The 108,961-nt window shown below is 71.3% G+C and carries 111 protein-coding genes and 1 riboswitch (2 of these 112 only partly in view); of the genes, 43 read left to right on the plus strand and 68 right to left on the minus strand.

Annotated features, from left to right (window positions below; genetic code table 11):
* On the plus strand, positions 1-36 hold the end of the coding sequence (locus ENE75_RS12170) for an Lrp/AsnC family transcriptional regulator (RefSeq protein ID WP_128198569.1). It extends 387 nt beyond the left edge of the window; only the last 36 of its 423 coding nucleotides appear in the window; its start codon lies beyond the left edge, outside the window; its stop codon occupies positions 34-36.
* Between the two features lie 42 nt (positions 37-78).
* Entirely contained in the window at positions 79-1,017 is a 939-nt protein-coding gene (gene lhpI, locus ENE75_RS12175) for a bifunctional Delta(1)-pyrroline-2-carboxylate/Delta(1)-piperideine-2-carboxylate reductase (protein WP_128198570.1), read from the plus strand.
* A gap of 16 nt (positions 1,018-1,033) precedes the next feature.
* Here lhpI and katG read toward each other — a convergent pair whose 3' ends face one another.
* From katG to ENE75_RS12190, 3 genes are all read right to left on the minus strand, one after another.
* A complete protein-coding gene (katG, locus tag ENE75_RS12180) occupies positions 1,034-3,250 on the minus strand; it encodes a catalase/peroxidase HPI (protein ID WP_128198571.1) in 2,217 nt (738 codons plus the stop codon).
* 144 nt (positions 3,251-3,394) lie between these two features.
* Positions 3,395-4,594: a formate-dependent phosphoribosylglycinamide formyltransferase gene (gene purT / locus ENE75_RS12185; protein WP_128198572.1), complete on the minus strand. Its 1,200-nt coding sequence runs from the start codon at positions 4,592-4,594 to the stop codon at positions 3,395-3,397.
* Complete coding sequence (locus ENE75_RS12190; RefSeq protein WP_158288927.1) at positions 4,591-5,517, minus strand: LytTR family DNA-binding domain-containing protein; 927 nt, start codon at positions 5,515-5,517, stop codon at positions 4,591-4,593. The genes purT and ENE75_RS12190 overlap by 4 nt, the downstream gene beginning before the upstream one ends.
* A gap of 117 nt (positions 5,518-5,634) precedes the next feature.
* Here ENE75_RS12190 and ENE75_RS24855 point away from each other — a divergent pair, with 117 nt between their 5' ends.
* Complete coding sequence (locus ENE75_RS24855) at positions 5,635-6,318, plus strand: outer membrane protein (protein WP_158288928.1); 684 nt, start codon at positions 5,635-5,637, stop codon at positions 6,316-6,318.
* Between the two features lie 26 nt (positions 6,319-6,344).
* Here ENE75_RS24855 and ENE75_RS12200 read toward each other — a convergent pair whose 3' ends face one another.
* Positions 6,345-7,010: an NUDIX hydrolase gene (locus tag ENE75_RS12200; protein WP_310733632.1), complete on the minus strand. Its 666-nt coding sequence runs from the start codon at positions 7,008-7,010 to the stop codon at positions 6,345-6,347.
* A 20-nt stretch (positions 7,011-7,030) separates the two neighbouring features.
* On the opposite strand from ENE75_RS12200, the gene ENE75_RS12205 reads away from it, so the two are divergent.
* Together ENE75_RS12205 and ENE75_RS12210 are read left to right on the plus strand one after the other, a co-directional pair.
* Positions 7,031-8,131 carry a DNA glycosylase AlkZ-like family protein gene (locus ENE75_RS12205; RefSeq protein WP_128198574.1) on the plus strand — a complete coding sequence of 367 codons (1,101 nt, stop codon included), beginning with the start codon at positions 7,031-7,033 and terminating at the stop codon, positions 8,129-8,131.
* Positions 8,128-9,108: an alpha/beta fold hydrolase gene (locus ENE75_RS12210; RefSeq protein WP_128198575.1), complete on the plus strand. Its 981-nt coding sequence runs from the start codon at positions 8,128-8,130 to the stop codon at positions 9,106-9,108. The genes ENE75_RS12205 and ENE75_RS12210 overlap by 4 nt, the downstream gene beginning before the upstream one ends.
* A gap of 15 nt (positions 9,109-9,123) precedes the next feature.
* On the opposite strand, the gene ENE75_RS12215 is transcribed toward ENE75_RS12210, so the two are convergent.
* Positions 9,124-10,725: a gamma-glutamyltransferase family protein gene (locus tag ENE75_RS12215; protein WP_128198576.1), complete on the minus strand. Its 1,602-nt coding sequence runs from the start codon at positions 10,723-10,725 to the stop codon at positions 9,124-9,126.
* Between the two features lie 21 nt (positions 10,726-10,746).
* Positions 10,747-11,577, minus strand: coding sequence for an HAD-IIB family hydrolase (locus ENE75_RS12220; protein ID WP_128198577.1), 831 nt, complete (start codon positions 11,575-11,577; stop codon positions 10,747-10,749).
* Positions 11,578-11,611: 34 nt separating this feature from the next.
* Here ENE75_RS12220 and ppk2 (ENE75_RS12225) point away from each other — a divergent pair, with 34 nt between their 5' ends.
* The 4 genes from ppk2 (ENE75_RS12225) to ENE75_RS12240 all read left to right on the plus strand — a co-directional run bounded on the left by ppk2 (ENE75_RS12225) (position 11,612) and on the right by ENE75_RS12240 (position 16,854).
* A complete protein-coding gene (ppk2, locus tag ENE75_RS12225) occupies positions 11,612-12,790 on the plus strand; it encodes a polyphosphate kinase 2 (RefSeq protein ID WP_128198578.1) in 1,179 nt (392 codons plus the stop codon).
* A 46-nt stretch (positions 12,791-12,836) separates the two neighbouring features.
* Positions 12,837-12,923: riboswitch (S-adenosyl-L-homocysteine riboswitch) on the plus strand.
* Positions 12,924-13,011: 88 nt separating this feature from the next.
* Positions 13,012-14,439 carry an adenosylhomocysteinase gene (ahcY, locus tag ENE75_RS12230; RefSeq protein ID WP_128198579.1) on the plus strand — a complete coding sequence of 476 codons (1,428 nt, stop codon included), beginning with the start codon at positions 13,012-13,014 and terminating at the stop codon, positions 14,437-14,439.
* 13 nt (positions 14,440-14,452) lie between these two features.
* A complete protein-coding gene (gene metF / locus ENE75_RS12235; RefSeq protein ID WP_128198580.1) occupies positions 14,453-15,295 on the plus strand; it encodes a methylenetetrahydrofolate reductase [NAD(P)H] in 843 nt (280 codons plus the stop codon).
* A gap of 53 nt (positions 15,296-15,348) precedes the next feature.
* Positions 15,349-16,854: a sensor histidine kinase gene (locus ENE75_RS12240; protein ID WP_128198581.1), complete on the plus strand. Its 1,506-nt coding sequence runs from the start codon at positions 15,349-15,351 to the stop codon at positions 16,852-16,854.
* Positions 16,855-16,872: 18 nt separating this feature from the next.
* Here the strand turns inward: ENE75_RS12240 and ENE75_RS12245 are convergent, their stop codons facing one another.
* Positions 16,873-17,472, minus strand: a complete 600-nt coding sequence (locus ENE75_RS12245; RefSeq protein WP_128198582.1) for a 5-formyltetrahydrofolate cyclo-ligase — start codon at positions 17,470-17,472, stop codon at positions 16,873-16,875.
* Positions 17,473-17,623: 151 nt separating this feature from the next.
* On the opposite strand from ENE75_RS12245, the gene ENE75_RS12250 reads away from it, so the two are divergent.
* The 5 genes from ENE75_RS12250 (at position 17,624) to ENE75_RS12270 (ending at position 23,291) form a co-directional block, all read left to right on the plus strand.
* Positions 17,624-18,244: an OmpW/AlkL family protein gene (locus tag ENE75_RS12250; protein ID WP_128198583.1), complete on the plus strand. Its 621-nt coding sequence runs from the start codon at positions 17,624-17,626 to the stop codon at positions 18,242-18,244.
* 80 nt (positions 18,245-18,324) lie between these two features.
* Positions 18,325-20,391 (plus strand): lytic transglycosylase domain-containing protein, encoded by a 2,067-nt coding sequence (locus ENE75_RS12255; protein WP_128198584.1) that lies wholly within the window; start codon positions 18,325-18,327, stop codon positions 20,389-20,391.
* Positions 20,388-21,353 carry a complex I NDUFA9 subunit family protein gene (locus ENE75_RS12260; RefSeq protein WP_128198585.1) on the plus strand — a complete coding sequence of 322 codons (966 nt, stop codon included), beginning with the start codon at positions 20,388-20,390 and terminating at the stop codon, positions 21,351-21,353. The genes ENE75_RS12255 and ENE75_RS12260 overlap by 4 nt, the downstream gene beginning before the upstream one ends.
* Positions 21,354-21,374: 21 nt before the next feature.
* Positions 21,375-22,055: a glutathione S-transferase family protein gene (locus tag ENE75_RS12265; protein WP_128198586.1), complete on the plus strand. Its 681-nt coding sequence runs from the start codon at positions 21,375-21,377 to the stop codon at positions 22,053-22,055.
* A 9-nt stretch (positions 22,056-22,064) separates the two neighbouring features.
* A complete protein-coding gene (locus ENE75_RS12270) occupies positions 22,065-23,291 on the plus strand; it encodes a multifunctional CCA addition/repair protein (RefSeq protein ID WP_128198587.1) in 1,227 nt (408 codons plus the stop codon).
* A 10-nt stretch (positions 23,292-23,301) separates the two neighbouring features.
* Here the strand turns inward: ENE75_RS12270 and ENE75_RS12275 are convergent, their stop codons facing one another.
* Both ENE75_RS12275 and ENE75_RS12280 read right to left on the minus strand, forming a co-directional pair.
* The gene (locus tag ENE75_RS12275; protein ID WP_128198588.1) at positions 23,302-23,493 is read right to left on the minus strand and encodes a DUF2905 family protein; all 192 of its coding nucleotides are present in this window, start codon (positions 23,491-23,493) and stop codon (positions 23,302-23,304) included.
* A 17-nt stretch (positions 23,494-23,510) separates the two neighbouring features.
* Positions 23,511-24,626: a class I SAM-dependent methyltransferase gene (locus ENE75_RS12280; protein ID WP_128198589.1), complete on the minus strand. Its 1,116-nt coding sequence runs from the start codon at positions 24,624-24,626 to the stop codon at positions 23,511-23,513.
* Positions 24,627-24,647: 21 nt separating this feature from the next.
* Between ENE75_RS12280 and ENE75_RS12285 the strand changes: the two genes are divergently transcribed.
* From ENE75_RS12285 to ENE75_RS12300, 4 genes are read left to right on the plus strand one after another with little or no spacing between them, the layout of a single operon-like run.
* Positions 24,648-25,448, plus strand: a complete 801-nt coding sequence (locus ENE75_RS12285; RefSeq protein WP_128198590.1) for an SDR family oxidoreductase — start codon at positions 24,648-24,650, stop codon at positions 25,446-25,448.
* Between the two features lie 2 nt (positions 25,449-25,450).
* On the plus strand, positions 25,451-25,849 hold the full coding sequence (locus tag ENE75_RS12290) for a dihydroneopterin aldolase (protein ID WP_128198591.1): 399 nt from the start codon (positions 25,451-25,453) through the stop codon (positions 25,847-25,849).
* Positions 25,849-26,784, plus strand: coding sequence for a tRNA 2-thiocytidine(32) synthetase TtcA (gene ttcA, locus ENE75_RS12295; RefSeq protein WP_128198592.1), 936 nt, complete (start codon positions 25,849-25,851; stop codon positions 26,782-26,784). Before ENE75_RS12290 ends, ttcA begins: the two co-directional genes overlap by 1 nt.
* Positions 26,781-27,389, plus strand: coding sequence for a DUF4136 domain-containing protein (locus ENE75_RS12300; protein ID WP_128198593.1), 609 nt, complete (start codon positions 26,781-26,783; stop codon positions 27,387-27,389). Before ttcA ends, ENE75_RS12300 begins: the two co-directional genes overlap by 4 nt.
* Positions 27,390-27,418: 29 nt before the next feature.
* Here ENE75_RS12300 and ENE75_RS12305 read toward each other — a convergent pair whose 3' ends face one another.
* A complete protein-coding gene (locus tag ENE75_RS12305; RefSeq protein WP_158288929.1) occupies positions 27,419-28,246 on the minus strand; it encodes a DUF6279 family lipoprotein in 828 nt (275 codons plus the stop codon).
* A 43-nt stretch (positions 28,247-28,289) separates the two neighbouring features.
* Between ENE75_RS12305 and glmU the strand changes: the two genes are divergently transcribed.
* Entirely contained in the window at positions 28,290-29,666 is a 1,377-nt protein-coding gene (glmU, locus tag ENE75_RS12310) for a bifunctional UDP-N-acetylglucosamine diphosphorylase/glucosamine-1-phosphate N-acetyltransferase GlmU (protein WP_128198595.1), read from the plus strand.
* On the opposite strand, the gene ENE75_RS12315 is transcribed toward glmU, so the two are convergent.
* Genes ENE75_RS12315 through tsaB form a run of 3 tightly spaced genes read right to left on the minus strand, consistent with a single transcriptional unit; the run spans position 29,667 to position 31,724 of the window.
* Entirely contained in the window at positions 29,667-30,509 is an 843-nt protein-coding gene (locus ENE75_RS12315) for a uracil-DNA glycosylase (RefSeq protein ID WP_128198596.1), read from the minus strand.
* A complete protein-coding gene (gene rimI, locus ENE75_RS12320; RefSeq protein ID WP_233259043.1) occupies positions 30,496-30,987 on the minus strand; it encodes a ribosomal protein S18-alanine N-acetyltransferase in 492 nt (163 codons plus the stop codon). Before rimI ends, ENE75_RS12315 begins: the two co-directional genes overlap by 14 nt.
* The gene (gene tsaB, locus ENE75_RS12325; protein WP_128198597.1) at positions 30,984-31,724 is read right to left on the minus strand and encodes a tRNA (adenosine(37)-N6)-threonylcarbamoyltransferase complex dimerization subunit type 1 TsaB; all 741 of its coding nucleotides are present in this window, start codon (positions 31,722-31,724) and stop codon (positions 30,984-30,986) included. The genes rimI and tsaB overlap by 4 nt, the downstream gene beginning before the upstream one ends.
* Before the next feature lie 47 nt (positions 31,725-31,771).
* On the opposite strand from tsaB, the gene dacB reads away from it, so the two are divergent.
* Both dacB and ENE75_RS12335 read left to right on the plus strand, forming a co-directional pair.
* Positions 31,772-33,199 carry a D-alanyl-D-alanine carboxypeptidase/D-alanyl-D-alanine endopeptidase gene (dacB, locus tag ENE75_RS12330; protein WP_199232285.1) on the plus strand — a complete coding sequence of 476 codons (1,428 nt, stop codon included), beginning with the start codon at positions 31,772-31,774 and terminating at the stop codon, positions 33,197-33,199.
* A 35-nt stretch (positions 33,200-33,234) separates the two neighbouring features.
* Positions 33,235-33,558, plus strand: a complete 324-nt coding sequence (locus tag ENE75_RS12335) for an SWEET family sugar transporter (protein ID WP_128198599.1) — start codon at positions 33,235-33,237, stop codon at positions 33,556-33,558.
* On the opposite strand, the gene ENE75_RS12340 is transcribed toward ENE75_RS12335, so the two are convergent.
* The 6 genes from ENE75_RS12340 to fba all read right to left on the minus strand — a co-directional run bounded on the left by ENE75_RS12340 (position 33,530) and on the right by fba (position 39,582).
* On the minus strand, positions 33,530-34,486 hold the full coding sequence (locus ENE75_RS12340; RefSeq protein ID WP_128198600.1) for an SGNH/GDSL hydrolase family protein: 957 nt from the start codon (positions 34,484-34,486) through the stop codon (positions 33,530-33,532). The two genes, ENE75_RS12335 and ENE75_RS12340, sit on opposite strands and share 29 nt — an antisense overlap.
* Positions 34,487-34,550: 64 nt before the next feature.
* The gene (locus tag ENE75_RS12345) at positions 34,551-35,537 is read right to left on the minus strand and encodes an L-threonylcarbamoyladenylate synthase (RefSeq protein WP_128198601.1); all 987 of its coding nucleotides are present in this window, start codon (positions 35,535-35,537) and stop codon (positions 34,551-34,553) included.
* An 11-nt stretch (positions 35,538-35,548) separates the two neighbouring features.
* Entirely contained in the window at positions 35,549-36,745 is a 1,197-nt protein-coding gene (locus tag ENE75_RS12350; RefSeq protein ID WP_128198602.1) for a 5-(carboxyamino)imidazole ribonucleotide synthase, read from the minus strand.
* Positions 36,746-36,906: 161 nt separating this feature from the next.
* On the minus strand, positions 36,907-37,389 hold the full coding sequence (gene purE, locus ENE75_RS12355; RefSeq protein WP_128198603.1) for a 5-(carboxyamino)imidazole ribonucleotide mutase: 483 nt from the start codon (positions 37,387-37,389) through the stop codon (positions 36,907-36,909).
* Between the two features lie 34 nt (positions 37,390-37,423).
* Complete coding sequence (locus ENE75_RS12360) at positions 37,424-38,482, minus strand: hypothetical protein (protein WP_128198604.1); 1,059 nt, start codon at positions 38,480-38,482, stop codon at positions 37,424-37,426.
* Positions 38,483-38,538: 56 nt separating this feature from the next.
* A complete protein-coding gene (gene fba / locus ENE75_RS12365) occupies positions 38,539-39,582 on the minus strand; it encodes a class II fructose-bisphosphate aldolase (protein WP_128198605.1) in 1,044 nt (347 codons plus the stop codon).
* A 214-nt stretch (positions 39,583-39,796) separates the two neighbouring features.
* Here fba and ENE75_RS12370 point away from each other — a divergent pair, with 214 nt between their 5' ends.
* On the plus strand, positions 39,797-40,801 hold the full coding sequence (locus ENE75_RS12370) for an STAS-like domain-containing protein (RefSeq protein ID WP_128198606.1): 1,005 nt from the start codon (positions 39,797-39,799) through the stop codon (positions 40,799-40,801).
* Between the two features lie 25 nt (positions 40,802-40,826).
* Here the strand turns inward: ENE75_RS12370 and pyk are convergent, their stop codons facing one another.
* From pyk to def, 9 genes are all read right to left on the minus strand, one after another.
* Entirely contained in the window at positions 40,827-42,254 is a 1,428-nt protein-coding gene (gene pyk, locus ENE75_RS12375; RefSeq protein ID WP_128198607.1) for a pyruvate kinase, read from the minus strand.
* Between the two features lie 58 nt (positions 42,255-42,312).
* The gene (locus ENE75_RS12380) at positions 42,313-44,649 is read right to left on the minus strand and encodes an NADP-dependent malic enzyme (protein ID WP_128198608.1); all 2,337 of its coding nucleotides are present in this window, start codon (positions 44,647-44,649) and stop codon (positions 42,313-42,315) included.
* A gap of 95 nt (positions 44,650-44,744) precedes the next feature.
* Positions 44,745-45,941, minus strand: coding sequence for a phosphoglycerate kinase (locus ENE75_RS12385; protein ID WP_128198609.1), 1,197 nt, complete (start codon positions 45,939-45,941; stop codon positions 44,745-44,747).
* A 36-nt stretch (positions 45,942-45,977) separates the two neighbouring features.
* On the minus strand, positions 45,978-46,307 hold the full coding sequence (locus ENE75_RS12390; protein WP_128198610.1) for a branched-chain amino acid transport AzlD family protein: 330 nt from the start codon (positions 46,305-46,307) through the stop codon (positions 45,978-45,980).
* Positions 46,308-46,335: 28 nt separating this feature from the next.
* Positions 46,336-47,097 carry an AzlC family ABC transporter permease gene (locus tag ENE75_RS12395; RefSeq protein WP_128198611.1) on the minus strand — a complete coding sequence of 254 codons (762 nt, stop codon included), beginning with the start codon at positions 47,095-47,097 and terminating at the stop codon, positions 46,336-46,338.
* Positions 47,098-47,157: 60 nt separating this feature from the next.
* Positions 47,158-47,904: a head GIN domain-containing protein gene (locus ENE75_RS12400; protein WP_128198612.1), complete on the minus strand. Its 747-nt coding sequence runs from the start codon at positions 47,902-47,904 to the stop codon at positions 47,158-47,160.
* Between the two features lie 103 nt (positions 47,905-48,007).
* Positions 48,008-48,397, minus strand: a complete 390-nt coding sequence (locus ENE75_RS12405; RefSeq protein ID WP_128198613.1) for a hypothetical protein — start codon at positions 48,395-48,397, stop codon at positions 48,008-48,010.
* 112 nt (positions 48,398-48,509) lie between these two features.
* Entirely contained in the window at positions 48,510-49,448 is a 939-nt protein-coding gene (fmt, locus tag ENE75_RS12410; protein ID WP_128198770.1) for a methionyl-tRNA formyltransferase, read from the minus strand.
* 26 nt (positions 49,449-49,474) lie between these two features.
* Positions 49,475-49,990, minus strand: a complete 516-nt coding sequence (def, locus tag ENE75_RS12415; protein ID WP_128198614.1) for a peptide deformylase — start codon at positions 49,988-49,990, stop codon at positions 49,475-49,477.
* A 260-nt stretch (positions 49,991-50,250) separates the two neighbouring features.
* Between def and ENE75_RS12425 the strand changes: the two genes are divergently transcribed.
* The 3 genes from ENE75_RS12425 to ENE75_RS12435 are packed head-to-tail and all read left to right on the plus strand — an operon-like array spanning position 50,251 to position 53,056.
* On the plus strand, positions 50,251-51,438 hold the full coding sequence (locus ENE75_RS12425) for a LysM peptidoglycan-binding domain-containing protein (RefSeq protein WP_128198616.1): 1,188 nt from the start codon (positions 50,251-50,253) through the stop codon (positions 51,436-51,438).
* A 39-nt stretch (positions 51,439-51,477) separates the two neighbouring features.
* On the plus strand, positions 51,478-52,596 hold the full coding sequence (gene dprA / locus ENE75_RS12430) for a DNA-processing protein DprA (RefSeq protein ID WP_128198617.1): 1,119 nt from the start codon (positions 51,478-51,480) through the stop codon (positions 52,594-52,596).
* Positions 52,597-52,603: 7 nt separating this feature from the next.
* Positions 52,604-53,056: a Smg family protein gene (locus tag ENE75_RS12435; RefSeq protein ID WP_128198618.1), complete on the plus strand. Its 453-nt coding sequence runs from the start codon at positions 52,604-52,606 to the stop codon at positions 53,054-53,056.
* 28 nt (positions 53,057-53,084) lie between these two features.
* Here the strand turns inward: ENE75_RS12435 and ENE75_RS12440 are convergent, their stop codons facing one another.
* The 5 genes from ENE75_RS12440 to ENE75_RS12460 are packed head-to-tail and all read right to left on the minus strand — an operon-like array spanning position 53,085 to position 61,172.
* On the minus strand, positions 53,085-55,457 hold the full coding sequence (locus tag ENE75_RS12440) for a DUF1631 family protein (protein WP_128198619.1): 2,373 nt from the start codon (positions 55,455-55,457) through the stop codon (positions 53,085-53,087).
* A gap of 43 nt (positions 55,458-55,500) precedes the next feature.
* The gene (gene secF / locus ENE75_RS12445; RefSeq protein ID WP_128198620.1) at positions 55,501-56,547 is read right to left on the minus strand and encodes a protein translocase subunit SecF; all 1,047 of its coding nucleotides are present in this window, start codon (positions 56,545-56,547) and stop codon (positions 55,501-55,503) included.
* Between the two features lie 15 nt (positions 56,548-56,562).
* Positions 56,563-58,455: a protein translocase subunit SecD gene (secD, locus tag ENE75_RS12450; RefSeq protein WP_128198621.1), complete on the minus strand. Its 1,893-nt coding sequence runs from the start codon at positions 58,453-58,455 to the stop codon at positions 56,563-56,565.
* A 57-nt stretch (positions 58,456-58,512) separates the two neighbouring features.
* On the minus strand, positions 58,513-58,836 hold the full coding sequence (gene yajC / locus ENE75_RS12455; RefSeq protein ID WP_128198622.1) for a preprotein translocase subunit YajC: 324 nt from the start codon (positions 58,834-58,836) through the stop codon (positions 58,513-58,515).
* Between the two features lie 50 nt (positions 58,837-58,886).
* Positions 58,887-61,172, minus strand: coding sequence for a tetratricopeptide repeat protein (locus ENE75_RS12460; RefSeq protein WP_158288930.1), 2,286 nt, complete (start codon positions 61,170-61,172; stop codon positions 58,887-58,889).
* 75 nt (positions 61,173-61,247) lie between these two features.
* Here ENE75_RS12460 and ENE75_RS12465 point away from each other — a divergent pair, with 75 nt between their 5' ends.
* The 5 genes from ENE75_RS12465 (at position 61,248) to ENE75_RS12485 (ending at position 66,085) form a co-directional block, all read left to right on the plus strand.
* The gene (locus ENE75_RS12465) at positions 61,248-62,837 is read left to right on the plus strand and encodes a clostripain-related cysteine peptidase (RefSeq protein ID WP_128198624.1); all 1,590 of its coding nucleotides are present in this window, start codon (positions 61,248-61,250) and stop codon (positions 62,835-62,837) included.
* Between the two features lie 168 nt (positions 62,838-63,005).
* A complete protein-coding gene (locus ENE75_RS12470) occupies positions 63,006-63,236 on the plus strand; it encodes a hypothetical protein (RefSeq protein WP_128198625.1) in 231 nt (76 codons plus the stop codon).
* 156 nt (positions 63,237-63,392) lie between these two features.
* On the plus strand, positions 63,393-64,853 hold the full coding sequence (locus ENE75_RS12475) for a sensor histidine kinase (protein ID WP_128198626.1): 1,461 nt from the start codon (positions 63,393-63,395) through the stop codon (positions 64,851-64,853).
* Positions 64,850-65,254, plus strand: coding sequence for a hypothetical protein (locus tag ENE75_RS12480; protein WP_128198627.1), 405 nt, complete (start codon positions 64,850-64,852; stop codon positions 65,252-65,254). Before ENE75_RS12475 ends, ENE75_RS12480 begins: the two co-directional genes overlap by 4 nt.
* A gap of 9 nt (positions 65,255-65,263) precedes the next feature.
* On the plus strand, positions 65,264-66,085 hold the full coding sequence (locus tag ENE75_RS12485) for a LytR/AlgR family response regulator transcription factor (protein ID WP_128198628.1): 822 nt from the start codon (positions 65,264-65,266) through the stop codon (positions 66,083-66,085).
* Positions 66,086-66,113: 28 nt separating this feature from the next.
* Here the strand turns inward: ENE75_RS12485 and ENE75_RS12490 are convergent, their stop codons facing one another.
* The 4 genes from ENE75_RS12490 to ENE75_RS12505 all read right to left on the minus strand — a co-directional run bounded on the left by ENE75_RS12490 (position 66,114) and on the right by ENE75_RS12505 (position 69,790).
* Positions 66,114-66,500 carry a hypothetical protein gene (locus tag ENE75_RS12490; RefSeq protein WP_128198629.1) on the minus strand — a complete coding sequence of 129 codons (387 nt, stop codon included), beginning with the start codon at positions 66,498-66,500 and terminating at the stop codon, positions 66,114-66,116.
* Between the two features lie 87 nt (positions 66,501-66,587).
* On the minus strand, positions 66,588-67,076 hold the full coding sequence (locus ENE75_RS12495; RefSeq protein WP_128198630.1) for a PilZ domain-containing protein: 489 nt from the start codon (positions 67,074-67,076) through the stop codon (positions 66,588-66,590).
* A 33-nt stretch (positions 67,077-67,109) separates the two neighbouring features.
* The gene (locus tag ENE75_RS12500) at positions 67,110-67,781 is read right to left on the minus strand and encodes a lysoplasmalogenase (protein WP_128198631.1); all 672 of its coding nucleotides are present in this window, start codon (positions 67,779-67,781) and stop codon (positions 67,110-67,112) included.
* Entirely contained in the window at positions 67,778-69,790 is a 2,013-nt protein-coding gene (locus tag ENE75_RS12505) for an ATP-dependent helicase (RefSeq protein ID WP_128198632.1), read from the minus strand. The genes ENE75_RS12500 and ENE75_RS12505 overlap by 4 nt, the downstream gene beginning before the upstream one ends.
* A gap of 41 nt (positions 69,791-69,831) precedes the next feature.
* Between ENE75_RS12505 and ENE75_RS12510 the strand changes: the two genes are divergently transcribed.
* Positions 69,832-71,301 carry a L,D-transpeptidase family protein gene (locus ENE75_RS12510; protein ID WP_128198633.1) on the plus strand — a complete coding sequence of 490 codons (1,470 nt, stop codon included), beginning with the start codon at positions 69,832-69,834 and terminating at the stop codon, positions 71,299-71,301.
* A complete protein-coding gene (mepK, locus tag ENE75_RS12515; protein WP_128198634.1) occupies positions 71,298-71,861 on the plus strand; it encodes a peptidoglycan L,D-endopeptidase MepK in 564 nt (187 codons plus the stop codon). The genes ENE75_RS12510 and mepK overlap by 4 nt, the downstream gene beginning before the upstream one ends.
* Before the next feature lie 147 nt (positions 71,862-72,008).
* Here the strand turns inward: mepK and ENE75_RS12520 are convergent, their stop codons facing one another.
* Positions 72,009-72,815, minus strand: coding sequence for a mechanosensitive ion channel family protein (locus ENE75_RS12520; RefSeq protein ID WP_128198635.1), 807 nt, complete (start codon positions 72,813-72,815; stop codon positions 72,009-72,011).
* A 167-nt stretch (positions 72,816-72,982) separates the two neighbouring features.
* Between ENE75_RS12520 and ENE75_RS24860 the strand changes: the two genes are divergently transcribed.
* The 3 genes from ENE75_RS24860 to ENE75_RS25705 all read left to right on the plus strand — a co-directional run bounded on the left by ENE75_RS24860 (position 72,983) and on the right by ENE75_RS25705 (position 75,033).
* Complete coding sequence (locus ENE75_RS24860; protein ID WP_158288931.1) at positions 72,983-73,156, plus strand: hypothetical protein; 174 nt, start codon at positions 72,983-72,985, stop codon at positions 73,154-73,156.
* Between the two features lie 133 nt (positions 73,157-73,289).
* Positions 73,290-74,252, plus strand: coding sequence for an AEC family transporter (locus tag ENE75_RS12525; RefSeq protein ID WP_128198636.1), 963 nt, complete (start codon positions 73,290-73,292; stop codon positions 74,250-74,252).
* A 109-nt stretch (positions 74,253-74,361) separates the two neighbouring features.
* Positions 74,362-75,033 (plus strand): hypothetical protein, encoded by a 672-nt coding sequence (locus ENE75_RS25705; RefSeq protein ID WP_128198637.1) that lies wholly within the window; start codon positions 74,362-74,364, stop codon positions 75,031-75,033.
* Between the two features lie 22 nt (positions 75,034-75,055).
* Here ENE75_RS25705 and ENE75_RS12535 read toward each other — a convergent pair whose 3' ends face one another.
* The 3 genes from ENE75_RS12535 to ENE75_RS12545 form a co-directional block, all read right to left on the minus strand.
* Positions 75,056-77,050 (minus strand): primosomal protein N', encoded by a 1,995-nt coding sequence (locus tag ENE75_RS12535; RefSeq protein ID WP_233259044.1) that lies wholly within the window; start codon positions 77,048-77,050, stop codon positions 75,056-75,058.
* Between the two features lie 334 nt (positions 77,051-77,384).
* A complete protein-coding gene (gene hemE / locus ENE75_RS12540) occupies positions 77,385-78,488 on the minus strand; it encodes a uroporphyrinogen decarboxylase (RefSeq protein WP_128198638.1) in 1,104 nt (367 codons plus the stop codon).
* A gap of 38 nt (positions 78,489-78,526) precedes the next feature.
* Positions 78,527-79,312, minus strand: a complete 786-nt coding sequence (locus ENE75_RS12545; RefSeq protein ID WP_128198639.1) for a hypothetical protein — start codon at positions 79,310-79,312, stop codon at positions 78,527-78,529.
* 74 nt (positions 79,313-79,386) lie between these two features.
* Here ENE75_RS12545 and ENE75_RS12550 point away from each other — a divergent pair, with 74 nt between their 5' ends.
* From ENE75_RS12550 to ENE75_RS12560, 3 genes are read left to right on the plus strand one after another with little or no spacing between them, the layout of a single operon-like run.
* Entirely contained in the window at positions 79,387-79,980 is a 594-nt protein-coding gene (locus ENE75_RS12550; RefSeq protein ID WP_128198640.1) for a LemA family protein, read from the plus strand.
* Positions 79,981-80,038: 58 nt separating this feature from the next.
* The gene (locus tag ENE75_RS12555) at positions 80,039-80,908 is read left to right on the plus strand and encodes a TPM domain-containing protein (RefSeq protein WP_128198772.1); all 870 of its coding nucleotides are present in this window, start codon (positions 80,039-80,041) and stop codon (positions 80,906-80,908) included.
* Positions 80,908-81,426, plus strand: coding sequence for a TPM domain-containing protein (locus ENE75_RS12560; RefSeq protein WP_128198641.1), 519 nt, complete (start codon positions 80,908-80,910; stop codon positions 81,424-81,426). The genes ENE75_RS12555 and ENE75_RS12560 overlap by 1 nt, the downstream gene beginning before the upstream one ends.
* Before the next feature lie 6 nt (positions 81,427-81,432).
* On the opposite strand, the gene ENE75_RS12565 is transcribed toward ENE75_RS12560, so the two are convergent.
* The 13 genes from ENE75_RS12565 to ENE75_RS12625 all read right to left on the minus strand — a co-directional run bounded on the left by ENE75_RS12565 (position 81,433) and on the right by ENE75_RS12625 (position 92,527).
* Positions 81,433-82,083, minus strand: a complete 651-nt coding sequence (locus tag ENE75_RS12565; protein ID WP_128198642.1) for a nucleotidyltransferase family protein — start codon at positions 82,081-82,083, stop codon at positions 81,433-81,435.
* Between the two features lie 9 nt (positions 82,084-82,092).
* Positions 82,093-82,698, minus strand: a complete 606-nt coding sequence (locus tag ENE75_RS12570) for an SRPBCC family protein (RefSeq protein ID WP_128198643.1) — start codon at positions 82,696-82,698, stop codon at positions 82,093-82,095.
* Between the two features lie 142 nt (positions 82,699-82,840).
* Positions 82,841-83,632 carry a polyphosphate kinase 2 gene (gene ppk2 / locus ENE75_RS12575; RefSeq protein ID WP_128198644.1) on the minus strand — a complete coding sequence of 264 codons (792 nt, stop codon included), beginning with the start codon at positions 83,630-83,632 and terminating at the stop codon, positions 82,841-82,843.
* Positions 83,629-85,191: an acyl-CoA synthetase gene (locus ENE75_RS12580; protein ID WP_128198645.1), complete on the minus strand. Its 1,563-nt coding sequence runs from the start codon at positions 85,189-85,191 to the stop codon at positions 83,629-83,631. The genes ppk2 (ENE75_RS12575) and ENE75_RS12580 overlap by 4 nt, the downstream gene beginning before the upstream one ends.
* A 93-nt stretch (positions 85,192-85,284) precedes the next feature.
* A complete protein-coding gene (locus ENE75_RS12585) occupies positions 85,285-85,701 on the minus strand; it encodes a F0F1 ATP synthase subunit epsilon (RefSeq protein ID WP_128198646.1) in 417 nt (138 codons plus the stop codon).
* 126 nt (positions 85,702-85,827) lie between these two features.
* The gene (atpD, locus tag ENE75_RS12590) at positions 85,828-87,228 is read right to left on the minus strand and encodes a F0F1 ATP synthase subunit beta (RefSeq protein ID WP_128198647.1); all 1,401 of its coding nucleotides are present in this window, start codon (positions 87,226-87,228) and stop codon (positions 85,828-85,830) included.
* Positions 87,229-87,266: 38 nt separating this feature from the next.
* Positions 87,267-88,151, minus strand: a complete 885-nt coding sequence (atpG, locus tag ENE75_RS12595) for a F0F1 ATP synthase subunit gamma (protein ID WP_128198648.1) — start codon at positions 88,149-88,151, stop codon at positions 87,267-87,269.
* Between the two features lie 29 nt (positions 88,152-88,180).
* The gene (gene atpA / locus ENE75_RS12600) at positions 88,181-89,734 is read right to left on the minus strand and encodes a F0F1 ATP synthase subunit alpha (protein ID WP_128198649.1); all 1,554 of its coding nucleotides are present in this window, start codon (positions 89,732-89,734) and stop codon (positions 88,181-88,183) included.
* Positions 89,735-89,749: 15 nt separating this feature from the next.
* Positions 89,750-90,292: a F0F1 ATP synthase subunit delta gene (locus ENE75_RS12605; RefSeq protein ID WP_128198650.1), complete on the minus strand. Its 543-nt coding sequence runs from the start codon at positions 90,290-90,292 to the stop codon at positions 89,750-89,752.
* Positions 90,293-90,294: 2 nt separating this feature from the next.
* The gene (locus tag ENE75_RS12610; protein WP_128198651.1) at positions 90,295-90,765 is read right to left on the minus strand and encodes a F0F1 ATP synthase subunit B; all 471 of its coding nucleotides are present in this window, start codon (positions 90,763-90,765) and stop codon (positions 90,295-90,297) included.
* A gap of 90 nt (positions 90,766-90,855) precedes the next feature.
* Complete coding sequence (gene atpE / locus ENE75_RS12615; RefSeq protein ID WP_128198652.1) at positions 90,856-91,119, minus strand: F0F1 ATP synthase subunit C; 264 nt, start codon at positions 91,117-91,119, stop codon at positions 90,856-90,858.
* Positions 91,120-91,173: 54 nt separating this feature from the next.
* Positions 91,174-92,007: a F0F1 ATP synthase subunit A gene (gene atpB / locus ENE75_RS12620; protein ID WP_128198653.1), complete on the minus strand. Its 834-nt coding sequence runs from the start codon at positions 92,005-92,007 to the stop codon at positions 91,174-91,176.
* 31 nt (positions 92,008-92,038) lie between these two features.
* Positions 92,039-92,527 carry an ATP synthase subunit I gene (locus tag ENE75_RS12625; RefSeq protein ID WP_128198654.1) on the minus strand — a complete coding sequence of 163 codons (489 nt, stop codon included), beginning with the start codon at positions 92,525-92,527 and terminating at the stop codon, positions 92,039-92,041.
* 218 nt (positions 92,528-92,745) lie between these two features.
* Here ENE75_RS12625 and ENE75_RS25710 point away from each other — a divergent pair, with 218 nt between their 5' ends.
* Positions 92,746-94,893: a protein-disulfide reductase DsbD family protein gene (locus ENE75_RS25710; protein WP_128198655.1), complete on the plus strand. Its 2,148-nt coding sequence runs from the start codon at positions 92,746-92,748 to the stop codon at positions 94,891-94,893.
* 38 nt (positions 94,894-94,931) lie between these two features.
* Positions 94,932-95,552 carry a thioredoxin family protein gene (locus tag ENE75_RS12635; RefSeq protein ID WP_128198656.1) on the plus strand — a complete coding sequence of 207 codons (621 nt, stop codon included), beginning with the start codon at positions 94,932-94,934 and terminating at the stop codon, positions 95,550-95,552.
* Between the two features lie 12 nt (positions 95,553-95,564).
* Here the strand turns inward: ENE75_RS12635 and ENE75_RS12640 are convergent, their stop codons facing one another.
* The 6 genes from ENE75_RS12640 to ENE75_RS12665 form a co-directional block, all read right to left on the minus strand.
* Positions 95,565-97,184, minus strand: coding sequence for a glycerol-3-phosphate dehydrogenase/oxidase (locus ENE75_RS12640; RefSeq protein WP_128198657.1), 1,620 nt, complete (start codon positions 97,182-97,184; stop codon positions 95,565-95,567).
* Positions 97,181-98,083, minus strand: coding sequence for an SMP-30/gluconolactonase/LRE family protein (locus ENE75_RS12645; protein WP_128198658.1), 903 nt, complete (start codon positions 98,081-98,083; stop codon positions 97,181-97,183). The genes ENE75_RS12640 and ENE75_RS12645 overlap by 4 nt, the downstream gene beginning before the upstream one ends.
* Positions 98,083-98,937: an aldose 1-epimerase gene (locus ENE75_RS12650; RefSeq protein ID WP_128198659.1), complete on the minus strand. Its 855-nt coding sequence runs from the start codon at positions 98,935-98,937 to the stop codon at positions 98,083-98,085. Before ENE75_RS12650 ends, ENE75_RS12645 begins: the two co-directional genes overlap by 1 nt.
* Positions 98,938-99,006: 69 nt before the next feature.
* The gene (locus ENE75_RS12655; protein ID WP_128198660.1) at positions 99,007-99,828 is read right to left on the minus strand and encodes an HpcH/HpaI aldolase family protein; all 822 of its coding nucleotides are present in this window, start codon (positions 99,826-99,828) and stop codon (positions 99,007-99,009) included.
* A complete protein-coding gene (locus tag ENE75_RS12660; protein ID WP_128198661.1) occupies positions 99,825-100,337 on the minus strand; it encodes a GNAT family N-acetyltransferase in 513 nt (170 codons plus the stop codon). Before ENE75_RS12660 ends, ENE75_RS12655 begins: the two co-directional genes overlap by 4 nt.
* A gap of 28 nt (positions 100,338-100,365) precedes the next feature.
* Positions 100,366-101,040: a cytochrome b/b6 domain-containing protein gene (locus ENE75_RS12665; RefSeq protein ID WP_128198662.1), complete on the minus strand. Its 675-nt coding sequence runs from the start codon at positions 101,038-101,040 to the stop codon at positions 100,366-100,368.
* Between the two features lie 206 nt (positions 101,041-101,246).
* Between ENE75_RS12665 and ENE75_RS12670 the strand changes: the two genes are divergently transcribed.
* Complete coding sequence (locus ENE75_RS12670) at positions 101,247-101,705, plus strand: c-type cytochrome (RefSeq protein ID WP_233259045.1); 459 nt, start codon at positions 101,247-101,249, stop codon at positions 101,703-101,705.
* 36 nt (positions 101,706-101,741) lie between these two features.
* On the opposite strand, the gene ENE75_RS12675 is transcribed toward ENE75_RS12670, so the two are convergent.
* Positions 101,742-102,641 (minus strand): LysR family transcriptional regulator, encoded by a 900-nt coding sequence (locus ENE75_RS12675; RefSeq protein ID WP_128198663.1) that lies wholly within the window; start codon positions 102,639-102,641, stop codon positions 101,742-101,744.
* A 109-nt stretch (positions 102,642-102,750) separates the two neighbouring features.
* On the opposite strand from ENE75_RS12675, the gene ENE75_RS12680 reads away from it, so the two are divergent.
* Entirely contained in the window at positions 102,751-102,993 is a 243-nt protein-coding gene (locus ENE75_RS12680) for a hypothetical protein (protein WP_128198664.1), read from the plus strand.
* Positions 102,994-103,104: 111 nt separating this feature from the next.
* Here the strand turns inward: ENE75_RS12680 and ENE75_RS12685 are convergent, their stop codons facing one another.
* The 7 genes from ENE75_RS12685 to ENE75_RS12715 are packed head-to-tail and all read right to left on the minus strand — an operon-like array spanning position 103,105 to position 108,585.
* A complete protein-coding gene (locus ENE75_RS12685; RefSeq protein ID WP_128198665.1) occupies positions 103,105-103,833 on the minus strand; it encodes an alanyl-tRNA editing protein in 729 nt (242 codons plus the stop codon).
* Positions 103,830-104,456, minus strand: a complete 627-nt coding sequence (locus ENE75_RS12690; protein WP_128198666.1) for a VOC family protein — start codon at positions 104,454-104,456, stop codon at positions 103,830-103,832. The genes ENE75_RS12685 and ENE75_RS12690 overlap by 4 nt, the downstream gene beginning before the upstream one ends.
* Positions 104,453-105,292, minus strand: coding sequence for a PhzF family protein (locus ENE75_RS12695; RefSeq protein WP_128198667.1), 840 nt, complete (start codon positions 105,290-105,292; stop codon positions 104,453-104,455). The genes ENE75_RS12690 and ENE75_RS12695 overlap by 4 nt, the downstream gene beginning before the upstream one ends.
* Entirely contained in the window at positions 105,289-106,473 is a 1,185-nt protein-coding gene (locus ENE75_RS12700) for an aminotransferase-like domain-containing protein (RefSeq protein ID WP_128198668.1), read from the minus strand. The genes ENE75_RS12695 and ENE75_RS12700 overlap by 4 nt, the downstream gene beginning before the upstream one ends.
* A complete protein-coding gene (locus ENE75_RS12705; RefSeq protein ID WP_128198669.1) occupies positions 106,470-107,183 on the minus strand; it encodes an aspartate/glutamate racemase family protein in 714 nt (237 codons plus the stop codon). The genes ENE75_RS12700 and ENE75_RS12705 overlap by 4 nt, the downstream gene beginning before the upstream one ends.
* Positions 107,180-108,082, minus strand: coding sequence for a DMT family transporter (locus tag ENE75_RS12710; RefSeq protein WP_128198670.1), 903 nt, complete (start codon positions 108,080-108,082; stop codon positions 107,180-107,182). The genes ENE75_RS12705 and ENE75_RS12710 overlap by 4 nt, the downstream gene beginning before the upstream one ends.
* On the minus strand, positions 108,079-108,585 hold the full coding sequence (locus ENE75_RS12715; RefSeq protein ID WP_158288932.1) for a cupin domain-containing protein: 507 nt from the start codon (positions 108,583-108,585) through the stop codon (positions 108,079-108,081). The genes ENE75_RS12710 and ENE75_RS12715 overlap by 4 nt, the downstream gene beginning before the upstream one ends.
* Positions 108,586-108,707: 122 nt before the next feature.
* Here ENE75_RS12715 and ENE75_RS12720 point away from each other — a divergent pair, with 122 nt between their 5' ends.
* Positions 108,708-108,961, plus strand: partial view of an aminotransferase-like domain-containing protein gene (locus ENE75_RS12720; protein WP_128198671.1) — the beginning only. The gene runs 1,207 nt beyond the window's last position; the window shows 254 of its 1,461 coding nt (coding positions 1-254); its start codon is at positions 108,708-108,710; its stop codon lies off the right edge, out of view.

Genomic DNA, 108,961 nt, shown 5'->3' on the forward strand with positions numbered 1-108,961 from the left:
ACCGAGACCAGCATCCTGCTGGCCACGTACCGATGAGCTGCGCCGGCGCGGTGGTGCAGCGAAGGCGCCACTGACGGCATGCAGGTCATCGACGCCGACACCGTCGCGCGTGCCACGCCCTTCGAGCGTCTGGTGCCGGCGCTGCGCGAGCTCTTCGCTAGCGGTGCCGAGGTGCCGCCGCGCCAGGTGCTGACGCTGGCCGACCCGGCGGGAGGTGCGGCCGTCACTTCACTGGTGATGAGCGCCTGGGACCCGGGCCGCTACTACGCGGTCAAGGTCATCAACATCGCACCCGGCAACGCAGAGCGCGGCCTGCCTGGCCTGCACGCCAGCGTGCTGCTGCACGACGCGATCACCGGCGTGCCGCTGGCGCTGATGGACGGTGACGCCATCACCACCCGGCGCACCGCGGCAGCATCGGCGCTGGCCGCGTCGTGGCTGGCGCCGGCCGATGCCCGCGAGATGCTGGTGGTCGGTGCCGGCCGCGTGGCCGCGCTGCTGCCGGCAGCCTATCGCGCGGTGCGGCCGATCGAACGCGTGACGGTGTGGGCACGCCGCCCCGAGGCTGCCGAGGTGCTGGCGTCGCGGTGGCGCAGCGACGGCTTCGCCGTCACCGTGGCCACCGACCTGGCCAACGCCGCGCGCCATGCACTCATCGTCAGCTGCGCCACGCTGGCGACTGCACCGGTGGTGCGCGGCGCATGGCTGGCGCCAGGCAGTCACCTGGACCTGATCGGCAGCTTCACGCCGGCCATGCGCGAGGCCGACGACGCCTGCTTCCGTGGCGCATCGGTCTGGGTGGATACCGAGGAGGCGCTGGTCAAGGCCGGCGAACTGCTGGCGCCGATGGCCAGCGGCGCCTGGCGGAGCGCCGACCTGCGCGGCACGCTGGCGCAGCTGGCACGTGGGGAGGTGCACGGGCGCAGCGCCGCCGACGAACGCACGGTGTTCAAGTCGGTGGGCACGGCGCTGGAGGACCTGGCCGCGGCCATGCTGGTGCAGGCCGCGGCCGGGTGAACACGCCAGTCCCGGCTCAGGCCTTCAGGTCGAAGCGGTCGAGGTTCATCACCTTGGTCCACGCGGCGACGAAGTCGCGCACGAACTTGCCGCCGTTGTCGCTCTGCGCGTAGACCTCGCTGATCGCGCGCAGCTGCGAGTTGGCGCCAAAGGCCAGGTCCACGCGGGTGGCCGTCCACTTCACGGCACCGGTCTTGCGGTCGCGGCCTTCGTAGGCGTTGTCGCCGGCGGGCGTCCACGCCGTGCCCATGTCGACCAGGTGGACGAAGAAGTCGTTCGTCAGCTGGCCCGGGCGCTGCGTGAACACGCCGGCCTTCGAGCCCCCGGCGTTGGCGCCCAGCACGCGCAGCCCGCCCACCAGCACGGTCATCTCCGGCGCGCTCAGCGTCAGCAGATGCGCCTTGTCGACCAGCATCGCCTCGGGCGAGACGCTGTACGCGGCCTTGCGGTAGTTGCGGAAGCCGTCGGCCTGGGGCTCGAGCACGGCGAAGGACTCGACGTCGGTCTGTTCCGGCGTGGCGTCGGTGCGGCCCGGGGTGAAGGGCACGGTCACGTCGTGCCCCGCCGCCTTGGCTGCGGCCTCGACTCCGGCGTTGCCGGCGAGCACGATCAGGTCGGCCAGCGACACCTGCTTGCCACCGGTGGCGCCGGCGTTGAAGCTGCTGCGGATGCCTTCCAGCACCGCCAGCACCCTGGCCAGCTGTGCCGGCTGGTTGACGGCCCAGTCCTTCTGCGGCGCCAATCGGATGCGCGCGCCGTTGGCACCGCCGCGCATGTCGCTGCCGCGGAAGGTGGAAGCGGCCGCCCAGGCCGTGGACACCAGTGCGCTCACGCCCAGGCCGCTGGCCAGCACGCGCGCCTTCAGGTCGGCGGCGTCGTTGGCGTCGATCAGCGGGTGGTCGACGGCGGGCACCGGGTCCTGCCAGATCAGGTCCTCGGCCGGCACTTCCGGGCCCAGGTAGCGGCTCTTGGGGCCCATGTCGCGGTGGGTCAGCTTGAACCAGGCGCGGGCATACGCGTCGGCGAACTCCTCGGGGTGGGCCAGGAAGTGGCGCGAGATCTTCTCGTAGGCCGGGTCGAACTTCAGCGACAGGTCGGCCGTGGTCATCATCGGCCGGTGCTTCACGCCGGGCCGGTGCGCGTCGGGGATCATGTCCTCCTCGGCCACGTCCTTGGCCAGCCACTGGTGCGCACCCGAGGGGCTCTTGACGAGTTCCCAGTCGTACTTGAACAGCACCTTGAAATAGCCCATGTCCCAGGTCGTCGGGTTGGGCTTCCAGGCGCCTTCGATGCCGCTGGTGGTGGTGTCCGCGCCCTTGCCGCTGCCATGCGCGTTGATCCAGCCGAAGCCCATGGCCTCCATCGGCGCGGCCTCGGGCTCGGGGCCCACCAGCTTGGGGTCGCCCGCGCCGTGCGCCTTGCCGAAGGTGTGACCGCCGGCCACCAGGGCCACGGTCTCGACGTCGTTCATCGCCATGCGGGCGAAGGTCTCGCGCACGTCGCGGCCCGAGGCCACCGGGTCGGGGTTGCCGTCCGGGCCTTCCGGGTTCACGTAGATCAGGCCCATCTGCACCGCGGCCAGCGGGTTCTCGAGGTCGCGCTGGCCCTTCGGATCGCTGTAACGGCTGTTCGGCTTATCGCTAGTGGCCAGCCATTCGGTCTCCGCGCCCCAGTAGATGTCCTCTTCCGGCGCCCAGATGTCCTCGCGGCCGCCGGCGAAGCCGAAGGTCTTGAAGCCCATGGTCTCCATGGCCACGTTGCCGGCCAGGATGAACAGGTCGGCCCAGGAGATGGCGTTGCCGTACTTCTGCTTGATGGGCCACAGCAGGCGACGCGCCTTGTCCAGGTTGCCGTTGTCGGGCCAGCTGTTGATGGGCGCAAAACGCTGGTTGCCGGTGTTGGCGCCGCCTCGGCCATCGGCCGTGCGGTAGGTGCCGGCCGCGTGCCAGGCCATGCGGATGAACAGGCCGCCGTAGTGGCCCCAGTCGGCCGGCCACCAGTCCTGGCTGTCGGTCATCAGCGCGGCCAGGTCCCGCTTCAGCGCCGCGTAGTCCAGCGTGCCGAAGGCGTGGGCATAGTCGAAGTCCCGGTCCATCGGGTTGGACACCGGCTGGTGCTGGTGCAGGATGGCCAGGTTCAGCTGGTTGGGCCACCAGTCGGCGTTGGACTGCATGCCGTGGGTGGCACGCGCGCCACCGGCAGCGTGGAAGGGGCACTTGGCTTCTTGGCTCATCGACGTCTCCTTGGGGCAATCGCACACGGGGAGTCGATAGTTTGTTCCCTCAACCGACGTCCGGCCAGTTGAGTCCGCCAATCGGGGGCATTGCCGATATGCATGCTGCACCCGCTGCAGCCGCGGCGCTGCCGGAGCGCTGGCTCAGCGCCGCGGCTGCACCTTTGCCGCGGCGCGCTTGGCCTTGTCGCGTGCGGCGTCCACGGTCTCGTCGCGCGCCAGCGCCACGCCCATGCGCCGCTTGACGAAGCTCTCCGGCTTGCCGAACAACCGCAGTTCGGTGCCCGGCTCGGCCAGCGCGGCGTCCACGCCGTCGAAGACGATGCCGGCGGCGTCCACGCCGCCGTAGACCACGGCGCTGGCGCCGGGGTTGCGCAGGCTGGTGTCCACCGGCAGGCCGAGGATGGCGCGCGCGTGCAGCTCGAACTCGTTCTGCCACTGCGTGATCATCGTCACCATGCCGGTGTCGTGCGGGCGCGGGCTGACCTCGCTGAACCAGACCTGGTCGCCCTGGACGAAGAGTTCCACGCCGAACAGTCCGTGGCCACCGAGGTCGTTGGTGATGGCCCGGGCGATCTGCTGCGCACGTTCCAGCGCCAGCGGGCTCATCGGCTGCGGCTGCCAGCTCTCCACGTAGTCGCCGCTGACCTGCACGTGGCCGATGGGTGCGCAGAAGGAGGTGCCGTCCACCGAGCGCACCGTCAGCAGCGTGATCTCGTAGTCGAAGTCGATGAAGCCCTCGACGATGACACGGCCGTGGCTGACGCGGCCGCCAGCCATCGCGTAGTCCCAGGCCTTCTGAACATCGGCGGGGCCATCGATCTTGCTCTGGCCCTTGCCGGAACTGCTCATCACCGGCTTGACGATGCAGGGGTAGCCGATGCCCCCATCGATCGCCGCCTGCAGCTCGGCCAGCGAGTCGCAGAACTGGTAGGGGCTGGTCGGCAGGCCCAGGGTCTCGGCGGCCAGGCGGCGGATGCCCTCGCGGTCCATCGTCAGCCGCGCCGCACGCGCGGTGGGGATCACGCGCACCACGCCTTCGGCCTCCAGCGTCTGCAGCTCCGGCGTGGCGATGGCCTCGATCTCCGGCACCACCAGGGCCGGGTTCTCGGCCTCGATCAGCGCACGCAGCGCCGCCGGGTCGCTCATCGTGATGGTGCGCGCGTGGTGCGCCACCTGCTGCCCCGGCGCGTGGTCGTAGCGGTCCACGGCGATGGTTTCCACGCCCAGGCGCTGCAGCGCGATCAGCACTTCCTTGCCCAGTTCGCCGCTGCCCAGCAGCATGACGCGGGTGGCGGTGGGGGACAGCGGGGTGCCAATGGTCACGGGCGGGGTGGTCGTCATGTGGGCTCTCCTTCTGGTGCGCCCATTGTCGCCGCCGGGTCGGCACTCGCAGCCCGTTCGGCCCAGGCCGCGGCCACCTGGGGCAACCGTCGACGCCCCAGCGGCACGCGCGTGCCGTCCAGCAGCACGACCGCGGGGCTGCGGGCCCGCGTGTCCAGCCGCTGCACATGGCCCCAGGCCACCCAAGCCGACCGGTGCGTCTGCATGCCGTCGACACCCAGCCGCGCGAGGTCGTCCATCGCCGGCCCGAAGGCCTGCAGCAGCAGATGCCGGCCCATGGTGGTGGTCACCAGCAGGTAGTGCTCTTGCGCCTGCAGCCACACCACGTCACGCCCGAGCGCGGCCGGCAGGCGGTCCAGAAAGCTGGGGCGCGCGGTGTCCAGCGCGGCCGGCACCGGGGAGCCGGCGCACGCCGGGTTGGGCGGACCTGGGTCCGGCGCGGGGGCCGGCGGCGCCGCGGGCCCGCCCGCAGGCGGCTGCCGCCACACCACCAGCAGGTTCATCGCCGGCCACAGCAATGCCGTGATCGGCACCACCTGCTGCCACTCCAGCACGAGCGCGCCGATCAGGCTGCCCGGTACCGGGCCGGCGTCGAGCTCGGCCACGCCGAACACCTGCTCGAGCGCCAGCGACACCGGCGCCAGCACGATGCCGGCCACCGCACCGGCCAGCACCAGCCAGGGCCAGGGCGACCCGCGCCGGCCCGGCCCCGTGCGCAGCAGGGCGCCGCTGCACCACCACGCCACGGCACTGGCCAGGCCGATGTGCAGCCCATGGAACAGCAGCCCGGGCAGGAAACCGAGGCCGGCGCCGCCTTCCGGCTGCATCCATGCCAGGGCCAACACCAGCACCGCCGCGATCACGCCGATCTGTGCGCCGGCGCTGGTCTGCCACCGAGCCGCGGGCGGCCATGGCAAGGCCATGTCGCCGTTCATGCATTGCCGTTGCCGCTCATGCATATACGTCTCAGTTCATTTCGCGACTGTCTAGTATACGTCTGCCCGCGCCGTGGTGGCGTGGGCTTCAGACGAGGATCGACGATGCAGACACCCGAGTTTTCCCCGCCCGCGGCCGCCCGCGGCCCCATGCCCGCAGCCGGCGCCGCGCTGATCGCCCTGGCCCTGGCCGGGGCGCCTGCGGCGGCGTCCGCCGACAACGGCCTGAGCGTCACCCTGTTCGGCGGCGCCTCGCAGATTTCCGACCCGTCCACCCGCCTTGGCGGCCAGGGCGGACGGCTGTCCCTCGGGTCGGGCTTGGCGGTGGGCGGCAGCGTGGGCTGGCGCTTCGCACCGGCCTGGCGCCTGGAGGGCGAGGTGCTGTACCGCAACAACGGCGTCGACGCTGCCTCGGTGCCCGGCCTCGATCCGCAGCCCGGCGATGCCGACTATGCCTCGGTGGCGCTGATGGCCAACCTGCTGTGGGACGTCGGCCGCTGGCGCGTCGGCCCGGCCACGCTGCGCCCCTACCTCGGCCTGGGCATCGGCCGGCTGCAGGAGCTGGACACCGACCTGCGCGTGTCGGGCCAGGCGGTGGAGTTCAGCGGCAGCGCTGGGGCACGCCAGGGGCTGGTCGGCCTGGAATGGGACTACGACAGCGCCTGGACCGCCGGCGTCGGCCTGCGTTGGGTCGACGCCGGGCGGGTGAAGCTCACCGGGCCGGGCGGCACGCTGGAGGTCGAGCACCGGGGCTGGAGCGCCGAGCTGCGGCTCGGCTATCGCTTCTGACGCCGTGCGGGGGTCACGCCCCGGGGTCACTGCCACGCGAAGCGCGGCTGGTCGAAGTGCGCCACGCGCGTGGGCCTGCCGAGCACGCACACCTCGCGGAACTGGTACAGGAAGGCCGCGGTGGGCGCGGCGATCCAGCGGGTGCCCAATGGCATGCGCAGCACCGGGTGTTCGGCCCCGGCCACGTGGTTGAGGATGGGGGCGTCGGCGCGCAGCAGCTCGCTGACCGGCACACGATGCACGCTGGCCACCTCGGCCGGGTTCGGCTGCACCTCCCGCGCCGCGCCCACGGCCACCACGACCGGCGTGATCACGTAGCCGGAGCGGGTGGCGTAGTCGTCCAGCCGGCCGAGCACGGCGGCTGCGCCGGGCCGCAACGCCACCTCCTCCGCCAGTTCCCGCAAGGCGGCGTCTTCCGCGGTCTCGCCCGCATCGATGCGCCCGCCGGGCAGCGCCCATTGCCCGGCATGGGCACGCAGACCCGCAGCACGGCGCGTGAGCAGCAGCGCGGCATCGGTCTGCCAGTCGGCGTGCGCCGGCATGTCTTCCAGCGCGGCACCGAAGCCGGCTTCGGTCAGCGGCAACACCACCGCCGCGCGGCGGCGGCCGTCGTCCGGCAGCGCCGCCACGGGCCAGGCCTGCAGACGGCGGCGCCAGTTATCGAGGTCGAACGTGGGGCTCTCGGCGGTCACGCCCCGAGTATCGTCGCGGCATGCCTGGACCGACCCTGGACGATCTGCGCCGCTACGCGCTGGCCCGCAGCCTGTTCACCCCGACGACGCTGCCCCGCGCCATCGAGCGGCTCGGCTTCGTGCAGGCCGACCCCATCCGTGCTCCGGCGCGCGCGCAGGACCTGACCCTGCGCCACCGCGTGCGCGACTACCGCGCCGGCGACCTGGAGCGCCGCTACCCGCGGCTGGCGGTGGAGGAAGACTTCTTCATCAACTACGGCTTCCTGCCGCGCGCCACGCAGGCGCTGATGCACCCGCGCACGCCGCGCACCGCATGGCCGAAGGCGCGCTGGGCGCAGGCGCATGCGGTGCAGGCCTTCGTGCGCGAGCGCGGCCAGGCTCACCCGCGCGAGGTGGACGCGCACTTCCAGCACGGCAAGGCGCGCAACTGGTTCGGCGGCAGTTCCAACGCCAGCACGCAGCTGCTGGACGGCATGCACTACCGCGGCCTGCTGCGGGTGGCGCGGCGCGAGGGCGGGACGCGCGTCTATGCCGCACACGACGCCCACGTGCGGCCGGCGCACGACCCTGCGGCCGCCGATGCCGCACTGGACCGCCTGGTGGATGTCGCCGTGGCGCTCTATGCCCCGCTGCCGGCCTCCACGTTGAGCCAGTTCGTGATGTGGGTGGGCGCCGCCGCCGCGCCGCAGTGGCGCGAGCGCCGCCGCGGCGCGCTGCTGCGCGCGAAGGCGCGCCTGGCTTCGGCCGAGGTCGACGGCCAGCGCTGGTTCTGGCCGGCGGGCGAGAACCCGGCATCCAGGCGGCACGCGCCGCCCGACGGCGTGCGCCTGCTGGCCCCGTTCGACCCCTTGGTCTGGGACCGTCGGCGCTTCGAGGTCTTCTGGGGCTGGCCCTACCGCTTCGAGGCCTACACCCCGGCACCGAAGCGCGTGCGCGGCTACTACGCGCTGCCGCTGCTGTGGCGCGACGCCGTCATCGGCTGGGCCAATCTGGGCTGGCGCGATGGCGTGCTGACGCCCGACCTGGGCTACGTGGCCGGCCGCGCCCCGCGCGACCGCGCCTTCCGCAACGCGCTGGACGACGAACTGCAGCGCGTGACCGACTTCCTGACCCCCCGATGAAGCTCGCCCTTGCGCTCTCTGCCGGCATCCCACTGACCCTGCTCGGCGCCGCGCTGACCTTCGGCGGCCCGGCCACGCCGCCGCCGATGGACAGCATCGGCGCGCCTTTCCGCAGCCTGGACATGAGCGGCCTGCCCCCCGTGCAGACGGTGCCGGCGCGAGACGGCGCGGCGCTGGCCTACCGCGCCTACGCGCCGGCCGGCGGCGCGCCGCGCGGCAGCGTGGTGCTGGTGCATGGCTCGTCGGCCAGCAGCGAGAGCCTGCACCCGCTGGCGCGCGCGCTGGCCGCCGCCGGCTGGGCCGTGCTGGCGCCCGACTGGCGTGGCCACGGCGCCACCGGCCAGCGCGGGCGCATCGGCCACGTGGGCCAGCTCGACGAGGACCTGGAGGACCTGATGGCCGCGCTGCGCCCGGCGGCGCCGGCCACGCTGGCAGGCTTTTCCTCCGGCGGCGGTTTCGTGCTGCGCATCGCCGGCAGCGCACGCCAGGGCCTGTTCCAGAGCTACCTGCTGCTGTCGCCCTTCCTGGGCCAGGACGCGTCCACCCACCGCCCCGACAGCGGTGGCTGGGTGCGCGTGGGCGTGCCGCGCCTGGTGGCGCTGATGCTGCTGGACCGACTAGGGCTCTGGCGCGCGCTGCCGCAGGCGCTGCAGGACCTGCCGGTGACGCGCTTCGCACTGGACCCAGCCGCGCGCGAGCGGCTCACCGCGGCCTACGGCTACGCGCTGGCCACCAACTTTCGGGCCCCGGCCGACCACCAGGCGACGATGCGCGCCGCGCAGCGGCCGGTGGCGGTGCTGGTGGGGGCGAACGACGAGGCCTTCCGCCCGGAGCGCTACGCCGACGAGGTGGCGCAGGCCGGCCAGCGCTGGCCGGTGCGCGTGCTGCCCGGGCTGGGCCACATCGCGATCACGCTGGAGGCCGGCGCGCACGCCGCCATCGTCGAGACGCTGGCAACGCTGCAGGCCGGCAGCTGACCAGCCAACGGTCGATCAGACGCCGGCGGCCGCGCCGTCACTGCGCGGGTCGGCGGCGCCTTCGATGCGGCCGTCGGGGTGGCGAATCAGCGCGCCGGCGTGGCCCATGGTGTCGCTGAACGCTTCGTCGAGCATCTCCACGGTGTGGTCGGCCTCGCGCAGGGCCTGCACCAGGGCCGGGTCGAAGCGGCTTTCCAGCTTCAGCGTGGTGCTCACGTCGCCCCAGGTGCGGCCGAGCAACCAGCGCGGCGCGGCGACGGCCTGCTGCAGGCCCTGGCCGAAGCGTGCGACCCGGGTGTAGACCGCCGCCTGCGTCTGCGGCTGGCCCTCGCCGCCCATGGTGCCGAAGGGCATCACACGGCCATCGCCGAAACGCGCCAGCGACGGGTTCAGCGTGTGGAAGGGCTTGCGGCCGGGTTCCAGCGCATTCAGCGCCTGCGGGTCCAGCGAGAAGCTGGTGCCCCGGTTCTGCCAGCAGATGCCCAGGTCGGGCAGCACCACGCCGCTCCCAAACTCCCAGTACACGCTCTGGATGAAGCTCACGGCCCGGCCCTCGCGGTCGACCGCGCCCATCCAGATCGTGTCGCCGGGCTGGGTGGGCTGCGGCCAGGGCAACGCACGCGCCGGGTCGATGCGCACGGCCCGCTCGGCCAGCGCTTCGGCCATCAGGAAAGCCTGCGGATCCGTTGGCAGGCGGCCGCGGTCGGTAACCACGGCATCGCGCACCAGGAAGGCCAGCTTGGTGGCCTCGACCAGGCCGTGCAGGTGAGCGAAGCCCTCGCCTTCGGTCACCCCGAGCTGGTCGAACAACCCCAGGATCATCAGCGTGGCCAGGCCCTGGGTCGGCGGCGGCAGGTTGAAGACCTCGGCCTCGGGCAGCACCACGCGCAGCGGCGGCACGCGCTCGGCGCGACAGGCGGCGAGGTCGGCCGCCGTCAGCGGGCTGCCCACGGCCTGCAGCGCCGCGGCGATGCGCGCGGCCAGCGGGCCGCGGTAGAAGCTGTCCAGGCCGTCGTCGGCCAGCTGGCGCAGCGTGGCGGCCAGGGCCGGCTGGCGCAGCCGGTGGCCGGGCGCCGGCGGCTGGCCGTCGACGAGGTAGGTGGTGCCGAAGCCGGGCTGCGGCGCCAGCTCGGCCAGCTTGGCGCGCGTGAGCCGCGCCTGGCTGGCGCTGACGGCCACGCCGTCCTCGGCATGGCGGATGGCGTCGGCCAGCAGGCGGGGCAGCGGCAGCGGCGCCTGCCAGTGGGCGCTGACCGCCAGCGCCTCGGCCCAGCCGCCGATGGTGCCGGCGGCCGTGAGTGCCGCCAGCGGCCCACGGCTGGGGATGGCCGTGCTGTGGCCGCGTGACGCGTAGAAGTCGATGCTGGCCGCAGCGGCCGCGGCGCCGCAGGCGTCGATGGCCACCGGCGGCGCGTCGCCCTTGGCCGGGTCGTGGATGAGCCAGAAGCCGTCGCCGCCGATGGCGTTCATGTGCGGGTAGACGACGGCGATGGCCGCCGCGGCCGCCACCATGGCCTCCACCGCGGTGCCGCCGTCGCGCAGCACGTCGCGGCCGGCCTGTGCGGCCAGGTGGTGGGGGGCGACGACCATGCCGCCGTAGGACGAAGGGGTGTGCATGACGCGGATTGTGGGCGTCCGTCAGCCGCGAGCGGCCAGCAGCGCCCGGGCCACTTCCGCGAAGCCGTCGCCACGGGCGCCTTGCGCCAGGTAGGCAGGCCAGGCGTGCAGCCGGTCGGCGAAATCCATCAGGTTGGACACGCCCACGCTGAGCGCGAAGCGGGCGAACATGGCCTGGTCGTTGGTGGAGTCGCCGACGTAGACCCAACGATCGACCTCGGCGGCCAGTTCACGGCCGAGCCGGCGCTGCACGATCCAGCGCGCACCGCTCCACTTGTCGTGCTCGCCGTACCAGCCGTTGACGTGGATGGAGCTGACGGTGGCCTGCATGCCCTCGGCCTGCATGATGGCCACGACGCGGGCGATCGCCGCGGCGTCCAGGTGCGCGAACTCGGCGTGGTCGATGGCGATGTCGGTCACGCGGCCGGCGCTGTCGCGCGCCAGCGTGGCCCCCGGCACCTCGGCCAGGATGCGCGCGGCAACAGCCCGCAGGCGCTGCGCGTTGACCGCACGGGTGGCGTCATCCTGGGCGTACTCGACCGCCAGGCCCTCCCCCGCACGCCACAGCGCCACGGCGCCGTTCTCGGCCACGATGGCCTGCAGCGGCCAGGCACGGGCGAAGGGTTCGCTCCAGCCCATGGGCCGGCCGGTGACGGCGAACACCGGCAGGCCGGCCTCCGCCAGCGCCAGCAGCGCCTGCAGGGCGGCCGGTTCGAGGGCGCCGTCGCGCGTGAGCGTGTCGTCGATGTCGGTGAGCACGCCCACCACGTCACGAGCGTGTGCTCGGGGCAGGTCGGCCAGGGGCTGCGACTTGATGTTGGTCAATGGGCGATGTGTCACGGGCGAGATCATCGCAGTGTCATCCAACCGTCATCTCAAGCACCGCATGCCGTCTGCCCGCCAACGCACCGCCACGCCCCCCCGCCCGGCCGCCAAGAAGACGCCGCCGAAAACCGCCCGCCCACGCCGCGCGGTGGCCGGTGACACCGCGCCCACGCTGACCCCGGCCGCCCTGGAGGCCGACCGCGGCAGCCGCGCGGCCGTGCGCACGCGCACCGTGGCGGCCATGGCCCTGGGTGATCTGCTGGCCGAACACGCGAAGTCACAGACCCCCGCCAGCGAACTGATGACGCAGTGGAAGGCCTTCGCCGACGGCATGGCGCCCGACGAGGCCAAGGCGCTCAAGCGCCTGCTGGGCGAGCGCGCCCGGCCAGTGGCCGAAGGCGTGGACCCGGACCTGGAACTCGCCGCAGGCTGGCGCGACGGCGGCTACCCCTACCGCAACCTGCTCTCGCGCAAGAGCTACGAGAAGCAGAAGTACCGCCTGCAGGTGGAGTTGCTGAAGCTGCAGGCCTGGGTCAAGGACACCGGGCAGCGCGTGGTGATCCTGTTCGAAGGCCGCGACGCCGCCGGCAAGGGCGGCACCATCAAGCGCTTCATGGAGCACCTGAACCCGCGCGGCGCCCGCGTGGTGGCGCTGGAGAAGCCCAGCGAGATCGAGCGTGGCCAGTGGTACTTCCAGCGCTACATCCAGCACCTGCCCACGCGCGGCGAGATCGTGCTCTTCGACCGCAGCTGGTACAACCGGTCGGGCGTCGAGCGCGTGATGGGCTTCTGCAGCGACGCAGAGTACGAGGAGTTCCTGCGCCAGGCGCCGGAGTTCGAGCGCCAGCTGGTGCGCAGCGGTGTGCACCTGTTCAAGTTCTGGTTCAGCGTCGGCCGCGACGAGCAGCGCCGGCGCTTCAAGGAACGCCAGGTGCACCCGCTCAAGCAGTGGAAGCTCAGCCCGGTGGACCTGGCCTCGCTGGACAAGTGGGACGACTACACGCGCGCCAAGGAGAACATGTTCCTGCACTGCGACACGTCCGACGCGCCCTGGACGGTGATCAAGAGCAACTGCAAGAAGCGCGCGCGCCTGAACGCCATGCGCTTCGTGCTGCACCGGCTGCCCTATGCCCGCAAGGACCTGTCCCGCGTCGGCGCGGTGGACCCGCTGATCGTCGGCCGGCCGGCCCTGGTGCCCGGCGGTTACGAGGATCAGCTGGCGACTTCCGTGGCAACTTGACGGAACCGAAGGCTGCACGATCCGGCCCGGCTGGCTAGAATCATGACATTCCGAGGAGCGTTGCAACCCCTCAACCCGGGGCCAGGCTCGGATCCTTTCAGAGTTTTCTGATTCGCAACCGCGCTCACCTGCACGGCCATGGCCGCCCGGGTGATGCCGCATCTGCGGTTGCCTTCGGCCTGTCGTGCAGGGTCATCCCCATGGACTGATCTGGAGCCGACATGAACGCCGTCCTGAAACCCACCACCGATCACGCGATCGCCGACCTGTCGCAGGCCGACTTCGGCCGCAAGGAAATCCGCATCGCCGAGACCGAGATGCCCGGCCTGATGGCGATCCGCGAGGAATTCGCCAAGAGTCAGCCCCTGAAGGGCGCGCGCATCACCGGCAGCCTGCACATGACCATCCAGACCGCGGTGCTGGTGGAGACGCTGCAGGCCCTGGGCGCGCAGGTGCGCTGGGCCTCGTGCAACATCTTCAGCACCCAGGACCACGCCGCTGCGGCGCTGGTGGCCCAGGGCACGCCGGTGTTCGCCTACAAGGGCGAGACGCTGAAGGACTACTGGGACTACACCCACCGCATCTTCGAGTTCGGCGCCAAGGGCACCGAGAACGAAGGTCCGAACATGATCCTGGACGACGGCGGCGACGCGACGCTGCTGATGCACCTGGGCAAGAAGGCCGAGAAGGACGCCTCGGTGCTGGCCAACCCGAAGAGCGAGGAGGAGCGCGAGCTCTACGCCGCCATCAAGGCCAAGCTGGCGGTGGACGGCACCTGGTACAGCCGCAAGAGCGCGCAGATCATCGGCGTCACCGAAGAGACGACCACGGGCGTGCTGCGCCTCAAGGAGATGAGCGCCAAGGGCACGCTGATGTTCCGCGCCATCAACGTCAACGACAGCGTCACCAAGAGCAAGTTCGACAACCTCTACGGCTGCCGCGAGAGCCTGGTCGACGCCATCAAGCGTGCCACCGACGTGATGGTGGCGGGCAAGGTGGCCCTGGTGGCCGGCTACGGCGACGTGGGCAAGGGCAGCGCGCAGGCGCTGCGCGCGCTCAGCGCCCAGGTCTGGGTGACCGAGGTCGACCCCATCAACGCGCTGCAGGCGGCGATGGAAGGCTTCAAGGTCGTGACGATGGAGTACGCCGCCGACAAGGCCGACATCTTCGTCAGCGCCACAGGCAACAAGGACGTCATCCGCTACGAGCACATGGCGGCCATGAAGGACCAGGCCATCGTCTGCAACATCGGCCACTTCGACAACGAGATCGACGTCGCGTCGCTCGAGAAGTGCGAGTGGGACGAGATCAAGCCGCAGGTCGACCACGTGATCTTCCCCGACGGTAAGCGCATCATCCTGCTGGCCAAGGGGCGCCTGGTGAACCTGGGCTGCGCCACCGGCCACCCCAGCTTCGTGATGAGCAGCTCGTTCGCAAACCAGACGATCGCGCAGATCGAGCTGTTCTCGCACAGCGACTACTACGAGCAAGGCAAGGTCTACGTGCTGCCCAAGCACCTCGACGAGAAGGTCGCCCGCCTGCACCTGAAGAAGGTCGGTGCGATGCTGACCACGCTCACCGAGGAGCAGGCCGCCTACATCGGCGTGCCGGTGGCCGGCCCGTACAAGGCCGACACCTACCGCTACTGACCGGAGCCCCGCGATGAGCACCGTCAACCTGCCGGTGCCCGTCAGCTTCGAGTTCTTCCCGCCCAACACCCCCGTCGGCAGCGACAAGCTGAAGACGGTGGTGGCGGAGCTGGCGGCCGTGCGGCCGGAGTTCTTCAGCGTCACCTACGGCGCTGGCGGCTCCACGCGCGACAAGACGCTGGCCACGGTGAAGGACATCGCAGCGATGGGCCATGAGGCCGCCCCGCACCTGAGCTGCGTGGGAAGCACGCGCGAAGGCCTCGCCGAGATCCTGGCCACCTACCGCGCCCAGGGCATCCGCCGACTGGTGGCATTGCGCGGCGACCTGCCCAGCGGCGTGGCGCTGCCGGGCGAGTTCCGCTACGCCGCCGAGCTGGTGGCCTTCGTGCGCGAAACGCAGGGGCCGGACTGGCACATCGAGGTCGCGGCCTACCCCGAGTACCACCCGCAGCAGCGCTACGCGAAGAAGGACCTGGAGCACTTCGTGGCCAAGGTGAAGGCCGGGGCCAGCGGCGCGATCACGCAGTTCTTCTTCAACGCCGACGCCTACTTCCACTTCGTGGATGCAGTGCGCGCGATGGGCGTGGACGTGCCCATCGTGCCGGGCATCATGCCCATCCACAACTACGCGCGCATCGCGCAGTTCGCGGCGCGCGACGGCATCGAGATCCCGCGCTGGACGGCCCTGAAGATGGAAGGCTTCCTGGACGACGCCACCAGCGTGCGCGCCTTCGGGCTGGACGTGGTGACGCAGCTCTGCCGGCGCCTGGTCGACGGCGGTGCGCCGTCGCTGCACTTCTACACGCTCAACCAGAGCGCGCTGTCGCTGGAGATCTGCCGCAGGCTGGCGGGCTGAGCCAGCAAAGCGGCGGGTTCCAGCAGGCAGGTGGCCGGCGCTACCATTGAAGCGTGAGCGCCGAGGTCACCCCACCGCCGCTTCTGCCGGAAGCGTCGACCCTGTTCGACCTTCTGCCGGTGGGCGCCTACCGCTCCACGCCCGACGGGCGCATGCTGCGGGCCAACGCGGCGCTGGTGAAGTTCAACGGCTACACCTGCGAAGCAGAGCTGATCGCGGCCGTGCACGACATCGCCGGCGAGTGGTACGTGGATGCGGCGCAGCGCGAACGCTTCCGCCGGCTGCTGGCCACCGAGGGCCGCGTCGTCGGCCTGGTGTCGGAGGTCTACCGCCATCGCAGCCGCGAGCGGGTGTGGATCAGCGAGAACGCCCACCTGGTGCGGGACGGCCTGGGCAACGTGCTCTGCTACGAAGGCACGGTCGAGGAGATCAGTGACCGCATCGCCACCCAGCAGGCGCTGGAACGCAGCGATGCCCAACTGCAGCTGATCGCGCGCCAGGTGCCAGGCGTGGTCTATCTGGCCCACGTGTCTCCCGAGGGCCGGATCAGCTTCCGGTTCATCAGCGAGGGCGTGCGTGACCTCTACGGGGTGGAGCCCGAGGAAGCCCTGCGTGACGGCCACGTGCTGCAGCGCATGCGGCACCCCGAGGACAGTGCACGCGTGCAGCAGGGGCTGAGCCAGTCGGAACGCGAAGCCGGCACCCATGTCGACGAGTTCCGCATCGTGCGCCGCGACGGCAGCCTGCGCTGGGTGCAGGCCACGTCGGTGCCGATCCACCGCGAGGCGGACGGCGACCACCGCTGCGGCCTGATCGTCGACGTCACCGCCCGCCACGAGGCCGACGCGCTGCGCCAGGCGCGCGACCGCGCCGAAACGGCGCACCACGCCATCGCCGGCCTGCTGGCGCGCATCAGCCACGAGCTGCGCACGCCGATGAACGCGATGCTGGGCTTCACCCAGCTGCTGCTGGCCGACCCGGCACTGGCGGACAGGCACCGGCGCTTTGCCGACGAATCGCTGCGCGCCGGCCGGCACCTGCTGGCCCTGGTGGACGACCTGCTGGAGCTCGGGCGCGCCGAGAGCGGCGACATCACGCTGCAGCTGATGGCGCTGGAACCCGAGGTCGCGCTGGACGAGAGCCTGGCGCTGGTGGCGCCGCTGCTGCAGGCGCAGGTCGTCACCGTCGAGCGCCCGGCGTCAGCGATGCCGCGCCTGCGCGCCGACCCGCTGCGCCTGCGCCAGGTGCTGACCAATCTGCTGTCCAACGCCATCAAGTACAACCACCCGGGCGGCTGGGTCGCGGTGAGCGCCGCGCGCGCCGGTGCGCAGGTGACGTTGACGGTGCGCGACGGTGGCCCGGGGCTGGACGCGGCACAGCAGGCCCGACTGTTCCAGCCCTTCGAGCGCCTGGGGGCCGAGCGCGGCACGGTGCACGGCACCGGCCTCGGCCTGGCGCTGAGCCGGCAATTCGCCCAGGCGATGGGCGGCGACATCACGGCCGTGTGCACGCCCGGTCAGGGCTGCAGCTTCACGCTCACGTTGCCAGCGGTGACCTGACGCCCCGGCCCGCGGCGACTACCGGTCGCCGCGCATCCAGTGCACGCCATCCTCGGTGAGCACGGCATCGAGCGGCACGTCGTGCGGCTCCGGCGTCAGCCAGGGAATGAACCCGTGCGCGTAGCCCAGGCCGGCGGTGAACGGCCGCGGCTGCAGCGCCGCCAGCGTGCGGTCGTAGAAACCGCCGCCATACCCCAGGCGCAGGCCACCGGGGCCGAAGCCCACGCAGGGCACCAGCAGCAGCTGCGGTTCGAAGGCCGGCGTGTCCTTGGGTTTGGGGATGCCGTAGGCATCCTCCTCCATCGCGCAGCCCGGGTACCAGACGTGGAAGTGCAGCTGCTTGGTCTCGCGGTCGACCACGGGCAGGCCGATGCGGCGCGCCGGGTCGGCCTCGCTCCAGCGGAACAGCGCCGGCAGCGCATCGAACTCGCCCTTGATCGGCCAGTAGGCGCCGATGCTGGTCTCCGGCCGCGTGACCAGCCAGACGCGCAGCACCTCCTGCAGGTGCACGGCACGCTGGTGGCGGTCCACCAGGGACTGCCGCTCGGCCTGGAGCTGTCGGCGCAGCGCCAGCTTGTCCTGCGTGGGTTCCAGGGGCAGCTTGAACGGCGGCGTCATGGCGGCATTGTCACCCCGATTCCGGCACGCTTGACGCAGGTCATCCGTGATTCGTCAGAGCCTTGCTGCAACGCAACACGACGACCCTCCTGCCGGCGCCCAATCCTCCCGCGGGCGATGTTGCCCGCCAAACCCCGTGAAGAGGATCTCCATGAACATCCGCTGGATGGCCGCCGCGGCCGCCGCTGCCCTGTTGCCTGCCGTCTCCCCCGTCGCCCTGGCCCAGTCGAACGACAGCGGCGACTGGCTCGTGCGCGCGCGCGCCGTCAACCTGCAATCGGCCAACAAGGACAGCACCGGGCTGGACCTGAGCGTCAACGACAAGACCATCCCGGAGGTCGACATCACCTATTTCTTCAGCCCGAACCTGGCTGCAGAACTGATCCTGACCTACCCGCAGAAGCACGACATCCGCGCAGGCGGGGACAAGATCGGCTCGCTGAAGCACCTGCCGCCCACGCTGACGCTGCAGTACCACTTCGGCGGCATGAGCTTCCGGCCCTACGTCGGCGCCGGCATCAACTACACGCGCTTCTCCAGCGTGGAGTTCGCGCCCGCCGTGGTCACCGCGCTGGACCCGTCGATCGACAAGAACAGCTTCGGCCTCGCGCTGCAGGCCGGCGTGGACTTCCCGCTCGGCGGCGGCTGGCTGCTGAACCTGGATGTGAAGAAGGTGCAGATCCAGACCGATGTGTTCTCCGCCGGCACCAAGGCCGGCACCTTCAAGGTCGACCCGCTGCTGCTGGCCGTGGGCGTCGGCAAGCGTTTCTGAGGCGCCGGGGCCGTCCGAGATCCCCATCGACGAACGGCCCTGCGCAGGACAGCCGGGGACCCCTGCGCTAAATTCAGCGCATGGGTTTCCGCCTCCTGACGAGCGCGCCTCGGCGCCTCCCTTTCCTGCACCTGCACCTGCTCCTGGTGGTGTTGGCGTGTGCCGGCGCGACGGCCCCAGCGCGCGCCGAGGTGCCGGCACCGTCGCCGGAAGACAGCCTCGTGCTGCAGGCGCGGGAGGCGGCGCGCGCCAGGGACGGCGCCAAGCTGGACCTCCTGCGTGACCAGCTGATCGAGCGCCGGCACCCGCTGGCGCCCTGGGCCGACTACTGGTCCATAGGCCTGCGCCTGAAGACCGCCACCCAGGCCGACCTCGAGGCCTTCTACGCCCGCTGGCCGGGCACCTACGTCGAAGACCGGCTGCGCAACGACTGGCTGCTGGAACTCGGCGAGCGCCGCGACTGGGACAACTTCCGCCGCGAGCAGCCGCGCTTCCAGATGGCCGACGACCTGGAGGTGGACTGCTACACGCTGCTGCTGCGCCACCAGGCCGGCGAGAACGTGCGGGCCGCTGCCGCCGACGTCTGGATGCGCCAGAAGCGCGACGACGACGGCTGCAACCTGATGGCGCGCACGATGGCGGCCGACGGGCGCCTGGGGCCGACCGAGATCTGGCCCAAGGTCCAGCAGGCGGTGGAACGCGGCCGCAGCAAGGAAGCACTGACCGACGCCGCGCTGCTGGACAAGACCAGCGAGGCGCGCGTGCGGGCGCTGCTGGACAACCCGGCGCGCTGGCTGGCACAGCAGCCGGCCGCCCGAGGCGACGGCGCGCGCGACGAGGCCGTGGTGCTGGCGCTGCTGCGCATGGCCGCCAGCGACGCCGACGCGGCCGCCACGCAGGCCGCCGACTGGGCCCGCCGGTTGCCGCCGGCGCTGGCGGCGCGGGCCTGGGCCGGCATCGGCTACCGGGCTGCGATGCGCCACCAGGCGGCGGCACGGCAGCACTACGAACGCGCGTTCGCGCTGGTGAAGGGTGACGGTGCCATCGACTGGCCCGAGGAACACCTGGTCTGGGCGGCCCGTGCTGCGCTGCGGGCCGACGGCAGCCCGGACTGGGCGCTGCTGCAGCGCGCCATCGGCGCCATGCCGGACGCCCTGCAGGCCTCGCCCGACTGGCATTACTGGGCCGCGCGCGCGCTGCAGGCCCGGGCGCGCACCGGCGAGATGGGCAACGCGCAGCGGGCGCACGCCGAGCGCATGCTGCGCACGCTGGCGTCCGACCCCGGGGACTTCTACGGGCTGCTGGCGCTGGAGGACCTGGGGCTGAAGCTGTCGCTGCCCCCGCGCCCCCCGGCGCCCACCGCCGAGGAACGTGCCGCGGTGCGCGGCGTGCCGGGCCTGCAGCGTGCGCTGCAGCTGCTGAGCCTGGGCCTGCGCAGCGAAGGCGTGCGCGAGTGGAACTTCACGTTGCGCGAGCTGCGCCAACGCCCCGACGCCGACCGCGCCCTGCTCACCGCCGCCGCCTGGGCCTGCGAACGCGAGGTCTGGGACCGCTGCATCAACACCAGCGAACGCACCCAGGGCGTGGTCGACGTGGCCCAGCGCTTCCCGACGCCGCTGCGCGATGAGGTGGTGGAGAAGTCGCGCGCCGCCGGCCTGGAAACGGCCTACATCTACGGCCTGATCCGCCAGGAGTCGCGCTTCATCATGGATGCGCGCAGCGTGGTCGGCGCCAGCGGCCTGATGCAGCTGATGCCCGCCACCGCGCGCTGGACGGCACGCAAGATCGGCCTCGACTACAAGCCGTCGATGATCACCGACCCGCACGTCAACCTGCAACTGGGCACGGCCTACCTGAAGGTGCTGCTCGACGACTTCGAAGGTGCGCAGCCACTGGCGATTGCCGGCTACAACGCCGGCCCCAACCGCCCGCGGCGCTGGCGCGAGGGTGGCACGCTGGAGACGGCCGCCTGGGTCGAGAACATCCCGTTCAACGAGACGCGGGACTACGTCAAGAAGGTGCTGACCAATGCCGTGCACTACGCCCATGTGCTGGGCGAAGGCGGCACCAGCCTGAAGGCCAGGCTGGGGCCCACCGTGGGGCCGCGGCGCACCGATGCGCCGGCCACGGACAAGGACCTGCCATGAACATCGCCCCGGGCGCCAACCGCCGCGTGCTGGTGCTGGGCGGCACCGGCTTCGTCGGCCGATCCACCTGCGAGCGCCTGGTGCGCGCCGGCTGGACCGTGCGCGTGCCCACCAGGCGCCTGGCCCACGGCCGCGACCTGCAGTGCCTGCCGACGGTGGAACTGATGCCCGCCGACGTGCACGACGCCGCGGCGCTGCGCGCGCTGCTCGCCGGCTGCGATGCCGTGGTCAACCTGGTGGCCATCCTGCACGGCAGCGCCGCGGCCTTCGAGCGCGTGCACCTGGCCCTGCCGCGTACCCTGGCCGGCGCCATGCAACAGGCGGGTGTCACACGGCTGGTCCATGTCAGCGCACTCGGGGTCGGGCCGGGCGCGCCGTCGAACTACCTGCGCAGCAAGACCGAGGGCGAAGCCGTGCTGCAGGCCGCGGGGCTGGCGCCGACGCTGTGGCGCCCCTCGGTGATCTTCGGTGCCGACGACCGCTTCATGAACACCTTCGCCCGGCTGCAGACCGTGGCCCCCTTCGTGCCGCTGGCCGGCGCCGCCGCGCAGTTCCAGCCGGTGTGGGTGGAGGACGTGGCCACGGCGCTGTGGCGATCGCTGGAACGTCTGGACACGGTCGGCCAGACCTACGAGGCCACCGGGCCCGAGGTCTTCACGCTCGCCGACCTGGTGCGCCTGGCGGGGCGCTGGGCCGGCCACGAGCGCCGGGTGATCCCGCTGCCGGATGCCGCCGGGCGCCTGCAGGCCGCCCTGATGGCGCTGGCGCCGGGCGAGCCGCTGATGTCGGCCGACAACCTGGATTCGATGAAGGTGCCCAACGTGGCCAGCGGCACCCTGCCCGGGCTGGACGCGCTGGGCATCACGCCGGCCGCGCTGGGCGCGGTGGTGCCGCGGTACCTGGGTGGTGGTCCGGGTCGGCACCGTTTCAACGACTACCGGGCGCATGCGCGCCGGGGCTGATCACACCTCGAAGGACACGGGATGCGCCTGGTCATCGGCAACAAGAACTACTCGTCCTGGTCCATGCGCCCCTGGGTGCTGATGCGCGCCTGCGGCATCGCGTTCACCGAGGAGAAGCTGCGCTTCGACTTCTCGCCCGACTCGCCCTTCCGGCGTGCCGTGGCCGCCGTCAGCCCGGCCGGCAAGGTGCCGGTGCTGCTGCTGGACGACGGCTTTGCCGTGTGGGACACGCTGGCGATCGCCGAAACGCTGGCCGACCGTTTCCCGCAGGCCGGCGTCTGGCCCGGCGATGCGAACCAGCGCGCCCGCGCGCGCAGCGTCAGCGCCGAGATGCACAGCGGCTTCTCCGCGCTGCGCAGCCACTACCCGATGAACATCGAGGCGTCACTGCCCGAGGTGGGCGCACGGGTCTGGGCCGAGCAGGCCGCCGTGAGGGCCGACGTGGCGCGCATCGAGGCGATCTGGGCCGACGCGCTGGCGATGTCCGGCGGGCCCTTCCTGTTCGGCGAGTTCGGTGCCGCCGACGCCTTCTACGCGCCGGTGGTGATGCGGCTGCGCAGCTACGGCCTGCCGGTGGGCGAGACCACGCGGGCCTACATGGACCGGGTCGTCGCACACCCGGCCGTGGCCGCCTGGATCGCCGACGCCGTGGCGGAGCAGGACTTCATCGCCGAGGACGAGCCCTACCGGCAGCACCGGTAGGCGCGCGCGGTGCAGATCTACGAAGTCGGCGGCGCGGTGCGCGACGCACTGCTGGGCCTGCCGGCCGGCGACCGCGACTGGGTGGTGGTGGGGGCCACGCCGCAGCAGATGCTCGACGCCGGCTTCCAGCCGGTGGGCAAGGACTTCCCGGTCTTCCTGCATCCGCGCACGCACGAGGAATACGCGCTGGCGCGCACCGAGCGCAAGAGCGGGCGGGGCTACCACGGTTTCGTCTTCCACACCGCGCCCGACGTGACGCTGGAGGAAGACCTGGCGCGGCGCGACCTGACGATCAACGCCATCGCCCGCGGCCACGACGGCACGCTGGTGGACCCGCACGGCGGCCGCCGTGACCTGGCCGCACGCGTGCTGCGCCATGTCTCGCCCGCCTTCGCCGAGGACCCGGTGCGCCTGCTGCGGCTCGCCCGCTTTGCGGCCCGCTTTGCCGATTTCAGCGTAGCGCCGGAAACGATGGATCTGCTGCGCCAGTTGGTGGACCAAGGCGAGGTCGATGCCCTGGTGCCCGAGCGCGTGTGGCAGGAACTGGCCCGCGGCCTGATGGCGGACAAGCCCAGCCGCATGCTGGCCGTGCTGCGCGAGTGCGGCGCACTGAAGCGTCTGCTGCCGGAAGTGGACCGCCTGTGGGGCGTGCCGCAGCGGCCGGAGTTCCACCCCGAGGTCGACACCGGCGTGCACCTGGGCATGGTGCTGGACGAGGCCGCGCGCACACAACAGCCGCTGGCGGTGCGCTGGGCCCTGCTGTGCCACGACCTGGGCAAGGGCACGACGCCGGCCGACCTGCTGCCGCGCCACCACGGCCACGAGCAGCGCAGTGCGAAGCTGGCGCAGGTCCTGGCCGAACGCCTGCGCGTGCCGGGCGACTGCCGCGACCTGGCCGACGTGGTGGCGCGCGAGCACGGCCACCTGCACGCCAGCGGCACGCTGGGGGCGGCGGCGCTGCTGCGCCTGTTCGAACGCTGCGACGCGATCCGGCGGCCGGAGCGTTTTGCCCTGGTGCTGCAGGCCGGCGCCTGCGATGCCCGTGGGCGCCTGGGCCACGAGGACGACGTCTACGGGCCCGCCGATCGGCTGCCGCCGCTCCTGGCCGCAGCGCGCGCGGTGGACACCGCGACCGTGGCCGCCGCCGCGCAGGCGCGCGGGGCGAAGGGTCCCGACATCGGGCGAGCCGTGCACGCCGCGCGGGCCGACGCCATCGCGGCCGCGCTCGCGGCCTGAACCCCTGGGTTCAGAAGAACGAGCCGATGCCCATCGCCAGGAAGCTCAGCAGCAGGCTGCTGGCCAGCGGCACATAGAGTTCGCGGCCGAACAGCCGGATCGTGAAGTCGCCGGGCAGCTTGCCCAGGCCGATCTTCTGCAGCCAGCCGCGCACGCCGTTGAAGACCAGCGTGGCGATCAGGAAGACGAGCAGCCAGCGCATGCGTGTGGTGCCCGGGTTCAGAGCCGGTGGCTGCGGTCGCCGTCGGCGAAGCCCAGCGCCTCGAACCACGGGCCCTTGACGAAGCCGATGACCTTGAAGAGCTCGCCCATCTCGTGCTCCTGGATCAGCTTCTGCGCCATGGCGCGCTCGCGCACGTCGGCGGCTTCCAGCAGCGGCACCAGCCCGCAGTTCAGAAGGAAACGCGCCTGCGAGGTGTAGCCCAGCACCTCCAGCCCGGCGTCCTGGCCGGCCACGGCGATGCCGGTGAAATCCACGTGGGCGGTGATGTCCTTGAGGCCGACGTCGACCAGCGGGTCGGCGTCGGCGCGGTGCGCGCGGTGGCACATCAGCGTGCCGCCATGACGCTGCGGCAGCCAGTACTCGGCCTCCGGGAAGCCGTAGTCGACGAGGAACACCGCGCCACGCTGCAGCCGCGCCGCCAATGTACGCATCCAGGCCTGCGCCTGCGGGTGGATCTCGGTGACGGTGCCGGGCACGAAGGGCGCATCGACCGGCGGGCGCAGGGTGGTGGGGCGGTCGGCCCAGGCCAGGGCGCCGCCGGCGACGGCCACGCCACGCTCGAACCACTGCCGGTCGTCGAAGTGCAGCAGCTGCACCGGCATCGCGTCGAGCACCTCGTTGCCGACCACCACGCCGTCGAAGGTGTCCGGCCAGGCGGCATGCCAGCAGACGCGGTCGCCGAAGGCGGCCAGGCGTTCGCGCTGCCGCGCCTGCAGCGCGCCGGACACCTCCACCACGTGGTAGCGCGCCACGCGCTCGCCCAGCGCGGCCAGCAGCTCGGCGGCCAGCGCGCCGCTGCCGGCGCCGAACTCCCACAGGTCCTGTGTGCCGGTGGCCTGCAGCGCCTGCGCCAGCTGCGCCGCCAGCGCACGGGCGAACAGCGGCGACAGCTCGGGCGCGGTGACGAAGTCGCTGCCACCCTCGGGCATCGCACCGAAGATCACGTCGCCGCGCGCGTAGTAGCCCAGGCCGGGTTCGTACAGCGCGAAGGCCATGAAGCGGTCGAAGGGCCACCAGCCGCCGTCGCGGGTGATGGCCTCCGTGACGCGTGCCAAGGCCTCGGCGCCCGCGGAAAACGGGGGGCTGGCTACACTGGCGGGTTCGTCGCGCATCGTCGGCGCATTGTAGGAAGCATGGCCCTGGCCACCCCGCCCTCCACCGACCGCCCCGTGGTCCTCGTAACCGGCAGTGCCCGGCGGCTGGGCCGTGCCATCGCCCTGCACCTCGCGGGACGGGGCTGGGACGTGGCGGTGCACTACCGCGGCTCGGCCGACGACGCCGCGCAGACGGTGCGCGATGCCCAGGCCCTCGGCGCCCGCGCCCACGCCTTTGCTGCCGACCTGGCCGACGAAGCGGCCTGTGCGGCGCTGCTGCCGGCAGTGCAGGCGCACTTCGGGCGCGTGGACGCGCTGGTCAACAACGCCTCGCTGTTCGAGTACGACGCAGTGGCCGACTTCTCCTACGCCGCGATGGAGCGCCACTGGCGCGCCAACACCGCGCCGGCCATCGTGCTGGCGCGGGCGCTGGACGCGTGTGTCGGCGCGCCCGGACATCCTGCCGGCGGTGGCGCGGTGGTCAACCTGCTCGACCAGAAGCTCTGGAACCCGAATCCCGACTATTTCAGCTACACCTTGAGCAAGGCCGCGCTGGAGTCTGCCAACACGCTGCTGGCGCAGGCTTTGGCGCCGCGCACGCGTGTGTGCGGCGTGGCGCCGGGCGTGACCCTGGTCTCCGGGCCGATGGACACGGCCGAGTTCGAGCGCGCGCACCGGCTCACGCCGCTGGAGCGCTCGTCCACGCCCGAGGACATCGCGCGCGCGGTGGCCTTCCTGCTCGAATCGCCGGCGATCACCGGCACCACCCTGCTGGTCGACGGCGGCCAGCACCTGCAGGCCCAGCCGCGCGACGTGCTGTTCCTCGCGAAAGAACCCTGACCATGCAGACCCTGCTCCAACACCCGCGCCTGATGGACTGCCGGCGCCTCTTCCTGCGCGACTACGAGGTCTGGATCAACATCGGCGTGCACGACTTCGAGAAGAAGGGCGAACAGCGCGTGCTGATCAACGTGGATCTTTTCGTCCCGCTGGCGCTGTCCACGCCCACCCACGACCAGCTCGACGAGGTGGTGGACTACGACTTCATCCGCCGCAGCATCGCCGAGCGGGTGGCTCGCGGCCACATCCACCTGCAGGAAACGCTTGCCGACGACGTGCTGGCTGCGATGCTGGCCCACCCGCGGGTGCGTGCCGCGCGCGTGAGCACCGAGAAGCCCGACGTCTACCCCGACTGCGACGCCGTGGGCGTCGAGGTCTTCGGCCTCAAGGAGGGCCTGTGATGGACACCGCCACCCACCGCCCGGACCCGCGCAAGCAGGCCTTCGAGGACCGCAAGCTCAGCAAGCGCCTGTACCGCCAGGTGGGCCAGGCGATCGTGGACTACAACATGATCGAGCCGGGCGACAAGGTCATGGTCTGCCTGTCCGGCGGGAAGGACAGCCACGCGCTGCTGGACATCCTGATGGGCCTGCGCCAGCGCGCGCCGGTGGATTTCGAGCTGATCGCCGTCAACCTCGACCAGAAGCAGCCCGGCTTCCCGGAGCACGTGCTGCCCGAGTACCTGACCAAGCTGGGCGTGCCCTTCCACATCGAGAACCAGGACACCTACAGCATCGTCAAGAAGCTGATCCCCGAAGGGCAGACCATGTGCAGCCTGTGCTCGCGGCTGCGGCGGGGCATCCTGTACCGCGTCGCGGGCGAACTGGGGGCCACGAAGATCGCGCTGGGCCACCACCGCGACGACATCGTGGTGACGCTGCTGATGAGCATGTTCTTCGGCGGGCGCATGAAGAGCATGCCGCCCAAGCTGGTGAGCGACGACGGCCGCAACACCGTCATCCGCCCGCTGGCCTACGTGGCCGAGACCGACCTCGAACGCTACGCCGAGGTGCGCCAGTTCCCCATCATCCCCTGCACGCTGTGCGGCAACCAGGACAACCTGCAGCGCGTGCAGGTGCGTGCCATGCTGCGCGAGTGGGAACGCCAGTACCCGGGCCGGACCGACAACATGTTCCGCGCCATGGCCACCGTGGTGCCGTCGCACCTGGCGGACCGGAAACTCTTTCCCTTCGAGACGCTCAAACCGACGGGCGTGGCCGATCCGCACGGTGACCGCGCCTTCGACCCGGACGACGAACCCTGCGCCTCGTCGGCGACCCCCGCTGCTCCGGCCGAAGCGGCCGTGCGCTGGTTCGCGAAGGAAGACACACCATGAAACGCCGCACCGTGTTCGCCCCCGTCCTGCTGCTGGCCGCCGTGGTTGCGGCATCCGGCCTGTCGGGCTGCGCGGCGCTCAACACGGTGCATGCCGACCTGTCCACCTGGGGCGACTGGCCCACCGGCCGCGCGCCCGGCAGCTACGCCTTCGACCGCCTGCCCTCACAGCAGAGCGACCCGGCCGAGGCCGACCGCGTCGAGGCCGTCGCCCGCGACGCGCTGGCGAAGGCCGGCTTCCGCCCGGTGACCGTCGACGAGAAGCCCGACGTGCTGGTGCAGGTGGCCAGCCGCACCACGCGCACCAGTGCCGACCCGTGGGACGACCCGCTGTGGTGGCGCGGCGGCTTCGGCATCGTTGGCCACCGCTGGGCTGGCACGGTGTGGGTGATCGACACCCGCTTCGACCGCAGCCGCTACGAACGCCAGGTGGCCGTGCTGCTGCGCGACGCCGCCACGGGCAAGCCGCTGTACGAGGCCCGGGCCGCCAACGAGGGCAGCACCGCCGGGGGCGATGCGCTGTTGGGCGCGCTCTTCAGCGCCGCGCTGATCGACTTCCCGCGCAACGGGCCCAACCCGCGGCCGGTGCGCGTGTCGCTGCCCTGAACCGGGTCGGGGCGCCGGCCCCGGGCGCTTCAGGATGCGCCGCCCCCGGCCAGCGCCCGCACGTCCTCCTCCCAGGCCGACAGCCGCTCGCGCAGGTGCTGGCGCTGGGCCGGCGTGGTGGTGGCGTGCAGCCGGGCCGACATCTCGCAGCCGTGCGCCTGCCAGCGCGCCTGCAGCGCGGCGGTCTCGGCATCGGCCGGCTGCGACAGCGCACGGGCAGCCACGCGCAGGGCCGCCAGCCGCGCCGCGTCGTCGGTGAGCGTGCGCGCGCGCCGCAGCTCGTCGACGAAGCGGCGCTGGCGCTGTTCACGGTCGTCCAGCCAGCGGGCCGCGTCCATCGGCGAGCGCGCCAGGCCCTCGGCCAGCAGGCGTTGCTGGGCATCGGTGAGCGTGCCGTAGAGTTGTTCGGCGCGGTCGACGGCACGCTCCAGCGCGGCGGCACGGCGCGCCTCGGCCGCCGGCTGGGCGCGCTCACGCCGTTCGTCGGCCAGCTTGTCGGCCATCTCGGCCACCAGGTGGTCGATCTGCGCCGGCTTCAGCGTCGGCAGCAACTGGGCACCGGCCGGCAGCGCGCGTTCGGTGGCCGCCCACAGCGCCTCGCGCGCCTGTGCCGTCCAGCGGCAGACCTCCTCGCCAGTCACCTCGCCGCCGGCGCGTTCGCGCCAGGTGGCCAGCCAGCGGGCGTATTCCGGCAGCTGGGTGCCGCGGTGCCAGGCGAACCAGTCGCGCAGCAGCGACCGGGCGGCGGCTTCCTGGGCGTCGTCCAGGTCCAGGTAGCCGTCCAGCCACCACACCGCCAGCGCCGGGCCGTTGTCATAACTCACGCGCACCAGGCTGCAGGCCGACAGCGCGACCACGGCCAAACCGATAATCAGCCTTTTGGCTGCGGACGACAGGCGCATGGCAGTGAACGTCATCATCATGGCCGCCGGCAAGGGCACGCGGATGAAATCCGCCCTGCCGAAGGTGCTCCACCGGCTGGGCGGGCGAAGCCTATTGCAGCACGTGCTGGATGCCGCAGCCGGGCTCGGGGCCATGCATCCGGTGGTGGTCGTGGGCCATGGCGCCGACGCCGTGACCGCGGCGGTGGGCGGCCAGGGCCAGTGCGTGCTGCAGCAGCCGCAGCTGGGCACCGGCCACGCGGTGCAGCAAACGGTGCCGGCGCTGGACGACGCCCACGCCACCACCCTGGTGCTCAACGGCGACGTGCCGCTGATCCGCACCGAGACCGCCGCCGCGCTGGCTGACGCCTGCGGCGGCGAGCGGCTGGCGCTGCTGACCATCGACCTGCCCGACCCCACCGGCTACGGCCGCATCGTGCGCGACGGGGCTGGCAAACGCGTGCTGGGCATCGTCGAGCACAAGGACGCCACGCCGGCCCAGCGCGCCATCACCGAGGTCTACACCGGCATGATGGCCGCGCCCACCGCGCTGCTCAAGCGCTGGGTGATGGCGCTGACCGCCGACAACGCGCAGCGCGAGTACTACCTGACCGACATCGTCGCGATGGCGGTGGCCGAAGGCGTGCCGGTGGTGGCCAGCCCGGCACCCGACGAGACCGAGGTGCTGGGTGTGAACAGCCCGCTGCAGCTGGCCGACCTGGAGCGCCGTTTCCAGCGCCGCCAGGCCGAGGCGCTGATGGAAGCCGGCGTGCGACTGGCCGACCCGGCGCGCTTCGACCTGCGCGGCACGCTCGCCTGCGGCAGCGACGTCGAGATCGACATCGGCTGCCTGTTCGAAGGTGAGGTCACGATCGGCGACGGCGCGCGCATCGGCGCGCACTGCGTGATCAAGGACGCCAGTATCGCCGCCGGCGCGGTGATCCACCCGTTCACGCACATCGACGGCGCCCAGGTGGGCGCCGGGGCGCTGGTGGGCCCCTTCGCCCGCCTGCGCCCCGGCGCGCAGCTGGGCGCGGAGGTGCACATCGGCAACTTCGTCGAGGTGAAGAACTCGACGCTGGCCGACGGCGCCAAGGCCAACCACCTGGCCTACCTGGGCGACGCCACCGTGGGGCCGCGCGTGAACTACGGCGCCGGCAGCATCACCGCCAACTACGACGGCGCCAACAAGCACCGCACCGTGATCGGCGCCGACGTGCACGTGGGCAGCAACTGCGTGCTGGTGGCGCCGGTGACGCTGGGCGACGGCGCCACCATCGGCGGCGGCTCGACGATCACCAAGGACGTGCCCGCCGGCCAGCTGGCCGTGGCACGCGGCCGGCAGGCGGCCATCTCCGGCTGGACGCGGCCTCAGAAGGCGAAGAAAGCGGGCTGATCAGCCCGCGCGGGCCGGCGCTTCGGCGGCGCTGCCGGCCAGCACGTCGGCCGCCAGGCACAGGTCGGCCCAGGCCTTGGCCTTGTCCGGCAGGTTGCGCAGCAGGTAGGCCGGGTGGTACGTGACCACCAGCGGCACGCCCTGGTAGGTATGCACCTGCCCGCGCAGCCTGCCGATCGGCGCGTCGGTGCGCAGGAGCGCCTGCACGGCGAAGCGTCCCATGGCCAGGATGATGCGCGGCTGCACCAGCGCGATCTGCCGCATCAGGAACGGCTCGCATCGGGCCAGTTCCTCCGGCGCCGGGTTGCGGTTGCCCGGTGGCCGGCACTTGAGCGTGTTGGCGATGTAGACCTGCTGCGCCGGGTCGGTGCCGTCGGCATCGCGCGACAGGCCCAGTGCCGCCAGCATGCGGTCCAGCAACTGGCCGGCGGGGCCGACGAAGGGCTCGCCGCGCCGGTCTTCCTGCTCGCCTGGCGCCTCGCCGACGACCATCCAGTGCGCGCGCTCGGCGCCGACGCCGAACACCGTCTGCCGGCGGGTTTCGCACAGGCTGCAGGCCTGGCAGGCCGCCACGGCCTCGCGCAGGGCGGGCCAATCCAGATCGGTCACGGCGTCGGGCAGCGGCGCCGGCGTGGCCGACGGCGGCGGGACGGCGGCATCCGAGGCTGCGCGCAGGGGAGGCGAGTGGCGTCGGGCCGGCGGTGCCGACGGCATCGTGTCGACGTCTGGCTCGGGCAGGCGCACGGGGTCGGCAGGCGCCGTGGCTTCCGGCGCCGCCACGGGCGACCAGACGCGCAGGCTCATGGCCTGCAGCATCGCGTGCTGGCGCTCAGTCCAGCCCATCGGCAACCTCCGGCACCGCACGGCGCATCACGATCGCGTCCTCGCGCCGCCCCTGCGCCGCCGGGTAGTAGCCCCGGCGCAGGCCCACTTCACGGAACCCCCAGCGCTGGTAGAGCACGCGGGCACGGGCGTTGCTCGGCCGCACCTCGAGCCACAGCGTGGACAGGGCCAGGCGCCGGCAGTCGTCTTCCAGGCGGCCGAGCATCTGACGGGCCAGGCCCTGGCCCTGCAGGTCGGGCCGCACCGTCAGGTTCAGCAGGTGCATCTCGTCGACGCCGACCATCGCGATGCGGTAGGCGGCGACGGCACCGGACGCGTCGAGCGCCAGCTCGGCTTCGTAGCCGGCGGACAGCGAGTCCAGAAAGTTGCCCGCGGTCCAGGGAAACTCGTAGGCCAGCCGTTCGACCACCATGACGGCATCGACATCGCGGGCCTGCATCGCCCGGCAATGCAGCTGCAGCGCAGGCACGGCGCTCACGTTGCGGCCTGTCGGGCGGCGCGTTCGGCCGTGGTCAGCGCCACCTTGTCGCGCAGGTACAGCGGCAGGGCCTGCGCCGGGTCGATGGCCTCGCCCCGCTGCCAGGCCGACGCCGCTAGGCGCAGCAGGGCCGCGGGCCGGTCGTGCAGCGTGACGTGCACGGCTGCCGCGGTCACGGGCCATCGGTCGCCCAGGGCCGCCGGGGCATTACCGGCCAGGCGCCGGGGCGGCACGGCGGCGAAGGCCGCCGCCAGCGCGTCCAGCGTGTACAGCGCCGGCGCCACGTCGGCCTGCCAGGTGGCTGGCGCCACCCGGCGGTAGGCGGCCGCGTAGACCTCGCCCATGCGCGCGTCCACGGCCACCCAGACCAGCGGGCCGCCGGCCTCGTCGCGCCAGGGGCTGTCCTCGGCCCACAGCGCCAGGTCGTCCAGTGGCAGCAGCGGGCAGCCGAGGCCGAAGGCCAGGCCCTGCGCCGCGGCGCAGGCCGTGCGCAGGCCGGTGAAGGCGCCCGGGCCGGCGCCGAAGGCGATGGCGTCCAGGTCGGTCGCCACGAGCCCGGCCTCCGCCAGGACGGCCTGCACGGCCGGCAGCAGGCTGGCCGAGGCCTCCGCCCCGCCGGGCGCGGTGCGGGTGACCAAGCCGGCCGGACCACAGGCCGCCACGGCCACGATCTCGGTGGCCGTGTCGATGGCCAGCAGGCGTGGCGACGCCGTGGAGGGGCCTGGATTCTCGGGCATCGGGCGAGTGTAGCCATGCCATCATGGGCGACATGGAAGCAGGACGGATGAGCCGAACCCCGCGGCGCTGGGCCGGTGCACTGTGTGCCCTGGCGCTGGTGTCGGCCGCGCTGGCACACGCCGAGACCCCGATCCTGCCGCCGGAGGTGCGCCAGGCCCTGCAGCGCGCCACGGTGCCGGAGTCGGCGCTCGCGGTGGTCATCGAGGAGGCCGGCAGCGGCCGGCCGCTGCTGTCGGCGCAGGCCCGCGAGCCGGTGAACCCGGCGTCGCTGGCCAAGCTGCTGACCACCTACGCGGCACTCGACCGCCTGGGCCCGGCTTGGGCCTGGCGCACGCCCGTGTGGCTGGACGGCCCGCTGCGCGACGGCGTGCTCGAGGGTGCACTGGTCATCCAGGGTCGTGGGGACCCGACCCTGGTGCTGGAACGCGTGTGGCTGCTGCTGCAGCGAGTGCGGCAACTGGGCGTACGCGAGATCCGCGGCGACATCGTGCTCGACCGCAGCGCGTTCGCCCTGCCTCCGCACATGCCCGGTGCGTTCGACGGCGAACCGCTGCGGCCGTACAACGTGGGGCCGGATGCGCTGCCGCTGAACTACAAGTCGGTGGTCTACGGCTTCGTGCCGGACCCGCCCAGCGGCCGGGCACGCGTGACGCAGGAGCCCCGGCTCGACGGCGCGCCGGCCACCCTGGAGGTGCCCCTGGCTTCCGGGCCGTGCAGCGACTGGCGCGGCGCGCTGAAGGCCAGCTTCGGCCCCGAGGGCGCGCGCTTCGCCGGCGCCTACCCGGCGGCCTGCGGCCCGCTGAACTGGCCGGTGGCCGACCCTGATCCGGACAGCTACAACGCCCGCCTGCTGACCGCGCTGTGGCGCGACATGGGCGGCAGCCTGACCGGCCGGGTGCGCGACGGCACGGCGCCCGCAGGCCGTACCCCGGACCTGGAGGCCGTTTCCCCCCCGCTGGCGGAGGTGGTGCGCGACATCAACAAGTACAGCAACAACCTGATGGCGCAGCAGCTGTTCCTGAGCCTGGCGCTGGCCGAGGGCGCACCGGCCACACCCGAGCGCGCGCGGCTGGCCATGGCCGCCTGGCTCGGTACCCGCCTGGGCGAGGAACTGGCCGTCGGCGTGCGGCTGGACAACGGCGCGGGCCTGTCGCGCGAGACGCGCGCATCGGCCGCGGCGCTGGCGCGCCTGCTGCAGCAGGCCTGGGGCAGCCCGGTGATGTCGGAACTGATGTCGTCGCTGCCCGTGGCCGGGCTGGACGGCACGATGCGGCGCAGCCGCGCCGGCGACGGTCGCGCGCACCTGAAGACCGGGTCGCTGCGTGACGTGGCCGGCGTGGCCGGCTACGTGCTGTCCGACAGCGGCCGCCGCTACGTGCTGGTGGCCATCCTGAACCACGACAATGCGCAGGCCGCGCGGCCGGCGCTGGAAGCGCTGGTGCGCTGGACGCGTGCCGACGGTGCGGCACGCTGACCTGCCGAACACCGACCCTTGCCCTGGAGCCCCCGATGCTGACCGACGCCCTGACGGCGCTGCCCACCCAGTGGCTGGGTTATGCGGCGGCCAGTTTCACCACGCTGTCGTTCCTGCCGCAGGCCGTGCTGACGCTGCGCACGCGCGACGTGTCCGGCATCTCCGCCGGCATGTACGGCGCGTTCACGGTCGGCGTGGCGCTGTGGCTGTGGTACGGCTGGCGGCTGGGCGAGTGGCCCATCATCGCCGCCAACGCCGTGACGCTGGGATTGGCGGCGACGATCCTGGTGACCAAGCTGCTGGCAGACCGGGACGCCCGCCGCGCGGCGCTCAGAACGGGTTGTTCCGCGCCCGGTTGATGGCCAGGATGCCCAGGCGGTTCTGGGCGTTGAAGGCCAGGCGCAGGTCATCGGCCCACAGCCAGGTCGCGGCGTCGGCGCCCGCGACAAGGGTCGCGGTCGTGCAGTCCGGCAGCGCCACGGCGCAGGCCGCATCCTTGATGTTGGCCAGGCCGAAGCTGCTGGGGGAGATGGTCATCGCCTGCACCATCTCGTCGGCCAGCACCAGGCCGACGTAGCGGCCGTCATTGAGCACCGTCGTACGCAGGCCGGCATTGAATTCGGACGTGAGCGTCGTCAGCAGTGCGGCGCGGTCGATGTCGGTGTACGCGGCCTTCTCGGCCAGCGCGTAGGGGGTGAGCCCGACATCGGGAGCCGTGGACACGATGACCCGCGCCCCGGCTGCGACAAGCCGGTTGACCTCCACGGCCAGCTGCGCCCCGCGGGCGCGCGCCTGCGACAGCAGTTCCGAACGGGTGGTGTCCGGGAACGCCGCGTAGAGGTCGAGGACATCGTTGGTGCCGGCGAGCACGGTGACCAGCGTGTTGCCGGCCACGCCGTCGCCGGCGAGCTGCGCATCGACCTGGGCGGCCACGTCGGCCACCCGCGCACCGGCGGCGGCACGCATGAAGGCCTGCGGCGTCACCACGTTGTCCGGGTTGCATTCGGCGAAGGCCAGGTCGTAGATGCTGGCCAGCGCCTGCACCCAGATGCGCTGCGAACTGCAATCGAAGACGCCGTCGGTGACGGTGTTGACCGCGTAGCGGCGACCGTCGGCCGTCAGCGCGCTGGTCTCGTCACCGAAGACGATCAGGCGGTCGGCCACGAAGGCCTCGATCTGCGAGGTGCCGCCACCACAGGAGGCCAGCAATGCGGCCGCCACTGCCGCCAGCAGCGGCTTCGCGGTGCGGCGCACGGACCGCAGTGACAGGAATCCTGGGAAGCTCATCTCATCTCCACGCCCTCGGGCGGGTGGTACAGGCGGGTGGTACAGGCAGGTGGGTACAGCGGGCTCACGCGGCGGCTCGTCGCAGGCGGTCGTTCACCGCCTCCCACGCGGCGTCGGCAGGCGGGTGTTCGACCCAGATCTCGGCGACGCCGGTGGCGTCCAGCGCGCGAAGCACGGCAAACAGTTCGTGCGCGGCGGCGTCGGGCGTGGCAGGCATGGCCTGCAGCACCGCCCCGCCCGGCACCGCCGACAGGCTGCGCGAATATACCGCCACGTTGTGAAGCAACGTGTCCGCCGCCCGTGATGCCAGCGCCGCCGACAACGCGGCGGCATCGGGGAACAGGCGCACCCGGGCCCGCGGGGCGTAGTGCGACGCCAGCGTGCCCGACGCGCGCGGCCGGCCGGCGTCGGGCACGGCCAGCGGCGCGCCGACCGCGGCCTCGAGCAGGTCGCGCGGCAGCCCGCCGGGCCGCAGCAGAGCAGGCGGCAGGCGCGTGCAGTCGACGATGGTCGACTCGATGCCCACTGCGCAGGCACCGCCGTTGAGCACGCACAGGTCGGCGCCGAACTCCTGCACGACATGCTCGGCACGGGTCGGGCTGACCCGCCCGAAGCGGTTGGCGCTGGGCGCCGCCACCCCGGCCACCCCGAGTGCGTGCGCCGCCGACAGCAGTGCCCGGGCCACCGGGTGCGCCGGGCAGCGCAGGCCGATGCTGTCCTGGCCGCCAGCCGCTGCGGCGGCGATGCCGGGGCGGCGCGGCAGGATCAGCGTCAGCGGGCCGGGCCAGAAACGCGCCATCAGCGTCTTCGCCAGGGGGGGCACGTCGGCGCAGAAGGCCTGCGCCGCGCCGGCATCGGCCACGTGCACGATCAACGGGTGGTCGGCGGGCCGGCCCTTGGCGCCGAAGATGCGTGCCACGGCCGCATCGTCGTCGGCCCGGGCGCCGAGCCCATAGACGGTCTCGGTGGGAAAGGCCACCAGTTCACCATCGGCCAGAACCCGCGCGGCCTGCGCCACCGCCGACGGCTCCTGGCCCTGCAGCATCGGCATGTGCGCGGGCCTCAGAACGGCGGCAGGCCCAGCAGGTCGCAGGCCTGCAGGGCCACCGCACGCACCTGGGCCGCATCGGCACCGATGATGTTCAGGTGCCCCATCTTGCGGCCAGGGCGCGCATCCGTCTTGCCATACAGATGCAGGCGGGTGCCCGGCAGCGCCAGCACGCTGATCCAGTCGGGCGAACGCGGCGGGCGGTCTGCGCCGTCGCGGAACCACAGGTCGCCCAGCAGGTTCAGCATCACCGCCGGAGAGTGCTGGCGCGGTGGCGTCAGCGGCAGGCCGGCGAGCGTGCGCACCTGGAGTTCGAACTGCGAGATGTCGCAGGCGTCCATGCTGTAGTGGCCGGAGTTGTGCGGCCGCGGCGCCATCTCGTTGGCCACCAGGCTGCCGTCGGCCAGCACGAAGAACTCGACGCAGAGCACGCCCACGTAATCCAGCGCTGCGGCGATACGCTCCGCAGCCGCGACGGCCGCCTGCGCCTGACCGGGCGACACGTCCGGCGCCGGCACCTGGGTGACGGCCAGGATGCCACCACGGTGGAGGTTCTGCTGCAGCGGCAGGTGCACGCAGGCACCGTCGCGACCGCGCGCGACGATGACGCTGCACTCCACGCGCAGGTCCAGCCGCTTCTCCAGCACGCAGGGCGCCCGGCCCAGGTCGGCCCAGGCCGCAGCCAGGTCCGCCGCACCGTTCACGGTGCGCTGGCCCTTGCCGTCGTAGCCCAGCGTGGCGGTCTTCAATAACCCGGGGAAGAGCTCGGGCCTGGCCGCCGCGGCTGCCAGGCCGGTCTCGTCGACCAGGTCCGCGAACGGCGCGCAGGGCACACCGGCCGCCTGGATGAACGCCTTCTCGCGTGCGCGGTGCTGGCAGACGGCCACCGCGTCGCCCGACGGCGACACGGGCACGTGCGCGGCCAGCGTCTTCAACGCCATGGCCGGCACGTTCTCGAACTCCGTGGTGACTGCATGGGCCAGCCCGCCAAGGCGCTGCAGGGCCTGAGGATCCTCGTACCCGGCCTGCAGGTGGGCATGTGCCACTCGGCCCGCCGGGCTGGCGGGATCCGGGTCGAGCACTGCGGTTTCGTAGCCCAGTTGCTGCGCGGCATGCAGGAACATGCGGCCCAGCTGGCCACCACCGAGCACGCCCAGCGTGGGGGCCCTGCCCTGCAAGTCCGCAGCGGCGGGGAGTAACGGCGGGATCATCGACGTGGCGCCCGGCAGCGCGGCGCCAGGGAGCGCCTCGTCGGATCGGCTGCGCGTGCAAGCGATGCGTGGAGATTCATGTCAGTCCTGCGCCCCGAAGCAGCGGGCGACAGCAAGTTGCCGGGACGCAGGCGCGGCGCGCCTGGTGGAAGGCGGCGAGGTCATTGCAGGTCTTTCGTCATCGCACGTGCCGCTTCGGTCTGGGCCTGGCGATAGGCCTGCAGCTTGGCGTGAAGTTCGGGATTCTCGCGCGCCAGCATCGCCACCGCGAACAACGCGGCATTGGCGGCACCGGCGGCACCGATGGCAAAGGTGGCGACCGGCACGCCCTTGGGCATCTGCACGATGGAGTACAGGGAATCGACGCCCTGGAGGTGCTTGGAGGGAATCGGCACGCCGAGTACGGGCACGGTCGTCTTGGCAGCCAGCATCCCCGGCAGGTGCGCTGCGCCGCCCGCACCCGCGATGATGGCACGCACGCCGCGGTCCCAGGCGGTTTCGGCGAAGCGGAACATGTCGTCGGGCATGCGGTGGGCGGAGAGGACATGACAGTGGTGGTCAATGCCGAACTCACGGAGTAGATCATCTGCAACCCCCATCGCCGCCCAGTCAGATGACGAACCCATAACCACTTCAACAATCATTCAGCACCCCAGTTTTCGCGCAATAAAACTACAGCTACCATTCCGCCGGCGGCGACATCAAGTTCTTACGTTCAAGCAGCTTAGAAAGCTCAGAAGACAATCTTTCTCGATGCTCCAAAGCATCTATTTTCTCCTTACAATAAGCTTGAGCACGGACAATGTCTCCTACCAAGACATAATGATCTTCCAACGCTGAAAGCCAAGCTGCACGCTCTAAGGGCTCCCTCAACTTGACACCAATCGCCTCAAGTTTTTGTAGCAGATCCTGCGCCAGCGGTTGACGCGATAGATTCATCTCGGCCAAAGCAAATTCGACAAACCCACAAACGGCGTCTTCTTGTCGCGAACCATTGGCGTCCTCCAAATAGCACTGCAATGCATTAAGCGCTTCACGATAACGACCACAGATGCTGAACGACATGCCGAGCGCAAGTCGATGCAGATTTGGCTGCGCACCCAACCCGGCCCTGGCATCATACCCAATTGCAGACTGGACAATCCCAAGCGTTTCCTGTGCATCCTCATCCGAAAGCACATTGTTGAATCGCTTTCGCTGGCTCGCATCAAGTGAGGCAACGGCCATGCTGAAGATGACCGAAGTAAGTACCCCCGGAATCCCCAGCGCGGTGGCCGCACGCCGAGACGCCGCGTTCCATCGGCGTGCCGCATCAGGAAGACCCGCATACTCGCTTAGGTTGGCTGCCGTCGTAGAAATACGCAGACGTGCGCGCTGGGATTTCACCTCCCCTGATTCAAGAGAAGTACCGACATACTCAGCAGATTTAATGATATCACCGGCATTGTAGCAAGCCAAAGAAAGCCATCCGCAGGCGACTTGAGATAAATCAGTACCCGGGAAGAACTGTCCGATAGCTATCGCCCGTCGAAGGCGATCACACCCAGAGTCGATCTCGCCAGAATAGAGAGACAACACACCCTCAATGAGCATCGTTTCCGCAGCATGTACTGGACTCTTCTCGATGACAAAATTTCGCCTGATTTCAAGTATGGTGCTGCGAGCCTGCCTTACATTGCCAGTAATACAACTTCCATAAGCCTGATGCAATAATGTGCCCAAGTGCTTCGGATTCATGCATTGCCTCGCAGATTACGAGCTACCGCTCCAAATCCCAAGTAACCGCCCTGGTCCTAATTGGGATAGTAAGCAGAGGCCACGTCTGCGAGTTTCAGCACTCTGATTGATCCCACCCTCCCTTCGCACCCAAACTCCAAATACCTCTGGCGGCAAACCACCCGTGCCGCCTCGCGCGCCGGCTTCAGATAATCCCTAGGGTCGAACTTCTCCGGGTTCTCGGCCATGTACTTGCGGATGGCGCCCGTCATCGCCAGCCGGATGTCGGTGTCGATGTTGATCTTGCGCACGCCGTGCTTGATGGCTTCCTGGATCTCCTCCACCGGCACGCCATATGTCTCCTTCATCTGCCCACCGTGCTGGCGGATGATCTCCAGCAGTTCCTGCGGCACGCTCGAACTGCCGTGCATCACCAGGTGCGTGTTCGGAATGCGGCGGTTGATCTCCTTGATCCGGTCGATGGCGAGGATGTCGCCGGTGGGCTTGCGGCTGAACTTGTAGGCACCATGGCTGGTACCGATGGCGATGGCCAGGGCGTCGACACCGGTGCGTTCGACGAAGTCCGCCGCCTGCTCCGGATCGGTCAGCAGTTGCTCGCGCGTCATCGTCGCGTCGGTGCCGTGGCCGTCCTCCTTGTCGCCACGCATGGTCTCCAGGCTGCCCAGGCAGCCGAGCTCGCCTTCCACCGTGACGCCCACCTTGTGCGCCATCTCCACCACCTCGCGCGTGACGCGGACGTTGTAGTCGTAGCTGGCGATGGTCTTGCCGTCGGCTTCCAGGCTGCCGTCCATCATCACCGAGCTGAAGCCGAGGTCGATGGCGCCCTTGCAAACGGCCGGGCTCTGGCCGTGGTCCTGGTGCATCGCCAGCGGAATGTGCGGCCACTGCTCCAGCGCCGCCTGGATCAGGTGCTTGATGAAGGGCTCGCCGGCGTACTTGCGCGCCCCCGCGCTGGCCTGCAGGATCACGGGCGCCCCCACTTCGTCGGCCGCGGTCATCACCGCCTGCACCTGTTCGAGGTTGTTGACGTTGAAGGCCGGGATGCCGTAGCCGTTCTCGGCGGCGTGGTCCAGCAGTTGGCGCATCGAAACAAGAGGCATGGCAGGCTCCAGAGGGGTTGAAAAAAGGGGCGCGGCGCGCGCCCTCGACGGCGCACGTAATTCCGATGTAATCGCCCGAATTCTACTGACCACCCCCTTGCGCGACCCTGATCTGGCGTGGTTTTGGGCCGCTTTTCGCGTGGCCGCTTCCTGGCCGGCGCGACCACACTGCGCCCACTGCGGCCCTCCGTCTGCTGGCCGCATGGAGCCCGCCATGCCGCGTCCCACCCTGGCTTCGGCCACGACCTGGATCACCGCCGCCGCCACCCACCATCCCGATGACCTGATCGACCACCTGATGCTGTGCCTGGGCATCAGCCGCCGGCGCACGCGGCGGCTGCTCGGCCAGCTGGTCGATGCCCACTGGCTGGTGGAGGAGGGCAGCAAGCGGCGCCCCCACTACCGGCCTGGGCCCATGCGGCAGGTCGTGCGCCGCTACGCCCTGGCCGGCCTGGCCGAAGACTGTCCCTGGGCGCAGGACTTCGCCCCCTTCTTCGACCTGCGGCCCAACGTGGCCCGCCTGGCGCAGCATGCCTTCACCGAACTGCTGAACAACGCCATCGACCACAGTGGCGGCTCCGGCGTCACGGTGTCGATGCGCCAGACGGGGCTGCACCTGCAGATGCTGGTCAGCGACGACGGCTGCGGCCTGTTCCAGCGCATCGAGCAGGCCTGGCAGATCGATGACCCGCGCCTGGCGATGCTGGAACTGGGCAAGGGCAAGCTCACCACGCAGCCGGCCCGCCACCTGGGGCAGGGCCTGTTCTACGTGGCGCGCGCGGCCGACGTGTTCGACCTGCATGCCAACCGCCACGGCTTCCAGCGCCGACCTGGCCACAGCGGCTGGGCCGACGTGCGGCCGATCGAGCGCCAGGGCACATCCATCTACCTCGCCATCGCCCTGGACACGCCGCGCACGCTGGACCAGGTCCTGCGCTCGCACGCCGACGACGGCTACGGCTTCGACCACACCGAAGTCTCGCTGAGGCTGCTCACCGGCCCCAGCACCTGGTTGGAATCGCGGGCCCAGGCCCGACGCGTCACCGCCCGGCTGTCGGCGTTCCGCCGTGCCCACCTGGACTTCAGCGGCATCGACGAGATCGGGCCGGCCTTCGCCGACGAACTGTTCCGTGTCTACGCAAGCGCGCATCCGCAGGTGCAGCTGGTGCCCGAGGCCGCTGCACCTCGCGTGGCGGCGATGATCGCGTCGGTACAGTAGCGCCAGTCGCCAGGTCTGGCGCGGGTCAGCCGACCCGACAGACCTTCAGCATATTGGTGCCACCCGGGTGGCCCATCGGCTCGCCACAGGTGATGGCGTAGGTGTCGCCCGGGCGCAGCACGCCCAGCTGCACCAGCAGCCGCTCTGCGGTGACCAGCGCTTCGTCACGGTCGTTCAGGCGCGGCATCAGCAGCGGCGTCACGTTGCGGTAGAGCGCCATGCGGCGCTGCGAGCCCAGTTGCGAGGTCAGCGCGTAGATCGGCACGCGGATGTGGTGCCGGCTCATCCACAGCGCGGTCGACCCCGACTCCGTCAGCGCGAGGATGGCCTTGCAGCCCAGGTGGTGGGCCGTGAACAGCGCGCCCATCGCGATGCTCTGGTCGATGCGGCCAAAGCGCTTGTTCGCGAAGTCGGTCTCCAGCGTGATGTCGTCCGCGGCCTCGGCCTCCAACGCGATGGCGGCCATCTGCTCCACGGTCTCCAGCGGGTACTTGCCGGCCGCGGTCTCGGCGCTGAGCATCACCGCGTCGGTGCCGTCCAGCACCGCATTGGCCACGTCGCTGACCTCGGCGCGCGTGGGCACGGCGTTGACGATCATCGACTCCATCATCTGCGTGGCGGTGATGACCACCTTGTCCAGTTCGCGGGCCAGCCGGATCATCCGCTTCTGCAGGGCCGGCACCGCGGCGTTGCCCACCTCCACGGCCAGGTCGCCACGCGCAACCATGATGCCGTCGCTGGCCTTGAGGATGGCCTCCAGCTGCGGAATGGCCTCGCTACGTTCGATCTTCGCGATGAGCGCCGGCTTGTGGCGCTGCGCCTCGCCGGCCACGTTGGCCAGCTGGCGCGCCATCTCCATGTCGGTGGCGCTCTTCGGGAAGCTCACGGCCAGGTAGTCGCACCTGAAGGCCATCGCGGTCTTGATGTCCTCCATGTCCTTGGCCGTCAGTGCCGGCGCCGTCAGGCCGCCGCCGGCCTTGTTGATGCCCTTGTTGTTGCTGAGCTCGCCGCCCACCCGCACCGTGGTGTGCACCTGATCGCCCACCACCTTGTCCACCGTCAGCCGCAGCAGGCCGTCGTTGAGCAGCAGCGTGTCCCCCGGCCGCACGTCGCGCGGCAGGTCCTTGTAGTCCAGGCCGACGGCGTCGTTGTCCCCCGGCTCGGTGCGCGCCGCGTCGAGCACGAAGGTCTGCCCGGGCCGCAGTTCCGTCTTGCCATCGGTGAACTTGCCGACGCGGATCTTCGGGCCCTGAAGGTCGGCCATGATGGCCACTTCCTTGCCGGCGCGCTGCGCCACCTCGCGCACCAGCGTGGCCCGGTCGATGTGGTCCTGCGCCGTGCCGTGCGAGAAGTTCAGCCGCACCACGTCCACCCCTTGCCGGATCATGCGCTCCAGCAGTTCGGGCGAGGACGAGGCCGGGCCCAGGGTGGCGACGATCTTGGTGGCGCGCATGGTCGGGTGCTCGGCGAAAGGACGGGCGCCATGATAGGCGCCGCGTCCGATTCGCCGATTACGAGGCGGTTACGGCCCCACCGGCACCCGCGACACTCTCGGCGGCGTCGGCCACCGCCAGCGCCGTCATGTTGACGATGCGCCGCACCGTGGCCGACGGCGTCAGCACGTGCGCCGGCTGCGCCGCGCCCAGCAGCACCGGGCCCACCGTGACGCCGTGGCCGCTGGTGATCTTCAGCACGTTGAACAGGATGTTGGCGGCATCGATGTTGGGCAGCACCAGCAGGTTGGCGCCGCCGGTCAGCGTGCTGTCGGGCAGGTAGTTGCGCCGGATCGTCTCCGACAGCGCGGCGTCGCCGTGCATCTCGCCGTCGCATTCGATGTCCGGTGCGCGCTGCACGAACAGGTCACGCGCCGCCCGCATGCGGCGCGCCGACTCGCGGCTGGAGGACCCGAAATTGGAATGCGACAGGAACGCCACCTTGGGTGGCAGCCCGAAGCGGCGGACCTCGCGTGCGGCCATCAGCGCGATCTCGGCCAGTTCCTCGGCGCCTGGCGCCTCGTTGACGAAGGTGTCGGCGATGAAGAGCGAATGCTGCGGCAGCATCACCGCGTTCATCGTGGCCATCACGTGCGCGTCGGGGCACTGGCCGATCACGGCGCGGATGTGCTCCAGGTGGGCGTCGAAGCGGCCCACCAGCCCGCACAGCAACGCGTCGGCCTCGCCCCGCTGCAGCATCAGCGACGAGATCAGCGTGTTCGACCGCCGCACCGCGGCCTTGGCCGCTTCCGGGCTGACGCCGTCCCGACCGCGCAGCGCGCGGTAGAGCTCCCAGTACTCGCGGAAGCGCGGATCGTCCTCCGGGTCGCAGACCTCGAAGTCGCGCCCCGGCTCCAGCTTCAACCCGGCGCGCTGCAGCCGCATCTGGATCACGGCCGGCCGGCCGACGAGGATGGGCGCCGCCAGCTTGTCCTCCAGGATCACCGGCAGCGCGCGCAGTACGCGTTCGTCCTCGCCCTCGGCGTAGACGACGCGCGCCGGGCGCTCGGCGTGGAAGCGCCGCGCCGTGTCGAAGACGGGCCGCATGAACATGCCGGTCTGGTAGACGAAGCGGCCGAGCTGTCGACGGTAGGCGTCGAAGTCCTCGATCGGCCGCGTGGCGACACCGGACTCGGCAGCGGCGCGCGCCACCGCGGGCGCGATGCGCAGGATCAGGCGCACGTCGAACGGTGTGGGGATCAGATATTCCGGGCCGAAGCTCAGGTCCTTGCCGGCATAGGCCGCGGCCACCTCGTCGCTGGCCTCGGCCTTGGCCAGGGCGGCGATCTCGCGCACGCAGGCCAGCTTCATGGCTTCCGTGATCTTGGTGGCGCCGCAATCCAGCGCGCCGCGGAAGATGTAGGGGAAGCACAGGACGTTGTTGACCTGGTTCGGGTAGTCGCTGCGGCCGGTGGCGATGATGCAGTCCGGGCGGACCTCCTTGGCCAGTTCCGGGCGGATCTCCGGCTCCGGGTTGGCCAGCGCCAGGATGATGGGCTGGCGCGCCATGGTCTTCACCATGTCGGGTGTCAGCACGCCAGCGGCCGAACAGCCCAGGAACACGTCGGCGCCGTCGACCACGTCGGCCAGCGTCTTCGCATCGGTCTTCTGGCAGTAGCGCTGCTTGCTCTCGTCGAGCTTGTCGCCACGGCCCTCGCGGATCACCCCCTTGCTGTCGCAGACGTAGATGTTCTGCCGCGTCACTCCCAGACCCACCATCACGTCCAGGCACGCAATGGCCGCCGCCCCGGCGCCGGACACCGCTACCTTCACGTCACCGATGGCCTTACCCACCAGTTCAAGGCCATTGAGCAAGGCCGCCGCGCTGATGATCGCCGTGCCGTGCTGGTCGTCGTGGAACACCGGGATGTTCATGCGCTCGCGCAGCTTCTTCTCGATGTAGAAGCACTCCGGCGCCTTGATGTCCTCGAGGTTCACACCGCCCAGCGTGGGCTCCAGCGCGGCGATGATCTCCACCAGCTTGTCGGGGTCGCGCTCGGCCAGTTCGATGTCGAAGACGTCGATGCCGGCGAACTTCTTGAACAGGCAGCCCTTGCCCTCCATCACCGGCTTGCCGGCCAGCGGGCCGATGTCGCCCAGGCCCAGCACCGCCGTGCCGTTGGTGACCACGCCCACCAGGTTGCCGCGGGCGGTGAAGTCGGCCGCCAGCGCCGGGTCTTCCTCGATCGCCAGGCAGGCATAGGCCACGCCCGGCGAATAGGCCAGCGACAGGTCTCGCTGGTTGGACAGCGGCTTGGTCGGCGTCACGCTGATCTTGCCGCGCACCGGGCTGCGGTGGTACTCCAGCGCAGCGTCGCGCAACGCCTGCTCGGCGGGGGTCAGCGTCTTGCCCATCGGCGGTCTCCTGTTGTGGGGTGTGCCGACGAGCGTACTGCGGAACAGGCGTGCCAAGGCGGCGGGATTCCCCCCGCCGCCGTCAGGTCAGTGCGTCACGGCTGCGCCGCACGCCGAGCCAGGATCTCGAAGGCCGGCAGCGTCTTGCCTTCCAGCACCTCCAGGAAGGCACCGCCGCCGGTGGAGATGTAGCCCACATCCTTCTCGATGCCGTACTTGGCGATCGCGGCCAGCGTGTCGCCGCCACCGGCGATACTGAAGGCCGGGCTCTCGGCGATGGCGCGCGCGACGGCTTCCGTGCCACCCGCAAACGCCTCGAACTCGAACACGCCCACCGGCCCGTTCCAGACGATGGTGCCGGCCGCCTTCAGCTGCGCCGCCAGCGTGGCCGCGGTCTGCGGGCCGATGTCGAGGATCAGGTCGTCGTCGGCCACGTCGGCGGCCGCCTTCACGGTGGCCGGCGCGTCGGCGGCGAAGGTCTTGGCGCAGACCACGTCGGTGGGGATCGGCACCGCCGCGCCACGGGCCTGCATGGCGTCGATCACGGCCTTGGCCTCGCCCACCAGGTCCGGCTCGGCCAGGCTCTTGCCGATCTTCAGGCCGGCAGCCAGCATGAAGGTGTTGGCGATGCCACCGCCGACGATCAGGCCGTCCACGTTCCTGGCCAGACTCTGAAGAATCGTCAGCTTGGTGCTGACCTTGCTGCCGGCCACGATGGCGAGCAGCGGACGCTTCGGGTTGGCCAGCGCCTTGGAGATGGCGTCGATCTCCGCGGCCAGCAGCGGCCCGGCGCAGGCCACCGGCGCGAACTGCGCGATGCCGTAGGTGCTGGCCTCGGCGCGGTGCGCGGTGCCGAAGGCGTCGTGCACGAAGATGTCGCACAGCGCGGCCATCTTCTTCGACAACTCTTCGTTGTTCTTCTTCTCGCCCTTGTTGACGCGGCAGTTCTCCAGCAGGACCACCTGCCCGGGCTTCACGTCGACACCGTCCACCCAGTTGGCCACCAGGGGCACGTCACGGCCCAGCAGTTCGGCCATGCGCGCGGCCACCGGCGCCAGCGAGTCGGCCGGCTTGAATTCGCCTTCGGTGGGCCGGCCCAGGTGGCTGGTGACCATCACCGCCGCACCCGCGTCCAGCGCCATGCGGATGGCCGGCAGGCTGGCGCGCACGCGCGTGTCCTCGGTGATCTGGCCGGCGTCGTTCAGCGGCACGTTGAGGTCGGCCCGGATGAACACGCGCCGGCCGGCGACACGGCCCTGGGCGATCAGGTCTTGGAAGCGGATGACGTTCATGGCGCTACAGGTTGGAGTGGAGGAAAGGTGTGCGGGCTACCAGCCCAGGCCCAGGCGCAGCAGCAGCATCACCCCGGTGCCGGTGACGATGGTGCCCAGGATGCTGCGCCGCCAGAAGTACCAGCCGATGCCGGCGGCCGCGGCGTACAGGCGGGCGTCCTGCCAGGTGGTCAGCAGCCGGCCGTCGGTCATCAGCACTTCCGGCACGACCACCGCCACCAGCGCCGCCACGGGCGCGTAGCGTAGGCCACGCTGCAGCCAGGCCGGCATCGGCAGCTCACGCGACGGCAGGATGAAGAAGCCGCGCGTCAGCAGCGAGATCAGCGCCAGGCCGACGATGGTGATCACAGCTTCGGTGGTGGTCATGCGAACATGCGCCTCATGTCGGCACCGCTCATGTCGGATCCGTCACCGGCAGCGGCGTCTTCGGCGTCGTGTGGTCGATCAGCATGCCGATGGCCACCGCCGCCGCGATGGCGGCCACGATGTTGAGCTTGTACGGCAGCGCGAAGGCCGCCACCGCCGCACAGCCGGCCACGCCCGCCGCCACCCAGGTGGTGCGGTCGATCAGCATCGAGCAGGCCAGACCGGCCAGCGCCAGCACGCCGGCGAAACCGAAGCCCCATTCGGTGGGGATGGCCGAGGCGAACAGGATGCCGATCAGCGACATGCCGTGCCAGGCGCCGTAGTTCATCAGCGCGCCGCCCCAGAAGTAAGCCTCCTGCCCGGGTGCCGGCTTCGGCTCGGGGAAGCGCTTCATGAACAGCACGTAGTTCAGGTCGGCGGCCACGTAGGACATCAGCGCCCGCCGGCGCAGCGGCAGGTGCGCCAGGTAGGGCCGCCACATCGCGCTCTGGATCACGAAGCGCAGGTTGACGCAGATGGCCGTGGCCCAGACCACCCAGATCGGCGCGCCGGAGACGATCAGCGGCAGCGCGGTGAGCTGCGCACTGCCGGCGAACACCAGCAGCGACATCGCCAGCGCCACCGGCAGCGACAGCCCGCTCTTGATCATGGCCACGCCGGTGACCAGCCCCCAGGCGGCCACACCCAGCGAGATGCCGGACATCTCGACGGCGCCACGCCGGAACTCCGGGTGGCGCTGCAGGCGCACGCAGCCGGCGCGCCAGCGCTGCAGGGTGGGCGGCGGGCTCATGCCCGCGATTGTCGCCCAGCCTGTACCGTGGGGGGTAAACTGCGCGGGTTCAGCGCCGGATCATTCGCGCGTCACGTCGCCACTGCCGACGATGGAGGTCTTCACCGCGTTCACGCGGCCGCGGTAGCGCACGTCGCCACTGCCGGCGATGGACACCGACAGCGCGGCGTTGGCGGTGACCTTGGCGTCGCCGCTGCCGGCGATGCTGACCTTGACCTCCTCGGCCTCGACACCGCGGGTGTCCACGTCGCCACTGCCGGCGATGCTGACCTTGAGCACCGCGGTCGAACCCGTGGCAGCGATGTCGCCGCTGCCGGCCACGCTGGCCTGCAGGCTGGCCACCTTGACGTTGGTGGCGTGGATGTCGCCGGAGCCCGCCACGGCCAGCTTCAGCGACTCGCCCTGCACCGCGTCGGCCTCGACCGTGCCGGAGCCAGAGGTGGCCAGCGCCTCGACGGTGGCCGCATCGACGGTGGCCACGATGTCGCTGCGGTGCTGGATCGAAGTGTGCCGCTTCCAGCGCAGCACCAGCGTGGGCCGGCCGCTGCGAGACTCGACCACCGCCTCGATCAGCGGCAGGAGGTTGTCGTCGGCGGTCAAGGACAGGGCCTCGCGCCCGGACTGCCGCACCTTGACGGTGAACGACGCTTCCAAAGCCACCGCCACGAAGCCGCTGGCAGGGCGCGTTTCCGTCACCATGTTGCCCGATCCGGTGACGCGCTGGGCCAGGGCGCCGGCCGGCAGCAGCAGGGCGGATACGCCGGTCAATGCGGCCAGGGTCAGCAGATGGCGGCGGGTCGTGGGCATCGGAGACTCCTCGTGGCTATGCAGAAGCCACGATGGTGCCTGCGGGGCCGCCGGCCTGCATCGCCGCCGCGATGGTCTGCCGCCTCGCGCGACAGACGGACGTTCAGCCGCCGTGGGCCGACTTCTTGCCGCGCGGGGCCGGCGGCTCGTCGTAGGCCTCTTCCTCGGCGGCGGCAGCGGCCTCGGCAGCTGCCTGCTTCAGCGCCATGGCCTCGGGCGACGGCAGGCTGGGCTGCAGCACCTCGATCTTGTTCTCCGCCATGTAGTCGTTCATCTCGCGCCAGCCGGCGAAGATGGCGGCCTTGTCGGCCTTTTTGTTCAGCGCATAGCAGTCCTCGATGGCGCGGCCCGCATGGCGGCAGGCGCTGCCGATGGCCTTGCCTTCTTCGGCGCGCCGGGCCTGTTGCTGGCTGAGCGTCTCGATGCCCAGCAGGTCGCAGCCGGCCAGCAGGGCAGGTGCGAGCAGCAGCAGGAACCGGAGACGGGGACTCATGCGGAGACTATCGGCCGCCAACCGCCGGACTTGAGTCGTGCCGCCAGCAACGCGCCGCTCCTCGGCCAGCCCCGCGATCCACCGGTCGCCTGGCTCGGCGGCCGCGGGAAGCTCAGCCCAGTCGGTCGCCCGGGCTCAGCGCATGGGCCTGTCGCCAGGCATCGACCGGCAGGCGTCGCCCGCCCGGTTGCTGCAGTTCCAGCAGGTCCAGCGCAGCGTCGCCGCAGGCCACGCGCAGCGTGCCCGCTGACGCCTGCAGCACGCTGCCCGGTTCGCCCTGGCCCGGCACCACCTGTGCCCGCCAGAGCTTGACCAGTTGCCCATCGAGCAAGAAATGCGCCCCGGGGAACGGGTCGAACGCACGGACCCGTCGTTCGATCTGGACCGCCGGCAGCGCCCAGTCGATCGCCGCCTCGGCCTTGTCGATCTTGTGCGCGTAGGTCACCCCTGCCTCGGGCTGCGTCACCAGCGGCCCGTCCAGTGCGCCCAGCGCCTGCACGATGAGGCGACCGCCCAGCCCCGCGAGGCGGTCATGCAGCGTCGCCGTGGTGTCGTCGGGCCGGATCGGCTCGGCCACCCACAGCCGCATCGGCCCGGTGTCCAGGCCTTCGTCCATCTGCATGATGGTGATGCCGGTCTCGGCGTCACCAGCCTCGATCGCGCGGTGGATGGGCGCCGCGCCGCGCCAGCGCGGCAGCAGCGAGGCATGGATGTTCAGGCAGCCACGGCGCGGCAGCGTCAGCACCCAGGCCGGCAGGATCAGGCCATAGGCGGCGACCACCAGCACGTCCAGGTCGGCCGACTGCAAGACGGCCCGCGCGTCGGCCGCATCGTCGGGAAAGCGCCCGTCCAGGCGCAGGCTGCGCGGCTGGTGCACCGGAACGCCCAACTGCAAGGCCAGCTGCTTCACCGGCGACGCCTGCAGCTTCATGCCGCGGCCGGCGGGTCGGTCGGGTTGCGTCAGCACCAGGGGCACCGCGTGGCCGGCGTCGTGCAACGCCTGCAGCGCCGTGGCGGCAAAGGCCGGCGTGCCGGCGAAACCCACCCGCAGCGGTGACGACGGGGCCGGGCCGGCGCTCAAGCCGTGGTCTTCTCTTCGCGCGCCTTCTTCAGCATCCGCGTGCGGATGCGGTCGCGCTTGAAGGGGCTGAGGTACTCGACGAAGACCTTGCCCATCAGGTGGTCCATCTCGTGCTGGATGCACACGGCCATCAGGCCCGCGGCCTCGCGCTCGAACACCTGGCCATCGCGGTCCAGCGCCCGCACGGCCACGCGGGCATGGCGGCGCACCTTGTCGTAGATGGTGGGCACCGACAGGCAGCCCTCGTCGCTGACGCTCATGTCCTCGCTGCGCGCCACGATCTCGGGGTTGATCAGCACCAGCGGCTTGTCGCGCGTCTCGGAGGTGTCCATCACGATCACGCGCTCGTGCACGTCCACCTGGGTGGCGGCCAGGCCCACACCCTCGGCGGCGTACATGGTCTCGAGCATGTCGTCCACCAGGCGGCGGATGCGGTCGTCGACCTCGGCCACGGGCTTGGCCACCGTGTGCAGCCGGGGGTCGGGGTAGCGGAGGATGTTCAGCAACGCCATGACGCAGGGGACAACAAGTGGTTTCAGCTGTGGGTGTCACACAACGATCAGGCCCGTGAAGGGCTGCACAGCGGCCGGTTTCGGCGGCTGTTTTCGTTGCGATATCAAGGGTTTAGGGGCAGAATCTTCCGCAACAGATGAACATTTTGCTGCTGATGCGCCTTTGGCGCGAGACGGCAACCGCCTGACCCTCGTTGCGGTGTGATTGTGACACTCGGCTCCACACCCCGCCACGCGGCCGCCTCCGGGAGACCCGCTGCATGAGCCTGCCCCTTCGCCTGACCGCCCGCCGCCGCGTCGGCCCCGTCCTGCTGGCCTGTGCGGCACTCGCGTGGCATGCCGGGCCCGCCGTGGCCGCCGGGCCGAACCTGCCGGTCACGCCCGAGTGGCGTGCCACCGCGCAGCAGGTGGCCCAGGCCGGGGTGCCGCTGTCCGAGCTGTCGCCCAATGCGCCGGACAGCTACACCGTGCAGCGCGGCGACACGCTGTGGGACATCTCCAAGCTCTTCCTGACCACGCCCTGGCGCTGGCCCGAGCTCTGGGGCATGAACCTCGACCAGATCCGCAACCCGCACCTCATCTTCCCGGGCCAGGTGCTGTACCTGGTCAAGCAGGACGGCCGGGCCACCTTGCGCCTGGCGCGCCCGGGCGACGGCATGCCGGACAACACCGTCAAGCTTGGCCCGCGGGTGCGCAGCCAGGTGCTGGACAACGGTGCCATCGCCGCCATCCCGCTGCACCTGATCGGCCCGTTCCTGAACGACGCCGTGGTCTTCGAGACCAACGAACTGGCCAGTGCGCCGCGCATCGTGGCCACCCAGGAAGGCCGCGTGCTGGTGTCCCGCGGCGAGACCGCCTACGTGCGCGGCGACCTCGGCGGCGCCCGCGACTTCCGCCTGTTCCGCGAAGCCAAGCCCCTGCTCGACCCGCAGACGCGGGAGATCCTCGGCTACGAGGCCCGCTACGTCGGCACCGCCGCGCTCGAGCGCCCGGCCGAGGACCGCGTCGGCGCCGGTGGCCGGCCGGAGATCGTGCCGGCGACCTTCCGCATCAACGACCTGCGCCTGGAGGCCGGCATCGGCGACCGTTTGCACCCGGTGCCGCAGAGCGACCTGATCGCCTATGCCCCGCACGCGCCGGCCCAGCCGGTGGACGGGCGCGTGGTGTCGATCTACGGCGACGGCCTCAACGCCGGTCAGAACCAGATCGTCTCCATCAACCGCGGTGCGCGCGACGGCATCGAGCGCGGTCACGTGTTGGCGCTGTGGCGCGCCGGGGCGCCGGCCGTGGACCGCACCGGCACCGACGGCCGGCCGCAGGTCATCCGCCTGCCCGACGAGCGCCACGGCCTGCTCTTCGTGTTCCGAACCTTCGAGCGCGTGTCGTATGCGCTGATCGTCAGCGTGCAGGAGCCGGTGCGCGCCGGCGACCGCTTCACCCAGCCCTGACCGTCGGCAGGTTCACAGGCCGGCCACGGTCCGTCCGCGATGCCTGCCGACGCGGCTGAACAGGACGCTTGGCTGCACCTGCTCCTCAGCGACGGACTGAGCCGGGGCGCGGCACGGCGCCTGCTGGGCGCCTTCGGCAGCGCCGATGCCGTGATGCGGGCATCGTCCGAGGCCCGGCAGCGTGCGGCAGGCCCGGCGGCCTTGGCCCTCGACAACCCCCCAGCCACCCTGGCCGCACGGCTGGCCGCCGCCCGGACCTGGCTGGATGGTGCCGTCTCGGACGGCCCGGCCCGGGCCCTGTGGACGCTGGCGGACCCCCAGTTTCCACCCGCCCTGTTGCAGACCGCCGACCCGCCGCTGGCCCTGTTCGCCGAAGGCGACCCGGCGTGGCTGGCGCGGCCGATGCTGGCCATCGTCGGCAGCCGAAACGCCACCGCCCAGGGTCTGGACCACGCGCGTGCCTTCGCCCGCCACTTCTCGGACGCCGGCTGGACGGTGGTCTCCGGGCTGGCCAGCGGCATCGACGGCGCGGCCCACGAGGGCGCACTGGCCGGCAGCGGCGGCACGGTGGCCGTGGTCGGCACCGGTCCGGACACCGTCTACCCGTCGCGCCACCGCCGGCTGGCCGAGCGCATCCGCGCGCGCGGCCTGATCCTGTCGGAGTACGGGCCGGGCACGCCGGCGCTGCCAGTCAACTTCCCCCGCCGCAACCGCATCATCGCCGGCCTGTCGTCGGGCACGCTGGTGGTGGAAGCCACGCTGCAGTCGGGCTCTCTGATCACGGCCCGGCTCGCGGCCGAGGCCGGCCGCGAGGTGTTCGCCATTCCCGGGTCCATCCACGCGCCCCAGGCACGCGGCTGTCACGCGCTGATCCGCCAGGGCGCCAAGCTGGTGGAGACGGCGACCGACGTGCTGGAGGAACTGCGCCACCCGGTACAGGCGTCGCTCGCGCTCGAACCGGACAGCGAGCCCGGCGATGAAGACGATGGCGACCCGCTGCTGCGGGCGCTGGGCCATGACCCGGTGACCCTGGACGCGCTGAGCGCGCGAACCGGCTGGGACGCCGCAGCGTTGAATGTCAGACTGCTCGAACTCGAACTGGAAGACCAGGTGGCCCGCCTGCCCGGCGGGCTGTTCCAGCGGCGCCGCGGGGTATAGTGGGCCGATGTTCGACGTGCTCGTCTACCTGTACGAAAACTACTGGCGGCCGGACGCCTGCCCCGACCAGCGGCAACTCTCGCGCAAGCTCAGCGCCGCCGGCTTCGAACGCGACGACATCCAGGAAGCCCTGCACTGGCTCGACGGCCTGGCCGCCGGCGCCGAAGCCTGCGTGGACCGGCAGCGCGAGGGCAGCCACCGCGTCTACACCGATGCGGAGCGGGAGCGCCTGGGTGACGAGTCGCTGGGTTTCATCCGTTTCCTCGAATCGGCCGGTGTGCTGCCGCCGCCGATGCGCGAGATGGTCATCGACCGCGCCACCGCGGCCGGTGGCGGCCCGCTGGACCTGGACGATGTCAAGGTCATCGTGCTGATGGTGTTCTGGAGCCTGGGCGAGGAGCCCGACGCTTTGATCCTCGACGAACTCTTCGTCACCCCCGAGGAGCGGGTGATCAACTGAGCGCCTGCGCAGCCGGCCGGCGCCCGGCTCAGTACGACGACCCGAGCACCGAGGCGTCGACGTCCAGCTTGGCCAGCGCGCTGCGCGTGGCCCGCACCGTGAGCGCCTCGTCCTGCGCCGGCAGCAGCAGGCCCGCCTGCAGGAACGACGCCAGCCGCTGCTGCTGGAACAGCACGCAGCGCCCGTTCGTGCCCGCGAACAGGCTGAGTTGCTTGCGCAACCCCTGCCACGCCAGCTGCACCGGCTCGTTGCGGCCGCGGTAGTCCAGCATGTACCAGCTGCCCACCTGCAGTTCGCGCGCCCAGGCCACCATGGCCTGCGTGGGCATCGAGCCGCCGTCGGTGACGATCTCCAGGTCGGCGCTCTCGTGGCCGGAGAGGTCCAGCATCATCGACTCGTCGATCGCCATGTCGGCAGCATCGGCGGCATCGGCGGCATCGGGCAGCAACTCCTCCAGCGTCTCCAGCCGCTCCATCATCTCCTGCAGCCGCTCGTGCGGGATGACGGCCGCCTTGGCCGTGAAGGCCGCGGCCAGCGAGTCGTTGAGCTGGCGGATGTGCTCGTCCTGCTTGCCGATCTCGATGCCCGCAAGGCTCATGCCTTCGCGCAGCGCTTTGAGCAATGCCGGCAACCGGCGGATGACCTCGGCGCGCTCCTCGCGCGTGACCTTGGCGCTGGCTGACCAGATCAGGTCGGCGGCAGCGCGCTTCATGGCCTTGGTCTGGTCGCCCTGCGCGCCATGGCGCACGCCGCAGGTGGCCAGCACGTCGGCCCAGACCTGGAACAGGAACTGGCGCACGCCGTCCTGCACCGGCACCTCGTTGAGCATGCGCCGCAACTCGATGGTGTACTGGATGGCCATGGTCTCGCGCTGCTCGACCTGCTGCGCCAGCGACACCCCTTTGCGGCTGGCCTCGTTCTCGTTCTTGAACCAGTGCTCGAGGAACTTCTCGAACTCGGTGAGCACGGTCTGGAAGACGCGGCGGCCGGTGTCGGGGTAGGCCTCGACCACCTGCACGATGCGCTTGATCTCCTTGGCCAGCGCGTCGCCCACGTTGCCGCCGGTGCTGCTGTCGAAACCCAGCACGCAGGCGCCCATGCGGTCGATCAGGCGCCGGGCCGGGTGGTCGATGGTGGCGAAGAAGTCCGGCTCCGACACCGCCACGCGCAGCACCGGCATCTGCAGGCGTGCGAACCAGACGCGGATGGCCGCCGGGATGCGGTCCTCGGTGAGGATGCTCTGGAACAGCAGGGCGACGATCTCGATCGTGGCCCGCTCCTCGGGCGTGGCCGCCGCCCGCTTGAGGTTCTGCCGGCGCTGGTGCAGTTCGTCCAGCATCACCGGGGCGGTGACCTGCGCGTCTGCGCCGGAGGACCGGCCATCCGGCGTCAGCCGCTGGCGGATGCCGGCCTGCGCGGTGTCGATGGCGCGCGACAGGGCCGGCGACAGGGCGCGGGGACTGGTCGGCGCCAGGAAGTTCGGCACGTGGCGGCCCACCAGCCGATTGAGTCGGCCGAGCACCGCCTCCACGTGTTCCGAACTGCGCGGCAGCGGGCCGGCACGCGTCATCATGCGCGTTTCTTCGCCGACGTAGCCGCGCGGTCGGCCGCCGCCACTGCCGCGGTCGAACCCGGAGTCGGCGCCGCGCTCGTCGGCCGGGAACTGGCTCGATGTGGCGAACCCCGAACTGCGCGCGTCGCCCTGGCCGGCTGCGGCAGCCCCAGGCGATACGCCCTTGTTGCGCCGGATGAAGGGGCGCAGGTCGACGTCGGGCAGCACGTGACGCTCGACCAGCCAGCGGTTGGTCTCGTGGTAGCAGGCCTCGGTGAGGTGGGCGAATTCCTCGTGCAGCACCGGCTGCATCTCGCGCCAGTCGGTCTGCGTGAGCCCCGCACCACGCCAGGCGTCGACGACGATGCGCGCCAGCACGTGGGCGCGCAGCAGGTCCTGCGGCTCGAGTTCCCCGCGCTGCTCCAGGTGCACGATGCGCGAGCGCAGGTCGGAGAACTCCCACGATGCCCGGTCCATGATCGCCAGCGCCAGGCGCGAGGTCATGATCTCGAGCTCGATGGTGTCGTCGTCCACCAGCGACATGGTGTTGACGGTGGCCTGGCCGCCGGAGGGCGAGAACTCGCCGACCCGCGACGCGGACACGCCGTACAGCAGCGCGTTGCGCAGCCCGCCCACCATGCCACGGTGCCAGGCCGGCGCCAGCTTCATGATGTTCTGCACCAGGTCACGCCGGCGCATCATGGTGCCGTGCTCCGACGGCTTGTCCAGCAGTGCCTTGGCCGTTTCGCAGGCGTCCTGGACCAGGCCCGCCAGCCCCTTCACGAGCTCTTCGGTGTACAGCCGCCGGGCCTGCCCCGCGAGGGTCTGAAATGCGGCGCCGGTGACCATGGAGGCTGCGCGGTGGACTCTGGGGTTGTGGTGCCGAACGACTCTACACCACCGCCCCGGCGTTCGGATCGTTCGGATCCAGATCCTTGGGGGTTGCCTTGACCAGGTCTTCCCGCTTCACGCCCAGCCACATCGCCGTAGCCGCGGCCACGAACACCGACGAGTAGATGCCGAAGCAGATGCCGATGGTCAGCGCCAGCGCGAAGTAGAACAGCGTGGGCCCGCCGAAGATCAGCATCGACAGCACCATGATCTGGGTGGAGCCGTGGGTGATGATGGTGCGGCTGATGGTGCCCGTGATGGCGTTGTCGATGACCTGCGACGTCGTCATCTTGCGGTACTTGCGGAACGACTCGCGGATGCGGTCGAAGATCACCACCGACTCGTTGACCGAGTAGCCCAGCACCGCCAGCACCGCCGCCAGCACCGCCAGCGAGAACTCCCACTGGAAGAAGGCGAAGAAGCCCAGGATGATGACCACGTCGTGCAGGTTGGCCACGATGGCCGCGACCGAGAACTTCCACTCGAAGCGCAGCGCCAAGTAGATCATGATGCCCACGATGGTGGCGATCAGCGCGTAGACGCCCTTCTCGTAGAGCTCGGCGCCCACCGACGGGCCGACGAACTCGGTGCGCATCAGCTGCAGCGGCTCCGTCGCGCCAGCAGCCGCGCCGGCCACCTCGCAGGCCGGGCGGCTCACCGCCTCGCCCTCGGCCGTGGTGTACGACTTGGTCCGCACCTCGCCCTGCTCGACCTTGCACAGCTCACCGAACACCTGGGTGGCCAGCGCATCCTGCTTCTGGCCCTCGCGCACCGGCAGGCGGATCAGCACGTCGCGCGAGGTGCCGAAGTTCTGCACCTGCACCTCGCCCAGGCCCAGCGCCTCCACCGCCGATCGCGTCTTGTCGATGTCGGCCGCCTGCGCGTACTGCACCTCGAGCACCGTGCCGCCGGTGAACTCGATCGACAGGTGCAGGCCGCGCGTGGCCAGGAAGAAAACGGCCGCGGCAAAGGTGAGGAAGGAAATGGCGTTCAGCACCAGCGCATGGCGCATGAACGGGATGTCGCGCTTGATCCGGAAGAATTCCATCGTCGTGCTCCGGGATCAGGGCTTGGCCACGGCCGAGCCGGCAGCGGCATCGGAGGCAGGTTTCCACACGGTGCCGATCGACACCGACTTCAGCCGCTTCTGGCGCCCGTACCAGAGGTTCACCAGGCCGCGCGAGAACACCACGGCGGAGAACATCGAGGTCAGGATGCCCAGGCAGTGCACCACCGCGAAGCCGCGCACCGGGCCGGAGCCGAAGGCCAGCAGCGCCACGCCGGCGATCAGCGTGGTGACGTTGGAGTCGAGGATGGTGCCCCAGGCGCGCTCGTAGCCGGCCGCGATGGCCGCCTGAGGCGCCGCGCCACCGCGCAGTTCCTCGCGCACGCGCTCGTTGATCAGCACGTTGGCGTCGATGGCCATGCCCAGCGCCAGCGCCATGGCCGCGATGCCAGGCAGCGTCAGCGTGGCCTGCAGCATCGACAGCACGGCCACCAGCAGCAGCACGTTGAAGGCCAGCGCCAGCGACGAGAACAGGCCGAAGACCATGTAGTAGATGCACATGAAGATCGCGATCGCCGCGAAACCCCAGAGCACGCTGTTGAAGCCCTTGGCGATGTTGTCGGCGCCCAGGCTGGGGCCGATGGTGCGCTCCTCGATGATCTCCATCGGCGCGGCCAGCGAGCCGGCGCGCAGCAGCAGCGCCTGGTCGGCCGCCTCGGTGGTGGTCATGCGACCGGAGATCTGCACCCGGCCGCCGCCGATCTCGTCGCGGATCACCGGCGCCGTGACGACCTCGCCCCGCCCCTTCTCGAACAGGATGATGGCCATGCGCTTGCCGACGTTCTCGCGCGTGACGTCGCGGAACACGCGCGCACCCTTGGCGTCGAGCACGAGGTTGACCGTGGGCTCCTGCGTCTGGCTGTCGAAGCCGGGCTGGGCGTCGGTGAGGTTCTCGCCGGTCAGCACCACGTCGCGCTTGACGATCAGCGGCGCGCCGTTGCGCTCGGGGAAGCGCTCGCTGCCGAAGGGCACCGGGCCGGCGCCGCGCTCGGCGTCGCGCGCCGCGGCGCTCTCGTCGACCATGCGGATCTCCAGCGTCGCGGTGCGGCCGATGATGTCCTTGGCCTTGGCCGTGTCCTGCACGCCCGGCAGCTGCACCACCACGCGGTCGGCGCCCTGTTGCTGGATCACCGGCTCGGCCACGCCGAGTTCGTTGACGCGGTTGTGCAGGGTGGTGATGTTCTGCTTGAGCGCCTGGTCCTGCACTGCACGTGCGGCCACCTCGGTCAGGCGGCCGGTCAGGCGCAGCTGCTCGCCGTCGCCGGCTTCCGTCCAGGCCAGCTCGGGCAGCTGGCCGGACAGGACGTCCAGCGCCTGGGTGCGCGTGGCCGCGTCACGGAAGCGTAGTTCCAGCGCCTGGCCGTCGCGCGACAGCCCGCCATGGCGGATGTTCTTGTCGCGCAGCATGGTGCGGATGTCGCCGGCCAGCGACTCGGCGCGCTTGTCCAGCGCCGCCTTCATGTCCACCTGCATCAGGAAGTGCACGCCGCCGCGCAGGTCCAGGCCCAGGTACATGGGCAGCGCGCGGATCTCGGCCATCCACGCCGGAGAACGCGACAGCAGGTTCAGCGCGACGATGTACGACGGGTTGGCCGGGTCGGGATTCAGCGCCTTGACCAGGGCGTCCTTGGCGCGCACCTGGGTGTCCACGTCGGACAGGCGCGCCTTGACGGAGTTGCCGTCGAACTGCACGAAGTCCGGCGTCACGCCGGCGTTCTTCAGGATGCCTTCGACACGCTCGGCCATCGTCGCGTCGATCTTCAGCGTCACCTTGCCGCTGGAGACCTGCACCGCAGGCGCCTCGCCGAAGAAATTGGGCAGCGTGTAGAGCAAGCCCACGACCATCGCGACCAGCAGGATCGCGTACTTCCACAAGGGGTAGCGGTTCATCGGGGGTTCCTGCGGCCGCCGCCGGAGCCACCCCCGGCGATGCAGGCCGCGTCGGGATTACTTGAAGGTGCCCTTGGGCAGGACCTGCACGATCGACGGGCGCTGCACCTGCAGTTCCACGTTGCCGGCCACTTCCACGTGCACGATCGAATCGCCAAGCTTGGACACGCGACCCAGGATGCCGCCGCCAAGCACGACCTCGTCACCCTTGGCCAGGGCCTCGATCATGGCCTTGTGCTCCTTCTGCCGCTTCATCTGCGGACGGATCATGATGAAGTACAGCACCACGAACATCAGCACCAGCGGCAGCAGGCTGAGCAGCGACGACTCGGTGCTGGCGGCCGCGGGGGCGGCCTGGGCGAAGGCTTCGGAAATGAACACGGGGAGATCCTCTGGGCAAAGAACCGGCAGATGCGGGCGAACCTGGCATTTTAAGGCCGGGGCAAACCCGCATCGGCGTGCGGGGGCGGACGGTAACGGGTGGCCGGTCCGCGGCCGGTGACGACCAGCAGTCCGCGCTGCGCCAGCAGGGCCAAATGCCGCGACGCCGTGGCCGGCGCCACGCCGGCGATCTCTGCATAGGCGGACTTGGCCAGTTCACCCCGCACCAACAGCGCCTGCACCACGGCTTGCTGGCGCGGCGCATCGAGCAGGTCACCGGCTTCGGCGGCCCACTGGTCGGCCAGCGAGCGCCCGGCGTCCTCGGCGCGCCCCAGCTGGCGTCGCAGCGCCTCCAGCTCGGCCTCCAGTGCCGGCCCGAGGTCATGGCGAGCGATCCAGGCCCGCGCCAGTTCACGCTCGGTCAACGCGATGCCGGCATAGCATCGCGCCAGATCCAGCTGCACCCGCGCATGAGCCTCGGGGGCGAGGCCCGCGGCCAGCCGCTCGCGCAACCGGCGGATCTCGGCAAAGGCCTCCACGTGCACTGCCGTCTCGGCGGGCAACAGCCGGTCGGCCTCGGGGACATTGCCGTCGCCCAGCACGTCGCGGCGCAGGCGGCGCACCGCCTCCAGTGCCGCCGGGCCGCAGTCGGACACCGGGGTGGCCAGGGCCGCGTCACGGTGCTGGTCTCCCAGGCGCTCGTCCTCGGGGTCGGCATCGCGCCGGAAGCGGGTGTAGTGCGCCTCGGCCAGGTTGTAACGGGCACGGAAGGCATGCAGGCGCAACCCGGCGTTGCCGGCCAGTGCAAGCGCCTGGCCGTAGGCACCCAGGGACGCCCCCAGGGCGCCGGCGAGGAAGTGCGCCGCACCGATGTTGAGATGGGCGCTCACCACGATCTCGGGCTCGGTGACCCCCGGGGCTTCGAGCACCTGCGTCGCGGTCTCGATCGCGCGCGCGGTGTCGCCCGCTTCCGCATAGTCCTGCGACAGGTTGAGCAGGGTGGCGCGCATCGAACGCCGGTCGCCCAACCGCTCGAAGATGTTCAGGGCGCGCTGGCGGTGTTCGATGGCCTGCGCGAGTTCGCCGCGGCGGCGGGCGTGTTCGCCCCGCACCTGCTCCACCAGGCCGAGCACGGCGTCGGGCAGCGCAAAGCGCTCACCCAGGGCGGTGATGCGGTCCAGCGTGGGGCCGGCCCGCGGGTCGTTGCGCAGCAGGTACAGCCAGGCCAGCCGCGCCAGTGTGGTGGCCAGCTCGGCCGCGGCGTCGGCACCGTCGTCGGCCAGCGTGTCGGTCAACGGCTGGTCATGCAGGAACTCGGCACTGTCCTGATAGCAGGCGAACGCCCGGTCGGCGTCGCGCGGCTCGTGATACCGCCCCAGCGCACCGTAGGCGATGCCGGTGAGTCGGCGGTCGCCGGTGCGATGAGCGGCCTGCAACGCGGCTTCGAGGTGCCGGAGTTCGGTCTCGGCTGCCCCCCGGGTGCGAGCGAGTTCGGCACGCGCCAGCGTGAACTCGACACGCTCTCGCGCGCCCACGGAGGGGTCGGCCGCGATGCGCTCCACGATGGCGTCGGTGGCGCGGTCTGCGGCCAACCCTGCCGCGTGGCGGCGCAGGGCCTGGGCGGCCAGGTGGGCATCGCCCGCGCGCCACGCGTGCCAGAGCGCGGACGGCGCATCACCCTGCGCCAGCGCCCGCGCCATCTGGGCCCGGTGCCAGTCGTGCGCTGGCGCAGCGTGGGCGGCCTGGGCGTCATGCGCCGCCGCCTGCGCTGTCTGTGCGGCCAGCGCGCGGAGCGCCAGCTCGGCAGCCACGTCGGGCGGCCCGCTGCACAGCAGCACGACCAGCTGCTGGCGGGCACGGTCGAGGTAGCGGTAGACGCTGCTCGGCGCCACGTCCCACAGGCCGCAGAGGTTGTCGAGCGCCGGCTCGTCCGTTCGGCGTCGATAACGGGCGGGGAAGTCGGGAATCCTCAGCAGCCCCTGGTGGCCGGCCAGCGCGAGCACCGGCCGCCAGCCGGCCTGACCGAGCCAATGGTCGGCCGACACCGGCGCCTGCAACGGCTGCAGGTCCGGTCGCAGCTGACCGACGGCCCACTGCAGCAGCAGGTCCACGAGCTCGGGCAGCGGCCACGGGTTGCCGTCGCCACTGCCCTGCACCAGCGGCACGAAGCGGCGCAGCAGTCGGCGCGTCGCGCGCGGGCGCTGCCGCAGCAGGTCGGCCAGCGTGCCCTGGCGCTGGGCCTGCAGCACCTGGTCGATCAGGGTCGCGGCCAGGCGAGATCGGGCGCTGGCCGGCAGTGGGGGACCGGGGTCGTCGGGCAGGGAGGCGCGGGCCATCGTCGGGCAACAGGGGATTGCGGAGTCTAGGGCGGCGGTGCTGTCATTCCCGGCTGTCTGCCGGAGTGTCTGCCCATGCCCCCCTCGTCGACCCTGTCCCTGCCCGCCGCCCGGCGCCGTGGCCCTGCCGGATCCCATGGCGTGCTGTTCGCCGTCTATGCCCCCTTCGGTGGCGACCCGGTGCTCAGCCGCTGGCCGCGCAGCAGCCAGGCGCCCATCCACCAGCAGGCCCTGGTCCAGGCGCTGAAGGAGACGGCCGCCCAGGGTGTCAACGTGGCCGCGCTGATCGACCTGCACGACGACGACAGCTGGCTGGTCGAGATCCCGGCCGGGCGGCCGGAGCGCATGACGGTGCATTCGGTCTGGAAGCAGGACATGGCACGGCCGCAGGCGCTCAGCGGCTTCCTACGCCGGGCACACGCCCGGTTTCCGTGCGGCGCGCTGGTGCTGGCCCTGGAGGGGCACGGCGCCGGCTTCGTGCCCGAGATCGACCCGCTGCGGCTGACGCCGGAGAGCATCACCGGCTGGCAGGCGGGTGGCCAGGCGGGCGAGGTGCGCTGGGTGCAGTCGGCCGACGGCACCGGCTACGAGCCCGAGGCCGGCTCCCCGGCATTGCCGATGTTCTCGCCCGTGTTGCCGATGTTCTCGCCGGTGCTGCCGGCCGCCGGCATGCCGATGTCGACCTGGGCACTGGCGGCGGCATTGCGTGCGGCACGGGCCCGTGGCGTGCCGCGGCCGGCGGTGCTGCACTTCAACAACTGCTTCAACATGTCGCTGGAACTGCTGCACACGGTGGCACCGCACGCCACCGTGGCCACCGGCTACGGCAACTACAACTTCTTCACCGCCGGCGCCGCCTACCCACGCGTGTTCCAGCGCCTGCGCATGGCTGGCGGGGCGTCGGCCGAGGAGCTGGGCCGCTGGTTCGCGCTGGAGAACGCCGCGCTGCTGCGCGCCAAGGGCAACCACCCCACGCTGGGCGCCAGCCTGCGCCTGAGCCGCGTCCGGTCGGTGACCGCGGCGCTCGACCGCCTGGCACGGGCGATGACCGCAGCCATGCAGGCCGCCGCCGGTGCCCGGGGCCGCATCCGCCAGGCCATCGTCGCCGCCCAGCAGTTCGACTCCGACGCCGACCAGCACCTGGAGACGCCCGACCAGGTCACCGACCTGGGCAGCCTGGCGGTGCAGCTGCAGGCGGTCTTCGGCACCGGCGACCCGATCGGCGCCGCGGCGGCCGGTGTCGAGTCGGCCCTCAAGGGGGTCTGGCAGTACGGCGATTTCGAACGGCCCTGGACCGACGAGTCCCAGGTCTGGGACTTCCGTGCCCGGTATCTTGGCGTGGGCATCTTCCTGCCCGACCCGGCGCTGCAGGGCCGCTGGGACTGGCGCTCGCCCTACTACCTGGCGGGCATCGCCGACCCTACCCTGCCGCCGGCGCACCGGGCGCAGATCCCCTTCCTGAGCGACCTGGGCGGGCGACGCCCGGACTGGGTGGCCTTCCTGGTCGAGTACCACCGCGGCACGGCCTTCAAGGGTTTCCTGCCGCCGCGGGCGCCGGTATTTCCGGTGTTCAACGCCCGCTTCAAGCCGGAGTTCCCGCCGCCGACCGACAACGACCCAGCGCCGGCACCGCCCAAGCCGCCGCGGCGCCGGGGCGGGCGCTGACGGGCACCGCCGGGCGCAGTCGGGCGTGATGGGCCGGGCGATCGTCTCGCGATCGTCTGACCCCCCGCCGGAGGGAGGCCGGAACCCGCGTCGCAATGGGAGGCGCGGATCGATGGAATGCGTGTCATGGCGCCACGGTGGCGCCGGTGACACGACAGGACATCGACCATGGCCACGCTCCGCGCCCTCCCGACCCGACCGCTGCCCCACCCGCTGACGCTGCTGCCGACGCGGCCGGCCCGGCGCCAGCCCCCGCACCCGCGACTCGCCCACGCCGGCCCTGACCCGCTGGAGCAGATGGCCCGAGACGACCGCGAGGACTGGGCGCTGCTTCGCCTGGTGCTGTGTGTGGCGGTGGCCACCGTGCTGATGGCCGTGGCCAGCAGCTTCCTCGGCTGACCTCCTGGCACTCGGACAGGGCGGTGGCGGGCGGCACCGCCCGTCGGCCACCACTGCAGTCTGTCAGTGCCCCAGCGCGGTGCGTCGGGCCCGCCGGACGACCCCCGGCCGGGGATGGCACAGTGCGGGCCTCGTACACCCCGTGCCGTACCGTCCATGAGCCCCGCCCCGTCATCCGCCGCCGACACCTGGCAGGCCTTCCGCAGTGGCACGCTGCGCGCCTTCCATCGCTATGCCAGCTGGCTGGTCAGCATCAGCTGGAAGCGCTTCGTCCTGCTGTCGCTGCTGCTGATCATCGCCTCGGCGATCACGCAGTCGCTGCCGCCGTTCAGCTACACGGTGTCGGAAGAGGTCGAAGTCCCGATCGAGCTGCCGGAACTGCCGGAACTGCCGGAGATCCCCGAACCGCCCGCGCCGCCCAAGCCGGCCAAGGCCCCGGCCATCCGGATCGAGAAGCCGGCCAAGGACGCACCCGACCCCGACGGCGTGGAGATCTCCATCGACGAGCGCGGCATCCGCATCCGGCCCAAGGGCCGCGCCGCCGAGGCCGCCGCATCGGCCGCGGCGCCTGCCTCCGGCGCAGCCTCGGCCGGCAGCCCCGGCAGCATCGAGATCTCGCTGCCGCAGAGCGCCACCCGCGAGGTGATCCAGGAAGCCATCGACGCCGCACGCGAGGCGCTCGAGGAGTCGGTGGCAGCCCAGCGCGAAGCGCAGCAGGACGCCGCCCAGGCCGCCCGTGACGCCCACCGCGCCGCCCGCGACGCGATCCGCGAGGCCCGCGACGCGCTCAAGGCCGTCAACCCCGGCGGCACACGCACCGTCACCCGCAACCGCGTCGTGCACTGGGGTGACTTCCTCACCGACCTGGCGCTGATCTGGATCGTCGCCAGCGCCATCATCAAGATGGTCTACAAGGGCCGCATCCAGGCCGAGGTGAAGGCGGCGCAGGCCACCGAGACGGCCGAGGCCGAGTCGCTCAAGCGTCAGGTGGTGGAGGCCCGCATGGCGGCGATGCAGGCGCAGGTTGAGCCGCACTTCCTGTTCAACACCCTGGCCAGCATCGACCACCTGATCGAGACCGACCCGCCACGCGCCAGCCAGATGCAGAAGAACCTGATCGCGCTGCTGCGCGCCAGCATGCCCACGATGCGCGAGGCCGCGGGCAACGGCAGCGGCGGCGTGCGCGACCTGGGGCGCGAACTGCAGGTGATCCGGCCCTACCTGGAGATCCTGAAGGTGCGCATGGAGGAGCGCCTGTCCACCGAGATCGACGTGCCCGAGGGACTGCAGTCGGCCGAGTTCCCGCCGATGATGATCCAGACCCTGGTGGAGAACGCGATCAAGCACGGCCTGGAGCCCAAGGCCGAGGGCGGCCACCTGCGCGTGAAGGCCGAGGTGGTGCACGGCAAGCTGGCCGTCAGCGTGGCCGACACCGGCCTGGGCTTCGGCAAGGCGGCCACCGCCGGCACCGGCGTGGGCCTGGCCAACATCCGCGAACGCCTGCAGATGCTCTACGGCGCCAAGGCCAGTGTGGCCGTCACCGCCAACGAGCCCAGCGGCACCATCGTCACCATCACCGTGCCCTACAAGCCAGTCGAAGAAGGAGCCGCCGCATGAACGCCATCGCCCTGTCTCCGCGCCGATCCAGCCGCTGGCCCTGGGTGCTGGGGGCGCTGCTGGTGCTGTTCCTGGGCGCGATGGCGCTGTCCTGGACGGCGCTGTCGGCGGTCAATCCAATGCCCTTCAGCGTGGTCATCGACGGCGAACGCGTGTTCGAGGACGTCGACCTTTCGGCGCTGCACCCTGGCCATCTGCTGACCCTGGCGGCGGTGCTGGCGCTGGCGCTGCTCTCCCTGATGGTGGTGGTGCCGGTGGCCATGGTCACCGTGCTGGCATGCGTGGTGGTGGGCGTGCTGGCCGTCGTCGGCCTGCCGCTGCTGGTGGTCGCCGTGGTGCTGGCGGTGCTGCTGTCGCCGCTGTGGCTGGCGGTCTGGCTGCTGATCAAGCTGCTGGCATAGCATCGGCGCATGAACGCTCCGAACGCCGCTTCCGCCCCCCGTGCCGTGCTCGCCGACGACGAGCGGCTGATGCGAGAACAGCTGCGCGCCCGCCTGCTGGACGCCTGGCCCGAGCTGGAGATCGTCGCCGAGGCGCGCAACGGCCAGGAGGCGGTGGACCTCGTCGCCCAGCACCGGCCCGACGTGGTGTTCCTGGACATCCGCATGCCCGGGCTCACCGGCGTGGAGGCGGCACGCCAGATCGCGCAGATGGAACTCGGCCCTGACGAGATGCTGCCCGAGGTGGTCTTCATCACCGCCTACGACCAGTACGCGGTGGAAGCCTTCGAGCAGGGCGCGGCCGACTACGTGCTCAAGCCGGCCGAGCGCGAGCGGCTGCTGGTGACGGTGCAGCGCATCCAGGACCGCCTGGCGCGCCGCGGCACGCCCGAGGAGACCGGCAGCGCGCCGCTGCAGCAGCTGCTGCACCAGCTCGGCGCACGCCTGAACCCGGCCGGGGCCCCGCAGTACCTGCAGTGGATCCAGGCCAACGTCGGCAGCACGATCCAGATGATCCCGGTGGCCGACGTGCTGTTCTTCATCAGCGACGAGAAGTACACCCGGGTGCAGACCGCCCAGGTCGAGGCCCTCATCCGCAAGCCCATCAAGGAACTGGTGGACGAGCTCGACCCGCAGCTCTTCTGGCAGATCCACCGCAGCACGCTGGTCAACGTGAAGGCCATCAGCGAGATCACGCGCGACTTCCGCGGCCGCCAGATCGTGCAGGTCAAGGGCCACCCCGAGAAGCTCGAGGTCAGCCGCAGCTACACCGGCTTGTTCAAGGGCATGTGATCCCCGGGACGGCGCGGCGGTGCCGGCCTCACTGCCGCACCAGCGTCAGCACTTCGCCGTTGCTGGCACGCCGGAGGTAGACCGCAGCGCCGTCCGCCCGGTACTCGCTGCACGACGCGCCGCTGCGCCGCAGCGTCACGCACACCTGGCTGCCTTCGACGCGGTACGGCCCGTCGTCCTTGAAGCCGGTGCCGACATCCACGAAGAGGTGGCCCAGGCGCGAGTACTCCATGCGCCAGTCGCGCCCTTGCGCGTCGACGGCCCGGAAGACCTGGCCGACCAGCCGCGCCTGCAGTGCCGCCGGTTCCAGCGCCCCGGCCGCAGGCGGAAAGGCGGTCGTCATCTCGGCCCGTGCCGGCCAGGCCGCCAGCAGGGACGTCAGGACCAGGCTCGTGAGAAGGACAATGCGTGTCATCGTCGGCTCCCCTGTGGTGATGGGTGACCGATCGTGGCGCCAGTCCGCCGGCGGGGCATCGTCCCAGCTGGGGACGTTCGGGGGCCGTCAGGCGCGCGTCGACACGAACGCGCCGGCGCGCGTGAGCAGCCGCATCGTCAGCAGCCGCGCGTGGATGCGCCAGGCGCTGCCTTCGCGGCGGCAGGCCACGACCTCGACCACGCAGTCGATGTTGGGCGCCCGCACGCGCGCCACCTGGCCCTCGGGCACGGCCAGCAGGGCGTCCAGGCTCAGGCCGGTGAACGAGATGTCCTGCATGCGCACCTGCATCGGCGCGCCGCCGCCCTGGCGGGGCGAGGGCTGCCACACCGCCGTCTCCACGCGGTCCACGCGCGGGCTGCCGCGGCGGCCGGCGAAGGCCTCGCTGGGCTCGTCCAGGTGCGGCGGCGGCGTCAGCGGCGCGCCGCAGGCGTCGCAGGCGCTGGCGCCTGCGCCCGGGTGGCCGCACATCGGGCAATCGGCACGCCGCACGGACAGGGCCCCGCCGCCACCTGATGGTGGCGCCACGGCGTAGGCGCGGTGTCCATGGTCGTTCATCCAGATCCCCGGGTCGTCATCGGGGTATCGGACTCAGCGGGCGGAACTTGAGGGCTGTGGTGCCGGCGCCAGGAACGACGCGATGCACCACTGGGCCGACCAGTAGGTGGCCAGGATCCACAGCGAGGCCATCGGCAGCGGCCCGGCAAACTTGTTGGTGGCCAGGAGCGCATCGCTGGCGACGAACAGCGCGCCGCCCAGGGCCAGCACCGTGCCACGCGGCGCCCCGGTGCGCCACAGCACCGCGGCCTGCGCAGCCATGGACGCCAGCGCCAGGACGTACACCGCCACCGGCCCACGCAGCGCTGCCGGCACGCCAGGCCAGAGCTGCCACAGGATGGCCCCGGCCACGCCGGCGTAGACCACGAACGGCAGCACGCGTGCGCCGCAGCGCTGGACGCGCGTGAAGCCCACCAGGTAGGCCAGGTGCGCCAGCAGAAAGCTCACCAGCCCGGGCAGGAAACCCTGCTGTGGCCACAGCAGCGCCACGTCGCCGCACAGCGACAGCCCCAGGCCGGCCAGCAGCCAGCGGCGCAGCACCGGCATGTCGCCGCCGCGCGGCCACGCGTAGGCGATGACGCCGATTGTCGCCAGCGGCTTGAAGATGAAGTTGAGCACCGGCATCGCCAGCGCCCAGGGCGCGGCGGCGATGGCGAGCAGCGCGGCGGCCGCGGTGCCAACGGCGAGCACGCGGTCGCGGCTCATTCGGAGGCCGCCGCGGGTTCGGTGCCGCGCGCTGCCAGTTCGGCGCGAAGCCGCTTCAGTCGTTCGCGCGGGTCTTCCTTCGCGCCGGCCTCGTGCAGCTTCATTTCCGCGATGAAGCGGCTGGGCACGCCGGCCACCGTCTCGCGGCCACGCTTGCGCCGACGCAGCGTGCTCACGGCCAGCGTGCGCCGCGCGCGCGTGATGCCCACGTACATCAGGCGGCGCTCTTCCTCCAGGCGCTCTGGCGTCATCTCGTCGCCGTCACTGCGGAACGGCAGCAAGCCCTCGTTGACGCCGGCCAGCACCACGTGCTGCCACTCCAGACCCTTGGAGGCGTGCAGCGTGGACAGCGTCACCACGTCCTGTTCCTCGCCGCGTTCGGCCAGGCTGAGGATCACGCTGATGGTCTGCGCCACCTGCAGCACGGTCTGCCGCTCCGATGCGTCGTCGCCTTCGCAGCGGCGCGCGATCCAGTCGACGAAGTCCAGCACGTTGCCAAAGCGGGCGGTGGCGAGCTTCTCGCTGTCCTCGCTGTCGCGCAGGTGCTGCTCGTAGCCGATGTCGGTGAGCCAGCCCAGCAGCAGCGCACGCGCCGCCTCGCCGCCTTCGGCGTGGCGGGCGCGGTATTCCAGGTCGTTCACGTAGCGGCCGAACTCGTGCAGCGCATCGATGGCACGGCCCTTCAGCGCCGCGCCCAGCGTGGGCGCGAACAGCGCCTCGAACAGGCTGAGCTTGCGCTGGGCGGCAAACTCGCCCAGGCTGCCCAGCGTCTGGTGGCCGATGCCGCGCTTGGGCGTGGTGACGGCACGCAGGAAGGCCGGGTCGTCGTCGTTGTTGACCAGCAGGCGCAGCCAGGCCGTCAGGTCCTTGATCTCGGCGCGGTCGAAGAAGCTCTGCCCGCCGGAGACCTTGTACGGCAGCTGCGCCGCGCGCAGCTTCTGCTCGAACACGCGCGCCTGGTGGTTGGCGCGGTAGAGGATGGCGAAGTCCGAGAACTTCGCGCCGTTGCTGCGCAGGGCCTGGATGAAGGCCACGGCGCGCTCGGCCTCGTGCTCCTCGCCGTCGGCCTCGATCAGGCGCACCGGCTCGCCGTCGCCGAACTCGCTCCAGAGCTTCTTCTCGAACAGCTTGGGGTTCTGCGCGATCACGGCATTGGCCGCACGCAGGATGTGGCCGGTGGAGCGGTAGTTCTGCTCCAGCGGGATCACGGTCAACGCCGGATAGTCCTGCGGCAGGCGCTTGAGGTTCTCGATGGTGGCGCCGCGCCAGCCATAGATGCTCTGGTCGTCGTCGCCCACGGCGGTGAACACGCCCTGCTCACCCACCAGCGCCTTGAGCAGTTCGTACTGCACGGCGTTTGTGTCCTGCACCTCGTCGACCAGCACGTGCTTCAGGCGTGCGCGCCACTTGGCACGGGTCTCGTCATCGCGCTGCAGCAGCGCCAGCGGCAGGCCGATCAGGTCGTCGAAATCCACCGCCTGAAAGGCGGATAGGCGCTCCTGGTAGCGCGCCATGACCTGCGCGGCCACGCGCTCGTCCTCGTCCTGCGCCGCGGCCTGCGCGCCGGCGGCGTCCAGGCCCTGGTTCTTCCACAGGCTGATGGTCCACTGCCAGCGGCGCGCCAGCGCGGCGTCGGTGGTGCCACCGGCGTCGCGCAGCACGCCCAGCACGTCGTCGCTGTCCAGGATGGAGAAGTTGGGCTTCAGGCCCAGGCGCTCACCGTCCTCGCGCAGCATGCGCACCCCCAGCGAATGGAAGGTGCTGACCAGCAGGTCCTTGGCCGCACGCGGGCCGGTCAGCGCCTTGGCCCGCTCCCGCATCTCCTGCGCCGCCTTGTTGGTGAAGGTGATGGCCGCGATCTCGCCCGGCTTCAGCCCTTCCTGCAGCAGGCGCACGATCTTGTGCGTGATCACGCGCGTCTTGCCGGAGCCTGCGCCTGCCAGCACGAGGCACGGCCCGCGCAGGTGCTGCACGGCCTGCATCTGGGCGTTGTTCAGGGTGTCGGCCATGGGGCGCGGATCATAGCGAGGCGGCCGTTACCATTCCCCGGATGCAACGACGCACCCTGCTGCTGGCCGGCCTGCCATGGCCGATGTGGGCAGCTGCGCAGGGCGGCACGCCCTGGACCGACGCCCTGGCGCGCGACGCCGTGGCCCTGCTGGCGGACGCCGCCAGCCACGGCCTGGACCCAGCCGACTACGACGCTCCGTCGCTGGCCCTGGCGTTGCAGGCCGGCACATCGCCGTCCACCCTGGGGCCGCGCCTGGGCACGGCGATGCAGCGCTATCTGCACGACCTGCACTTCGGCCGCGTCGAACCGCAAGCGATCCACCACGACTTCCGGCCGGTGCGCCGCGTACCGTTCGATGCGGCGGCGGTGCTGGACACGGCCCTGGCCACTGGCAGCGTCGCGGGCGCGGTCACGGCGGCAGCGCCGCCGTTCCCCACCTACGACCAGTTGCGGGCCACGCTGGCCCGCTGCCGGGCGTTGGCCACCGACCCGGCCTGGACCTCGCCGCTGCCGACCCTGCCCAAGGCCGGCAGAGTGGAAGACTTGGCGGCCTGGGCAGGCGTCTCGACGCTGCGCGCTCGCTTGCTCGCCTGGGGCGATCTCGCGGGCGACGCACCGCTGGACGCCGCGCTGCAGGCCTTCCAGCGCCGCCACGGCCTGGCCGACGACGGCGTGCTCGGCCGCGCCACCTGGGCCGCGCTGCAGGTCACGCCGGCGCAGCGGGCTCGGCAGATCGAACTGACGCTGGAGCGTCTGCGGTGGACGCCGCTGCTCCAGGGCCCGCGCATGATCGTCGTCAACATCCCCGAGTACGTGCTGCGCGCCTACGAGGTGTTGGACGGCCGCATCCGCGTGCAGCTGACGATGAAGGTGGTGGTGGGCAAGGCGGCCGACACGCGCACGCCGCTGATCGACGAGGATCTGCGCTTCATCGAGTTCAGCCCTTACTGGAACGTGCCGCCGTCCATCGCGCGCAAGGAGCTGGTGCCGCGGCTCCGGCGTGACCCGGGCCACTGGTCGCGCGAGGGCTTCGAGTTCGTGGGGCCCGGTGGCCAGGTGGACACGGCGCTGTCTGCCACGCGGCTGGATTCGGTGCTGGCCGGCGGATGGCGCATCCGCCAGCGCCCGGGGCCGCGCAACGCGCTTGGCGACATCAAGTTCGTGTTCCCCAACCGCGAGGCCATCTACCTTCACCACACGCCGTCCGTGAGCCTGTTCGAACGCGCGCGGCGCGACTTCAGCCACGGTTGCATCCGCATCGAGCAGCCCGAGGCACTGGCCCAGTGGGTGCTGCGCGACCAGCCCGGCTGGGATGCCGGGCGCATCCGCGCCGCCATGACGGCCGGCACCTCGAGCACGCTGGCGCTGGCGGCGCCGATCCCGGTGCTGATCGCCTACGGAACCACTTTGGTCAAGGACGGTCGCACCTACTTCTACGATGATGTTTATGGTCTGGACCGCCGGCTCGATGCCGCGTTGCAGACCCGACCCAGGTCCACGCCCCGATGAAACATCCCGCCCGCCGCCGCTTCCTGCACCACGGCCTGCGCGCCATGGCCGTCTCCGCCGCAGCACCGGCGCTGGTGCTGCCAGGCCGGGCGCTGGCCGCCGCGCCGCGGCAGCTGGCCATGGCCCACACGCACACGCGCGAGGACATCGACGTGGTCTATGCCGTCGGCCCGCACTACGAACCGGCGGCGCTGCAGCAGCTCGACCACTTCTTGCGCGACCACTACAGCGGCGACGTCGGCCACATCGACCCGGCGCTGCACGACCTGCTGCACGCGCTGCACGCCACGCTCGGCCCGGTGGGCGGCGCGCCGGCGCCGTTCCACGTCATCTCCGGCTACCGCTCGCCGAAGACCAATGCCCACCTGAAGGCCACGCGTGGTGGCGGCGTGGCCACGCGCAGCCTGCACATGCTCGGCCAGGCCATCGACATCCGCCTGCCCGGCGTGCCGCTGGCCGACCTGCGCGACGCCGCGCTGGCGCTGAAGCGCGGCGGTGTGGGCTACTACCCCCGCGATCAGTTCGTGCACGTGGACATCGGGCGCGTCAGGCGCTGGTAGCTCCCAGGACCTCGCAGAGCTCGGTCGCTTCGCCAGGCGAAGAACAGTCCGCAGGGACTGTTCCCTGTCACGCTCCCCACGACCTCGCAGAGCTCGGTCGCTTCGCCAGGCGAAGAACAGTCCGCAGGGACTGTTCTCCGTCCTGGCTCAGCCCGAGACGAACCGGGTGGCGGGCATCGGGGCCGGCCAGCCAGCCTCGCCGGCCACGCGCACGATGGCCTCGTTGGTGTCGAAGTAGACCTGCCAGTAGTGGTCGGTGTGCGTATAGGGCCGCACCGCGATCACGGTGCCGGTGAGGTTGATGTCCAGCAGCGTGACCTCCGGCGCGGGTGACTCGGGCACGTTCGGGATCTTCGCGATGGCCTCGCGCAGCAGGGCCATCGCCGTCACCGGATCGACCCCAACGGCCAGCTGCGCCGTGCGGTCCACGCGTCGCACCGGCATCGCGGAGAAGTTCTGGATCGTGTCGCCGAAGACCTTGCCGTTGCCGACCAGGGTGACCACGTTGTCAGGCGTCAGCACGGTGGTGGCGAACAGGCCGAGCTCGCGCACCGTGCCCACCACGCCACCGACGCTGACGAAGTCACCCACCTTGAACGGCCGCAGCACCATCATGAAGGCGCCGGCGGCGAAGTTGCCGAGCATGCCGCTCCAGGCCACGCCGATGGCCACGCCGGCGCCGGCGATCAGGGCGGCGAACGACGTGGTCTGGATGCCGAAGTAGCCCAGGATGCCGAGCACCAGGGCCACGTTCAGGATCACCGACAGGATCGAGCCCAGGTACTTGCCCAGCGTGGGGTCGATCTGGTTTCGGCCCATCGCGTTCTGCGCCATGGCGGTCACGCGGCCGATGAGCCAGCGGCCGACGATCCAGAACAGGATGGCCGCGGCCACCTTGATGGCCAGTTCACCGAGCGTGACGGTGACGAAGTGTTGAATGTCCTGCAGGTTCATGGGCTCCTCCGTTGCACGCGGCAGCACCCTGCGCCACGCACCGGCGTTGTAGGGCCCGGGCCGGCGCGTGTCCCTCGGGGATCGCCTGAAAAGCGCGCGAACGTTCGGCAACAACGAATCAGGCATCCCCCGATGCCGGCGGGAGTGGCCTTGCAGACAATGTGCCGATGTCCGCGACAACCGACCGCTTCCCGCTGCTGCGCTTCATCGTCTGGTTCACCGGGCTACTGCTGGCCGCCACCGGCCTGGCGATGCTGATCGCCCAGTCGGAGGCCGAAGCCGCGGCGCAGGTGCCGCCGGCGGTCGAGGCGCCGGCGCAGGCAGCTGACCGCCCGGCCTGAGCACACACCGCGGGCCACCAGGCCGCGACACCGGGACGCCGCTGCTGGATCGAGAACAATCCGGGCCTTCGGTGGTCCCGAGGGCAGGCTGCAATGGTGCGGCGTGCAAGCGCCTCGGGCCGTCCGTGCCGTCATGGAAGCCATCCTCTCGGTCACCGTCCCCTTCTTCGCGCTGGTGCTCGCCGGCTATCTCGCGGCGCACCGGCACGTGCTGCCCGAAAGCGCCATCCCGGGGCTGAACGCCTTCGTCCTGTACTTCGCGCTGCCATGCCTGCTGTTCCGCTTCGGCTCGGGCACGCCGATCTTCGACCTGCTCAACCCGGTGGTCATGGGCGTGTGGCTGATCGCCGCCGGCGTGATCGTCTTCTTCACCATCGCCACCACGCTCCGGGCACCGGTGGCGATGAAGGACGCCGCCTTCGGCGCCCTGGTGGCGGCCTTCCCGAACACCGGCTTCATGGGCGTGCCGTTGCTGGCCGCCCTGCTGGGCCCGGAGGCTGCGGGGCCGGTGATCTGTGTGGTGCTCGGCGACCTGTTCGTCACCAGCTCGGTGTGCATCGCGCTGGCGCAGGCCGGCGACGCGTCGGGCCACGGCGCGCGCGACGGCGCGCTGCGGGCGCTGCGGGGTGCGCTGTCCAACCCGCTGCCATGGGCCATCGCCGCCGGCGCGCTGTTCTCGGTCGCGGGCTGGACCCTGCCCGGGCCGGTGGACACCGTGGTCGGGATGCTCGCCGATGCTGCCAGCCCGGTGGCGCTGTTCACCATCGGCGCCGTGCTGCACCGCGCCGGGCAGCACGTGCACGGGCGCACGCCGCCAGCGCTCTACCTGCCGGTGGCGGCCATCAAGCTGGTGCTGCACCCGCTGCTGGTGTTCGGCCTGGCCGGTGCCGCGCTGGCCCTGGCCCTGCCGATCAGCAGCTTCCAGATCGGCGTGATGGTGCTGGCGGCGGCGCTGCCCAGCGCCAGCAACGTCTCGCTCCTGGCCGAACGCTACGGCGCCGACAACGGGCGCATCGCACGCATCATCATGGCCAGCACCGCGGCGGCCTTCGTGAGTTTCCCGCTGCTGGCCTGGATGGTGGGCGTGCGCGGCTGACATCCCCGTACAGCCGACACCATCGCTCACACTGGCTCACAAATCGGGCACAGCCGGCGCGCCTTGCCCTGCGCATGATGCGCGCGCCCCTGCCGCAGGGGCGCCCCCCATGCCCGAACGCTCCCACGCTTCTGACTGGCCGGTGGTCCAGCCACCATTGGGGTGGGCCACCCAGCCCGCCACCCACCCCGCCGCGCTGACGAGCACCCTGAGTGCCGAGCTGGCGGCGCTGCGCCACGCCGGCCGCTGCGACGAAGCCCTGGAGGTGCTGGCCAGCTGCCTGCGCCTGCAGGAGGACGCGCGGTTGTTGCTGCAGTGGCACGGCCGCATGCGCGCGCTGACCGTCTACCCCCGCCTGGGCCGCTGCCTGCTGCCGCGTGCCATGCCGCATCGGCGCGCCCCCGCCGCGTCGACAGTGGCGGCCGACCTGGCCGTGATCGCCGTCGAGGCCGCCGACCCGCCGCCGCGTGCGGGCCTGCAGCCGCTGCCGCCGATGCTCTGGCGCCTGGCCTGGCAGGTGCCTGGGCCGCGGCTGCTGGCCGTGCTGCGCGGCGAGCTGGCGTTCCGCCTGGCACCGGGGCTGCCGGACACCGAGTGGTTTCCCCCCGCGCTGCGGGCGGCGGCACAGCGGCTGCAGCAGGAAGCCGCCCCCCTGACGATCCTGGCCCGCTGGCCGGGCATGGACACGGCGCAGGCTATCCGCCTGCTGAACGGCGCCTACCTGCAGGGCCACCTGATTCGGCTGCAGCACCACCCGGCCTTCTGGCGCCGGCTGCTCTAGCCCCGACCGACCCGCCCGGCGTTCACAGCCCCAGCGGGTCGACGTCCACCGCCCAGCGCAGCAGCCGCTTGTGCCGTGCCTTGAGCGCATGCAGCTGCGGCACCCAGGCCGCCAGCCATTGCTGCAGAAGCGGCCGCGACGTGCTTTCCACCAGCAGCTGCATGCGTTCCACGCCGGCCACACGGGCCACCGGTGGCGGCACCGGGGCGTAGCAGACCAGCCCGGGCGGCGCGGCCACGGCGGCGGCATCGGCCAGGAAGGCCTGGGCCACCGCCGCCTCGCGCGCCTCGGCACGCAGCAGGGCCAGGAAGCTGAACGGCGGCAGACCCACGCTGCGCCGTTCGTCCAGCTGGGTCGCCGCGAAGGCGGCGAAATCGTGCGTGGCCAGCGCGCGGTACAGCGGGTGCGTGGGGTGCCAGGTCTGGATCCACATCTCGGCCTCGCCGGCGTGGGCAGCGTCGCGCCCGGCACGGCCGGCAGCCTGCATCAGCAGCGCAAACATCCGCTCCGGCGCCCGGAAGTCGCTGGCGAACAGCGCGCCGTCGGGGTTCACCGCCGCCACCAGGGTCATGCGCCGGAAGTCGTGGCCCTTGGCCACCATCTGGGTGCCCACCAGCACGTCCACCTCGCCGGCGTGCACGGCGGCGAGCTGGCTCTCCAGCGCGCCCTTCAGCCGCGTGCTGTCGGCGTCGATGCGGGCGATGCGGGCGCCGGGCAGCAGTGCGGCGATCTGCTCGGCGAGCTTCTCGGTGCCACGGCCCAACGGCGCGATGTCGAGGTTGCCGCAGTCGGGGCAGGCGCGGGGCACGCGCTCGGTGAAGCCGCAGTGGTGGCAGCGCAGCGTGCGGTCGGCCTTGTGGAAGACGCGCCAGGCGCTGCAGTGCGGGCAGCCGCTCTTCCAGCCGCAGGCACCACAGTGCAGCACCGGCGCGTAACCGCGGCGGTTGAGCAGCAGCAGGCTCTGCTCCCCACGCGCGATGCGCGCCTCGATGGCCGCCTGCAGCGGCGGCGCCAGCACCGTCTGCTGCGAACGGTCGCGCGGCAGGCGGTTCATGTCGAAGATGCGCAGCCGCGGCAGCGCGCCGCCGCCCACGCGCTCGGCCAGGGTCAGCCGGGTGTAGCGGCCCTCTTCGGCCCGCTGCCAGCTCTCCAGCGACGGCGTGGCCGAGCCCAGGATCACCGGCACCTGTTCCCGCTGGCTGCGCCAGACGGCCAGGTCGCGCGCCGAGTAGCGGGCGCCGTCCTGCTGCTTGAACGACGGGTCGTGCTCCTCGTCGACGACGATCAGCCCCAGCCGCGGCATCGGCGTGAACACCGACAGCCGGGTGCCCAGCACCAGGTCGGCCTCGCCCAGGTGCGCCGCCAGCCAGTGCTGCAGCCGCTGCGCCGGCGACAGGCCGCTGTGCTGGGCCACCAGGCGACGGCCCGGGAAGCGCTCGGCGAAACGGGCCTCGAGCTGCGGCGTGAGGTTGATCTCCGGCACCAGCACCAGCACCTGGCGGCCGGCGTCCAAGGCCTGCGCGGCGGCGCGCAGGTAGAGCTCGGTCTTGCCCGAGCCGGTGACGCCGTGCAGCAGCACCGGGCCGGGCGGCAGGCGGGCCAGCTGGTCCAGCGCCGCCGCCTGCTCGGGCGTCAGCGGGCGCAGGGCCGGCGACGGGGCCGGCACCGACGCCGGCCGCCGGCGCCCCAGGCGCCGCGCCAGTTGGGTGGCGTCCACCTTGCGCAGCTCCGGCGGCAACACCGCCAGGGCCAGTTCACCCAGGCCGCGCTGGTAGTAGCCAGCGGCAAAGGCAACCATGTCGCGCCACGTGGCCGGCAGCGGTGGGAGTGCGTCCAGCGCCTGGGCGATGGGCCGCAGCGTCAGCCCGGCGTCCGGCGTGGCCCCGGCGTCTCCCCAGACGATGCCGGTGACCGTGCGCCGCCCCAGCGGCACCCGCACCAGCGTGCCGGCAGGCCAGGCCCGGTCGGCCAGGTAGTCCAGCGGGGCACCGAGGCCGGTGTGCTGGGGCGCCTCCACCGCCACCGCCAGCCGCAGGTTGGCATGTGAACTTGCGCACGAATGCTCAGACGATTCTGACGATTCCACGCTAAGTCACTGACACCAAACAACTTTGCGGGTTACTCACGGAACCTGTGGACAACTTTGTGGATTTGCTGCGCCCAGAGACGCCAAGTGCTTGATTTCTGAGGCCCCGGGCTGGAATGCCCACTCCGGCAGCATCTGATTCAAATCAATGAAATCAACTACTTAGCACGACACGCCGTGCGCTGCGGGGCGTTTATGACGGATACGTGTCTGCAACGCCAAAAGTGGGGATAAGTCAAGCCTGAGTGCGCACTCACCGGCAAATTCAGCCGCCATGCGACATCGTCTGGCGCTGCCGGCGGGAATGCGCGTGCACCGCCTCCAGCAGTGCCGCCACGTGGTCCGGAGGTGTGTACTGACTGATGCCGTGGCCGAGGTTGAAGACATGGCCGTCCCACGAGCCGTCGGGCCGCTGCGGGGGGCCGAAACTGTCGAGCACCGCCACCGCCTCGCGGGCCACGGCCTCGGGCGGCGCGAACAGCACGTTGGGGTCGAGGTTGCCCTGCAGGGCCACGCGGTCGCCAACGGCGGCGCGGGCGCGGCCCAGGTTCACCGTCCAGTCGAGGCCCACCACGTCGGCACCGATGGCGGCGATCTGCTCCAGCCACAGGCCGCCACCCTTGGTGAAGACGATGACCGGCACGCGGCGGCCTTCGGCCTCGCGCCTCAGCGCACGGACCACGCGCTCCGTGTAGGCCAGGCTGAAGGCCTGGAAGGCGCCGTCGGCCAACACGCCACCCCAGGAGTCGAACACCATCACCGCCTGGGCGCCGGCGTCGATCTGCGCGTTCAGGTAGGCGGCCACGGCCTGGGCGTTGATGTCCAGGATGCGGTGCATCAGGTCCGGCCGGCCATAGAGCATGCTCTTGACAAGGCGGTAGTCGTCGCTGCCGGCGCCTTCGACCATGTAGCAGGCCAGCGTCCACGGGCTGCCGGAGAAGCCGATCAGGGGCACGCGGCCATCCAATGCCTTGCGGATGGAGGTGACGGCATCGAAGACGTAACGCAGCTTGTCCAGGTCGGGCACCTGCAGTGCCATCACCGCGGCTTCGTCGCGCAGCGGGCGGGCAAAACGCGGACCCTCGCCCTGGGCAAAGCTCAGCCCTAGGCCCATCGCGTCGGGCACGGTGAGGATGTCGGAGAACAGGATGGCGGCGTCCAGCGGGTAGCGCGCCAGCGGCTGCAGCGTGACCTCGGTGGCGTAGTCCTTGTTCGTGGCCAGGCCCATGAAGCTGCCGGCCTTGGCGCGCGTGGCGCAGTACTCGGGCAGGTAGCGGCCGGCCTGGCGCATCAGCCAGACGGGCGTGTGGTCGGTGGGCTGGCGCAGGCAGGCGCGCAGGAAGGTGTCGTTCTGCAAAGGGGCGCTCATGCGGCCCATTATCGGCGCCGCGGGCCCGGCGCCGGGACTCACCAGCGCTGACGGGCGCCGGCCACGTCCGGCAGCTGGCCATCGCGCAGCCAGGCATCGACCACGCTGTCGTCGTCCGGGCGCTGGGCCGCCGCCCAGAGCAGCTCTGGCGGCATCACGCGCGCCCCGGGGGCGGCCGACGGCAGCGCGGCCGCCAGCCGCGCGGCCACCCGCGCGACGGTGTGGCTGCGCACCGGCTGCTCGCGCTGCGGCACCAGCCAATGCAGCTGCGACAGCAGCCAGCGCGCCAGCCGCCCTGGCAAGGCCAGCCCTGCGGCATCGGCACCGCCGACCTGGGCCGGACGCATGAAGACCAGGTGGGCGAAGCCCTGCGCCGCCACCGCGCCCTCGTCCAGCGACGCCAGCCCGGCCTTGAGCGCCTGCGGCAGCAGCCCCGGCGCATGCGGCACCACGACCACCAGCGTGTGCACGCCCAGCGCCTGCAGGCGCGCCGCCAGCGCCGGCAGGTCCGCCGGGTCGGGGCGGCCGAAGGCCTCGTCACGGCCATTGGCATGCCGCGCGCGGTCGAAGACGACCAGGGCGGTGTCGGCCGTGAACGTCGCCCAGTCTGGCTCGCCGAGCGGCTCCAGCCGGCGCAACGCGGTCTGCAGCGGCACCACGGTCCAGACGCCGACATGCGCGAAGCGCCCGCTGCCCAGCAGGCGCTCGACGACCGCGGACCCCAGCACGCCGCCGCCACCGATCACCAGCGCACGGCGCGGCAGGGGGGCGACATGCGCGGGTGGGCGGGCGGCCGCGGCAAGGGCCTGGTCGGGGGAGAGCACGGGCCGATGCTATAAGGTCTGCCCTTGAAAACAGGTCGCTGCCCCCATCTGCGCGGCGTCACACGGAGGAGTCCATGACCACGTTCCGACGCCTGCTGATCGCCTTCGGCCTCGCCGCCCTGCTGTCCGGCTGCGGCTACAACGACTTCCAGCGCCTGGACGAGCAGGTCAAGAGCGGCTGGGCCGAGGTGCTCAACCAGTACCAGCGCCGGGCCGACCTGATCCCCAACATCGTGGCCACCGTCAAGGGCGAGGCCGACTTCGAGCAGACCACGCTCACGCGCGTGGTCGAGGCACGCAGCAAGGCCACCTCCATCCAGGCCACGCCGGAGCTGATCAACGACCCGGCGGCCTTCAACCAGTTCCAGCAGGCGCAGGGCGAGCTCTCCAGCGCGCTGTCGCGCCTGATGGTGGTGGTGGAGCAGTACCCGAACCTGAAGGCCAACCAGGGCTTCCAGGACCTGCGCGTGCAGCTCGAAGGCACCGAGAACCGCATCACCGTGGCGCGCAACCGCTACATCCAGGCGGTGCAGGACTACAACGTGCTGGCGCGCAGCTTTCCCAGCAACCTGACCGCGATGGTCTTCGGCTACGACGTCAAGCCGAGCTTCACGGTGCAGAACGAGGCCGAGATCTCGCAGCCGCCGAAGGTCGAGTTCGGCAAGTAAGGTGCTGCGCCTGCTGATCCTGTGGCTCGCGCTGGCGGGGCCGGCGTGGGCGCAGGGTATGGTGTCGGGCCTGGTGCCGGTGCCGCCGCTGTCGGCGCGCGTGATTGACCAGACCGGCACGCTGCCGGCGGACCGCGTCGCCGCGCTGGAACAGAAGCTCGCCACCTTCGAGGCCGAGGCCGGCCCGCAGATCGTGGTGCTGATGGTGGCCAGCACGGCGCCGGAGGACATCGCCGACTACGTGCAGCGCCTTGGCGACGCCTGGAAGATCGGCCGCCGCGACGTGGGCGACGGCGTGCTGCTGGTCGTGGCCAAGGACGACCGCCGCGTGCGCATCGCGCCGGCCAAGGCGCTGGAAGGCGCCATCCCCGACCTCGCGGCGCGCCAGATCATCGACCGCGCCATCGCGCCGGCCTTCCGAGCCGGCGACTACGCCGGCGGCCTGGACGCGGCGGTGGACCAGCTCATCGCCCGCATCCGTGGCGAGGACCTGCCCGCCCCGGCGAAGAAGGCCGTGGGCGACACCGGCTGGCAGGTCGAGGAGCTGCTGATGTTCTTCTTCATCGTGGTGCCGGTGATCGGCACCGTGATGACCGGTGTCTTCGGCCGCAAGCTGGGCACGCTGGCCACGTCGGCCTTCTCCGGCGGCATCGCCTGGATGGTCACCGCCAGCGTGCTGCTGGCCGCCGGTGCCGTGCTGGCGTCGGTGGTGTTGGTGGGGCTGTTCGGCATCGGCAGCGCGGCGCGCAACATCACGCGCACCGGCCGTCGGCGGGGCGGGCCGCCCATCATCTTCGGCCCCGGCGGCGACCACGGCGGCTGGGGTGGTGGCTGGAGCGGCAGCGGGGGTGGCTTTGGCGGCGGGGGCGGTTTCAGCTCCGGTGGCGGGGGCGACTTCGGCGGCGGCGGCGCGTCGGGAGACTGGTGATGGACCGTTCCTCCAACCGCCTGCTGCGCCTCCTGAAGCACCGCTGGATCGACGACACCGACATCCGGCGCGCGCTGGACGACACCGCACTCGACCGCCTGGCCGCCCGCGTGGCCGGCAGCGAGCGCCGGCACAGCGGCGAGATCCGCATCAGCGTCGAGGCCGGACTGCCGCTATCTTACCTGTGGCAGCGGCTGGGCGCGCGCGAGCGGGCGGTGACGCTGTTCGGCAAGCTGCGCGTGTGGGACACCGAGCACAACAACGGCGTGCTGATCTACCTGCTGCTGGCCGAACACGCGATCGAGATCGTGGCCGACCGCGGGCTGGCGCGCCACGTGCCGGCGGACCACTGGCAGACGGTGCTGGCCGGCATGCGCGAGGCCTTCCGCGCCGGGCGCTACGAAGCGGGCCTGATGGATGCCATCGACGCGGTGGAGGCCCTGCTGGTGCAGCACTTCCCGCTGGGCGCGGGCGACGCCAACCCGAACCAGCTCAGCGACCGCGTGGACCTGCGCTGAGCGCTGTCAGGCCGTCTGCGGCCAGTGCAGCACGTGCCCGGTCTCGCTGGCGAAACGCGCCAGGTCCTCGGCGGTGTCGATGTCGACGCGGTAGTGCCGGTTGTCGGTGCTCCACGGCAGGCAGCGTTGCGGGTGTGCCGCCTGCCACGCCCGGGCACTGAACGTGGGGGGCGCGGACATCAGGTCGTCGCGCACGGCGGCGGACAGGATCACCGGGTTGCCGCGCTGGCCATCCACCTGCGGATACAGGACGTCGATGCCGGCGGGGCGCCGGCGCCAGGCCTCCAGCAGGGCGGCCACGTCGGCCGCGTCGAGCAGCGGCTGGTCCGCGAGCGCGACGACGATGGCCGACACCGAAGACGACACGGCCGCGAGCCCCTCGCGCAGCGACGACGTGGGGCCGTCCTGCGGGCGCGGGTTGCGGATGCCGCGAACGGGCAGCGTGGCCAGCAGCGGCTCGATCTGTTCGGCATGGTGCCCGGTGACGACGACCACCTCCGCGATGCCGGCGTCCGCCAGGGCCGCGACGACGCGCTGCAGCAGCGGCACGCCATCGAGCCGGAGCAGCGCCTTGGGACGGCCGCCGAGGCGGGCGCCCTGTCCGGCCGCCAGCACGAGCCCGGCGATGGTGGGCGCGGGCACGGCCCGGTCGGACATCAGGGTCCGTCAGGCGTTCCGGCCGAACAGGCGCGCGAACCAGGCCTTGACCACCTGCCACATGAGCGCCAGCGCGTTCAGCTCGGTGGGCTGCGGTACCGGCGCGGCGGGGGCCGCCGCCGGCGCGCTGCCGGCGGCAGGCGCCGCCACCGCCACCGCCACCGCCGCGGCAGCGGCGCTGAAGTTGCCCGCGAACTGCTTGAGCATGGCGTCGGACACCGGCACCAGGAGCCGGCTGCCGAACTGCGCCAGCTTGCCGCTGACGACGATCACCGCTTCGCCGACGAGCCGGCAGCCGTTTGCTGCATCGCCGGGTTCGATCCGTGCCGTCAGGTTCATCGTGGCCGACGAACCGGACTTGTCCGCGCCCTTGCCGAGCATCTTCAGCTGGCGCAGGCCGGCGTCCAGGCCGAGCACCTCGATGTCGCCGTTGAAGGTCATCATGGCCGGACCGATCTTGCTCTTGACGATGCCCTTGTAGTGCGTGTCGTCCAGCTGCTCGGTGATCTGCGCGCCGGGCATGCAGGCGGCCGTGGCGCGCACGTCGGCCAGCACGGCCCAGGCCTGCTCGATGCTCGCGTCGATGGGGTACTGCTTGTCGAGTCTGACTTCCATGGCGCGATTGTGCGGTGATTGCTCCTGCCACGATCGGACCATGTCCCCGCCCGCTGCACCACCGCGCCTGAACCCGATATGAAGAGGCGTGCAAATGGCGGTCCTGTGCCGGAATGGCACGGACGCACCGGTGGACGAAGGCTCAGGGGTGTCGGCGGATCGGCTTCAACCCAGCGGTGAAGCGTTCCTTCAGCGGCTTGTGCCCCAGCGGCGGCAGGTCCACCAGGGTCTCCGGCACGTCGTGATCGGGCAGGCGGTCCAGCAGGTCGCGGATCAGCGTCAGGCGGCCGCGGCGCTGGTCGTTGAAGTCGACCAGCGTCCAGGGGGCGTGCCGGGTGTGCGTGGCCTTGAGCATGCGCGTACGGGCCGCACCGTAGTCGGCGTACTTCTCGCGCGCCTTGACGTCGATGGGCGAGAGCTTCCAGCGCTTGAGCGGGTCCTGCTGGCGTTCGGCGAAGCGCTCTTCCTGCTGCGCCTGGTCCACCGTGAGCCAGTACTTGAACAACAGGATGCCGTCGTCCACCAGCAGCCTCTCGAACACCGGCGCCTGCTTCAGGAAAGACCGGGTCTCGTCCTCGGTGCAGAAACCCATCACCGGCTCGACGCCGGCGCGGTTGTACCAGCTGCGGTCGAAGAGCACGATCTCGCCGGCGGCCGGCAGATGCGCCACGTAGCGCTGGAAGTACCACTGCGTGCGCTCGCGGTCGCTGGGCTTGGGCAGGGCCACGGTGTGGCATTGGCGTGGGTTCAGCGTGTCGGCGATCGCCGAGATCACGCCGCCCTTGCCGGCCGTGTCGCGGCCCTCGATCACGACCGCCAGCCGCCGCCCGGTGTGCTGCAGCCAGCGCGCCATGTCGTTGAGCTCGACCTCCATGGGGCCAAGCTTTTCGTAGTACTCGGCCTTGCCGAGCTTGCCGTTCTTCTTCTTGCTCATGCAAACAGTCCTTCATGGGTCTGCCGCAGCTCGCGCTTGAGCAGCTTGCCGCTGGGATTCTTCGGCAGCGCGTCGACGAAGAGCACGCGCTTGGGGGCCTTGAAGCCGGCAAGGTGCGTCTGGCAGTGCGCCAGCACCGCGGCCTCGTCGAGCAGGGCACCAGGTTTGGCCACGACGATCGCGGTCACGGCCTCCACCCAGGTCGGGTGCGGCAGGCCGACCACGGCCACCTCGCTGACGCCGTCGAGCCGGTAGATGCACTCCTCGACCTCGCGGCTGGCAACGTTCTCGCCCCCGGTCTTGATCATGTCCTTCTTGCGGTCGACGACGGTGATGAAACCTTCGTCGTCGATGGTCGCGAGGTCACCGCTGTGGAACCAGCTGCCGGCGAAAGCCGCCGCGGTGCGCTCGTCGTCATGGAAGTAGCCGCTGAGCAGCTGCGGGCTGCGGTGCACGATCTCGCCGATCTCGCCCGGCTTCACGTCCTGCATGGCGTCGTCCACCACACGAGTCTCGACATTGAGCACGGCGCGGCCGCAGGAGCCGGGCTTGCGCAGCTGGTCCTCCGGGCCGAGCATGGTGGCCAGCGGCGCGATCTCGGTCTGGCCGTACAGGTTCCAAAGCCTCAGGCCGGGGATGCGCTGCAGGATCTCCTGCATCACCGCCACCGGCATGATGCTGGCGCCGTAGTAGCCCTTCTTCAGGCTGGTCAGGTCGGTGGCGTCGAAGGCCGGCGAGCGCAGCAGCGCGATCCACACCGTGGGCGGCGCGAAGAAGCTGCTGATGCGGTGCTGCTGGATCAGCGCCAGCAGGTGCTCGGCCACCGGCTTGCCGGTGATGACGTTGCTGCAGCCCACGTAGATGGCCGGGCCGAAGAAGACGTCGAGCTGCGCACAGTGGTACAGCGGCAGGGCGTGCAGCATCAGGTCGCTGCGGTCGATGCCGGCATCGACGACGCAGCTGACGTACTGCCAGAGCACGGCGTCGTGCGTCAGCATCGCGCCCTTGGGCAGGCTTTCGGTGCCGCTGGTGTAGACGATCTGCGCCAGGTCCTCGCCCTTCAATGCAACGTCGGGCGGTGTGCCGGTGCAGGCGGCCAGGTCGTGGAAGTCGAGCATGCCGGGCTCCGGCGCCGACGGGTCCTCTGCCGGCAGCCACAGCAGACGCTCGACGGCCGTGTCCAGCGCCGCCGCACCGCGCGCCAGCGGCGCCAGGCCTGTGTCGGTGGCCAGCAGCCGCGCGCCGGCATGGCGCAGGATGTAGGCCGCCTCATCGGCCTTGAGCATGAAGTTGATCGGCACCAGCACCGCACCCAGGCGGGCGAGCGCGAAGCGCATGGCGGCGAAGGCGTGCGAGTTGCGTGCCAGGATCGCCACGCGATCGCCGCGCTCGATGCCCTGGCCGGCGAGCCCGGCGGCCAGGCGGTCACACAGCGCGTCGAACTCGGCGTAGGTCCAGCGCACGTCGCCGCAAGCGATGGCGGGCTTTTGCGGGTGTCGGGCGGCGCTGCGGTGCAGCAGGTCGCCGATCGTGTGGCGGCGGATGAGCGAGGTGTCCATGCGCCCAGCCTAGCGCCGCACGCCGGATGAAAACAGACGGGGCCGACCCGCATGCGCGGTGTCGGCCCCGTGGGGTCGGGTGCGGTGCTGCGCTTACTTCTTGCGGAGCTTGGCGATCGCGGCGATCTGCGCCGCCATCGCAGAGAACTCGCTCTGTGCCTTGGCGAAATCGATGTCGCTCTTGGCGTTCTTCATCGCTTCCTCGGCCAGCTTCTTGGCCTCGGCGGCCTTGGCCTCGTCGAGGTCGTGGCCGCGGATCGCGGTGTCGGCCAGCACGGTGACCGTGCCCGGCTGCACCTCGAGGATGCCGCCGGCGACGAAGACGAACTCCTCCTCGCCGTTGTCGGCACGCTCGATGCGCACGGCGCCGGCCTTGATGCGGGTGATCAGCGGCGTGTGGCGCGGCAGGATGCCGAGCTCGCCGTTCTCGCCCGGCAGCGCGACGAACTTGGCCAGGCCGGAGAAGATGTTCTCCTCCGCGCTGACCACGTCGACCTGGATGGTTGCCATCTCGGCTCCTTAACGTCTGGAAGAAGGTTCAGAAAGCAAGCAGGCGGGTGTCAGGCTAGGCGCCGCACGGAAGTGGACTCGCGTCCACTGAGTACGGCAACGACGCATGACGCCCGCGTGCGCCGCTTACTGCAGCTTCTTGGCCTTCTCGAACGCCTCGTCGATCGTGCCAACCATGTAGAAGGCCTGCTCCGGCAGGTGGTCGCACTCGCCGTTGACGATCATCTTGAAGCCGCGGATGGTCTCCTTCAGCGGCACGTACTTGCCCGGGCTGCCGGTGAACACCTCGGCCACGTGGAACGGCTGCGACAGGAAACGCTGCATCTTGCGCGCGCGGGCCACGGCCAGCTTGTCCTCGGGCGACAGTTCGTCCATGCCCAGGATCGCGATGATGTCGCGCAGTTCCTTGTAGCGCTGCAGCGTGCCCTGCACGGCGCGGGTGACGCCGTAGTGCTCCTCGCCGACCACGTTGGGGTCGATCTGGCGGCTGGTGGAGTCCAGCGGGTCCACGGCGGGGTAGATGCCCAGCGCGGCAATGTCACGCGACAGCACCACGGTGGCGTCCAGGTGGGCGAAGGTGGTGGCGGGCGACGGGTCGGTCAGGTCGTCCGCGGGCACGTACACGGCCTGGATCGAGGTGATCGAGCCGACCTTGGTGGACGTGATGCGCTCCTGCAGCTTGCCCATCTCCTCGGCCAGCGTCGGCTGGTAGCCCACCGCCGACGGCATCCGGCCCAGCAGCGCGGACACCTCGGTGCCGGCCAGTGTGTAGCGGTAGATGTTGTCGACGAAGAACAGCACGTCACGGCCTTCGTCGCGGAACGACTCGGCGATCGTCAGGCCGGTCAGCGCCACACGCAGACGGTTGCCCGGGGGCTCGTTCATCTGGCCGTAGACCATGGCCACCTTGGACTGGCTCAGGTCCTCCTGCACCACGACCTTCGAATCACTCATCTCGTGATAGAAGTCGTTGCCCTCACGGGTGCGCTCACCCACGCCGGCGAACACGGACAGACCCGAGTGCGCCTTCGCGATGTTGTTGATGAGCTCCATCATGTTCACGGTCTTGCCCACGCCGGCGCCGCCGAACAGACCCACCTTGCCGCCCTTGGCGAACGGGCAGATCAGGTCGATCACCTTGATGCCGGTCTCGAGCAGTTCGGTCGACGGGCTCAGCTCGTCGTAGGTCGGCGCCTTGCGGTGGATCGAGGCCGTCAGCTCGGTGCTGACCGGGCCGCGCTCGTCGATCGGGTTGCCCAGCACGTCCATGATGCGGCCCAGCGTGGCCTTGCCCACCGGCACCGTGATCGGCGCACCGGTGTTGCTGACCATCAGGCCGCGGCGCAGGCCGTCGGACGAGCCCAGCGCGATGGTGCGCACGATGCCGTCGCCGAGCTGCTGCTGGACTTCCAGCGTCAGGGCCGAACCTTCGAGCTTCAGCGCGTCATACACGCGGGGCATCTGGTCGCGCGGGAACTCGACGTCCACCACGGCGCCGATGCACTGGACGATCTTGCCTTGTGCCATTTTGTAGATCCTTCAGACTGAATTCGTTTGGGCGGCGTTCAGCCGCTGATGGCGGCCGCGCCGCTGACGATCTCGGAGAGTTCCTTCGTGATCGCCGCCTGACGCGTCTTGTTGTAGATGAGCTTCATCTCGGCGATCAGGTTGCCGGCGTTGTCGGTGGCGGCCTTCATCGCGACCATGCGCGCCGACTGCTCCGACGCCATGTTCTCGGCCACCGCCTGGTAGACCAGGGCCTCGATGTAGCGCGTCAGCAGCTCGTCGATGACGGTGGGCGCGTCCGGCTCGTAGATGTAGTCCCAGCCATACTGCGACTTCTCCGCTTCCGTCTGTTCGAGGCGCGCCGCCGACAGTGGCAGCAGCGGCTCGACCATCGGCTCCTGCCGCATCGTGTTGATGAAGTTGGTGTAGCAGAGGTAGACCGCGTCCAGCTCGCCGGCCACGAAGGCGTCCAGCATCACCTTGACCGGGCCGATCAGCTTCTCCAGCTGCGGCGTGTCGCCGAGCTGCACCGCGTGGCTGACCACCGGCACGCCGATGCGGTTGCAGAAGTTGAAGCCCTTGTTGCCGATGGCCACCGCCTGCACCGAGCCGCCGCCGTCCTGCACTTCGCGCATCTTGTTGGTCAGCGCACGCAGGACGTTGGTGTTCAGGCCGCCGCAGAGGCCCTTGTCGGTGGTCACGAGGATGAAGCCGACCTTCTTTGCGCCTCCCGCCTGCCGCATGTACGGCGAGCGGTACTCCGGGTTGGCCTGCGCCAGGTTGGCCGTGATGTTGCGGATCTTGTCGGCGTACGGGCGCGCGGAACGCATGCGCTCCTGCGCCTTGCGCATCTTCGATGCCGCGACCATCTCCATGGCCTTCGTGATCTTCTTCGTGTTCTCGAAGGACTTGATCTTGCCGCGGATCTCTTTTCCGACCGCCATGACGTTGCTCCTTGTCTAGGCGTGCGGGATCAGGCGAACGACTTCTTGAACGCGGTGATCGCAGCGGCGAGTTCTTCCTCGGCGGCCTTGTCCATGGCCTTGTCGCTCTCCAGCTTCTGCAGCAGGGCGGCGTGGCTGGACTTCAGGTGCTGGTGCAGGCCGTGCTCGAAGGCAAGAACCTTCTTGACGTCGATGTCGTCCAGGTAGCCCTTGTTCACCGCGTACAGCGTGGAAGCCATCAGGCTGATGGGCAGCGGGCTGTACTGGGCCTGCTTGAGCAGTTCGGTCACGCGCGCGCCGCGGTCCAGCTGCTTCTTGGTGCTGGCGTCGAGGTCGGACGCGAACTGGGCGAAGGCCGCCAGTTCCCGGTACTGGGCCAGGTCGGTACGGATGCCGCCGGACAGGCTCTTGATCAGCTTGGTCTGCGCCGCACCACCCACCCGCGACACCGAGATGCCGGCGTTGATGGCGGGGCGGATGCCGCTGTTGAACAGGCTGGTCTCCAGGAAGATCTGGCCGTCGGTGATCGAGATCACGTTGGTCGGCACGAAGGCGGACACGTCGCCGGCCTGCGTCTCGATGATCGGCAGCGCAGTCAGCGAACCGGTCTTGCCCTTGACCTCGCCCTTGGTGAAGGCCTCAACGTAGTCGGCGTTCACACGCGCGGCACGCTCCAGCAGACGGCTGTGGAGATAGAACACGTCGCCAGGGAAGGCTTCGCGGCCCGGCGGGCGGCGCAGCAGCAGCGAAACCTGGCGGTAGGCAACAGCCTGCTTGGACAGGTCGTCGTAGATGATCAGCGCATCCTGGCCGCGGTCACGGAAGTACTCGCCCATCGTGCAGCCGGAGTAGGCGGCGACGTACTGCATCGCGGCCGATTCCGACGCCGACGCGGCGACGACGATGGTGTAGTCCATCGCGCCGTGCTGCTCCAGCGCCCGCACCACGTTCTTGATCGAGCTGGCCTTCTGCCCGATCGCGACGTAGATGCAGGTCATGTTCTGACCCTTCTGGTTGATGATCGCGTCGATCGCCACCGCGGTCTTGCCGGTCTGGCGGTCGCCGATGATCAGCTCGCGCTGGCCACGGCCGATCGGCACCATCGAGTCGATCGACTTCAGGCCGGTCTGCACCGGCTGGTCCACCGACTGGCGCGCGATCACGCCCGGGGCGACCTTCTCGATGACGTCGGTCATCTTCGCGTTGACCGGGCCCTTGCCGTCGATCGGCTGGCCCAGGGCGTTGACGACGCGGCCGACGAGCTCGGGGCCGACCGGCACTTCAAGGATGCGGCCCGTGCACTTGACGGTGTCGCCTTCGGAGATGTGCTCGTACTCGCCCAGGATCACCGCGCCGACGGAGTCGCGCTCGAGGTTCAGCGCCAGGCCGTAGGTGGCAGCGCCGTCCTTGGTGGCGGGGAACTCCAGCATTTCGCCGGCCATCACGTCCGACAGGCCGTGGATGCGCACGATGCCGTCGGTCACCGAGACGACCGTGCCCTGGTTCTTGATGTCGGCCGACGCCGCAAGGCCTTCGATGCGGCTCTTGATCAGCTCGGAAATCTCAGCGGGATTGAGTTGCATGGGGTTCTCCTGGGGTCACGCGGTGAGCGCGACCCGCATCTGTTCCAGACGGGCCTTCACGGAGGTGTCGAGCACTTCGTCGCCGACCACCGCACGGATGCCACCGATCAATTCGGGCTTGACCTCGACGCTCGCATTGAGCTTGCGGCCGAAGCGCTTCTCCAGCGACGCGACGACGTCGGCCAGCTGTGCACCCTCGATCTCGAAGGCGCTCTCGATCAACGCGTCGGACACGCCGCCGGTGGCGTTCACCAGCGCGTGGTGCTGCGCGACGATCTCCGGCAACGCGTCGAGCCGGCCGTTGTCGAGCACGACGCGCAGCAGGTTCTGCACGGCGTCGGCCAGCACGATGCCCTTGCGGCCCAGCACGTCGGCGATCACGTTGAAGACCAGGTTCGCGCCGATCTTGGGGTTGTCGGCGAACTGGCGCAGCTCCGGGTCGGCGGCCACCTCGGCCAGCGCCTGCAGCTGGCTGCCGAGCGTGGCGGCGTCGGTGCCCGTCGAGGCCTTGAACAAGGCCTCGGCGTAGGGGCGGGCGATGGTGGCGAGCTCGGCCATGATCAGAGCTCCGTCTTCAGACGGTTCAGCAGATCGGCGTGCACGGCCGGGTTCACCTCGCGCTTGAGGATCGCCTCGGCGCCCTTGACGGCCAGACCGGCCACCTGCTCGCGCAGCGCTTCGCGGGCCTTGACGGCCTCCTGCTCGGCTTCGGCGCGGGCGGCGGCGACGATCTTGGCGCCTTCGTCGTTGGCGCGCGTCTTGGCCTCCTCGACCATCTGCTGCGCCAGGCGTTCGGCGTCGGCCAGGCGCTTCTGGGCGTCGTCGCGCGCCGCGGCGAGCTGCTGCTCGACGCGGGCGTTGGCGGCGGCCAGGTCAGCCTTGGCCTTGTCGGCGGCCGACAGGCCGTCGGCGATCTTCTTGGCGCGTTCGTCCAGGGCTGCCGTGATCGGCGGCCAGACGTACTTCATCGTGAACCAGACCAGGATCGCGAACACGATCATCTGGACGATGAGGGTGGCGTTGATGCTCACGTCTCGTACCTCGTCATGGGGTGATCAGGGGCGTGCCGGCGGCAGCACCCCACGGACCGCCGGCACGCCGGCGGGCCTGCCAGCGCCGAATTACTTCGGCAGGTTGGCGATCTGGCCCAGGAAGGGGTTGGCGGTGGCGAACCACAGCGCGATACCGGTGCCGATGATGAAAGCCGCGTCGATCAGGCCGGCCAGCAGGAACATCTTGGTCTGCAGTTCGCCCATCAGCTCGGGCTGGCGCGCGGCCGACTCGAGGTACTTGCTGCCCATGATGCCGATGCCGATGCAGGCGCCGATGGCACCCAGACCGATGATCAGGCCGGCGGCCAGGGCGACAAAGCTGATGACTTCCATGGAATGCTCCTCAGGGGACAGTGAGTTGGAAAGGGAAGGGGAAGGAAAACGGGATCAGTGCGCGTCGTGGGCCTGGCCGACGTAGACGAGCGTCAGCATCATGAACACGAAGGCCTGCAGGGTGATGATCAGGATGTGGAAGATGGCCCACGCGGTGCCGGCGATCACGTGGCCGATGGCCAGCGGGATGCCCACCGCGGTGAAGAACGCACCACCCATCAGCGCGATCAGCATGAAGATCAGTTCGCCGGCGTACATGTTGCCGAACAGCCGCATGCCGTGCGAGACGGTCTTGGCGACGAACTCGATGATCTGCATCAGGAAGTTGAACGGCCACAACAGGAAGTGGCTGCCGAACGGGGCCGAGAACAGCTCGTGGATCCAGCCGCCGGCGCCCTTGATCTTGATGTTGTAGTAGATGCAGATCAGCAGCACCGTGACCGACAGCGCCATCGTGATCGACAGGTCGGCGGTGGGCACCACGCGCATGTAGTCCGGCGCACCCATGGCCGGGCCGGCCACGTGCCAGATCGACGGGATCAGGTCGACCGGGATCAGGTCCATCGCGTTCATCAGGAAGATCCAGATGAACACCGTCAGCGCCAGCGGGGCCACGGCCTTGCGGCTCTCGGCGTTGTGCACGATGCCCTTGGCCTGGCTGTCGACCATCTCGACCAGCGACTCCACCGCCGCCTGCATGCGCCCCGGCACGCCCGAGTGCACGCGCTTGGCCACGCTGCGCAGGAACCACAGGCCGATCACGCCCGTCACGATGGACCAGAACAGCGAATCGACGTTCAGCGTCCAGAAGCCGGATCCCACCTGCAGATGCTGCAGGTGGTGAATGATGTATTCACCAGCGGTGGGGGCGTGACCTTCGGCTGCCATGTGCTCGTTCCCGTCCGTGTTCGCTTCTTCTTCAGCGGCCGCGCCACAGGAGCGCGACCCAGTACACCTTCATGCACAGCACCAGCCCTGCCAGCAGGGCTGGCCAGCTCAGGGGCTGCACGAGTTTCGGCGCCAGCATGAGCATGGCAATCGAAACCGCGATTTTGACCACCTCCCACAACATGAAACTGACGGCGCTGGCGCCGGGAGACACGCTGGAAAGGCGGCTGGTCATGCCACGCGCCATCAGGGCCCCCGGCACCACCACGGTGGCCGCCCCATACAGCAGCGACCACGCCACAGCCTTGCTGCCGAAGACCAGCCCCGCAAGGCCGGCCACCAGCACGCCGACGAGGACCTGCACCACGATGACCCGCCACGGATTGAGTGGCGGCTCCTTGGCGCGCAGGGCCTGCGCTTCTTCCCGTGTCAGCGGGCGGAAGGCCGGCGCTGCCGAGTCGTCGCCCTCGTCAACCCAGGGATCGGGGCGACCGTTGAGGGGTCGCGTGCGGTCCGGCATGGGTCAGGTCGTGGGCGCGATCAGCAAAGCCTAAGGATTATAGGGGAGAACCCGGCCACTTCAGGGGATACCTTGATCCAGGTCGGGTATGGTCGCCCCACTCAGGCCCCTGCCATGAAAGGTGGGGCGTCGATCAACGACACTTGCAGGCTGCGCGCCGCGTCGCCGACCTCCGTGCCGACGCGGAACTCCATCGTCCCTGCCTGCTCCCTTTTGCGATGCGCCTGCCTCTGCGCCTTGCCGCGCTGCTCTCCCTCTGCGTTCCGCTGCTGACGCCCGCCACCGTGGCGGCGCAGGGTGCGGTCGTGACGACGCCCCAGGTCCGCGCCGAACTGGTTGCGCATGCCCCGGAGGGCGTGGGCCACGGCAAGCCGATGCAGCTGGCGTTGCGCATCGCGCACCAGCCGCACTGGCACACCTACTGGAAGAACCCGGGTGACTCCGGCCTGCCGACGAACCTGACCTGGACGCTGCCCGACGGCGCACAGGCCGGCGACGTGCAGTGGCCCACGCCGAAGAAGCTGCCGCTGGGCCCGCTGGTGAACTTCGGCTACGAGGACGTGCTGCTGCTGCCGGTGGCGCTGCAACTGCCGGCGGACTTCAAGGCATCGGCGGTGGACGTGAAGCTGGCCGCGGAATGGCTGGTCTGCAAGGATGTCTGCATCCCCGAGTCCGGCGAGTTCAGCCTGTCGCTGCCCACCGGCGCCCCGGCCGTGGCGCATGCCGACGACTTTGCCAACCTGCGCGACACGCTGCCGGTGGCCGTGCCGGGCGCACAGGGCCGCGCCGAGGTGCGCAGCGATGCCAGCGGCCAGACGCTGGTGGTCACCGTGGACGGCCTGCCCACAGGCTGGCAGGGGCGCGAGGTGGCCTTCTTTCCGGAGACGGTTGGCGTCATCCTCAATGCCGCCAAGCCTGTGGAACGCTGGGAGGGTGCGCGCTGGACGGCCGAGGTGCCGCTGGACCCGCAGCGCAGCGACAGCCCCGAGCTCATCCCGGCCGTGCTGGTGGCGCGCGGCGAACTGGCGGGCGCGCAGGTGGCGGTGGCCGTCACCGGGCCCTGGCCCGCGGTGGGCGCCACGCCGACGTCGAGCGCAGCACACGCCGACGCCGCGGACGCCATGCCAGCGAGCCCGCCGGCCACGTCGCCCCTGGGCCTGCCGCTGGCCATCGCCTTCGCCCTCGTCGGCGGCCTGCTGCTGAACCTGATGCCCTGCGTCTTCCCGGTGCTGTCGCTGAAGGTGCTGGGCTTCACCCATCACGCCCACGACCGCCGCCGCCTGCTGGCCGGCGGCCTGGCCTACACCGGCGGCGTGGTGCTGTCCTTCGTGGCCCTGGCGGCCCTGCTGATCGCGCTGCGCGCCGGCGGCGAGCAGCTGGGCTGGGGCTTCCAGCTGCAGTCGCCCCCGGTGGTGGCGGTGCTCGCGGCGCTTTTCACGCTGATCGGCCTGAACCTGCTGGGCGTGTTCGAGGTCGGCAGCGTGCTGCCGGACAGCGTGGCCACGGCGCAGGCCCGGCACCCGCTGGTTGATTCAGCCCTCACCGGCGTGCTGGCCGTGGCCGTGGCCGCACCGTGCACGGCGCCGTTCATGGGCGCTTCGCTGGGCTTCGCGCTGACGCTGCCCGCGGCGCAGGCGCTGGTGGTCTTTGCCGCCCTGGGCCTGGGCATGGCGCTGCCGTATCTCGCCGCCAGCGCCTTCCCGGCGGTGGCGCGCTTGCTGCCTCGTCCGGGCGCCTGGATGGCCACCTTCAAGACGCTGATGGCCTTCCCGATGTTCGGCACAGTGGTCTGGCTGGTGTGGGTGCTGGGGCACCAGACCGGCATCGACGGCGCGGCCGCGCTGCTGGGTACGCTGGTGGCGCTGGCCTTCCTGGCCTGGGCCCTGGGCTCGCCGACCAACTCCGCACGCGTCAAGCGCGTGTGGGGCACGGTGGGCGTGCTTCTGCTGGGCCTGACGCTGGCCTGGGCCGGCCCGGCGCTTCGGCAGGAGGCTGTGGCCGCCAACGCCACCGGCACCGTGGCCGACGGCTGGGAGGCCTGGTCGCCCGAGCGCGTGGCCGAGGCCCATGCGCAGGGCCAGGCGGTGTTCGTGGACTTCACCGCCGCCTGGTGCGTGACCTGCCAGTACAACAAGCGCACGACACTGGCGGACGCGGCCGTGAAGGCCGCCTTCGCCGACAAGGGCGTGCGCCTGATGCGGGCCGACTGGACCCGGCGAGACGCCACCATCACCGCCGAACTCACGCGCCTGGGGCGCAGCGGCGTGCCGGTGTACGCGCTCTACCGGCCAGGGAACCCCGCGCCGCAACTGCTGTCGGAAATCCTCAGTGTCGGCGAGGTCACCGGGGCCTTGGCGACACTCTGAGCCGCCAACCCCCTTCACCCCACCGCGAGGAGTGCCCGATGAAGCCCCTGTTCCACGCCCTGACGCTGGCCGCTGCAGCGGCCTTTGCCATGCCCGCGCTGGCCAGCGCCACCGTCGGCCAGCCAGCGCCGGCCTTCAGCGCCACCGACACCAGCGGTCGCACCGTCAATCTGGCCGACTTCAAGGGCAAGCACGTGGTGCTGGAATGGGTGAACCCCGGCTGCCCCTACGTGCGCAAGCACTACGGCGCGCAGAACATGCAGGCCACGCAGAAGGCGGCGACCACGCAGGGCGCCGTCTGGCTGACGGTGAACTCCACCACCCCCGACCACGGCGACTACCTGGCGCCGGCGAAGCTGGCGTCCTGGATGAAGGAGCAGGGTGCCGCCGCCACCGCGACACTGATGGACGAGGACGGCAAGGTCGGCCGCGCCTACGGCGCCCGCACGACGCCGCACATGTACATCGTCGACCCCCAGGGCACCCTGGTCTACGCCGGCGCCATCGACAGCAAGCCCAGCGCCAACCCGGCGGACATCCCGGGTGCGACCAACCACGTCAAGGTGGCACTGGCCGAGTCGATGGCCGGCAAGCCGGTCAGCACGCCGGCCACACGGGCCTACGGTTGCACGGTCAAGTACGGCAACGCCGGCGAATGATCCGGGCGTGATTCAGGGCAGGGTCGCGTAGCCCTGCGCCAGCGTCCGGAAGGCCGCGCTGGACGCGGCGGCATCGACGTCGTCGCCCAGTTCCTCCGCCAGGATGGCGGCCACGTCGTCGGCCAGGCCCGCAGCGGCCCGCGCATCCAGGAACAGGAGCCGGCTGCGCCGCGCCAGCACGTCCTCCACGCTGGCCGCGAGTTCATGCCGCGCGGCAAAGCGCACCATGGCCTCGCTGAGCACGGGGGCGTCGCTTTCCGGGTCGCGCCAGAGCCAGCGGTCGGCCCCGGGCAGCGCCTGCAGTGTCTGCGCCTCGGCGCCGTACAGGTGTGCCCCCGGCGGGACCACCAGCGTGCGGTGCGTGGCCTGCGCGCCCACCAGCGGCAGGCCGGCCGTGGCGCCGCCCGGCCGGGGCGGCAGCAGGCCGCGCGCCATGCAGCGCGTGAGCACGTCCTCGGCCATCGCCCGGTAGGTGGTCCACTTGCCGCCGGTCACCGTGACCAGGCCCGAGCGCCCGACCAGCACCGTGTGCTCGCGCGACAGCGCCTTGGTGTCGCCACCATCCTCGGCCTGCGGCTTGACCAGCGGGCGCATGCCGACCCAGACCGAGCGCACGTCGTCGCGGCCCGGCGGCCGGGACAGGTAGCGCGCGCTCTCGTCGAGGATGAAATCGACCTCGGCACGCAGCGGCAGCGGGTCGTGCTGTACCCGGTCGCGCGGCGTGTCGGTCGTGCCCAGGAGGGTCTTGCCCAGCCAGGGCACGGCGAACAGCACGCGGTCGTCGCGCGTCTTGGGCACCAGCAGCGCGTGGTCGCCTGGCCAGAAGCCGCGGTCGACCACCAGGTGCACGCCCTGGCTGGGCGCCACCAGCGGCGGGCGGTGCGGCGTGTCGACGTCACGGTCCATGTCGCGCAGCGCATCCACCCAGATGCCGGTGGCGTTGACGACGCAGCGCGCCAGCACGTGGACGTCGCCGTCGGGCCCGCGCACGGTGACGCCGCGCACCAGGCCCTGCTCGCGCAGCAGACCGGTCACGGGCGCGTGGTTGAGCACGACCGCGCCGTGGGCGGCGGCCGTGCGCGCCAGCGCCACGGCCAGGCGGGCGTCGTCGAACTGCGCGTCCCAGTAGCGCACGCCGCCGGCCAGGCCTTGCGCACGCACGTTGGGCAGCAGGGTCTTCGTGCGCCCGGCCGAGAGGAACTCGGTGTCGCCCAGCGAGCGCGACCCGGCCAACAGGTCGTAGGCCTTGAGGCCCATGCCGTAGAAGCCGCGCTCCCACCAGTGGTACGACGGCATCACGAACGGCAGGCGGCTGGCCAGGTGCGGCGCGTTGTGCAGCACGGCGGCCCGTTCGTGCAGCGCCTCGCGGACCAGGCCCACGTCGCCCTGCGCCAGGTAGCGCACGCCGCCGTGCAGCAGCTTGGTGGCGCGCGACGAGGTGCCCTTGGCGAAGTCCTCGGCCTCGAACAACGCGACGCTGAAGCCGCGTGCCGCGGCATCCAGCGCCAGCCCGCAGCCGGTGGCGCCACCACCGACGACCACCAGGTCGAACGGCTCGGCCGCGCGCACGCGGGCCCACAGCGCCGCCCGGTCCAGCGGCGCACCGTGGGTGGTCTGTGCCGGCCCACTCATGGCCGTGCGAAGTTCACCGGCAGGCCGGGCACGTCCACGCGCAGGCTGAGCACGCAGCCGGCCAGCGGCTGCGCCGCCAGTTCGTCGGCCGGGCGGCCCTGGCGTGCGGTGGTGACGAACAGCGTGCGCCCGTCGGCACCGCCGAAACACGGCATCGTGGGGCAGCGCACCGGCAGGCGCAGATCGCGTGTCACGCTGCCGTCCGCCGCCAGGCGCAGCAGACGCTGGCCTTCGAACATCGCCACCCAGTAGCCGCCGTCGATGTCCATGGCGGCGCCATCGGGCCGGCCGCCGTAGGTCTCCAGCGGCTGCCCATCGCCGCGTGGCGCGAAGCGTGCGAATTCGCGCCCGCGCGACAGGCTGCCGTCCAGCGGGTCGACGTCGAAGGCGCGCACCACGTGGGCCTTGGTGTCGCTCCAGTACAGCGTGCGACCGTCGGGGCGCCAGGCCAGGCCGTTACTGGTGGTGATGTCGCCGGCGACGCGGTCGAGCTTGCCGCCGGCCCAGCGGTAGAGCGCCGCCTTCGGCGCCGTGCGCGGCTCGTAGATCGTGCCGGCCCAGAAGCGGCCCTGCGGGTCGGCCTTGCCGTCGTTGAAGCGCTCCTCGGCCGGGTCGTACGGCGGCGCCGCGAGGCGGGTGCGTTCGCCGGTGGCAGGGTCGAAACGGAACAAGCCGTCGCGCATGCCCAGCAGCAGCGCGCCACCGGGCAGCGGCGCAGCGCAGGCGGGCTCGGTGTCGAAGGCCCACTGGCGGTGTTGTGCGCGGCCGGGGTGCCAGCAGTTGAGCGTGCGGCCCGGGATGTCGCACCAGTACAGCGCCGAGTCGTCCGGATGCCAGAACGGCGATTCGCCGAGCTGCGACGGTGGCACCGGCAGCGGCTCGAAGACCGGGGTATCCATCAGGGGCGGCTGATCTCGAGCTTGAACCAGGCGTCCAGGTGTTCGCCGGGCATCAGCGTGCGCAGCCCGGCCTTGGCCGGCTCGGCCATGTGGATGGCGTTGCTGACGTGGCTGACCGGCTCCACGCAGTAGTAATCCTTCAGCGGCGGCGTGAACACCACCAGGTAGGGCAGCGAGGAGGTCAGCCGCAGCGCCAGCTTCTCGTCGCGCACGCGCGCCGGGCCGCTCCAGCCCTCGAAACAATGGTCGAAGTCCAGGTGCGCCACGTCGCCATCGATGCCCTGCTGCGGCACGCGCCGCGTGGGCAGGCCGGCGGCATCGCTGTCCCAGCGCTCGGTGAGCTCGATGTGCAGCCGGCTGCGCTGGCGCTTGGGGAAGTACGGGTGCCAGCCCAGGCCAAAGGGCGCCGCCGCCTCGCCCGTGTTCGTGATCGACAGCCCCAGGTTCAGCCCCTCGTCGGTGAGCGACACCGCCTGCCGGGCGGTGAAGGGGAACGGCCAGTCGGCGTCACCTGCATGCTGCAGCACCAGCACGGCGTCGTCCTCCCGCGCCGACTCTACCGTCCACGCCCGCTGCCAGCCGATGCCGTGCACCGAGTGCGGGTTGTCGTCGAAGTTGGGCTGCGTCGTGTACTCGCGCCCGTGCCAGCGGAAGCGCCGGTAGCCCAGGCGGTTGGAGTACGGCAGCAGCGGGTAGCAACCCGACAGCCGGGAGCGCTCGAGCGCCGCCGGCTCGGTGCTGCGCAGCACCTGCAGGCCGTCGAACCAAAGGCCGGCGATGCAGCCGCCGAGGTCCGGGCGCAAGGCCAGCCGCAGCGGGCCGCGGGTGAGTTCGAGGGTCAGGGATTCGGTCATGCAGGACGCGCTCGCGGCGCGCGTAGGGGCCGCGGAGCGGCGGAAGGTTCGGGCGGCACGCGGTGGTGGTCAGTACGCACTGGCCCCGGTGACGGTGCCATCACTGAGCGTGTGCACGTGGCCCTCGTCGTGCGGGCTGCGCAGCGCCTGCAGCGCCGCCTGTGAGCCCTGCATCAGCAGGCCCAGGTCGGCGCCCAGGGCGACGAAGCAGTAGCCCAGTGCACGGTATTGCACCAAGGCCTGCGCGTTCATGCCCAGTGTGCCGATGGGTTTGCCCAGCTCGGCGGCGCGGCGCGCGGCGCGGGCCATGCGGTCCATCACCGCCGGGTGCAGGCTCTGGCCGACGTAACCCATCGACGCCGACAGGTCGGCGGGCCCGACGAACAGAGCATCCACGCCGGGCACGGCGGCGATCTCGTCCAGCCGGTCCAGCGCGTCGGCGGTCTCGAGCTGCACGATGACGCCCATCTCGCGGTTGGCGTGGCGCGGGTAGTCGGCGCGCGTGCCGAAACGCGTGGCCCGGCTCATGCCGGCCATGCCACGGATACCGTCGGGCGGGTAGCGGGTGGCCGCCACCGCGGCAGCGGCCTCTTCGGCGTTCTGCACGAAGGGGAACAGCACGGTGGTCGCCCCGGCGTCGAGCACGCGCTTGACCACCACCGCGTCGTTCCAGGGCACGCGCACCACCGGCACCATCTTCGTGTTGCCGATGGCCTGCAGCAGGTGCACCACGTCGCGCATGTCCAGCGGGCTGTGCTCCATGTCGACCACGCCCCAGTCGAAGCCGGCGCAGCCCAGCGCCTCGGCCACCAGCGGGCTGCCGGACATGATCCAGGTGCCGATCGGCGGCTGGCTGCCGCAGGCCTTGAGCAGGTGGCGAAACGGGTTCATCGAAGGGCCCCCGGGGTGCCGGTCAAATCGACCTTCAGGTAGTGTGCCCCCGGAATCGGGTTGTAGTAATAGGGCGGAATCTCGACGAAACCCAGCGACTCGTACAGGCCGCGCGCGGCCTCCATCTCGTCGAGCGTGTCCAGCAGCATCGATGCATAGCCGGCCCCCGTGGCGCGGTCGATCAGCGCCTGCGCCACCACGCGTCCCAGGCCGAAGCGGCGGAAGGCCCGGCGCACGAACAGGCGCTTCATCTCGCAGGCGTCGGGGTGGTCGGCTTCGGGCAGCGGGCGGAAGCCGCCGCAGCCGGCCAGCGCGCCGTCGACGAAGGCCAGCAGCAGCACGCCGTGCGGCGCGGCGTAGTCGCCGGGCAAGGCGGCGAGCTCCTGCTCGAAGCCCTGGAAGCACAGGTCCACCGACAGCGAACCGGCGTACTCGCGGAAGATCTCGCGCGTGGCGTCCAGCAGCGCCGGCGTGTCCGGCTCGACCAGGGATATCGGTGGCACTTCCATCGGCAGTGGGCCGAAGTCTATGCCGGGTTCAACCCCACCGGGTCACGACCCACCAGACGCCCAGGCTGCAGCCGGCCAGCAGCACGGCCGCCAGCAGCCGCTGAGCCGGACCGTCGGCGCTCGGCGGGGTGTCGGGCGGCAGTGCCTTGTCGCCGAGCCACATCGCCGACACCAGCCCCTTGCCCCGCATCGTGTAGGCCGCGATGGCCGCCAGGTGCAGCCCCACGAGCCCCAGCAGCAGCCACTGGCCCCAGCCGCGGTGCCAGCTGGTGGCGGCCAGGCCGGTGTCGGTGGAGACCAGCGCGTTGAGCGGCCCGGTGAAGGCGATCTCGTCGTCGCTGACCAGGCCGGTGCCCACCTGCACCGCCAGCACCGCCAGCAGCGCCAGCACCGACAGCGCGCCCAGCGGGTTGTGGCCCACGTCCAGCCGTTCGCCGGCGGTGGCCGTGCCGCGCAGGTAGCGCCACACCGTGCCCGGCCCGCGCACGAAGCTGGCGAAGCGCGACCAGCGCCCGCCCACCACGCCCCACAGCAGGCGGAAGGCCAGCAGGGCGAAGACCGCATAGCCGAAGCGGGGGTGCCAGTCCATCTGGCCGGACTTGGCGCTGACCACGGCGCCGAGCACCGCGGTCAGCAGCGCCCAGTGGAACAGGCGGGTGGGCAGGTCCCAGATGCGGACCAGGGTGGGGGTGTCGGCAGGCATGAGGCGGGTCTCACGGTGGAATGCAGGGCTGGAGCTGCAGCCTAGGGGGCCACGTGCGTTCGGCGCCACGATAGCCGGTCTGCGGCGTCCGGCTGCAATGCCGCCACGGCGCACAGCGTATACGCTTGGTCGGCGCCGCACCGTCCGTCCTGCACGGCCGGCGGCGATGACCGTCACGCATCAACCAACCACGAGGACCCGCCCCGATGACCTGCAAGACCTTCCTGGCCGCCACGATGTGCGCCGCCGCCTGCCTGACCGCCGTCCCCGCCTCGGCCCAGTTCCAGAAGCCCGAGGACGCGGTCAAGTACCGCAAGGCCGCCTTCACCGTGATGGCGGCGCACTTCGGCCGCGTGGGCGCGATGGCGCAGGGCAAGGCCCCGTGGGACGCGCAGGCCGCCGCGGCCAACATGGCCGTGGTGATGTCGGTGCACCAGTTGCCGTTCACCGCCTTCGGCGCCGGCACCGACAGCGGCGACACCCGGGCCCTGCCGGAGGTCTGGTCCAAGGCGGCCGACTTCAAGGCAGCGGCCGACAAGATGGCCGACGCCATGGGCAAGCTCGACGCCGCCGTGAAGACCGGCAGCTTCGACAACACCAAGGCCGCGTTCGGTCCCGTCGGCGGCAGCTGCAAGGCCTGCCACGACGACTTCCGCAAGAAGTGACGCCATACCCCGGGGCGGGCCAAGGCCGGCCTCGGGTCAGTCTGCCGGGTCGGGCTGCGCGAGCCAGGCGGCCCAGTGGTCGATGCAGGCGCGCAGCTTGGGCAGGCGCTGGCGTTCGCGCAGCATGACGGCGTAGACCGGCGTCGCCGCCGACGGGCCCAGGCCCGGCAGCACCGGCAGCAGCCTTCCGGCCGCCACCAGCGGCCGGGCCACGATGTCCATCAGCCGACCGATGCCCACGCCGTGCAGCACCAGGGACAGCACGACGGCCGAGTTGTCGGTGCGCGTGTGGGCCCGCATCGGCAATGCCTGATCGGCCTCGGCCGGGTTGGCCAGCCACTGGTTCTGCGCCGCGATGGCGCTGTTGCCCACCAGGCGGTGCGCCGGCAGGTCGTCGGCCCGCAGGGGCAGGCCGTGGCGTGTGGCGTAGGCCGGTGCGGCGTAGAGCGCCCGCGTGAACCGGCCGATCTGCCGCGCCACCAGCGTCTCCGACGCCGGCGTGCCGGTGCGGATGGCCACGTCGATGCCGTCGCGTGCCATGTCCACCAGGCGGTCCTCCACCGCGATGTCCAGTTGCAGCTGCGGGTGGCGGGCGTAGAGCGACGGGAGGGCGGGCACGATGACCGCCTCGGCCACGATGGCGCTCACGCTCACCCGCACCCAGCCGCTGGGGCCGTCGCGCCGGCCGCTGAGCGCGCCCTGCAACTCGGCCGCCGTGTCGCCCAGCCGGCGGGCATGGGCGAGGAAGGTGTCGCCCTCGTCGGTGAGGCTCAGGCCGTGCGTGGTGCGATGCAGCAGCCGAACGCCCACCGCGTGTTCCAGCCGCACCAGTGCGCGGGTGACCTGGCTGACCGGGACGTTGCGCTCACGGGCGGCCGCCGAGAGCGTGCCCAGCTCCACGATGCGGACGAAGAGGGCGACGTCGTCGAGGTGCATGGGCAGAGTCTGCCCTGATATTGCGATTCACGCAAAACCAATTGCGTTCATATGCAGTTTCCATGGCCATTGTGTCTCCATAAAGTGCACAGCCACAGGAGAACCCGCCATGCACGAACCGCTGAACACCTTGGAACTGCACCGCCTGCACGACGAAGCCCATGCGCGCGCCGAGGCGCTGCGACGCGCGGCGCGGGACGATGTCTGGCGCGGCGCCGACGCGTTGCTGTGCAACGCGAGGTCGCGGGCCTTGCGGGCCGCCGACCGGCTGGCGCATCGCATTGGGCGGCACGGCCGGCCGGGTGGGGCCGCCAGCGCCACGGCCGGTTGCCCGGCCGCTTCGGCAGGCTGAAGACAGTCCAGCCTCAGCCCAGCTCGGCCAAGCCAAGCACGACCCTGCGGGTCGTGGCCGATCCTTGGTGATCGCTCACGTGCGCCAGCGCACATGAGCGCTCCCCAGAAGTCAGCCCGGGCTGCCGCCCGGCTCGGCCAAGCCGAGCACGACCCTGCGGGTCGTGGCCGACTTCTTCTCGATCTTCGTGACCACGACGGCACCAACCTCTGCCGTGTTGGCCACATGCGTACCGCCACAGGGCTGCAGGTCCACGCCCTCGATCTCGAGCACGCGCACGCGACCCAACCCGCGGGGCGGCTGCACGCTCATGCTGCGCACCAGGCCCGGGTTGGCGTCCAGCTCCGCTTCGCTGATCCAGCGGTGACGCACGGGGTGGCCCTCGGCCACCAGCCGGGCCAGGCCGGCGTTGAGCGCGTCCTTGTCCAGCGGCTCGGTCATGTGGAAGTCCAGCCGCGCATGCGCCGCCGTGATCGAGCAGCCGTCCACCGGGTGCGGCACCAGCGCGCACAGCAGGTGGGTGGCGGTGTGGAACCGCATGTGGGCGCGCCGGCGTTCGGTGTCGATGCGCGCGGTCACCACGTCGCCAGGCTGCAGCCCGGTGGATGGTTCAGCCGGCACATGGGCGATGGCCCCAGGCCGCTCCTTGTGCTTGCGCGTGTCGGCGATCGCCAACGTGCGGCCGTCGTCCGTCACCAGCACGCCGGCATCGCCGGCCTGGCCGCCGCCCAGCGGGTAGAACACCGTGCGGTCGAGCACGATGCCCTGGTCATCCACCGCCAGCACCGTCGCCTGGCACTCGGTGAGCGCCGCGTCCTCGCGGAACAGTTCCTCGGTCATGGGGTCTGCAGCGTGACCTCGCCACGCGGGGTGTCGAAGACCGCGGTCAGGCGCGACGCCGCAGCCGGGTCGCCGCCCACGCCACGCAACCGGAGCACGTCGCGCTGCGCCACCGGCAGGCCGTCCAGCTGCAGGCTGCGCAACTGAAGGCCGCTGGCAGGCAGGCGGTCGGCCGGGTGCGGGCCGTGCCACTGGATCAGGCTGGGCAGCACGCCCTGGCGGCGGCCGTCGGGCCGCACCAGCACCTGCCAACGGTGGTCGCCGCGTGCCATGTCCAGCGGCAGCCCCGGGTCGGCCTGCTTGTGGATCAGGCCCCAGCGGTGCATGTCCAGCATGGTCGAACGCGCCACCACGTGCCACAGCGCCGGCGGCCCGGGCGGGCGTTCGTCCAGCCCGAACCAGCGCGCCCGGCCCGGCGGCGGCGCCGCCGGGTCGATGGCGATGATCTCGAGGTAGCAGCGCGGAAACGCCGGCGACGACAGGTTCAGCAGCCGGTTGTGCGTGCCCATCAGCGGGTGCTGGCCGCCGGGCCCCGGCTCGACACCCAGGGTGGCCTCGCACCAGGCGGCGCCGGCGTCCAGGGTGTCCGCGGCGATGATCAGGTGGTCGATGTCCGTGTTCACACGCGGACGATACCCTCGACCACCGGCGTCACGTCGCCGCCCACCCAGACCGTGTCGCCGTCGCGCGCCACATGCACGCGCCCGGCGCGCTGCAGCGCGTGGCCCTGGGCGGCCACGTAGTGGTCCGGCAGCACACCGTCGCCGATCAGCCACTGCGCCACGCTGGCGTTGAGGCTGCCGGTGACCGGGTCCTCGAAGCCGCCGGGGCCGACGAAGGCCCGCACCTCGATGGCCGTGTCCTCCCCCGCCGCCTGCAGGCCGACGACACCGAGCTTCAGATCGCCCAGCGCCGCCCAGTCCACCTGCAGCGCGCGCACCCGGGCACCGGACGCCAGCAGCACGCCACACCAGCCGGGGCCGTTGTCGATCCAGCGATGGCGCTGGATCTCGCCCGCGGCCAGGCCCAGTGCGGCGGCGATGCGCGCCAGCATCGCGGCGTCCAGCGGTTCGCTGCGGCGCTGGGGCGGTGCGGCAAACGCCAGGCGTGCGCCATCGCGCTTCACGCGCACCAGGCCCACGCCGCACTGCTGCACGACCACGCCCGGATCGCGCGCCACGCCGCCCGCCGCCAGCCAGGCCCATGCGCTGCCCAGCGTGGGGTGGCCTGCAAACGGCAGTTCGCCGAAGGGCGTGAAGATGCGCACCCGGTAGTCGGCCGCCGGGTCGGTGGGCGGCAGCAGGAAGGTGGTCTCCGACAGGTTGGTCCAGCGCGCGATGGCAGCCAGGTGCGCGTCGTCCAGGCCGTCGGCGTCGTGCACCACGGCCAGCGGGTTGCCCTGCAGCGGCTCGGCGCTGAAGACGTCGACCTGGTGGAAGCGGCGGGGCTGCACCGTCATGCCAGCGCTTCCTTCAGGATCGCGCCCAGCAGCGCCACTGCGGCGGTGATGCGCTCCGGCGAGACGGTGACGAAACTCAGCCGCAGGCGGTTGGCCTTGGGCGCCGTGGCGTAGAAGGCGGCGCCGGGCACGTAGGCCACGCCGGCGTCCACCGCGCGCGGCAGCAGCGCCGTGGCGTCCAGGCGCTCGGGCAGTTCCACCCAGAAGAACATGCCGCCCTGCGGTTGCACCCAGTGGCAGCCGGCGGGCAGGTGGGCTTCCAGTGCCGCCTGCATGGCGTCGCGCTGCGCCTTGTAGCGGGCGCGCACGGCGGGCAGGTGGCGTTCCAGCAGACCGTCGGCCAGCACGGCGTGGGCGATGCGCTGGTTGAAGCCCGGCGTGTGAAGGTCTGCCGCCTGCTTGGCCTGCAGCAGCTTGGGGAACAGCGCCACCGGCGCGGCCACGAAGCCCAGGCGCAGCCCAGGGGCCAGCACCTTGGACAGCGAGCCGAGGTAGACGCTGCCGCCCGGCAGCAGCGCACTCACGGGCGGTGGCGGCGGCGCGTCGTACCAGAGGTCGCCGTAGGGGTTGTCCTCCACCACCGGCAGGCCCAGCGCGCCGGCACGGTCGGCCAGCGCGGCACGGCGGGCCGCACCCATGCAGCGGCCGCTCGGGTTCTGGTAGTTCGGCAGCAGATAAAGGATGCGCGCGTCACGCACCGCGTCCAGCGCCGCCGGCAGGGGGCCTTCGTCGTCGCCGTCGACGCTGGCGAACTCGGGCTCGTAGGGCGTGAAGGCCTGAAGCGCCCCCAGGTAGGTAGGCGACTCCACCGCCACCCGGCTGCCGGCGTCGACGAGCAGCTTGCCCACCAGGTCCAGCCCCTGCTGCGAGCCGGTGGTGATCAGCACCTGGCCCGGCGTGACGGCCACGCCCTGCGCCTGCAGCTGCGCCGCGGCCCACTCGCGCAGCGGGCCGAAGCCTTCGCTGGCGGCGTACTGCAGGGCCTCGCGCGGCGTCTCCGTCAGCACACGCTCGGTGGCGGCGCGCAGGGCCTCGACCGGGAAGCCGTCGGGCGACGGCAGTCCGCCGGCCAGCGAGATCACGCCCGGGCGCTCGGTGAGCTTGAGGATCTCGCGGATCACCGACGGTTCCAACCGCTGCGCGCGGCGGGCCAGGGTGAAGGGGGTGGTGCTTGCGGTCATGAGCAGATCCAGTCCACCGCCATCGCGGCATGCAGGTGCGTGGTGTCGAACACGGGCAGGGCGCTGTCGGCGGCGCCGATCAGCAGCCCGATCTCTGTGCAGCCGAGGATCACCGCCTCGGCGCCGTCGCGTTTCAGGTCGCGGATGATGCCGGCGTAGGCTGCGCGCGACGTCGACTCGATGCGACCGCGGCACAGCTCCTCGTAGATCACGCGGTGCACCTCGGCACGCGCGGCCTCGCCCGGCACCACGGTCTCGATACCGTGGCGCTCGCCCAGATGCCCGCGCAGCACCGAAGCATCCTCCATCGTGAAGCGGGTGCCCAGCAGGCCGGCGCGCTTCACGCCCGCGGCGCGCAGCGCAGCGCCGGTGGCGTCGCCGATGTGCAGGAGCGGCACACCGGCCGCAGCCTGCACCTCGGCCGCCAGCCGGTGCATGGTGTTGGTGCCGATCATCACCGCGCCGGCACCGGCACGCACCAGGCCCGCGGCCGCCGTGCCCAGCTGCACGCCCAGCCCGGCCCAGTCACCCGCCGCCTGGGCCGCGGCCACGCCGGCGAAGTCCAGGCTGTGCAGCAGCAGTGGCGCGCTGTGCAGGCCACCGCCGCGCGCGGCCACGCCCTGGTTGATCAACCGGTAGTAGATGGCCGTGCTCTCCCAGCTCATGCCGCCGAGCAGGCCCAGGGTTCGAAATCGAAGTTCAGTCGTCATGCGATCCTCGTCCGGCGGCCCAGGGCCACCACCGTCAGCACGGCGAGCGCAAAGCCCACCGTGGCCAGTTCCAGTTCCTCGCCCAGCAGCAGCGCCGCGGCGATGATGGCCAGGAAGGGCTGCAGCAGCTGCACCTGGCTCACACGCAGCACGCCGCCCAGCGCCAGCCCGTGGTACCAGGCGAAGAAGCCCAGCCACATCGAGAACACCGCGGTGTAGGCGAAGCCACCCCAGGCCGCGGCGCTGACCGGCGCGGACGGCCAGGTCAGCCCCGCCGCCGGCAGCGTCAGCGGCAGGGCCCCCACCAGCACCCAGGAGATCACCTGCGGTGCCGGCAGATGCGCCCCGGCCCGCGCGCCGGCCACGTAGCCCACGGCCCCGGTGGCCACAGCCATCGCCAGCCAGGCGTCGGCCGCCACCAGCACGCCGCCACCCTGCCAGGCGGCAAAGGCCAGCACCAGGGCACAGCCGGCGCCAGCCGCCGCCCAGAAGCCGGCCGAAGGCCGCTGGCGTGCGGCCACCGCACCCACCACCGCCGTGGCGAGTGGCAACACCCCCGTCACCACGGCCGCGTGGGCCGACGGCACGTCGCGCAGCGCCAGGGCCAGGCCCAGCGGGAAGCCGAGCACGGTGCCGCAGGCGCTGAGGGCCAGCGGCCCCCAGGTGGACCGCGGCGGGCGACGGGCGCCCGTGGCCAGCAGGTAGGCGGCGGCCAGCAGCCCGGCCAGCGCGGCGCGGCCGGCGGTGACGAAGGCCGGCGGCAGCTGCGGCGCCGACGCATCGCCCACCGCCAGCCGCGTCATCGGCAGCGTGAGTGCGAAGATCAGCACGCCCAGCGCGCCCCAGGCGAGGCCACGCGTGGCGGCGTCGGGCGCCTGCAGCGTGCCGGTGGCGCTCATGACCCGCCCTCGTAGGGCCGGCCGTCCTTGTGGAAGAAGCGCCAGCGCCCGTCCACGCGCCGCGCCTCGAGGTCGTCGTCCGGGTAGTGCACCCGGTCGCCTTCGGTGCGGTCGCCAACCTCGAGGTAGACCACGTCGGCCCCGGTGCGGTTGACCAGGGCGTGCGCGTCACCGCTGCCAGCGCGGAAGCCGGTGCACTGGCCGGGCGCCAGCAGCGTCTCGCCCTGGTCGGTCAGCAGGGTCGGGTGGCCGGCGAGCACGTAGACGAACTCGTCCTGCCGCGCGTGGCCATGGCGCAGCGCCGACTGCGCGCCCGGCCGCAGCGTGGTCAGGTTGACGCCGAAGTTCGTGAGGCCGAACAGATCGCCGAGCACGCGCTTGACCCGCCCGTCCATGCGTGCGGCGAACGGCGCCGGGTAGACGGAGGCCTGCTGGCGTGGCGGGACCGCGTCGGCGGACACGGCCAGGGGGCAGGAGATCGGGTCGCGGGGTTCCATGGCCATCGGCAGGGCTGGCGTGCGGAGCCTCCGCACGCTGCAGACTGTAGCCCCACGACCAGCACAGTACCGATACACTGAAGCCGACAGACCATCAATCTGTACCGCCTGATCCACCGACACAGCCCATGCACGCCACCCAGGAGAACCTGTCCCGCAGCGCCGGCGCCACGCTGGCCGAGCAACTGGCGGCGCGCTTTGGCGAGCGCATCGGGCAGGGCCTGCTGCGCCCCGGTGCGCGGCTGCCGTCGGTGCGCGACTGCGCGGCGCGCTACGGCGTCAGCCCAGCCACCGTGGTGGCCGCCTACGACCGCCTGCAGGCCCAGGGTCTGGTGCAGGCGCAGGCGCAGCGGGGCTTCTACGTGCGGCAGCCGGCCGGCAC

It is taken from the genome of Rubrivivax albus, assembly GCF_004016515.1.
Taxonomy (GTDB): domain Bacteria; phylum Pseudomonadota; class Gammaproteobacteria; order Burkholderiales; family Burkholderiaceae_C; genus Rubrivivax; species Rubrivivax albus.

What these genes read in the sequence shown, in the direction of transcription:
- ENE75_RS12510 (WP_128198633.1), top strand. Translation starts at nt 69,832, where the DNA reads ATGCAACGACGCACCCTGCTGCTGGCCGGCCTGCCATGGCCGATGTGG.
- ENE75_RS12550 (WP_128198640.1), top strand. Translation starts at nt 79,387, where the DNA reads ATGACCACGTTCCGACGCCTGCTGATCGCCTTCGGCCTCGCCGCCCTG.
- ENE75_RS12525 (WP_128198636.1), top strand. Translation starts at nt 73,290, where the DNA reads ATGGAAGCCATCCTCTCGGTCACCGTCCCCTTCTTCGCGCTGGTGCTC.
- ENE75_RS12220 (WP_128198577.1), bottom strand. Translation starts at nt 11,577, where the DNA reads ATGATCTCGCCCGTGACACATCGCCCATTGACCAACATCAAGTCGCAG.
- ENE75_RS12695 (WP_128198667.1), bottom strand. Translation starts at nt 105,292, where the DNA reads ATGACGGTGCAGCCCCGCCGCTTCCACCAGGTCGACGTCTTCAGCGCC.
- atpG (WP_128198648.1), bottom strand. Translation starts at nt 88,151, where the DNA reads ATGGCGGTCGGAAAAGAGATCCGCGGCAAGATCAAGTCCTTCGAGAAC.
- secD (WP_128198621.1), bottom strand. Translation starts at nt 58,455, where the DNA reads ATGAACCGCTACCCCTTGTGGAAGTACGCGATCCTGCTGGTCGCGATG.
- ENE75_RS12680 (WP_128198664.1), top strand. Translation starts at nt 102,751, where the DNA reads ATGCACGAACCGCTGAACACCTTGGAACTGCACCGCCTGCACGACGAA.
- ENE75_RS12340 (WP_128198600.1), bottom strand. Translation starts at nt 34,486, where the DNA reads ATGAGCTTCCCAGGATTCCTGTCACTGCGGTCCGTGCGCCGCACCGCG.
- ENE75_RS12350 (WP_128198602.1), bottom strand. Translation starts at nt 36,745, where the DNA reads ATGATCCCGCCGTTACTCCCCGCCGCTGCGGACTTGCAGGGCAGGGCC.
- tsaB (WP_128198597.1), bottom strand. Translation starts at nt 31,724, where the DNA reads ATGCCCGAGAATCCAGGCCCCTCCACGGCGTCGCCACGCCTGCTGGCC.
- ENE75_RS12265 (WP_128198586.1), top strand. Translation starts at nt 21,375, where the DNA reads ATGCGCCTGGTCATCGGCAACAAGAACTACTCGTCCTGGTCCATGCGC.
- ENE75_RS12675 (WP_128198663.1), bottom strand. Translation starts at nt 102,641, where the DNA reads ATGCACCTCGACGACGTCGCCCTCTTCGTCCGCATCGTGGAGCTGGGC.
- def (WP_128198614.1), bottom strand. Translation starts at nt 49,990, where the DNA reads ATGGCGTTGCTGAACATCCTCCGCTACCCCGACCCCCGGCTGCACACG.
- katG (WP_128198571.1), bottom strand. Translation starts at nt 3,250, where the DNA reads ATGAGCCAAGAAGCCAAGTGCCCCTTCCACGCTGCCGGTGGCGCGCGT.
- ENE75_RS12465 (WP_128198624.1), top strand. Translation starts at nt 61,248, where the DNA reads ATGCCCCCCTCGTCGACCCTGTCCCTGCCCGCCGCCCGGCGCCGTGGC.
- ENE75_RS12425 (WP_128198616.1), top strand. Translation starts at nt 50,251, where the DNA reads ATGAGCCTGCCCCTTCGCCTGACCGCCCGCCGCCGCGTCGGCCCCGTC.
- ENE75_RS12395 (WP_128198611.1), bottom strand. Translation starts at nt 47,097, where the DNA reads ATGAGCCCGCCGCCCACCCTGCAGCGCTGGCGCGCCGGCTGCGTGCGC.
- atpB (WP_128198653.1), bottom strand. Translation starts at nt 92,007, where the DNA reads ATGGCAGCCGAAGGTCACGCCCCCACCGCTGGTGAATACATCATTCAC.
- ENE75_RS12345 (WP_128198601.1), bottom strand. Translation starts at nt 35,537, where the DNA reads ATGCCGATGCTGCAGGGCCAGGAGCCGTCGGCGGTGGCGCAGGCCGCG.
- ENE75_RS12650 (WP_128198659.1), bottom strand. Translation starts at nt 98,937, where the DNA reads ATGACCGAATCCCTGACCCTCGAACTCACCCGCGGCCCGCTGCGGCTG.
- ENE75_RS24860 (WP_158288931.1), top strand. Translation starts at nt 72,983, where the DNA reads ATGTCCGCGACAACCGACCGCTTCCCGCTGCTGCGCTTCATCGTCTGG.
- ahcY (WP_128198579.1), top strand. Translation starts at nt 13,012, where the DNA reads ATGAACGCCGTCCTGAAACCCACCACCGATCACGCGATCGCCGACCTG.
- ENE75_RS12470 (WP_128198625.1), top strand. Translation starts at nt 63,006, where the DNA reads ATGGCCACGCTCCGCGCCCTCCCGACCCGACCGCTGCCCCACCCGCTG.
- ENE75_RS12390 (WP_128198610.1), bottom strand. Translation starts at nt 46,307, where the DNA reads ATGACCACCACCGAAGCTGTGATCACCATCGTCGGCCTGGCGCTGATC.
- ENE75_RS12315 (WP_128198596.1), bottom strand. Translation starts at nt 30,509, where the DNA reads ATGGGCTGGACTGAGCGCCAGCACGCGATGCTGCAGGCCATGAGCCTG.
- pyk (WP_128198607.1), bottom strand. Translation starts at nt 42,254, where the DNA reads ATGCGCGCCACCAAGATCGTCGCCACCCTGGGCCCGGCCTCGTCCTCG.
- secF (WP_128198620.1), bottom strand. Translation starts at nt 56,547, where the DNA reads ATGGAATTCTTCCGGATCAAGCGCGACATCCCGTTCATGCGCCATGCG.
- ENE75_RS12385 (WP_128198609.1), bottom strand. Translation starts at nt 45,941, where the DNA reads ATGAACGTCATCCGCTTCCAAGACCTGATCGCCCAGGGCCGTGTCGCC.
- ttcA (WP_128198592.1), top strand. Translation starts at nt 25,849, where the DNA reads ATGGACACCGCCACCCACCGCCCGGACCCGCGCAAGCAGGCCTTCGAG.
- ENE75_RS12505 (WP_128198632.1), bottom strand. Translation starts at nt 69,790, where the DNA reads ATGGCCGACACCCTGAACAACGCCCAGATGCAGGCCGTGCAGCACCTG.
- glmU (WP_128198595.1), top strand. Translation starts at nt 28,290, where the DNA reads ATGGCAGTGAACGTCATCATCATGGCCGCCGGCAAGGGCACGCGGATG.
- purT (WP_128198572.1), bottom strand. Translation starts at nt 4,594, where the DNA reads ATGACGACCACCCCGCCCGTGACCATTGGCACCCCGCTGTCCCCCACC.
- ENE75_RS12440 (WP_128198619.1), bottom strand. Translation starts at nt 55,457, where the DNA reads ATGGTCACCGGCGCCGCATTTCAGACCCTCGCGGGGCAGGCCCGGCGG.
- ENE75_RS12710 (WP_128198670.1), bottom strand. Translation starts at nt 108,082, where the DNA reads ATGAGCGCCACCGGCACGCTGCAGGCGCCCGACGCCGCCACGCGTGGC.
- ENE75_RS12210 (WP_128198575.1), top strand. Translation starts at nt 8,128, where the DNA reads ATGAAGCTCGCCCTTGCGCTCTCTGCCGGCATCCCACTGACCCTGCTC.
- ENE75_RS12705 (WP_128198669.1), bottom strand. Translation starts at nt 107,183, where the DNA reads ATGACGACTGAACTTCGATTTCGAACCCTGGGCCTGCTCGGCGGCATG.
- ENE75_RS12260 (WP_128198585.1), top strand. Translation starts at nt 20,388, where the DNA reads ATGAACATCGCCCCGGGCGCCAACCGCCGCGTGCTGGTGCTGGGCGGC.
- ENE75_RS12300 (WP_128198593.1), top strand. Translation starts at nt 26,781, where the DNA reads ATGAAACGCCGCACCGTGTTCGCCCCCGTCCTGCTGCTGGCCGCCGTG.
- ENE75_RS12480 (WP_128198627.1), top strand. Translation starts at nt 64,850, where the DNA reads ATGAACGCCATCGCCCTGTCTCCGCGCCGATCCAGCCGCTGGCCCTGG.
- ENE75_RS12290 (WP_128198591.1), top strand. Translation starts at nt 25,451, where the DNA reads ATGCAGACCCTGCTCCAACACCCGCGCCTGATGGACTGCCGGCGCCTC.
- ENE75_RS12335 (WP_128198599.1), top strand. Translation starts at nt 33,235, where the DNA reads ATGCTGACCGACGCCCTGACGGCGCTGCCCACCCAGTGGCTGGGTTAT.
- ENE75_RS12360 (WP_128198604.1), bottom strand. Translation starts at nt 38,482, where the DNA reads ATGAATCCGAAGCACTTGGGCACATTATTGCATCAGGCTTATGGAAGT.
- ENE75_RS12215 (WP_128198576.1), bottom strand. Translation starts at nt 10,725, where the DNA reads ATGCACACCCCTTCGTCCTACGGCGGCATGGTCGTCGCCCCCCACCAC.
- ENE75_RS12380 (WP_128198608.1), bottom strand. Translation starts at nt 44,649, where the DNA reads ATGGGCAAGACGCTGACCCCCGCCGAGCAGGCGTTGCGCGACGCTGCG.
- dprA (WP_128198617.1), top strand. Translation starts at nt 51,478, where the DNA reads ATGCCTGCCGACGCGGCTGAACAGGACGCTTGGCTGCACCTGCTCCTC.
- ENE75_RS12245 (WP_128198582.1), bottom strand. Translation starts at nt 17,472, where the DNA reads ATGACGCCGCCGTTCAAGCTGCCCCTGGAACCCACGCAGGACAAGCTG.
- lhpI (WP_128198570.1), top strand. Translation starts at nt 79, where the DNA reads ATGCAGGTCATCGACGCCGACACCGTCGCGCGTGCCACGCCCTTCGAG.
- ENE75_RS12570 (WP_128198643.1), bottom strand. Translation starts at nt 82,698, where the DNA reads ATGGAAGTCAGACTCGACAAGCAGTACCCCATCGACGCGAGCATCGAG.
- ENE75_RS12715 (WP_158288932.1), bottom strand. Translation starts at nt 108,585, where the DNA reads ATGGCCATGGAACCCCGCGACCCGATCTCCTGCCCCCTGGCCGTGTCC.
- ENE75_RS12580 (WP_128198645.1), bottom strand. Translation starts at nt 85,191, where the DNA reads ATGGACACCTCGCTCATCCGCCGCCACACGATCGGCGACCTGCTGCAC.
- ENE75_RS12280 (WP_128198589.1), bottom strand. Translation starts at nt 24,626, where the DNA reads ATGCGCGACGAACCCGCCAGTGTAGCCAGCCCCCCGTTTTCCGCGGGC.
- ENE75_RS12685 (WP_128198665.1), bottom strand. Translation starts at nt 103,833, where the DNA reads ATGACCGAGGAACTGTTCCGCGAGGACGCGGCGCTCACCGAGTGCCAG.
- ENE75_RS12500 (WP_128198631.1), bottom strand. Translation starts at nt 67,781, where the DNA reads ATGAGCCGCGACCGCGTGCTCGCCGTTGGCACCGCGGCCGCCGCGCTG.
- ENE75_RS12665 (WP_128198662.1), bottom strand. Translation starts at nt 101,040, where the DNA reads ATGCCTGCCGACACCCCCACCCTGGTCCGCATCTGGGACCTGCCCACC.
- mepK (WP_128198634.1), top strand. Translation starts at nt 71,298, where the DNA reads ATGAAACATCCCGCCCGCCGCCGCTTCCTGCACCACGGCCTGCGCGCC.
- purE (WP_128198603.1), bottom strand. Translation starts at nt 37,389, where the DNA reads ATGATTGTTGAAGTGGTTATGGGTTCGTCATCTGACTGGGCGGCGATG.
- ENE75_RS12670 (WP_233259045.1), top strand. Translation starts at nt 101,247, where the DNA reads ATGACCTGCAAGACCTTCCTGGCCGCCACGATGTGCGCCGCCGCCTGC.
- ENE75_RS12435 (WP_128198618.1), top strand. Translation starts at nt 52,604, where the DNA reads ATGTTCGACGTGCTCGTCTACCTGTACGAAAACTACTGGCGGCCGGAC.
- ENE75_RS12645 (WP_128198658.1), bottom strand. Translation starts at nt 98,083, where the DNA reads ATGGATACCCCGGTCTTCGAGCCGCTGCCGGTGCCACCGTCGCAGCTC.
- ENE75_RS12490 (WP_128198629.1), bottom strand. Translation starts at nt 66,500, where the DNA reads ATGACACGCATTGTCCTTCTCACGAGCCTGGTCCTGACGTCCCTGCTG.
- ENE75_RS12400 (WP_128198612.1), bottom strand. Translation starts at nt 47,904, where the DNA reads ATGCCCACGACCCGCCGCCATCTGCTGACCCTGGCCGCATTGACCGGC.
- ENE75_RS12190 (WP_158288927.1), bottom strand. Translation starts at nt 5,517, where the DNA reads ATGGCCTTGCCATGGCCGCCCGCGGCTCGGTGGCAGACCAGCGCCGGC.
- ENE75_RS12585 (WP_128198646.1), bottom strand. Translation starts at nt 85,701, where the DNA reads ATGGCAACCATCCAGGTCGACGTGGTCAGCGCGGAGGAGAACATCTTC.
- ENE75_RS12255 (WP_128198584.1), top strand. Translation starts at nt 18,325, where the DNA reads ATGGGTTTCCGCCTCCTGACGAGCGCGCCTCGGCGCCTCCCTTTCCTG.
- ENE75_RS12405 (WP_128198613.1), bottom strand. Translation starts at nt 48,397, where the DNA reads ATGAGTCCCCGTCTCCGGTTCCTGCTGCTGCTCGCACCTGCCCTGCTG.
- atpE (WP_128198652.1), bottom strand. Translation starts at nt 91,119, where the DNA reads ATGGAAGTCATCAGCTTTGTCGCCCTGGCCGCCGGCCTGATCATCGGT.
- ENE75_RS12700 (WP_128198668.1), bottom strand. Translation starts at nt 106,473, where the DNA reads ATGACCGCAAGCACCACCCCCTTCACCCTGGCCCGCCGCGCGCAGCGG.
- ENE75_RS12655 (WP_128198660.1), bottom strand. Translation starts at nt 99,828, where the DNA reads ATGAACCCGTTTCGCCACCTGCTCAAGGCCTGCGGCAGCCAGCCGCCG.
- ENE75_RS12250 (WP_128198583.1), top strand. Translation starts at nt 17,624, where the DNA reads ATGAACATCCGCTGGATGGCCGCCGCGGCCGCCGCTGCCCTGTTGCCT.
- ENE75_RS12605 (WP_128198650.1), bottom strand. Translation starts at nt 90,292, where the DNA reads ATGGCCGAGCTCGCCACCATCGCCCGCCCCTACGCCGAGGCCTTGTTC.
- ENE75_RS12460 (WP_158288930.1), bottom strand. Translation starts at nt 61,172, where the DNA reads ATGGCCCGCGCCTCCCTGCCCGACGACCCCGGTCCCCCACTGCCGGCC.
- ENE75_RS12660 (WP_128198661.1), bottom strand. Translation starts at nt 100,337, where the DNA reads ATGGAAGTGCCACCGATATCCCTGGTCGAGCCGGACACGCCGGCGCTG.
- ENE75_RS12475 (WP_128198626.1), top strand. Translation starts at nt 63,393, where the DNA reads ATGAGCCCCGCCCCGTCATCCGCCGCCGACACCTGGCAGGCCTTCCGC.
- atpA (WP_128198649.1), bottom strand. Translation starts at nt 89,734, where the DNA reads ATGCAACTCAATCCCGCTGAGATTTCCGAGCTGATCAAGAGCCGCATC.
- ENE75_RS12495 (WP_128198630.1), bottom strand. Translation starts at nt 67,076, where the DNA reads ATGAACGACCATGGACACCGCGCCTACGCCGTGGCGCCACCATCAGGT.
- ENE75_RS12640 (WP_128198657.1), bottom strand. Translation starts at nt 97,184, where the DNA reads ATGAGTGGGCCGGCACAGACCACCCACGGTGCGCCGCTGGACCGGGCG.
- ENE75_RS24855 (WP_158288928.1), top strand. Translation starts at nt 5,635, where the DNA reads ATGCAGACACCCGAGTTTTCCCCGCCCGCGGCCGCCCGCGGCCCCATG.
- ENE75_RS25705 (WP_128198637.1), top strand. Translation starts at nt 74,362, where the DNA reads ATGCCCGAACGCTCCCACGCTTCTGACTGGCCGGTGGTCCAGCCACCA.
- ENE75_RS12485 (WP_128198628.1), top strand. Translation starts at nt 65,264, where the DNA reads ATGAACGCTCCGAACGCCGCTTCCGCCCCCCGTGCCGTGCTCGCCGAC.
- ppk2 (WP_128198578.1), top strand. Translation starts at nt 11,612, where the DNA reads ATGCCGTCTGCCCGCCAACGCACCGCCACGCCCCCCCGCCCGGCCGCC.
- hemE (WP_128198638.1), bottom strand. Translation starts at nt 78,488, where the DNA reads ATGAGCGCCCCTTTGCAGAACGACACCTTCCTGCGCGCCTGCCTGCGC.
- dacB (WP_199232285.1), top strand. Translation starts at nt 31,772, where the DNA reads ATGAGCCGAACCCCGCGGCGCTGGGCCGGTGCACTGTGTGCCCTGGCG.
- ENE75_RS25710 (WP_128198655.1), top strand. Translation starts at nt 92,746, where the DNA reads ATGCGCCTGCCTCTGCGCCTTGCCGCGCTGCTCTCCCTCTGCGTTCCG.
- ENE75_RS12625 (WP_128198654.1), bottom strand. Translation starts at nt 92,527, where the DNA reads ATGCCGGACCGCACGCGACCCCTCAACGGTCGCCCCGATCCCTGGGTT.
- ENE75_RS12560 (WP_128198641.1), top strand. Translation starts at nt 80,908, where the DNA reads ATGGACCGTTCCTCCAACCGCCTGCTGCGCCTCCTGAAGCACCGCTGG.
- fba (WP_128198605.1), bottom strand. Translation starts at nt 39,582, where the DNA reads ATGCCTCTTGTTTCGATGCGCCAACTGCTGGACCACGCCGCCGAGAAC.
- ppk2 (WP_128198644.1), bottom strand. Translation starts at nt 83,632, where the DNA reads ATGAGCAAGAAGAAGAACGGCAAGCTCGGCAAGGCCGAGTACTACGAA.
- ENE75_RS12370 (WP_128198606.1), top strand. Translation starts at nt 39,797, where the DNA reads ATGCCGCGTCCCACCCTGGCTTCGGCCACGACCTGGATCACCGCCGCC.
- ENE75_RS12555 (WP_128198772.1), top strand. Translation starts at nt 80,039, where the DNA reads ATGGTGTCGGGCCTGGTGCCGGTGCCGCCGCTGTCGGCGCGCGTGATT.
- ENE75_RS12635 (WP_128198656.1), top strand. Translation starts at nt 94,932, where the DNA reads ATGAAGCCCCTGTTCCACGCCCTGACGCTGGCCGCTGCAGCGGCCTTT.
- atpD (WP_128198647.1), bottom strand. Translation starts at nt 87,228, where the DNA reads ATGGCACAAGGCAAGATCGTCCAGTGCATCGGCGCCGTGGTGGACGTC.
- ENE75_RS12565 (WP_128198642.1), bottom strand. Translation starts at nt 82,083, where the DNA reads ATGTCCGACCGGGCCGTGCCCGCGCCCACCATCGCCGGGCTCGTGCTG.
- metF (WP_128198580.1), top strand. Translation starts at nt 14,453, where the DNA reads ATGAGCACCGTCAACCTGCCGGTGCCCGTCAGCTTCGAGTTCTTCCCG.
- ENE75_RS12275 (WP_128198588.1), bottom strand. Translation starts at nt 23,493, where the DNA reads ATGCGCTGGCTGCTCGTCTTCCTGATCGCCACGCTGGTCTTCAACGGC.
- ENE75_RS12285 (WP_128198590.1), top strand. Translation starts at nt 24,648, where the DNA reads ATGGCCCTGGCCACCCCGCCCTCCACCGACCGCCCCGTGGTCCTCGTA.
- ENE75_RS12520 (WP_128198635.1), bottom strand. Translation starts at nt 72,815, where the DNA reads ATGAACCTGCAGGACATTCAACACTTCGTCACCGTCACGCTCGGTGAA.
- ENE75_RS12205 (WP_128198574.1), top strand. Translation starts at nt 7,031, where the DNA reads ATGCCTGGACCGACCCTGGACGATCTGCGCCGCTACGCGCTGGCCCGC.